The organism is Sphingomonas sp. 4RDLI-65 (genome assembly GCF_049472435.1).
In the GTDB taxonomy this organism is placed as follows: Bacteria; Pseudomonadota; Alphaproteobacteria; order Sphingomonadales; family Sphingomonadaceae; genus Sphingomonas.
In genome coordinates this window covers 567858-679444 of record NZ_JBCEBT010000002.1, presented here as the reverse complement: position 1 = coordinate 679444, position 111587 = coordinate 567858, and the positions used below count along the sequence as shown (strand labels likewise).

General features: G+C 63.1%; 111 protein-coding genes and 2 tRNA genes (2 of these 113 cut by a window edge). 55 read left to right on the top strand and 58 right to left on the bottom strand.

Features of this window, described 5'->3' with window-relative positions; all coding sequences use genetic code 11:
- Nucleotides 1-1178: the 3' portion of a spinster family MFS transporter gene (locus VH567_RS08240; protein WP_423324914.1), read on the top strand. Its footprint begins 385 nt before the window's first position; 1178 of the gene's 1563 nt are visible here — the last part of the coding sequence; its start codon lies beyond the left edge, outside the window; the stop codon is at nt 1176-1178.
- A gap of 291 nt (nt 1179-1469) precedes the next feature.
- Here the strand turns inward: VH567_RS08240 and VH567_RS08235 are convergent, their stop codons facing one another.
- The gene (locus VH567_RS08235) at nt 1470-2006 is read right to left on the bottom strand and encodes a superoxide dismutase family protein (protein WP_423324912.1); all 537 of its coding nucleotides are present in this window, start codon (nt 2004-2006) and stop codon (nt 1470-1472) included.
- A gap of 44 nt (nt 2007-2050) precedes the next feature.
- The gene (gene thpR / locus VH567_RS08230) at nt 2051-2608 is read right to left on the bottom strand and encodes an RNA 2',3'-cyclic phosphodiesterase (protein WP_423324910.1); all 558 of its coding nucleotides are present in this window, start codon (nt 2606-2608) and stop codon (nt 2051-2053) included.
- 122 nt (nt 2609-2730) lie between these two features.
- Between thpR and VH567_RS08225 the strand changes: the two genes are divergently transcribed.
- The 4 genes from VH567_RS08225 (at nt 2731) to VH567_RS08210 (ending at nt 5520) form a co-directional block, all read left to right on the top strand.
- Complete coding sequence (locus tag VH567_RS08225) at nt 2731-3480, top strand: Bax inhibitor-1/YccA family protein (RefSeq protein WP_423324908.1); 750 nt, start codon at nt 2731-2733, stop codon at nt 3478-3480.
- Nucleotides 3481-3568: 88 nt separating this feature from the next.
- Nucleotides 3569-4348, top strand: coding sequence for a transglutaminase-like domain-containing protein (locus tag VH567_RS08220; RefSeq protein WP_192974415.1), 780 nt, complete (start codon nt 3569-3571; stop codon nt 4346-4348).
- An 81-nt stretch (nt 4349-4429) separates the two neighbouring features.
- Nucleotides 4430-4729, top strand: a complete 300-nt coding sequence (locus tag VH567_RS08215) for a hypothetical protein (protein ID WP_423324906.1) — start codon at nt 4430-4432, stop codon at nt 4727-4729.
- 236 nt (nt 4730-4965) lie between these two features.
- Nucleotides 4966-5520 (top strand): hypothetical protein, encoded by a 555-nt coding sequence (locus VH567_RS08210; protein WP_423324904.1) that lies wholly within the window; start codon nt 4966-4968, stop codon nt 5518-5520.
- Between the two features lie 178 nt (nt 5521-5698).
- Here VH567_RS08210 and VH567_RS08205 read toward each other — a convergent pair whose 3' ends face one another.
- From VH567_RS08205 to VH567_RS08175, 7 genes are all read right to left on the bottom strand, one after another.
- Nucleotides 5699-6430 (bottom strand): extensin family protein, encoded by a 732-nt coding sequence (locus VH567_RS08205; RefSeq protein ID WP_423324902.1) that lies wholly within the window; start codon nt 6428-6430, stop codon nt 5699-5701.
- On the bottom strand, nt 6430-7203 hold the full coding sequence (locus VH567_RS08200) for an NUDIX hydrolase (protein WP_423324900.1): 774 nt from the start codon (nt 7201-7203) through the stop codon (nt 6430-6432). The genes VH567_RS08205 and VH567_RS08200 overlap by 1 nt, the downstream gene beginning before the upstream one ends.
- 169 nt (nt 7204-7372) lie before the next feature.
- Nucleotides 7373-8347: an FAD:protein FMN transferase gene (locus tag VH567_RS08195; RefSeq protein WP_423324898.1), complete on the bottom strand. Its 975-nt coding sequence runs from the start codon at nt 8345-8347 to the stop codon at nt 7373-7375.
- A gap of 10 nt (nt 8348-8357) precedes the next feature.
- Nucleotides 8358-9212: a DUF4198 domain-containing protein gene (locus VH567_RS08190; RefSeq protein WP_423324896.1), complete on the bottom strand. Its 855-nt coding sequence runs from the start codon at nt 9210-9212 to the stop codon at nt 8358-8360.
- A 10-nt stretch (nt 9213-9222) separates the two neighbouring features.
- Nucleotides 9223-9705 (bottom strand): DUF2271 domain-containing protein, encoded by a 483-nt coding sequence (locus VH567_RS08185; protein ID WP_423324894.1) that lies wholly within the window; start codon nt 9703-9705, stop codon nt 9223-9225.
- 11 nt (nt 9706-9716) lie between these two features.
- On the bottom strand, nt 9717-10373 hold the full coding sequence (locus VH567_RS08180) for a PepSY-associated TM helix domain-containing protein (RefSeq protein WP_423324893.1): 657 nt from the start codon (nt 10371-10373) through the stop codon (nt 9717-9719).
- Between the two features lie 102 nt (nt 10374-10475).
- On the bottom strand, nt 10476-10919 hold the full coding sequence (locus VH567_RS08175) for a hypothetical protein (RefSeq protein ID WP_423324891.1): 444 nt from the start codon (nt 10917-10919) through the stop codon (nt 10476-10478).
- Between the two features lie 811 nt (nt 10920-11730).
- Between VH567_RS08175 and VH567_RS08170 the strand changes: the two genes are divergently transcribed.
- Genes VH567_RS08170 through VH567_RS08155 form a run of 4 tightly spaced genes read left to right on the top strand, consistent with a single transcriptional unit; the run spans nt 11731 to nt 17720 of the window.
- Nucleotides 11731-12051, top strand: a complete 321-nt coding sequence (locus tag VH567_RS08170) for a hypothetical protein (protein ID WP_423324889.1) — start codon at nt 11731-11733, stop codon at nt 12049-12051.
- A gap of 59 nt (nt 12052-12110) precedes the next feature.
- Nucleotides 12111-13388 carry a TolC family protein gene (locus VH567_RS08165; protein WP_423324887.1) on the top strand — a complete coding sequence of 426 codons (1278 nt, stop codon included), beginning with the start codon at nt 12111-12113 and terminating at the stop codon, nt 13386-13388.
- Nucleotides 13385-14530 (top strand): efflux RND transporter periplasmic adaptor subunit, encoded by a 1146-nt coding sequence (locus VH567_RS08160; protein WP_423324885.1) that lies wholly within the window; start codon nt 13385-13387, stop codon nt 14528-14530. The genes VH567_RS08165 and VH567_RS08160 overlap by 4 nt, the downstream gene beginning before the upstream one ends.
- Before the next feature lie 4 nt (nt 14531-14534).
- Nucleotides 14535-17720, top strand: a complete 3186-nt coding sequence (locus VH567_RS08155) for an efflux RND transporter permease subunit (RefSeq protein WP_423324883.1) — start codon at nt 14535-14537, stop codon at nt 17718-17720.
- A gap of 76 nt (nt 17721-17796) precedes the next feature.
- Here the strand turns inward: VH567_RS08155 and VH567_RS08150 are convergent, their stop codons facing one another.
- From VH567_RS08150 to VH567_RS08120, 7 genes are all read right to left on the bottom strand, one after another.
- Nucleotides 17797-19047 (bottom strand): arsenic transporter, encoded by a 1251-nt coding sequence (locus tag VH567_RS08150; RefSeq protein ID WP_423324881.1) that lies wholly within the window; start codon nt 19045-19047, stop codon nt 17797-17799.
- A gap of 112 nt (nt 19048-19159) precedes the next feature.
- Nucleotides 19160-20410 carry an MFS transporter gene (locus VH567_RS08145; protein ID WP_423324879.1) on the bottom strand — a complete coding sequence of 417 codons (1251 nt, stop codon included), beginning with the start codon at nt 20408-20410 and terminating at the stop codon, nt 19160-19162.
- A gap of 319 nt (nt 20411-20729) precedes the next feature.
- Nucleotides 20730-20804 (bottom strand) — tRNA-Glu (locus VH567_RS08140).
- 84 nt (nt 20805-20888) lie between these two features.
- A complete protein-coding gene (locus tag VH567_RS08135) occupies nt 20889-22262 on the bottom strand; it encodes a class II 3-deoxy-7-phosphoheptulonate synthase (RefSeq protein WP_423324877.1) in 1374 nt (457 codons plus the stop codon).
- 98 nt (nt 22263-22360) lie between these two features.
- Complete coding sequence (locus tag VH567_RS08130) at nt 22361-23299, bottom strand: D-2-hydroxyacid dehydrogenase (protein WP_423324875.1); 939 nt, start codon at nt 23297-23299, stop codon at nt 22361-22363.
- Between the two features lie 229 nt (nt 23300-23528).
- Nucleotides 23529-24959, bottom strand: coding sequence for a cysteine--tRNA ligase (gene cysS, locus VH567_RS08125; protein ID WP_423324873.1), 1431 nt, complete (start codon nt 24957-24959; stop codon nt 23529-23531).
- A 66-nt stretch (nt 24960-25025) separates the two neighbouring features.
- A complete protein-coding gene (locus VH567_RS08120; RefSeq protein ID WP_423324871.1) occupies nt 25026-25946 on the bottom strand; it encodes an intradiol ring-cleavage dioxygenase in 921 nt (306 codons plus the stop codon).
- 290 nt (nt 25947-26236) lie between these two features.
- On the opposite strand from VH567_RS08120, the gene rpsU reads away from it, so the two are divergent.
- Together rpsU and VH567_RS08110 are read left to right on the top strand one after the other, a co-directional pair.
- The gene (rpsU, locus tag VH567_RS08115; protein ID WP_055878578.1) at nt 26237-26443 is read left to right on the top strand and encodes a 30S ribosomal protein S21; all 207 of its coding nucleotides are present in this window, start codon (nt 26237-26239) and stop codon (nt 26441-26443) included.
- Nucleotides 26444-26588: 145 nt separating this feature from the next.
- The gene (locus VH567_RS08110; protein WP_423324869.1) at nt 26589-27161 is read left to right on the top strand and encodes an FKBP-type peptidyl-prolyl cis-trans isomerase; all 573 of its coding nucleotides are present in this window, start codon (nt 26589-26591) and stop codon (nt 27159-27161) included.
- Nucleotides 27162-27574: 413 nt separating this feature from the next.
- On the opposite strand, the gene VH567_RS08105 is transcribed toward VH567_RS08110, so the two are convergent.
- Nucleotides 27575-27814 (bottom strand): hypothetical protein, encoded by a 240-nt coding sequence (locus tag VH567_RS08105; RefSeq protein ID WP_423324867.1) that lies wholly within the window; start codon nt 27812-27814, stop codon nt 27575-27577.
- A gap of 200 nt (nt 27815-28014) precedes the next feature.
- Nucleotides 28015-28815: a metallophosphoesterase family protein gene (locus tag VH567_RS08100; RefSeq protein ID WP_423324865.1), complete on the bottom strand. Its 801-nt coding sequence runs from the start codon at nt 28813-28815 to the stop codon at nt 28015-28017.
- 147 nt (nt 28816-28962) lie between these two features.
- Here VH567_RS08100 and VH567_RS08095 point away from each other — a divergent pair, with 147 nt between their 5' ends.
- Nucleotides 28963-30009 (top strand): peptidase M48 family protein, encoded by a 1047-nt coding sequence (locus tag VH567_RS08095; protein WP_423324863.1) that lies wholly within the window; start codon nt 28963-28965, stop codon nt 30007-30009.
- Nucleotides 30010-30032: 23 nt separating this feature from the next.
- Here the strand turns inward: VH567_RS08095 and wecC are convergent, their stop codons facing one another.
- Both wecC and wecB read right to left on the bottom strand, forming a co-directional pair.
- On the bottom strand, nt 30033-31304 hold the full coding sequence (wecC, locus tag VH567_RS08090) for a UDP-N-acetyl-D-mannosamine dehydrogenase (RefSeq protein WP_423324861.1): 1272 nt from the start codon (nt 31302-31304) through the stop codon (nt 30033-30035).
- Nucleotides 31294-32427 carry a non-hydrolyzing UDP-N-acetylglucosamine 2-epimerase gene (gene wecB, locus VH567_RS08085; RefSeq protein ID WP_423324860.1) on the bottom strand — a complete coding sequence of 378 codons (1134 nt, stop codon included), beginning with the start codon at nt 32425-32427 and terminating at the stop codon, nt 31294-31296. Before wecB ends, wecC begins: the two co-directional genes overlap by 11 nt.
- Nucleotides 32428-32572: 145 nt before the next feature.
- Between wecB and galU the strand changes: the two genes are divergently transcribed.
- Nucleotides 32573-33445, top strand: coding sequence for a UTP--glucose-1-phosphate uridylyltransferase GalU (gene galU / locus VH567_RS08080; RefSeq protein ID WP_423324858.1), 873 nt, complete (start codon nt 32573-32575; stop codon nt 33443-33445).
- Nucleotides 33446-33592: 147 nt separating this feature from the next.
- On the opposite strand, the gene VH567_RS08075 is transcribed toward galU, so the two are convergent.
- From VH567_RS08075 to VH567_RS08045, 7 genes are all read right to left on the bottom strand, one after another.
- Complete coding sequence (locus tag VH567_RS08075; protein ID WP_423324856.1) at nt 33593-34354, bottom strand: HesA/MoeB/ThiF family protein; 762 nt, start codon at nt 34352-34354, stop codon at nt 33593-33595.
- On the bottom strand, nt 34351-34785 hold the full coding sequence (locus VH567_RS08070; protein ID WP_423324854.1) for a hypothetical protein: 435 nt from the start codon (nt 34783-34785) through the stop codon (nt 34351-34353). The genes VH567_RS08075 and VH567_RS08070 overlap by 4 nt, the downstream gene beginning before the upstream one ends.
- A complete protein-coding gene (gene dut, locus VH567_RS08065; RefSeq protein ID WP_423324852.1) occupies nt 34782-35219 on the bottom strand; it encodes a dUTP diphosphatase in 438 nt (145 codons plus the stop codon). The genes VH567_RS08070 and dut overlap by 4 nt, the downstream gene beginning before the upstream one ends.
- Nucleotides 35216-36400, bottom strand: coding sequence for a bifunctional phosphopantothenoylcysteine decarboxylase/phosphopantothenate--cysteine ligase CoaBC (gene coaBC, locus VH567_RS08060; protein ID WP_423324850.1), 1185 nt, complete (start codon nt 36398-36400; stop codon nt 35216-35218). Before coaBC ends, dut begins: the two co-directional genes overlap by 4 nt.
- Before the next feature lie 9 nt (nt 36401-36409).
- Nucleotides 36410-37555, bottom strand: a complete 1146-nt coding sequence (locus VH567_RS08055; RefSeq protein WP_423324848.1) for a hypothetical protein — start codon at nt 37553-37555, stop codon at nt 36410-36412.
- 4 nt (nt 37556-37559) lie between these two features.
- Nucleotides 37560-39092, bottom strand: coding sequence for a 2-polyprenylphenol 6-hydroxylase (gene ubiB, locus VH567_RS08050; protein ID WP_423324846.1), 1533 nt, complete (start codon nt 39090-39092; stop codon nt 37560-37562).
- A gap of 235 nt (nt 39093-39327) precedes the next feature.
- A complete protein-coding gene (locus tag VH567_RS08045) occupies nt 39328-40092 on the bottom strand; it encodes a class I SAM-dependent methyltransferase (RefSeq protein WP_423324844.1) in 765 nt (254 codons plus the stop codon).
- Between the two features lie 56 nt (nt 40093-40148).
- Here VH567_RS08045 and mutM point away from each other — a divergent pair, with 56 nt between their 5' ends.
- The 3 genes from mutM to dnaA all read left to right on the top strand — a co-directional run bounded on the left by mutM (nt 40149) and on the right by dnaA (nt 43242).
- Nucleotides 40149-40964 carry a bifunctional DNA-formamidopyrimidine glycosylase/DNA-(apurinic or apyrimidinic site) lyase gene (gene mutM / locus VH567_RS08040; RefSeq protein ID WP_423324842.1) on the top strand — a complete coding sequence of 272 codons (816 nt, stop codon included), beginning with the start codon at nt 40149-40151 and terminating at the stop codon, nt 40962-40964.
- A 94-nt stretch (nt 40965-41058) separates the two neighbouring features.
- The gene (gene rpsT / locus VH567_RS08035; RefSeq protein WP_031394736.1) at nt 41059-41322 is read left to right on the top strand and encodes a 30S ribosomal protein S20; all 264 of its coding nucleotides are present in this window, start codon (nt 41059-41061) and stop codon (nt 41320-41322) included.
- Between the two features lie 426 nt (nt 41323-41748).
- Entirely contained in the window at nt 41749-43242 is a 1494-nt protein-coding gene (gene dnaA, locus VH567_RS08030; protein ID WP_423324840.1) for a chromosomal replication initiator protein DnaA, read from the top strand.
- Between the two features lie 246 nt (nt 43243-43488).
- Here the strand turns inward: dnaA and trpS are convergent, their stop codons facing one another.
- Genes trpS through secB form a run of 3 tightly spaced genes read right to left on the bottom strand, consistent with a single transcriptional unit; the run spans nt 43489 to nt 46608 of the window.
- Nucleotides 43489-44496, bottom strand: a complete 1008-nt coding sequence (trpS, locus tag VH567_RS08025) for a tryptophan--tRNA ligase (RefSeq protein WP_423324838.1) — start codon at nt 44494-44496, stop codon at nt 43489-43491.
- An 8-nt stretch (nt 44497-44504) separates the two neighbouring features.
- Complete coding sequence (gene murJ / locus VH567_RS08020) at nt 44505-46070, bottom strand: murein biosynthesis integral membrane protein MurJ (RefSeq protein WP_423324836.1); 1566 nt, start codon at nt 46068-46070, stop codon at nt 44505-44507.
- 25 nt (nt 46071-46095) lie between these two features.
- Complete coding sequence (secB, locus tag VH567_RS08015) at nt 46096-46608, bottom strand: protein-export chaperone SecB (RefSeq protein WP_423324834.1); 513 nt, start codon at nt 46606-46608, stop codon at nt 46096-46098.
- Nucleotides 46609-46772: 164 nt separating this feature from the next.
- On the opposite strand from secB, the gene VH567_RS08010 reads away from it, so the two are divergent.
- The 3 genes from VH567_RS08010 to VH567_RS08000 are packed head-to-tail and all read left to right on the top strand — an operon-like array spanning nt 46773 to nt 49376.
- Nucleotides 46773-47414, top strand: a complete 642-nt coding sequence (locus VH567_RS08010) for a Tim44/TimA family putative adaptor protein (RefSeq protein ID WP_423324832.1) — start codon at nt 46773-46775, stop codon at nt 47412-47414.
- Entirely contained in the window at nt 47414-48754 is a 1341-nt protein-coding gene (locus VH567_RS08005; protein WP_423324830.1) for a murein transglycosylase A, read from the top strand. The genes VH567_RS08010 and VH567_RS08005 overlap by 1 nt, the downstream gene beginning before the upstream one ends.
- Nucleotides 48729-49376, top strand: coding sequence for a Smr/MutS family protein (locus VH567_RS08000; protein WP_423324828.1), 648 nt, complete (start codon nt 48729-48731; stop codon nt 49374-49376). The genes VH567_RS08005 and VH567_RS08000 overlap by 26 nt, the downstream gene beginning before the upstream one ends.
- 146 nt (nt 49377-49522) lie before the next feature.
- On the opposite strand, the gene dapE is transcribed toward VH567_RS08000, so the two are convergent.
- From dapE to VH567_RS07955, 9 genes are all read right to left on the bottom strand, one after another.
- The gene (gene dapE / locus VH567_RS07995) at nt 49523-50659 is read right to left on the bottom strand and encodes a succinyl-diaminopimelate desuccinylase (protein ID WP_423324826.1); all 1137 of its coding nucleotides are present in this window, start codon (nt 50657-50659) and stop codon (nt 49523-49525) included.
- Nucleotides 50656-51327, bottom strand: a complete 672-nt coding sequence (locus VH567_RS07990) for a glutathione S-transferase family protein (RefSeq protein ID WP_423324824.1) — start codon at nt 51325-51327, stop codon at nt 50656-50658. The genes dapE and VH567_RS07990 overlap by 4 nt, the downstream gene beginning before the upstream one ends.
- A 70-nt stretch (nt 51328-51397) precedes the next feature.
- Nucleotides 51398-52846: a S41 family peptidase gene (locus VH567_RS07985; RefSeq protein ID WP_423324822.1), complete on the bottom strand. Its 1449-nt coding sequence runs from the start codon at nt 52844-52846 to the stop codon at nt 51398-51400.
- 104 nt (nt 52847-52950) lie between these two features.
- Entirely contained in the window at nt 52951-53568 is a 618-nt protein-coding gene (gene yihA / locus VH567_RS07980; protein WP_423325028.1) for a ribosome biogenesis GTP-binding protein YihA/YsxC, read from the bottom strand.
- A 59-nt stretch (nt 53569-53627) separates the two neighbouring features.
- On the bottom strand, nt 53628-55334 hold the full coding sequence (gene yidC / locus VH567_RS07975; protein ID WP_423324820.1) for a membrane protein insertase YidC: 1707 nt from the start codon (nt 55332-55334) through the stop codon (nt 53628-53630).
- Nucleotides 55331-55576, bottom strand: coding sequence for a membrane protein insertion efficiency factor YidD (yidD, locus tag VH567_RS07970; protein ID WP_056486507.1), 246 nt, complete (start codon nt 55574-55576; stop codon nt 55331-55333). The genes yidC and yidD overlap by 4 nt, the downstream gene beginning before the upstream one ends.
- Nucleotides 55577-55745: 169 nt before the next feature.
- Nucleotides 55746-56084 (bottom strand): ribonuclease P protein component, encoded by a 339-nt coding sequence (gene rnpA / locus VH567_RS07965; protein WP_423324818.1) that lies wholly within the window; start codon nt 56082-56084, stop codon nt 55746-55748.
- A gap of 56 nt (nt 56085-56140) precedes the next feature.
- Complete coding sequence (rpmH, locus tag VH567_RS07960) at nt 56141-56275, bottom strand: 50S ribosomal protein L34 (protein WP_031393806.1); 135 nt, start codon at nt 56273-56275, stop codon at nt 56141-56143.
- 87 nt (nt 56276-56362) lie between these two features.
- Complete coding sequence (locus VH567_RS07955) at nt 56363-56674, bottom strand: hypothetical protein (RefSeq protein ID WP_423324815.1); 312 nt, start codon at nt 56672-56674, stop codon at nt 56363-56365.
- A gap of 108 nt (nt 56675-56782) precedes the next feature.
- Here VH567_RS07955 and VH567_RS07950 point away from each other — a divergent pair, with 108 nt between their 5' ends.
- Both VH567_RS07950 and VH567_RS07945 read left to right on the top strand, forming a co-directional pair.
- Complete coding sequence (locus VH567_RS07950; RefSeq protein ID WP_423325034.1) at nt 56783-56920, top strand: hypothetical protein; 138 nt, start codon at nt 56783-56785, stop codon at nt 56918-56920.
- 49 nt (nt 56921-56969) lie between these two features.
- Entirely contained in the window at nt 56970-58649 is a 1680-nt protein-coding gene (locus tag VH567_RS07945) for a recombinase family protein (protein ID WP_423324813.1), read from the top strand.
- A gap of 316 nt (nt 58650-58965) precedes the next feature.
- On the opposite strand, the gene VH567_RS07940 is transcribed toward VH567_RS07945, so the two are convergent.
- Entirely contained in the window at nt 58966-59451 is a 486-nt protein-coding gene (locus VH567_RS07940; RefSeq protein ID WP_423324811.1) for a hypothetical protein, read from the bottom strand.
- A 420-nt stretch (nt 59452-59871) separates the two neighbouring features.
- Nucleotides 59872-61809, bottom strand: coding sequence for a DNA-methyltransferase (locus tag VH567_RS07935; RefSeq protein WP_423324809.1), 1938 nt, complete (start codon nt 61807-61809; stop codon nt 59872-59874).
- Nucleotides 61810-61932: 123 nt separating this feature from the next.
- Here VH567_RS07935 and VH567_RS07930 point away from each other — a divergent pair, with 123 nt between their 5' ends.
- Both VH567_RS07930 and VH567_RS07925 read left to right on the top strand, forming a co-directional pair.
- A complete protein-coding gene (locus VH567_RS07930; RefSeq protein WP_423324807.1) occupies nt 61933-62547 on the top strand; it encodes a hypothetical protein in 615 nt (204 codons plus the stop codon).
- 247 nt (nt 62548-62794) lie between these two features.
- A complete protein-coding gene (locus VH567_RS07925; RefSeq protein ID WP_423324805.1) occupies nt 62795-64240 on the top strand; it encodes a KAP family P-loop NTPase fold protein in 1446 nt (481 codons plus the stop codon).
- Nucleotides 64241-64293: 53 nt separating this feature from the next.
- Here VH567_RS07925 and VH567_RS07920 read toward each other — a convergent pair whose 3' ends face one another.
- The 3 genes from VH567_RS07920 to VH567_RS07910 form a co-directional block, all read right to left on the bottom strand.
- Complete coding sequence (locus VH567_RS07920; protein ID WP_423324802.1) at nt 64294-64656, bottom strand: hypothetical protein; 363 nt, start codon at nt 64654-64656, stop codon at nt 64294-64296.
- Nucleotides 64640-65464, bottom strand: a complete 825-nt coding sequence (locus tag VH567_RS07915; protein ID WP_423324801.1) for a hypothetical protein — start codon at nt 65462-65464, stop codon at nt 64640-64642. The genes VH567_RS07920 and VH567_RS07915 overlap by 17 nt, the downstream gene beginning before the upstream one ends.
- 537 nt (nt 65465-66001) lie before the next feature.
- Nucleotides 66002-67774, bottom strand: a complete 1773-nt coding sequence (locus VH567_RS07910; RefSeq protein WP_423324799.1) for an ATP-dependent nuclease — start codon at nt 67772-67774, stop codon at nt 66002-66004.
- A 119-nt stretch (nt 67775-67893) separates the two neighbouring features.
- Between VH567_RS07910 and VH567_RS07905 the strand changes: the two genes are divergently transcribed.
- Nucleotides 67894-68139 carry a hypothetical protein gene (locus VH567_RS07905; protein WP_423324797.1) on the top strand — a complete coding sequence of 82 codons (246 nt, stop codon included), beginning with the start codon at nt 67894-67896 and terminating at the stop codon, nt 68137-68139.
- A gap of 3 nt (nt 68140-68142) precedes the next feature.
- On the opposite strand, the gene VH567_RS07900 is transcribed toward VH567_RS07905, so the two are convergent.
- Together VH567_RS07900 and VH567_RS07895 are read right to left on the bottom strand one after the other, a co-directional pair.
- Complete coding sequence (locus tag VH567_RS07900) at nt 68143-68607, bottom strand: hypothetical protein (RefSeq protein ID WP_423324795.1); 465 nt, start codon at nt 68605-68607, stop codon at nt 68143-68145.
- Nucleotides 68608-68673: 66 nt separating this feature from the next.
- Nucleotides 68674-69951, bottom strand: a complete 1278-nt coding sequence (locus VH567_RS07895; protein WP_423324793.1) for a hypothetical protein — start codon at nt 69949-69951, stop codon at nt 68674-68676.
- Nucleotides 69952-70157: 206 nt separating this feature from the next.
- Here VH567_RS07895 and VH567_RS07890 point away from each other — a divergent pair, with 206 nt between their 5' ends.
- Nucleotides 70158-70838: a recombinase family protein gene (locus VH567_RS07890; RefSeq protein ID WP_423324791.1), complete on the top strand. Its 681-nt coding sequence runs from the start codon at nt 70158-70160 to the stop codon at nt 70836-70838.
- Nucleotides 70839-71104: 266 nt separating this feature from the next.
- Here the strand turns inward: VH567_RS07890 and VH567_RS07885 are convergent, their stop codons facing one another.
- Both VH567_RS07885 and VH567_RS07880 read right to left on the bottom strand, forming a co-directional pair.
- Complete coding sequence (locus VH567_RS07885; RefSeq protein WP_423324789.1) at nt 71105-71749, bottom strand: hypothetical protein; 645 nt, start codon at nt 71747-71749, stop codon at nt 71105-71107.
- Complete coding sequence (locus VH567_RS07880) at nt 71746-72630, bottom strand: hypothetical protein (protein ID WP_423324787.1); 885 nt, start codon at nt 72628-72630, stop codon at nt 71746-71748. The genes VH567_RS07885 and VH567_RS07880 overlap by 4 nt, the downstream gene beginning before the upstream one ends.
- Before the next feature lie 223 nt (nt 72631-72853).
- Between VH567_RS07880 and VH567_RS07875 the strand changes: the two genes are divergently transcribed.
- The 11 genes from VH567_RS07875 to VH567_RS07825 all read left to right on the top strand — a co-directional run bounded on the left by VH567_RS07875 (nt 72854) and on the right by VH567_RS07825 (nt 84560).
- The gene (locus tag VH567_RS07875; RefSeq protein WP_423324785.1) at nt 72854-73564 is read left to right on the top strand and encodes a hypothetical protein; all 711 of its coding nucleotides are present in this window, start codon (nt 72854-72856) and stop codon (nt 73562-73564) included.
- 71 nt (nt 73565-73635) lie between these two features.
- Entirely contained in the window at nt 73636-75552 is a 1917-nt protein-coding gene (locus VH567_RS07870; protein WP_423324783.1) for a hypothetical protein, read from the top strand.
- 21 nt (nt 75553-75573) lie between these two features.
- Complete coding sequence (locus VH567_RS07865) at nt 75574-75978, top strand: hypothetical protein (RefSeq protein ID WP_423324781.1); 405 nt, start codon at nt 75574-75576, stop codon at nt 75976-75978.
- Nucleotides 75979-75980: 2 nt separating this feature from the next.
- Nucleotides 75981-77519, top strand: coding sequence for a hypothetical protein (locus tag VH567_RS07860; RefSeq protein WP_423324779.1), 1539 nt, complete (start codon nt 75981-75983; stop codon nt 77517-77519).
- A gap of 14 nt (nt 77520-77533) precedes the next feature.
- A complete protein-coding gene (locus VH567_RS07855) occupies nt 77534-79390 on the top strand; it encodes a hypothetical protein (protein WP_423324777.1) in 1857 nt (618 codons plus the stop codon).
- 168 nt (nt 79391-79558) lie between these two features.
- Nucleotides 79559-80332, top strand: coding sequence for a hypothetical protein (locus VH567_RS07850; RefSeq protein WP_423324775.1), 774 nt, complete (start codon nt 79559-79561; stop codon nt 80330-80332).
- Nucleotides 80333-80362: 30 nt separating this feature from the next.
- The gene (locus VH567_RS07845) at nt 80363-81475 is read left to right on the top strand and encodes a DUF4043 family protein (protein ID WP_423324773.1); all 1113 of its coding nucleotides are present in this window, start codon (nt 80363-80365) and stop codon (nt 81473-81475) included.
- A gap of 104 nt (nt 81476-81579) precedes the next feature.
- Nucleotides 81580-82089, top strand: coding sequence for a hypothetical protein (locus VH567_RS07840; RefSeq protein WP_423324771.1), 510 nt, complete (start codon nt 81580-81582; stop codon nt 82087-82089).
- A gap of 80 nt (nt 82090-82169) precedes the next feature.
- Complete coding sequence (locus VH567_RS07835) at nt 82170-83471, top strand: hypothetical protein (protein ID WP_423324769.1); 1302 nt, start codon at nt 82170-82172, stop codon at nt 83469-83471.
- Between the two features lies 1 nt (nt 83472).
- Entirely contained in the window at nt 83473-84096 is a 624-nt protein-coding gene (locus VH567_RS07830; protein WP_423324768.1) for a hypothetical protein, read from the top strand.
- Nucleotides 84093-84560 carry a hypothetical protein gene (locus tag VH567_RS07825; protein ID WP_423324766.1) on the top strand — a complete coding sequence of 156 codons (468 nt, stop codon included), beginning with the start codon at nt 84093-84095 and terminating at the stop codon, nt 84558-84560. Before VH567_RS07830 ends, VH567_RS07825 begins: the two co-directional genes overlap by 4 nt.
- Here the strand turns inward: VH567_RS07825 and VH567_RS07820 are convergent.
- Nucleotides 84557-84790 (bottom strand): excalibur calcium-binding domain-containing protein, encoded by a 234-nt coding sequence (locus tag VH567_RS07820; RefSeq protein ID WP_423324764.1) that lies wholly within the window; start codon nt 84788-84790, stop codon nt 84557-84559. The two genes, VH567_RS07825 and VH567_RS07820, sit on opposite strands and share 4 nt — an antisense overlap.
- Before the next feature lie 103 nt (nt 84791-84893).
- Here VH567_RS07820 and VH567_RS07815 point away from each other — a divergent pair, with 103 nt between their 5' ends.
- Genes VH567_RS07815 through VH567_RS07805 form a run of 3 tightly spaced genes read left to right on the top strand, consistent with a single transcriptional unit; the run spans nt 84894 to nt 89850 of the window.
- The gene (locus VH567_RS07815) at nt 84894-85592 is read left to right on the top strand and encodes a hypothetical protein (protein ID WP_423324762.1); all 699 of its coding nucleotides are present in this window, start codon (nt 84894-84896) and stop codon (nt 85590-85592) included.
- Complete coding sequence (locus tag VH567_RS07810; RefSeq protein ID WP_423324760.1) at nt 85592-87346, top strand: hypothetical protein; 1755 nt, start codon at nt 85592-85594, stop codon at nt 87344-87346. The genes VH567_RS07815 and VH567_RS07810 overlap by 1 nt, the downstream gene beginning before the upstream one ends.
- Entirely contained in the window at nt 87346-89850 is a 2505-nt protein-coding gene (locus VH567_RS07805; protein WP_423324758.1) for a hypothetical protein, read from the top strand. The genes VH567_RS07810 and VH567_RS07805 overlap by 1 nt, the downstream gene beginning before the upstream one ends.
- 14 nt (nt 89851-89864) lie before the next feature.
- Here the strand turns inward: VH567_RS07805 and VH567_RS07800 are convergent, their stop codons facing one another.
- Nucleotides 89865-90272 carry a DUF6232 family protein gene (locus tag VH567_RS07800; RefSeq protein ID WP_423324756.1) on the bottom strand — a complete coding sequence of 136 codons (408 nt, stop codon included), beginning with the start codon at nt 90270-90272 and terminating at the stop codon, nt 89865-89867.
- A gap of 51 nt (nt 90273-90323) precedes the next feature.
- Here VH567_RS07800 and VH567_RS07795 point away from each other — a divergent pair, with 51 nt between their 5' ends.
- The 8 genes from VH567_RS07795 (at nt 90324) to VH567_RS07760 (ending at nt 95599) form a co-directional block, all read left to right on the top strand.
- Nucleotides 90324-90584, top strand: coding sequence for a hypothetical protein (locus VH567_RS07795; protein WP_423324754.1), 261 nt, complete (start codon nt 90324-90326; stop codon nt 90582-90584).
- Nucleotides 90584-91039: a hypothetical protein gene (locus tag VH567_RS07790; RefSeq protein ID WP_423324752.1), complete on the top strand. Its 456-nt coding sequence runs from the start codon at nt 90584-90586 to the stop codon at nt 91037-91039. The genes VH567_RS07795 and VH567_RS07790 overlap by 1 nt, the downstream gene beginning before the upstream one ends.
- 204 nt (nt 91040-91243) lie before the next feature.
- Nucleotides 91244-91540, top strand: coding sequence for a DUF6804 family protein (locus VH567_RS07785; protein WP_423324750.1), 297 nt, complete (start codon nt 91244-91246; stop codon nt 91538-91540).
- A 13-nt stretch (nt 91541-91553) separates the two neighbouring features.
- The gene (locus VH567_RS07780) at nt 91554-91850 is read left to right on the top strand and encodes a hypothetical protein (protein ID WP_423324748.1); all 297 of its coding nucleotides are present in this window, start codon (nt 91554-91556) and stop codon (nt 91848-91850) included.
- Nucleotides 91847-92224 carry a DUF805 domain-containing protein gene (locus VH567_RS07775; protein ID WP_423324746.1) on the top strand — a complete coding sequence of 126 codons (378 nt, stop codon included), beginning with the start codon at nt 91847-91849 and terminating at the stop codon, nt 92222-92224. The genes VH567_RS07780 and VH567_RS07775 overlap by 4 nt, the downstream gene beginning before the upstream one ends.
- Before the next feature lie 84 nt (nt 92225-92308).
- Nucleotides 92309-93721: a YifB family Mg chelatase-like AAA ATPase gene (locus tag VH567_RS07770; protein WP_423324744.1), complete on the top strand. Its 1413-nt coding sequence runs from the start codon at nt 92309-92311 to the stop codon at nt 93719-93721.
- 45 nt (nt 93722-93766) lie between these two features.
- Nucleotides 93767-93851 (top strand) — tRNA-Leu (locus tag VH567_RS07765).
- 581 nt (nt 93852-94432) lie between these two features.
- Nucleotides 94433-95599, top strand: coding sequence for an alpha-hydroxy-acid oxidizing protein (locus tag VH567_RS07760; RefSeq protein ID WP_423324742.1), 1167 nt, complete (start codon nt 94433-94435; stop codon nt 95597-95599).
- Nucleotides 95600-95602: 3 nt separating this feature from the next.
- Here the strand turns inward: VH567_RS07760 and VH567_RS07755 are convergent, their stop codons facing one another.
- Complete coding sequence (locus VH567_RS07755; protein ID WP_423324740.1) at nt 95603-96190, bottom strand: DUF1989 domain-containing protein; 588 nt, start codon at nt 96188-96190, stop codon at nt 95603-95605.
- Nucleotides 96183-96869, bottom strand: a complete 687-nt coding sequence (gene gntA, locus VH567_RS07750; protein WP_423324738.1) for a guanitoxin biosynthesis heme-dependent pre-guanitoxin N-hydroxylase GntA — start codon at nt 96867-96869, stop codon at nt 96183-96185. Before gntA ends, VH567_RS07755 begins: the two co-directional genes overlap by 8 nt.
- A 131-nt stretch (nt 96870-97000) precedes the next feature.
- On the opposite strand from gntA, the gene VH567_RS07745 reads away from it, so the two are divergent.
- The 4 genes from VH567_RS07745 to VH567_RS07730 all read left to right on the top strand — a co-directional run bounded on the left by VH567_RS07745 (nt 97001) and on the right by VH567_RS07730 (nt 101477).
- Nucleotides 97001-97717 carry a Crp/Fnr family transcriptional regulator gene (locus VH567_RS07745; protein WP_423324736.1) on the top strand — a complete coding sequence of 239 codons (717 nt, stop codon included), beginning with the start codon at nt 97001-97003 and terminating at the stop codon, nt 97715-97717.
- Between the two features lie 54 nt (nt 97718-97771).
- Entirely contained in the window at nt 97772-97954 is a 183-nt protein-coding gene (locus VH567_RS07740; protein WP_423324734.1) for a hypothetical protein, read from the top strand.
- A gap of 95 nt (nt 97955-98049) precedes the next feature.
- On the top strand, nt 98050-100182 hold the full coding sequence (locus tag VH567_RS07735) for a M3 family metallopeptidase (protein WP_423324732.1): 2133 nt from the start codon (nt 98050-98052) through the stop codon (nt 100180-100182).
- The gene (locus tag VH567_RS07730; protein WP_423324730.1) at nt 100182-101477 is read left to right on the top strand and encodes an MFS transporter; all 1296 of its coding nucleotides are present in this window, start codon (nt 100182-100184) and stop codon (nt 101475-101477) included. Before VH567_RS07735 ends, VH567_RS07730 begins: the two co-directional genes overlap by 1 nt.
- Before the next feature lie 220 nt (nt 101478-101697).
- On the opposite strand, the gene VH567_RS07725 is transcribed toward VH567_RS07730, so the two are convergent.
- From VH567_RS07725 to VH567_RS07705, 5 genes are all read right to left on the bottom strand, one after another.
- Nucleotides 101698-103050: a sensor histidine kinase gene (locus VH567_RS07725; RefSeq protein WP_423324728.1), complete on the bottom strand. Its 1353-nt coding sequence runs from the start codon at nt 103048-103050 to the stop codon at nt 101698-101700.
- A 10-nt stretch (nt 103051-103060) separates the two neighbouring features.
- Complete coding sequence (locus VH567_RS07720; RefSeq protein ID WP_056411068.1) at nt 103061-103780, bottom strand: response regulator; 720 nt, start codon at nt 103778-103780, stop codon at nt 103061-103063.
- Nucleotides 103781-103864: 84 nt separating this feature from the next.
- A complete protein-coding gene (locus VH567_RS07715) occupies nt 103865-104389 on the bottom strand; it encodes an EF-hand domain-containing protein (RefSeq protein ID WP_423324726.1) in 525 nt (174 codons plus the stop codon).
- A gap of 125 nt (nt 104390-104514) precedes the next feature.
- A complete protein-coding gene (locus tag VH567_RS07710) occupies nt 104515-105291 on the bottom strand; it encodes an acyl-CoA thioesterase (RefSeq protein ID WP_423324724.1) in 777 nt (258 codons plus the stop codon).
- On the bottom strand, nt 105288-106865 hold the full coding sequence (locus VH567_RS07705) for a class I adenylate-forming enzyme family protein (protein ID WP_423324722.1): 1578 nt from the start codon (nt 106863-106865) through the stop codon (nt 105288-105290). Before VH567_RS07705 ends, VH567_RS07710 begins: the two co-directional genes overlap by 4 nt.
- Nucleotides 106866-106937: 72 nt before the next feature.
- Between VH567_RS07705 and VH567_RS07700 the strand changes: the two genes are divergently transcribed.
- The 3 genes from VH567_RS07700 (at nt 106938) to VH567_RS07690 (ending at nt 109232) form a co-directional block, all read left to right on the top strand.
- Nucleotides 106938-107552 carry a glutathione S-transferase family protein gene (locus VH567_RS07700; protein ID WP_423324720.1) on the top strand — a complete coding sequence of 205 codons (615 nt, stop codon included), beginning with the start codon at nt 106938-106940 and terminating at the stop codon, nt 107550-107552.
- Nucleotides 107549-108346, top strand: coding sequence for an SDR family NAD(P)-dependent oxidoreductase (locus VH567_RS07695; protein ID WP_423324718.1), 798 nt, complete (start codon nt 107549-107551; stop codon nt 108344-108346). The genes VH567_RS07700 and VH567_RS07695 overlap by 4 nt, the downstream gene beginning before the upstream one ends.
- A gap of 94 nt (nt 108347-108440) precedes the next feature.
- Nucleotides 108441-109232: a hypothetical protein gene (locus tag VH567_RS07690; RefSeq protein WP_423324716.1), complete on the top strand. Its 792-nt coding sequence runs from the start codon at nt 108441-108443 to the stop codon at nt 109230-109232.
- 59 nt (nt 109233-109291) lie between these two features.
- On the opposite strand, the gene VH567_RS07685 is transcribed toward VH567_RS07690, so the two are convergent.
- Nucleotides 109292-109987: a glutathione binding-like protein gene (locus VH567_RS07685; RefSeq protein WP_423324714.1), complete on the bottom strand. Its 696-nt coding sequence runs from the start codon at nt 109985-109987 to the stop codon at nt 109292-109294.
- A gap of 433 nt (nt 109988-110420) precedes the next feature.
- On the opposite strand from VH567_RS07685, the gene VH567_RS07680 reads away from it, so the two are divergent.
- On the top strand, nt 110421-111587 hold the 5' end (the start) of the coding sequence (locus VH567_RS07680; RefSeq protein WP_423324712.1) for a TonB-dependent receptor. Its footprint extends 1689 nt past the window's final position; the window shows 1167 of its 2856 coding nt (coding positions 1-1167); its start codon is at nt 110421-110423; its stop codon lies off the right edge, out of view.

The following is a 111587-nucleotide window of genomic DNA, read 5'->3' as shown; positions in this document are numbered from 1 at the left end:
CGTACTCGATCATCTCGGATTATTTTCCGAAGCGGCTGCGCGCGACCGCTCTCTCGATCTACTCCGCGGGCCTGTACGTCGGCGGCGGCTGTTCGTTGTTCATCGGCGGGTTGATCGTGCAGGGCTGGAACAAGGCCTATCCGGGGGGCGGGCCGCTCGGGCTGGTCGGGTGGCAGGCGGCGTTCATGGCGGTCGGCGTGCCGGGCTTGCTGCTCGCGGTGTGGATCGCGACGCTGAAGGAGCCGATCCGCGGGCTGGTGGAAGGCTTGCCCGAACCGGAGAAGCATCCGGCGCCGTTCCGCGCGTTTGGCGCAGAGCTGGTGACGATCGTGCCGCCGCTGACGCTGATCGGCGCAGCGATGGGCGGTGCGAAGGCGCTGGCATATAATCTGCTCGCGCTCGCAGTCGTGGTTGCGGCGGTGTCGGGGCTGATCGCGATCGGCGAGCCGTGGCCGCAATGGGTGGCGATCGGAATCGGCGTCTATGCGGTGTTCTCGTGGGCATCGGCGCTGAAACGTCGCGATCCGCCGACCTTCGCGCTGATCGTCGGCACGCCGGCGTTCCTGTGCACGGTGGTGGCGTACGGGCTGAACGCGTTCCTGAGCTATGCCGCGAGCTTCTGGGCGGCGCCCTATGCTCTGCGCGAATTGGGCGCGACGCCGGCATCGGCGGGGTTCATGATCGGCAGCCTTGGCGCGACGGCCGGGTTCCTGGGGCTGACGATCGGCGGCGTGGTGTCGGATCGGCTGCGGCAGGGCAATCCGGCGGGCCGGTTGTGGGTGGTGATCTTCGGCGCGGTGGTGCCGGTGCCGTTCCTGATCCTCGCCTTCACCGCGTCGTCGCCGACGGTGTTCTATACGGGGATATTCCTGGCGCAGTTGACCGCATCGTGTGCGCTCGGCGCGGCGGCAGCGACCACGCAGGACATGGTGTTGCCGCGGATGCGCGGGACCGCGACGGCGACGTTCTTCATCGGGACGACGCTGATCGGGCTGGCGCTCGGGCCGTATATGGCGGGGCGGGTGTCGACGCTGACAGGGAGCCTGTCGACGGGCATGCTGTCGTTGCTGGTGGTGACGCCGATCACGATGGCGTGTGCGATTGCGGCGTATCGGCTGGCGCCTAGGGCTGAGGCGACGCGAGAGGCTCGGGCGCGGGCTGCGGGGGAGACGGTGTGACCTTTGCGATCCTCCCTTGGCGGGGGAGGATCGCGCGGTTTGTGGTTCCTCGTGACACGAACCCACTTCCGTTCGTCCTGAGTAGCCGTCGAGCAGCTGCGTCGGCAGCGTATCGAGATGGCGTATCGAAGGACAGGTCGGCGCGCGGGACCTGTGCTTCGATGCGCGCCCTCGATACGCTTCTTCGAGGCTACTCGGTCTCTACTCAGCACGAACGGCAGGTGGGGTTATGCCGACGGAGGTTGCGATCACCCCAACCGAAGCTGGGGATCACTCCGATCAAGGCTGGTATCACCCCGCCTGGAACACGCCGCAGGCGATGCGGCCGCCGCTGTTGCCGGCCGGATCGGTCATCATGTCGTCCGGACCCGCATGCACCACGAAGGCCGAGCCGTCCGCATCCATCAGGCCCGCCATCGTCGCGCCGGGGATCGTGATGCCGATCGTGCCGCGACCATCGGTGCCGATGATCAGGTTGGGCAGGTCGCCCTCATGCGGGCCCTGCGGGTTCATGCTGCCGTGCTTCATGCCGGTCGGGTTCCAGTGACCGCCCGCGGTGGTGAAGTCGGGTGCGTCGCAGCGGCCGACCATGTGGATGTGTGCGCCGTGCGTGCCGGCGGGCATCGCCTTCGCGTCGAGCGTGAAGCGGATACCGCCCGCGACTTCGGTGGCGGTGGCGCGGCCGACATCGGTGCCGGTCGCGGTCTGGAGCATCGCGGTGGCGCGCTGGCCCCCCGCAACCGGCGTGCCGGTGTCCATGCCGCCCTTTTCGCAGGCGCTCAGGCCCATCGTCGCCGCGCCGAGCAGTGCCAGTGTCGCAATCCGCATGTCGTCTCTCCCTGTTGATATCTTGGCGAACCCTTCGCCGTCGCTCAGGTTCCGCCCCCGGTGTCGAGCGCCCAGCGTGCGACCGGTTCATAGGTCGCGCCGTCGCGGCCGAGACGGCTCTGGTACAGCACGAGATGGGGCAGCGGGAAGGGCGCGCTCGACAGCGCGGCATGATCCGCCAGCCAGCCGTCGACGGCAAATCCGACGCCGGCCGACCGAGCCAGTCGCGCCACGGTGATATGCGGCAGATACGCGCGGCGTTCTGGCTCGAGCCCAGCCCGGATGCATGCCTGGTCGACTTTCCGATGGAGCGCCGTAAGCGCGGCATGCGGTGACACCCCGGCCCACAAAGTATCGGTCCGTCCGCGCGTCTCGAACCGCCCGACCCCGGCAAGCGAGACGCTCGGCACTGGTGCGACCATCTGGCCCAGCGCGACCGCGACATCCTCGGCGACCGGCCGCTCGAACTCGCCGATGAAGCGCAGCGTCACGTGCAGCTGTTCGTCGTCCTGCCAGCGCGCCGACGGCACGCCCTCCATTATGTCGAGCAAGCTCCGACGGATAGCGGGCGGGGGGCGGAGGGCGACGAACAGGCGGATCATATATTGACCGATGTTAGCCGCGAACCACGGCGCAGATGCAACCACTCTGCTTGAAAAGCGTCCTGTAAAAGACGATATTCACCGTAATCGGCACCATGCCGGACAAAGGAGCTGATTTCACCATGGCTAATTGGTCTGACCCCCGGCCCCGCGCCGCGCCGTTCGGAACGACGGCCACGGGCCAGCGTACCGAGGCCTATGACGCTGGCCTCCGCTCGTACATGCTGTCCGTCTACAATTATATGGGCTCGGCAGTCCTGCTCACCGGCATCGTCGCGATGCTGTTCGCGATGGGTGGCGCAGAATCGCCCGCCGCGCAGGTGTTCATGAACGGCGGCCCGCTGAAATACGTCATCATGTTCTCGCCGCTCGCGATCGTGTTCGGCATGAGCTACGGCCAAAACAAGATGTCGACCGGCACGATGCAGCTGCTCTTCTGGGGCTTCGCCGTCCTGATGGGCCTGTCGATGTCGACCATCTTCCTGGTCTATAGCGGTACGTCGATCGCCGGCGCGTTCTTCGCCACCGCAGCCGGTTTCGCTGGTCTCAGCCTGTACGGCTACACCACGAAGCGCGACCTGTCGGCGTTCGGGACGTTCCTGATCATCGGCGTCGTCGGCCTGCTGGTCGCGAGCCTGATCAACGTGTTCCTGCAGTCGGGCGTGATGCAGCTGGTCATCAGCGGCGTTGGCGTGCTGCTGTTCGCAGGCCTCACCGCCTACGACACGCAGCGTACCAAGGCACTGTATGCGCAGGTCGCGGGCACCGACATGATCGGCAAGGTCGTGATCATGGCGGCGCTGAGCCTGTACCTCGACTTTATCAACATGTTCATGTTCGTGCTGCGTCTGTTTGGTAGCAGCCGTAACTAACTCCCGCTAAGGGTGTGACGAACGCAGGGCTCGGCGGGACACCGCCGGGCCCTTTTTAATTGGCCTTGGGACAGGAATGGGACGCGCAATGCGGCTCTCGATCGACGTGCGTCTGGATTACGGGATCACGGGGGATGCCGACGTGCTCCTCCAGATCGAAGCGGCGGCGATGGCCGACCAGACGATCGAGTCCGAGTCCCTCACCCTGTGGTCCGACAGTCCGATCAGGGCGGTGCGCGGCGAGGACGGGATCGGCCAGCGTTGCTGGTCGCGCGGGCATGGCCGCTTTACCGCCGAGTATAAGGCGATCGTCGCGGTCAAGCGCGAGCGGGTCCAGCTCGAGCTGTATCCGGCGACACCGCCGCGGATGCTCGATGGCGAACTGACGCCGTACCTGATGCCGAGCCGCTATTGCCCATCCGACCGCTTCGAGGGGTTCGTCGCGCGCGAGTTCGGGGGGCTGGAAGGTGGTCCGCTCGCGGCGGCGCTGACCGAGTGGGTGTACCAGTCGCTCGACTATCGCTGCGGATCGAGCAGTGGCGAGACGACTGCGCTCGATACGTTTGCATCCCGTTCGGGGGTGTGTCGCGATTATTCGCATCTGCTGGTGTCGCTCGCGCGCGCAGGAGGCATCCCGGCGCGGTGTGTGTCGGCCTACGCGCCCGGCGTGGATCCGCCCGATTTCCATGCGGTCGCGGAGCTGTGGTTGGCGGGGGACTGGCGGCTGATCGATGCGACCAAGATGGCGACCTGCAGCGATATCGCGCGGGTCTGTGTCGGCCGCGATGCGACGGATATCGCGTTCATGACGGTGTTCGGCCAGGCGTATCTCTGGGAGCAGACGGTGAAGGTCACACCGCTGGATTGAGGGCTTCTGCAAAGCTCGTCGCGGGGAAACAAAGCGCGCTTGGACCGTTGGTCATCGCCAAGATTAAAAAGGGACGTCGCAATGACCGACATAGACAAGAGCGCGCTGGACAGCCTTTCGGTGGCGCCCGACGACAAGGACGCCGAGGGCAAGAGCTCGGGCCGCGATCCGCGCCAGGAAGCGGGTCAGGACAAGTCGATCGCCAAGCGCCTCCAGAAGAACCCCGACAGCGCCGACGCACGCCTCGACAACGGGCTCGACGAGTCGATGGACGGGAGCGACCCGATTTCGGCAACGCAGCCGGGCTCCGGCAGCGGGCCGGCGGCGTCGTCGGGCTATGACGAGGCTGCCGAGCGGGCGTTGCGCGAAAAGCAGGCGTAACCCTCGCATCTGCTCAACGAATGGGCGCCGGTCGGCAGCGACCGGCGCTTTTTTGTTGCCCGGAATCCTCGCAAGACGATTGAATCGCTTGATTTCGTTCGGTTCGTCGCAGCGTTGTTGCGGTGCAACAGCTTTCATGGTCGCTTGGCGTTACGGAAAGATGACGCGCGATAGGGTCGTTGTTAACCATCCGGGCGCATAGTCTGCCGGTTCCTTGACGAGAGCGGGGTGACGACATGGCTTCCAGAATGAAACCGGCACAGGGCTCGATGACGCTGGCCGAGATGAAGGAGTTTGCGGGCTTTCCGAGTTCGACGCAGCGCTATATCCGGCGCTCGCTCGACGTCGGCCTGGACCGCGAGGATGCGATGCAGCGCTGGTCGCGCGACGTGGTCGAGGCCGCGAGCATCCGGGCGCAGTCGCGGCTGTACAACAACCTTCCCGATCTGCGCGCGATGGTGCCCGACGACAGCGGCCTCGACGCGATCGAGCCTTTCCTCGCGCCGCTGATGACGCTCGTCGCGTTCGATCTGGGGCAGGGGCGGCTGACCAGTTTCTCGGCGCTGCGCTTCCTGTACGAGCGGCTGATCGGTGCGGAGGTTCGGCCGTGGCTGCCGTCCGCCTTCTGCGCCGCCGCCGCGCTGCCGCATCTCCATCCGGAACTGCGCCGGAAGCTGCTCCAGTCGATCAGCGAAGCCGCGGCCACCGCATCGGGCTGGTCGAACCGTCAGCCGGCGTTCTTCCCCTATTGGGTTGAGAAGGTCGATTCGGGGACGACGCTGGCGAACTGAGGTTTATCCTCTGGTCGTGTGCTGAGCCCTTCCACGATGTTGCGACCGAGTCTCACAAACCACCCCGGCGAAGGCCGGGGCCCAATTGGTGAGATTGAAGTAACGATGGGCAGCCCTTCGTTTGGTCAGGTCTCCTAATTGGACCCCGGCCTTCGCCGGGGTGGTAGCGAGGGGGGTATCACCGGCATGCGCGCCAGCCCGTCGCGCCGCGGTTGGCCTGGTCGAGATGCAGGTGATCGGCGTGCGCGGCGTTGTAGTCCGGCGATAGCGTCGTCGCGAACAGCGTGCAGGCACCGTCGCGGACCTCGCGCAGGAACGCGGCCTTGGCACCGTCGCCTTTCCAGTCGCGGGCAACCGTGATTCGGGTGCCGTCGGTGAGGCGAAAGCCGGCGATATCGATCGCGTCGGCCGTCGAATGCTCGCTCCAGTTGCCGGCATCGCGACCGTAGATCCGGCGGCAACTATAGCTGCCGAAATGATCGACACTGGCAACGCGCGCGCCGAAATGACGTTGAGCGGCGGGCTGGACGACGTCCCATTCCCACATCGACAGTGCTGCGGCGACCGGGCAGGCGACGCCTAGGCCCGAGGGCGTGAACGCGATCCGGCGCGCGCCGGTATCGGCAAGCCGGACGCCATCCGCATAGCCGCATTGCCCCTCGCCCTTGCGTGGCGGCAGGACGGTGTAGCGCACGCCGGCACGATCGAGCAGCGCGCGGCATTGCGGAAAATCCTCGGTCAGCGCGGTGAGTTTGCGCCCCGTGAACATGCCGATCGGCTGGCCGAGATCGAGCGGCGCCCAAGGCAGATCCTGTGGCCGTCCGCGCAGCGATGCCCACAGCATCATGCCGAGCACGCCGACGATCGCGATTCCGACGATCCACCCGATCGTCCGCCGTACCGCGCGCATCAGCCGCGCACCGCATCGCTCATCGGTTCGGCGGTGACGGGATAGCCGAGGTCGTCGGGGATGCAGAGATACTCGACGCCGTCGCGGCGTTCGCTCCACGGGGTCACGGTGCGGATCGGAAACGCCCGCGCATGTGCGACCGCCGACGCATGATCGGCGAACTGCGCGAGCCGTTCGAGATTGCGGCGCGTCGGGAAGATGATCGTCGCCCGCCCGGCATCGGCCTCCGCCAGCACATCCGCCGCGGTCGCCCAGAGCAGGCGGACGTTCTCGGTCGCATCGACCCGCGCCTCCGGCACATCGGCAGGCATGTCGGCGGGCAGGCGCGCGAGATAGAAACGCGTGTCGAAGATCCGGGCATGCGCGTGCGCCGGCCGCCAGCGTGCGAAATATTCCAGCGCATCGAGCGCAAGCGACGTGCCTGCTTCGGCCAGCGCTTCGCCGAACGCGGCGCCAGTGTGAAGGGCCGCGCGCAATCGCTCGAACGCGTCGGGGGACGGTATGGGCGACAACCCGACCGGCAGGCCCGCCTCCTCGATCGTCTCGCGGATCGCGGCGATGCGCGCCGCGGTCTCGTGGTCGGGGCTGCCGAGAAGTGCGGCGAGCGCATGATCGCCTGGGTCGACTCGTCCGCCCGGAAACACCAGCGCCCCGCCGGCGAACGCCATCGCCTTGGCACGCTCGACCATCAGCAGTTCCGGGGGGCCGGCTGGCGTGTCGCGGAAGATGACGAGCGTCGCTGCGGGGATGGCGGGGGGGAGCACGTCGGTCATTGGCTTTGGTAACGCGCGAGGGCGGGATCGGGTAGCGTCGTGAGGTGGCGTTACTCAGAGGTGGGGAGGTGCAATCCGGCGCAGTTAAGCTTGTTCTCCCGCGAAGGCGGGAGTCCAGTCTGGGTCCCCGCCTTCGCGGGGAAACAGGGAGACGCTCGGTTGTAAGCCGTCAGCCCGCGAGCATCGCGGCGAGTGCGGGAGTCAGGTATTCGCGGGCGGTGCCGTCGATCATCGTGACCAGGCGTGCGGCGATGCCGTGGACGCGCGCGAGGTCGATGCCTTCGACTGGCCCCAGCACCGTCAGCGCGGTCGCCCAGGCGTCCGCCTCCAGCGCGGTTTGGTCGATCACGCTGGCTGATACGACGCCGGTGTCGATCGGTCGGCCCGTGCGTGGGTCGAGCGTGTGTGCGCCGCGCCGATAGTCGCCCGAGGTCGCCACCGCCATCCCGTGCAGCGCGATTCGCAGAGAGGGGAACGTCAGTCCCGGCGGGCTTTCCAAGTCGACCCACCAGGGGTCGCCGTCCGGCTTGATCCCGCGACCGACGAGTTCGCCACCGATCTCGACCAGCGCGTTGCCGATACCCGCATCGCGCGCGAGGTCGGCGATGGCGTCGACGGCGTGACCCTTGGCGATGCCCGACAGGTCGAGCGCGACGCCGCCAGGTTGGCGGAGATGCGCGCCGGCAGGGGAGAACGACAGCCGGGACCAACCGGACGCCGCGCGTGCGATTTCGATTTCGGGTGCGCTGGGAGGCGCGGCGACCGCAATCGGGCCGAACCCCCAGATGTCGACCAGCCGGCCGATCGCCGGATCGAATGCGCCGCGGGTCGTCTCGGCGATCGTCAGCCCGCGCGCGATCACGTGCGCGAAATCGGGCGGAAGGGTCGTCCACGTGCCTGGCGCCGAGCGGTTGAAGCGCGACAGCAGCGAATCCGGCGCCCAGTGGCTCATCTCCGCGACCAGCCCCGCCAGTCGCGCGACGATCGCCTGGCGGAGCGACGATAGATCGGTGCCGGCGGGCGCGGCAAGACGCACGCTCCAACGCGTCCCCATCGTCTCGCCGCCGAGGTCCAACATCACCGCTGCCGGATCGCGCGCCGCGAACGCCGCGGCGTCGATCGTCGGGGGCAGTGCTATCCGCAAGGCGCGGGTCTCACGGCGTCAGCACTTCGAGCGTCGTGACGTAGCTCATCCGCCGCTCGGTCGCGCGTGGGGAAGTCGCCTTCGCATCGGTCAGCGTCGCATTGAGCCAATACATGCCGGCGGTCGGCCAATCGACGCTCAGCACGCCGTCCGCGCCGGTCGTCAGTTCGCGCGCGCCCTCGTCGTTGCGATAGCGCTTGCCGCCGGGGATCACCGTGACCTTCAGGCCGGGCGCGGGCTTGCCGTCGACCAGGAAGCGGAACTTCGCGGTCTCGCCCGCGACCAGTTCGTCGGGGTGCGTGATCGGTGCGAATTCGAGGCCCTTGCCGGTCGGCTTGAGGACGGTCGTGGTCGGCGCGCCCGCGGTCACGAAGATCTCGTTGCGGCCCGAAACCTCGGTGACCTTCACGTCGGTCGCGTTGGCGGGGATGTCGGCGACGGTCAGCGGGGCGGGCGCGTCGGCGCGCGGTGGTCCGCGGCGGCCGCCGATGCGCTTCTCGACGCCGTCGACCTTGAAGCTGCCCATCACCGCGGACATCTCCGTGCCGATCTTCCACGTGCCGGGCTTGTCGAGATGCACGTCGAACACCGAGCGATAGCGCCCGGTCGCGCCGTTCTCGAGCATGCCCGCGCTGCCGTCGGGCTGCCAGACCTTCATGCCGTCGAGGCGGAGCGGCTGGTGATCGAAGAAGAACAGGTCGTTCGAGACCGCGGCGTCGACCGTCACCCAGCCATCGGTCCCGGAGAACACGGTGGCGGACGGCAGCATCCACATCCGGTGCGCGGACAGCGCGGCAGGGATCGAGAGCAGCGCAGCGGCGGCCATCAGGCGCGCCGTAAAAGGCTTCATGGCGAAAGGCTTCATGATGTGATCCTTAGCGGGCGGAGATGGCGACGGCGCCGAGCTCGGTCTTGCCCGTGGTGCGGGCTCCGGCGGTAAGCGGTACGGAGACGAGCTCGCGACCACCGGTTTCCCGCGCAGCCTCGACGTTCAGGACATACTGGCCGGGCTTGACGTCGGCGGGGAGGGGGATGGTGTATTGGCCGGGCGCCCGGGTCGCGCCGCTGACGCCGTCCGCGGGCATCGCCAAGCTGCGACCGCCCTTGCGCCACCACGCGCGCAGGTCGGCGAGCCACTTCGTGCCGGGATCGTTGCCGCGCTTCTTGAGATCATACCAGACCGCCAGCGTGCGCGGCGCGCCACCGCCGACCGGCTCCAGCCAGACCGCGACATAAGGCTTGTGATATTCGGCGACGTTCAGCCGGGGAAGGGTGATGCTGACCGTGCCCGCCGGAGGGGCGGCGATTGCAGGCGCGGCGATCGCACCGCCTAGCAGTAACAGCGTGGTCTTGTGCATGATGAGGCCCCTCAGTGAACGAACAGGATGGCGAGCATGACGGGCAGCGCGAGCCCGGCGGCGACGATCGGCCAGGTCGACGGGCGGCGTCGCGCATGGAACTGGAGCAACAGCAGGCCGGTCAGGGTGAACAGGATGCACGCGCCTGCGAAGACGTCGATGAACCAGAACCACGCCGCGCCCGAATTCCGACCCTTGTGCAGGTCGTTGAGATACGAGATCCAGCCGCGATCGGTGGTTTCCGCGGTGATTTTGCCGGTCGCGCGCTCGATGCTGACCCAGGCGTCGCCGCCGGGCCGCGGCATTGCGACATAGGCGTCGGTGTCGGACCATTCGACCGAGCGGCCGGCGGGATCGAGCCCGACGATCGCGGCGACGTTCGCGGCGACGGCTGTGGGCAGCGGGGTGTCCGGGGTTCGCGGTCCGGCAAGCTGGGGCAGCAACGGCTTGGCCAGATTGCCGGATTTCTCGACGACCACCGGGGTCGCGCCGATCGTGGCGGCGTGGTTCAGCGTGATGCCGGTGATCGCGAACAGCAGCATCGCGGTCAGCGATATCGCGGCGCTGATCCAGTGCCAGCTGTGCAATTGCTTGAGCCACCAGCTGCGCCAGTTGCGCTTGCGGGGCGGGGGCGCAACCCGCGGTGTCGGAGAGATCTGGGTCGTCACGGATCATCGCCTACCGGCAGACGAAACGCAGATCAAGGCTAATGCGACTAATTCGCAACGATGGGATTATTCACGAGTTGCGGAGCGCCTCGCCCGGCACATTCAGCTCGCGTAGCATTTGTCGATATAGATGCCGCGCGCCGGACCGCTGGCATGCGAGGCGTCGCCCGGAAACTGGCGCATCGAGTGTTTCAGCCCGACGAGTTCCTCGCGGGACAGCCAACCCTGGATCCGTCCCTGCTGCACCGCCCAGCAATCCGCCGCAGCCTCGCCCGGGCCGAAGATCTGGTGCGCGCATTCATGCGTATACCAGAAGAGTTGCTGCGCACGGGGCAGGTTGAGCACGCGGGGATGAAGGATGATCCGGCCCTTATAGGCGGCGGCGATATCGTCGATCGGCTGGATCATCGTATCGACCGGCCCACAGGTGGCGCGGTAGCCGGCCAGCAGCAGCGCACCTGGCAGGATCAGCCGCTGGGCCGGGGCAGGCTGTGGCACGAGCGCCAGCAGAGACGCCGCAGCGCCTGCGAAAAACGATTTGAACATGGGGATCCTGGCCCCGCGAAGCGCGAGGACGTGACAGAGCAGAAGAGGGAAGTTTTCGAACGGCGGTCGGGTGATCGACCGCGTCTATCGCTGGGCGAGCCTGACTAGCTTAGGTGTCCGGCAGGCTGCTGCGTGACGCTCGCCACCAGGCGGCGGCGCTTGGTCTGGATCGCAAAGATATCGACGATTTGGGCTGGAGCAGCGTGCGGTACCCGTCGGGCATCGGTGACTATCTGCCGGGCGTGCGCAAGGGATCGCGATCCCGCGCCCGCGAACGGTCTAGGTTGCATGGTGTAACTCCGCCGATGTTCGTGAAATCGCAGCATCCATCACCCCCGCCGGCAGCGGGGTGTGGGATGTTCCCGAACTCTTCGGTCTGGTGCGACTTGCGCGCATCCATTGGGGCGGGGTGGTTGCGATCTGATCGCTCAACCGGCCTAACCTATGTTGGTCGTGCCAGGTAAACGTCGATCATCTAATAAGGATGCATCGATCCGAAAAGAAAATCGTCGTTTTACGAATGCTATTCTGACTTTGCTGGCTAGTGGTGCTCAACTGTAAGAGTTTGTGACCAAATGTTACAAAATATAGTCGTGGTTTATCAAGGAAATATGACGTTAACCATGAGCGATAAACTGGACAAATATTTGCCAGGAAGAGGATTATATCCTGCGATTTGCTGTGGATGGCACTGGACCACCCACGCCTGAATGTGGCAATCGGCGCATTGACGGGTCGAGTGGTGCACGTCGCGCGGGGCCATCCCTATCCCGAGGATTACACGACGCGGATATGATGCTATCTGCGCCGCATGCGCGCGCTGATCCTGTTCCTGTCCTGCATCATGCTGGTGACCGCTTGGACCGGCATGGCGCAGGCCGTCGAGTTCGGACCATGCCCGGAATTGTCGCAGGCCGCGCATGCGCCGGTCTATTGCGACGGCGATCAGTCGGCTGCGGATGACAAGGACTGCCCGCGTCATCTTAGTTGCCACGCGCATCACGTCGCGACGCCGGTCGCCGCTGACACGCCCCGCGTCGCGATCGTCACGGGCGATGTCTTCGGAGCCGCGCGCCGCGTGGTGCTTGCAGGCCGCGATCTCGAACAGGCGCTACGCCCACCCAAAGCCTGACGCGTCACGCGGGAGGGGCGCACGCATGTGCCCCGACATGACTGTGTCAGGAGCATTCCATGTATCATATTGTCGCGACCGTTCTGGTCGCAGGCGCCTGCGCATCGTCGCTGCAGGCGCAAGGTGATCTGCCGTCGGACCCCGGTTCGTCCGTAGCCGCGCCGGTGTTGACGCTCGCCGACGCGCTGATCGCGGCGGGGGCGACGTCGCCCGCGATCGAGGCGTCGCAATCGGGTTTGCGAGCCGCCGCCGCGCAACGTGCCATCGCAGGGTTGCGACCCAATCCATCGTTCGACGCAATGAGCGAGAATGTCGCAGGGTCGGGGGCATATCGCGGCCTGCGCGCGGCCGAGACGACGGTCGGCGTGTCGCTGCCGATCGAGCTTGGCGGCAAACGTGGTGCGCGTGTTGCGGTGGCCGATGCGATGTCAGGCCGTGCCGACCTGCAAACGGCGATCGCGCAGGCCGACCTCCGGCTTCGTGTCACGCAGGCCTATATCGACGCGGTCGCGAACCAGCGCCGCGCCGCGACCGCCCGCGACCAGCGTGGCATCGCGGCGGAGGTGTTGCTGGGCGCACGCGTTCGGGTCCGCGCGGGGCGTGCCTCGCCGCTCGAGGAACAGCGCGCCGACGTCGCACGCCTGGCGGCGGAGGGCGCGGTCGAACGTGCGGAGCGCTCTGCACAGGTCGCGGTCGATACCCTCGCCAGGCTGACGGGCCGACCCGCTGCCAGCCTGGACGTCGGCTGGTTCGACCGCGTCGCGAGGATCGGACCAGAGCGCCCGGTCGAAACCGGTTCCACACTGGCGACCATGGCCGCGCGCACGGACGTATCGATAGCGACCGCGCAGGTGCAACTCGCGCGCAGCCAGCGGATTCCCGACCTGACGCTAGGTGCAGCGGCACGGCGGCTGTCCGTGAGCAACGACGTGGCGGGCGTGTTCAGCCTGTCGGTGCCGTTGCCGTTCTTCAACGGCGGGCGCGCCGCGGTCGATATGGCGACCGCCCAGCGCGACCAGGCCGACGCCAATCGGCGTGTCGCGTTGCTGGAGGCGGACCAGGCGATCGCATCGGCACGGGTTGATGCCGCCAACGCTGCGACGACCGCGCGCACCGCGACCGGGCCGATGCTCGCCGCCGCGCAGGAGGCCACCCGGATCGCGCGGATCGGCTACCGCGAGGGCAAGTTCGGGCAACTCGACCTGCTCGAGGCCGAACGCGCGCTTGCCGAAACCCGCACGACCGCGATCGATGCGCTCGCCAGCTATCACGATGCGGAGGCGCGGCTTGATCGCCTCGTCGCGCCCGCACCCCAAGTCACGAAGGATGCACGATGACCAGGACGATCACGGCCATGCTCGGATCGGTGCTGATCCCACTGATGCTCGGCGGTTGCGGCAGCGGACCGGAAGAGAAGCCCCAGCGGGATAGTATGGCGATGGGCAGCGTTGCGAAGGTGGACAAGGACGCCGTCACGCTGTCCGCCCGGCAGATCGCCGACGCGGGAATCGAGGTTGCGATCCCCGATGTCGGCGGGGTCGTCGGCGCGCTCGAAGTGCCGGCGCTGATCCAGGCAGATCCGCAGGGCCTGCAGGTGGTATCCGCCACCATCGGCGGGCGCCTGGTGAGCCTGACGCGCAATCTCGGGCAGGCGGTTCGTCGCGGCGATACGCTGGCAGTGATCGAAAGCCGCGAGGCCGCCTCGCTCAACGCCGAGGTCGAGGCGGCGCGCGCGCGCCTGTCGTTGGCACAGTCCAGTCTGCGTCGCGAGCAGCGGCTGTTCGCCGAACGCGTCTCGCCCGAGCAGGATCTGATCGCGGCGCGCACCGCGGCGATCGAGGCGGGGATCGCGCTTCGTCTCGCGCAGCAGCAGCTTGGTGCGACGGGGGGTGGAGGCGGTGCGCTCAACCGGATCGCGATGCGCTCGCCGATTGCGGGGCAGGTCGTCGCCCGCCCCGCGGTGCTCGGCCAGACCGTCGATGCGAACGCCGAACTCTACCGCGTCGCCAACCTGTCGCGGGTCGCGATCGCGGCGTCGGTGTCTCCCGCCGACGCCAGTCGCGTCCGGCCCGGCATCGCGGTTGAGGTCACTGCAGCGGGCCGTCGCCAGCAGGGCCGTGTCACCTTCGTGTCGCCCATGCTCGACGACGGCACGCGGCTCGTCCAGGTCATCGCCGCGCTGGACAATGCGGCGGGCCAATGGCGCGTCGGCGAGCCGGTGACGGCGGCGTTCCAGCTGCCGGCCAGCGGCGACCGCAGCATCGCGGTGCCGTCGACCGCGGTCCAGTCGGTCGAGAACCGCACGGTCGTGTTCGCACGGACCCCGACCGGTTTCCGCGCCATTCCGGTGACGACGGGACGGCGCAACGGCGACCGGGTGATCGTCACCTCGGGGCTGACCGGTCGCGAGCGGATCGCCACCACCAATTCCTTCACGCTCAAGGCCGAACTCGGCAAGAGCGGCGACATGGAGATGTGATCGCATGATCGCCCGTCTTGTGAATTTCTCCGTCGAACGGCGCTGGCTCGTCCTGCTGCTCACCGTCGCCGCCGCCTTGACCGGACTGTTCGCGTTGCAGCGCCTGCCGATCGACGCGGTGCCCGACATCACCAACAACCAGGTGCAGGTGAACGTGCTTGCGCCCTCGCTGTCGCCCGACCAGATCGAGCGGCAGGTGTCGTTCACGATCGAGACGTCGCTTGCCGGCATACCGGGGCTGGAGGTCACGCGATCGCTCAACCGCAACGGCTTTGCGCAGATCACCGCGGTGTTCTCGGACTCGACCGATATCTATTTCGCGCGCGCGCAGGTCGCCGAACGCATGCGGATGGCGGAATCGCGCCTGCCGCAGGGCGTCGTGCCCGAGATGGGGCCGATCGCCACCGGACTCGGCGACATCTTCATGTGGACGGTCGAATATCGCGAGCTCGACCAGGTGAAGCACCGTGATGGCGAGCCCGGCCTGCAACGCGACGGCAGCTACATCACGCCGGAGGGCGAGCACCTCGTCAGCGCCGCGGACAAGGCGACCTATCTCCACACCGTCCAGGAATGGATCGTCGCACCGCAGCTGCGCGGCACCGAAGGCGTCGCCGGCGTCGACTCGCTCGGCGGCTATGACCGCGAATATCTCGTCATCCCCGATATGCAGCGTCTGGCCGCAATGCGCCTGACCATCAACGATCTCGCGACCGCCCTGGAGCGCAGCAACACGAGCGTCGGCGCGGGCACGGTCGATCTCAACGGCGCCGGGCTGTTCGTGCGCTCCGACGCGCGCGTGCGGACCGCCGACGAACTCGCGCGCACCGTCGTGACCTCGCACGAGGGCGTACCTGTGCTGTTGAACCAGGTCGCGCAGGTTCGGAGCGGGCAAGGTATCCGCACAGGTTCGGCTTCGGAAAACGGCCACGAAGTCGTGGTCGGTACGGCGGTCATGCGGATCCGCGAGAACAGCCGGACGGTCGCGACCGCGGTGGCCGAGAAGTTGCAGACGATCGGCCGATCGCTGCCGGTCGACGTCGTCGCCAAGCCCGTGCTCGACCGCACGAAACTGGTCGACTCCACGATCTCGACCGTCGCGCGCAACCTAGCGGAGGGCGCGGTGCTGGTGATCGTCGTGCTGTTCGCGCTGCTCGGCAATTTCCGTGCGGCATTGATCGCGGCGCTGGTGATCCCGGTCACGATGCTGCTGACCGCGACCGGCATGCTCAAGGTCGGGGTGTCGGCCAATCTGATGAGTCTCGGCGCGCTCGATTTCGGGCTGATCGTCGATGGCGCGGTCATCATCGTCGAGAACGCGCTGCGACGCCTCGGCGAGCGGCAACACGAAACGGGCGGGACGTTGCCGCTCGAGGATCGTCTGGCCGTCGTCGCGGCATCCGCGCGTGAGATGATCCGCCCATCGCTCTACGGCCAGGCGATTATCGTCCTCGTCTACACGCCTTTGCTCACCTTCTCGGGCGTCGAGGGCAAGATGTTCGAGCCGATGGCACTCACCGTCATCATCGCGCTGCTGTTCGCGTTCGTCATGTCGATCACCTTCGTCCCCGCCGCGATCGCCGCTTTCCTCGGCGGTCGGGTCGATGAAAAGGAGAGCAAGATCGTCGCCGCGCTAAAACGCCGGTACGAACCGCGGCTCGATGCCGCGATGCGTCGGCCGAGCATCACCATTGGTGGTGCGGTCGCTGGCGTCGTGCTTGCCGCGCTGGCGTTCACGACGCTGGGGCAGGAGTTCCTGCCGCAGCTCGACGAGGGCGACATCCTCGTCCAGGCATCGCGCCCGCCGGGAACGTCGGTGATGCAGAGCCAGCAGATGCAGTTCGCGGTCGAGAAGGCCATCTCGCGCGAACCCGAGGTGAAATACGCCTTCTCGCGCACCGGCACCTCGGAGATCGCCTCCGATCCGATGCCACCAAACGCCACCGACACGTTCGTGATGCTGAAGCCTCGCGCCGAGTGGCCCGACCCCAACCTCGCAAAGAGCGACCTGGTCGACCGGATCGAACGCAGGGTCGCGACGATCCCCGGCAACGCATACGAGATCACCCAGCCGATCCAGATGCGCTTCAACGAACTGATCGCGGGGGTGCGCGGCGACATCGCGGTGAAGGTGTTCGGCGACGACTTCGCCAGCATGAACGCCACCGCCGTCCGCATCGCCGAAGTCCTGCGGAAGGTCCGCGGCGCCGCGGACGTGCGCGTAGAACAGACCGAAGGCCTGCCGTTGCTCGACATCCGCCCGAACCGCGACGCGATGGCACGGGTCGGCGTCACCGCCGGCGACGTCCAGGATCTGGTCTCGGCGACGATCGGCGGGAAACAGGCCGGCATGATCTTCGAAGGCGACCGGCGGTTTCCGGTCGTGATCCGGCTGGCGGACAGTTCGCGCGCCGATCTGCAGGCACTCGGCCAGTTGCCGGTGCCGACGCCGAGCGGCGCATTCGTGCCGCTCGCCAGCGTTGCCGACATAGCGATCGGCGATGGCCCCAACCAGATCAGCCGCGAGAACGGCAAGCGCCGCGTCGTCGTCCAGGCGAACGTCCGCGGGCGCGACGTTGCGGGCGTGGTCGCCGATGCGCAGGCGGCGATCGACACGCAGGTCACGCTGTCGCCCGGCACCTATCTGCAATGGGGCGGCCAGTTCGAGAACCTCGCCGCCGCTCGCGCGCGGCTGGCGATCGTCGTGCCGGTCTGCTTCGCGGTCATCATGCTGCTGCTGTACGGTGCGCTCGGCTCCGTCCGCGATGCCGCGCTCGTCTTTACCGGCGTGCCGCTCGCGCTTGTCGGCGGAATCCTTGCGCTGGTGGCGCGCGGGATGCCCTTCTCGGTTTCGGCGGCGGTCGGGTTCATCGCGCTGTCGGGCGTCGCGGTGCTCAACGGCCTCGTCATGGTCAGCTCGATCCAGGATCTGCTGCGACAGGGCATGGATCGCACGCAAGCCGCGCGGGAGGGGGCGTTACTCAGGCTGCGGCCGGTGATGATGACCGCGCTGGTCGCGTCGCTCGGTTTCGTGCCGATGGCGCTGGGGCATGGTGCCGGCGCGGAGGTGCAGAAGCCGCTTGCGACCGTCGTAATCGGCGGGCTGATCTCCGCCACGCTGCTGACGCTGTTCGTCCTGCCGACGCTCTATGCGCGGTGGGGTGGCACGACTGCGGAGACGAGGTCGTAAATCGCCGCTCGCCTGTCCTCAGGCGTGGTGAGCCCCGCCGACGACCAGCAGGGCGGGCAACGGCGCACAAATCCCATTATCCGAGCGCGATCCGCGCACCGAGTGCGGCGATCAGCGCAAGCGGCATCGCCACCGCGCCGACCTTCAGGAATCGCCAGAAGCCGATATCCTCACCCTCGCGACGGATCGCCTGCAGCCACAGGATCGTCGCGAGGCTGCCGGTGATCGACAGGTTGGGGCCGAGGTCGACACCGATCAGCAGGCCGTCGACCACCAGCTGCGGCGGCTGCGCCTGCGCGACGGCGGTGCTGGCGATCAGCCCGGCGGGCAGGTTGTTCATCAGGTTCGATGCGAATGCCAGGATCGCGCCCGACGCGGCGGACGCCTGCGCCGGATCGGCGGAGGCGGTGCGGATCGCCTGCGCGACCCATGCGATCACCCCGGTGAGGTCGAGCGCCTCGACCAGGACGAACAGTCCGGCCACCAGGGGCAGCACGCTCCACGAAATGCCCCGCAACAGCGGTACCGGCGACGATCGGGCGATCGCGCAGACCGCCAGCGTCGTGACGATCCCGGCGATCGCGGTCGGCAGGCCGAGTTCGATGTCGAGCGCGGAAACGACCAGCAACACGATCGCGGTCGCGACGATCCCGACCAGGGCGGCCTTGCCGCCCGCAGTCAGCGGCGTGCGCTCGACCTCGCTGATGCAGCTGCCCGCCAGCCGCTCTCGTTCGAGCCATCGCAGCACGAGGAAAGTGACGACGATCGATGCCAGGGAGGGCAGCGCGAACGAGGCAAACCACTGGCCGAGCGGCGGCATCTTGCCACCGTACAGCACGAGGTTGGCGGGGTTGGAGATCGGCAGGACGAAGCTCGCGGCATTGGCGATCAGCGCGCAGGCAAACAGCAGGGGCAGCGGGTCGGCCCTGGCTTTCTTCGCGGCGGCATAGACCGCGGGAGTCAGCACCACGGCCGTCGCATCGTTCGATAGAAAACTGGTGGTGACGATGCCGGTGACATAGACGAGCACGAACAGCCGCGCGGTCGACCCCTTGGCGTGGATCACCGCGGTGGCCGCGACCCAGTCGAACAGCCCTTCCGCGCGTGCCACCTCGCTGAGCAGCATCATGCCGATCAGGAACAGATAGACGTCCAGTCCCTTGGCCACCGCGCCGGTTGCCGCGGCAAAGGGCATCAGCCCGAACAGCAGCAGCACCGCCGCGCCCGCGACCGCCCAGATCGCCTCGGGCCAGCGAAACGGGCGCGCGATCACGGCCGCGGTGGAGGCGGCGCAGATTCCCCAGGTCGCCCCGGTGGCCAGGATCATCGATGCATTCCGTTCCGGCTCGGGCCTGGCGTCCCGACGACGCCGTGCTCGGGCCATGAGCCGTTACGGGCCAGATCGCCCATGTATATCCGGTTTTTGGCGGGCATGATGATCACTTATGGGTCTCTGGCATCGCGGTGAGGTACAGCACGAATCCGGCCGCCGCGATGCCTGCAAGCGTCAGGAAACTGGCGCTGTAGCCTGCCCAGACGATGATCGATCCGGCCAGCGTCGCCGACAGCGCGGCGCCCAATCCGAACACGCTCGATACGACGCCCTGGCTGACGTTGAACCGTCCCGATCCTTTGGTCAGGTCGGCAACGATCACCGGAAACAGCGCGCCGAAGATGCCCGCACCGATCCCGTCGAGCGCCTGCACGCCAACCAACCACCAGGGATCGGTGGATATCGTGTAGAGTGCGCCGCGTGCGGCCAGGAAGCCGAACGCGACCAGAAAGATCGGCTTGGTTCCCCAGCGTTCGGTGTTGCGCCCGACCACGACCGCGACCGGTATCATCACCAGCTGCGCCGCGACGATGCACGCCGCCGTCAGCGATGTCGCCTTGTCGGTGCCGACGGTACGACCGAGCAGCTGACTGACCGAGGTCAGCATGGCCGCGTTGGCCAGGTGGAAGGTAAAGGCCGCCGCTGCGAAGATCATCAGCGGACGGTTCTCGATCAGCGTCTTCCAGCCGCTTGGCTCCTCGCAATCGTCTTCGGGTTCGCAGTCGAGCCCGCGAGCGACGGCGTTGTCGATGTCGTCGTTCTTGAGCCTTGCCGCGACGATGACGCTGGCGACGGTCAGCAGCGCCATCAGCCAGAAGACGACCACCGGCCCGAACGACCACGCCAGTACGCCGGCGAGTGCCGCCGACACGGCATTGCCGGCGTGGTTGAAAGCCTCGTTACGGCCGATGCGCTTGGCAAACAGCTTCGGCCCGACCAGCCCCAATGTGATTGCCGAGATCGCCGGCGCAAATATCGCGCCGGCCGCGGCCGCGATCGACTGGGTGATCGTCACCATGGTGAAGCCCGAGACGATCGGTAACGACAGGCTGCTCAGCGTCACCAGCAACGCTGCACCGATGACGATGCGAGGCTTGTTCTTCGCGCGATCGATCAGGCCGCCGGCCGGCGTCTGCGACACCAGGCCGACGATTCCGGCGATCGTAAGCACCAGCCCGACCGTCGCTTCGTTCCAGCCGTGCGCGGGGCCGCGCACGACCAGCAGGTAGATGGCCAGATAGGGTCCGAGCCCATCGCGGACATCGGCCAGGAAGAAGTTGAGCGCGTCGAGCGTGCCGGTAGGCGTGTCGTCGCGCGACGCTCCTCTTGTCGCGGACTTCGCCGTTGCGATTGCCATCGGGTGTCTCCAGGATTCGGACAATAATAGAGGAAGCACTCGGTAGAGCGCCTCGACGGCAGCAGCCTGAACGAAGTCGTTAAGCCCCGGTTTACAATAGCTTGAGGCCGATCGTCAGGACAACACCAAGCGCGCGACGGGTCAACCGGGATCCAGCGCCCGAATCATAATCTGCCGGTTGCCGCCGCGGGAGGGAGCGTGCTTAACCGTGCACGCCCTCGATTGCCTCGGGTGAAGGCTCCGGCATCGGCGCGAGACGCAAATCCCGATCTATTGCCGAAGTTGGGCAAGATCAGGTTCGCTGAATATCTGGAAAAGCTGGTGACCCCTACGAGAATCGAACTCGTGCTTACGCCGTGAGAGGGCGTCGTCCTAACCGCTAGACGAAGGGGCCGTTTAGCAGATGCGGGCGTCTACGGAATGGGTCGGCGGCCGTCAAGACGGTTACCGCACATTCCTGAGACGCCCGCGCATTTTATCAGGCGGCGACCTTCTTGCGCTCGGCCATTTCCTCGTTGAGCATCTCGGCCAGCAGGAAGGCGAGCTCGAGGCTCTGGCTGGCGTTGAGGCGCGGGTCGCAGTGCGTGTGGTAGCGATCCGCCAGCGACTGCTCGGTCACGTCGACCGCACCGCCGGTGCACTCCGTCACGTTCTGGCCGGTCATCTCGGCATGGATGCCGCCGGCATGCGTGCCCTCCGCACGGTGGACCGCGAAGAAGCCGCGGACCTCGGCGAGGATACGGTCGAACGGGCGTGTCTTGTAGCCGTTGGCGGCCTTGACGACGTTGCCGTGCATCGGGTCGCAGCTCCACACCACCGGATGGCCCTCGCGCGTGACGGCGCGGACGAGGCGGGGCAGGTTCGCCTCGATCTTGTCATAGCCATAGCGCGTGATCAGCGTCATCCGGCCGGGCACGCGGCCGGGGTTGAGCGTGTCGAGCATCCGCAGCAAAGCGTCGGGCTCCAGGCTAGGCCCACACTTGATGCCGATCGGGTTGCCGATGCCGCGCAGATATTCGACATGCGAAGAGCCCTCGAACCGGGTGCGATCGCCGATCCACAGGAAATGCGCGCTGGTGTCGTACCAGTCGCCGGTCAGCGAATCCTGCCGGGTCAGCGCCTGCTCGTACTGGAGGAGCAACGCCTCGTGGCTGGTGTAGAAATGCGTCTGCGCGAGCTGCGGCACGGTCTCGGGATCGATGCCGCAGGCGGCCATGAACTCGAGCGCCTCGCCGATCCGGTCCGCGGTCTCGGCATATTTCTTCGACCACGGGCTGCGACCCATGAAGTCGTGCGTCCAGCGGTGGACCTGGTGGAGGTTCGCGTAGCCCCCTTGCGCGAACGCGCGCAGCAGGTTGAGTGTCGCGGCCGACTGCGAGTAGGCGCGGATCATCCGCTGCGGATCGGGCGCGCGTGCTTCGGGCGTGAAGGCGATGTCATTGACGTTGTCGCCGCGGTACGACGGCAGCTCGACGCCGCCGATCGTCTCGGTATCGGTCGAGCGCGGCTTGGCGAACTGGCCGGCCATCCGGCCGAGCTTCACGACCGGTAGCTTCGAAGCGAACGTCAGGACGACCGCCATCTGGAGAATGACGCGGAACGTGTCGCGGATGTTGTTCGCGCTATGCTCGGCGAAGCTCTCGGCGCAGTCGCCGCCCTGAAGCAGGAACGCCTTGCCCGCGGCCACTTCAGCGAGCGACGCGGTCAGGTTGCGCGCTTCGCCAGCGAAAACGAGCGGCGGAAATGTTGCGAGCTGGTCGGTCGCGGCGGTCAGGGCTGCCGCATCGGGATAGGTGGGGAGCTGTCGTGCTTCGTGACGCGTCCAGCTGTCGGGGGCCCAGTTCGCGGCCATATCATGTCGTCCGGATGGTGAATTGTGCGGCTGGCCATGCGCGAAAACGCCTTTTCGCGCAACGAAGTAAAGCTTTGATGCGGGTGTGCCGGCTGGATTCAGTACCCTGCATCGAGGTCCGCCACGTTCTTCATCGGCTTGCCGGCAAGGAACGCGGCGAGGTTCTCGAGGAACAGGGCGGCGCCGCGCGCGAACATCGTGGTCTGGCTGCGGCCCGACAGGTGCATTGTGACGATGGCGTTGGGCGTCGACCAGAGCGGATGCTCGGGCGGCAGGGGTTCGGGGTTGGTCGGGTCCAGGACAGCCCCGGCAATGCCGCCGTCGGTAAGCGCGGCGATCAATGCGTCGTCGTCGATCATGTCGCCCCGCGCGATGTTGATCAGCCAGGCGGACGGCTTCATCGCCGCGAGTTCGTCGCGGCCGATCATCGCATGCGTGGCACCGGTCGACGGCGCGGCGAGGATCACCCAGTCGAACTCGCCGAGCCGGTCGCGCCAGGCGTGGGGCGTGATCGTACCGTCGCGGCCGGTGCGCGTGACGCCGGTGACGTCGACGCCGAACGCCGCCAAGCGGTCGCCGATCATCTTGCCGATCGTGCCGTAGCCGATGATCAGCGCCTTGGTGGATGCGAGTTCGATCTTGCCGGGCGCGTCCTTCAGCCACTCGTGGCGATCCTGCGCGCGCAACACCGTGTCGAAGCGTTTGGCGGCGACCAGTATCGCCATGACGGCGTATTCGGCGACGGCGATGGCGTTGATGCCGGCGCCGTTGGTCAGCGTGACGTTCCTGTCGCGCAGCGTCTCCAGCGGAAAGGCGTCGAGCCCGGCGTAGATCGTCGAAACCCATTTGAGATTCGACCCGGCGTGGCGGATCGCACCGGCGACAAGCTCGGTCGGCTGCATGTCGACCCAGGCGATGTCCGCGTCTGCGATCATCGCGTTGGCTTCGTCGGGCTTGGCGAACCACGCGACGTCGAGGTCCGCGGGGAGGTGCGGCTCGAGGACGGGGCGGGCTGCGGCTGGGAGGACGGCTTTCATTTATGGCAGCATCGGCCTGACGCGGGGCATGTCAAGTTTTGGGGGGGCGTGCGACTTCACGATCCTCCCCCGCAAGGGGGAGGTGGCGCCAGTGGCGACGGAGGGGGCGGACACGGAGCGGAGGTTATCGCGTCCTCCCCCTCCGTCAGGCTTCGCCTGCCACCTCCCCCTTGCGGGGGAGGATCGAAACGCGGCCTTTTATCGCCGAAGCTGGTCGATCGGGCTTAGCTCAGAGCGCGATCTTCCAGTCCCAGCCTAGCGAGTCGCCGTCCATCACCTCAACACCGGCGGCCGCCAGTTCGTCGCGGATTGCGTCCGACGTGCCGAAGTCTTTCGCGGCGCGGGCGTCGCGGCGGTCGGCGAGGCGGGCGGCGATAGTGGCTTCGTCGATCGTCGCGGTTACCGGGCGGATGCGCAGGTCCTCGCGGCGAATCGTTCCGAGATCGAGGCCGAGCACTGCGTCGAAATCGACCAGCGCCGCCAGCCGGTCCGCGGGGGCGACGCGCTTGTCCGCGAGCAGTTCGTCGAGGATCGGCAGCGCGCGCGGGGTGGCGAGGTCGTCCGACACTGCTTCGTCGAGCCGATCGCGATAGGCGAGCGCGCTACCCGACGGGCCGCCCGGTCCGCGCGCAGCCAGAGTCTCGACGGTCATCGCCAGCCGCTTCAACCGCGTCTGCGCCGCGGCGAGGTTCTCCCAAGAGAACTCCAGTTCGCTGCGATAATGCGCCTGGAGGCACATCAGGCGGTAGGCGAGCGGGTGGAAGCCGCGGTCGACGAGCGTCTGCAACGTGGTGAACGCGCCGCCCGATTTCGACATCTTCCCCGAGCGCTCGACCAGGAAGTTGTTGTGCATCCACAGCGTCGCGCCGGTATCGCCGCAGTCGCAATGCGCCTGGTTCTGCGCGATCTCGTTGGGATGGTGGATCTCGCGGTGATCGATCCCGCCGGTGTGGATGTCGAACGTGTCGCCGAGATACTGCTTGCTCATCACCGAGCATTCGAGATGCCAACCCGGCGCGCCGCGACCCCAGGGCGAATCCCATTCCATCTGGCGATTCTCGCCGTGCGCCGAGGTGCGCCAGATCGCGAAGTCCTGCGGATGGCGCTTGCCCTCGACCGGATCGATCCGGCTTTCGCCCGCATCGTCCTGCGATCGGGCGAGGCGACCATAATCGGGCACCGTCGAGGTATCGAAATACAGCCCGTCCGGCAGCTGGTAGCAGTGCTTGTCCGCGATCGCCTTGCCGAACGCGATCATGCCGTCGATGTGATCGGTGGCGAGCGGGAATTTGCTCGGCGGGCGGATGTTGAGGTCGTCGAGGTTGCGCTTGAACGCGTCGGTATAATGGCGTGCGATCGCCCAGATGTCCTGGCCGCTGGCTTTTGCCGCCGCCTCCATCTTGTCGTCGCCGACATCCGCATCGGAGGTCAGGTGGCCGACATCGGTGATGTTGATGATGTGCGTGAGCGGATAGCCCTTCCACGTCAGCACGCGGCTGAGCGTGTCGGTGAAGACGTACGCGCGCAGATTGCCGATGTGCGCGTAGTTGTAGACCGTCGGGCCGCAGGAATAGATGCCGACATTGGTCGGATCGATCGGCGTGAACGTCTCGAGCTGGCGCGTGAGGCTGTTGTACAGGGTGGTGGGGGAGCGGGTCATGCGCGCCTCTTAGCGACGCGGGCGGGCGGCGGCAAAGCCCCCGCGCGCGGCGCTCCCCCGCGGCCGTCAGCGCGCGACGCCGATCAGGACGTTGGCGGTGTAGCCGTCGGCAACCGAGCCGGAGAAGGTCGGGGTCTGCTGCGCGATCTGCGCGGCGGTGTTGTCGCTGAACACACCGTCGCTCGACGTCGAGATATTGGCGAACCGGGTCGCGCTCGACGGGTACAGGGTGGTGTCGGCATACACCGCGTTGCACAGCGCGGCAGGCATCGCGAGCTGCGACGTCAGCACTGCATAGCGGCCGCCGGTCGCCGCGGTCAGCGTCGAGAACACCTCGAAATGCATGTGCGGATAGCGGCCGTCGTAACAGCCCGGCACGATCGTCGTGAAGGTGACCTGGCCCGCCGCGTTGGTGACCTGGACGCCGCGCAGATAGCTTTCGGTCGGCGCGGTATAGAGCGAATAATTGCCGTTGCGATCGCACTGCCACAGATAGACCGCGTAGTTGGCGAGCGGCGCGCAGGTCGCATTCACATCGACGACGGTCAGCGTGATCGTCAATTGCGTGCCCGTCGCGACCGTCGTCGTGCTGATGAAACTCGCCCGGATGTCGCTGCGGACGATGCCCGACACGGTCAGCGCATTGGAGGTCGATCCGCTCGCCGTGTTGGTGCCGTCGGCGGGGTAGGGGCCTGCGGTCTCGGTCGGGTCGACGATGCACCCGGTGCTGGTCGTCGTGGTGGTCGGCGTCGGCGTTGCCGTCGTGGTGGACGTGGGTGTCGCGGTCGTCGTCGTGACGGTCGTGACGGCGTCCGAATCGGCGCTGCTGCCGCCACAGCCGGCGACCAGCGCGACCGTGCCGGCCCCGGCAAACCATTTCAGCGCACGACGACGGGCGAACAGCGTCTCTATGACGGCGATGTCTTCGGCCAGGCTGTGGCCGTGGTGCGGGGTTTCGTGGCCCCGTTGGATGTCGTCGTGATGCATGTCTGGTGTCCCCCGGTTGAAGTGGGGCACCGTGGATGCGGTGTGTGGCGGGGGTGTTTCGCGCTGTTGCCGAATGTTTCCGGGTGAGCCATGTTCGACGTGCGACCGTCAAAAAGCGGGCTGACGCGGGTGGTGCTCGACGTCGTCGGCTAAGAACGTGGTGAACGCTCGCGTGCCGCGCGACCGGTTTGGCTTGAAACGTCGGCGGACCCCTGATAGGGGCCCCAGTTCATGCGGCGCGGACCTATTCGCGACGGCAAAAATCTATTCGACCGGAGCTAAACGGGTTTATGCAGATTATCGTACGCGACAACAACGTCGACCAGGCCCTTCGCGCGCTCAAGAAGAAGCTGCAGCGCGAAGGCGTGTATCGCGAGATGAAGCTGCGCCGGCACTATGAGAAGCCGTCGGAGAAGCGCGCACGCGAGCGTGCAGCAGCGATTCGTCGCTCGCGCAAGCTCGACCGCAAGCGCGCCGAGCGCGACGGCGCACGGTAAGATCTGATCGACCCAGGCCTGGTGATCGGGTCGGGTCGGTATTTACGGGGGCGGCCGAGATCGGCGCCCCCGCTTGCTTTCCAACGGCACGCGCGGCGCTCCGGCGTGACCAGACGATCCCAGATGATCTGAGGGCCTTGATCCGATGTCGACCGTCACCGCAGTGCCGCTGCAGCCCACCAAGCGCAGCTATCTCGTCTATCTCTGGGTCGGTATCGCGCTTGCGCTGATCGCCGCGGTCGCGCTTGCGCGCCAGGGCGACGATCCGCTGGCGCGCAATGCCCGCGCCAAGGGCGTCGTCGTGACCGCATCGGGGCTGCAGTACAAGGTGATCGCGCCCGGCAAGCCCGGTGCGGCCAAGCCGACCGATGCGGACGTCGCGCTAGTGAACTATGAGGGCAAGCTGCTCAACGGCACCACCTTCGACAAGTCGCAGCAGCCGACGCCGATGCCGGTGACCGGCGTCGTTCCGGGCTTCTCCGAGGCGCTGAAGCTGATGCCGAAGGGCGCGAAGTATCGCTTCTGGATGAAGCCGGCGCTGGGCTACGGCGACAAGGCGGCCGGGCCGATCCCGGCGAACTCGACGCTGGTGTTCGATGTCGAGCTGCTCGACTTCCTGCCGCAGAGCGTGGTGCAGCAGATGCAGGCGCAGGCCCAAATGGGTCGTGGCGCGCCGGGCGGTATGCCGGGCGGCGCTCCGGGCCAGCCTCAACCTTAAGGTTGCACCCTGAGATCTGGCCGGCGGATTGCCGGCCTCACGATACCGGGCAACGTCACATGAATTCGCAAGCGCGCCTTCGGTGATCCGGGGGCGCGTTTTTGGTTTGGGCAGGCGTGGCTGGCCCCGTCATTTGAAGTGCCGTGGATTTCTGGCAACGCCTGTGCTCGTGTCCGCGAACCAAGCGTATTTCCACGCGAAGGCAGGAATCCAGGCTGGGGCTCCCGCCTTCGCGGAATAACAGGGAGGTGGTGCGCCATACCATGCCTCGACGTTGTGGTGGCGTCGCGTAGCTGTTGAGGCTGTTAAGAGGAAGGCATCGGATGGGCGGGCATATCGCCCCAGCCCCATCTGCGGCGGACAAAAAAATAGCGGCCCGAAGGCCGCTATTCTCTCGAACAAAGTCGTTAGACTTAGTTGCTGTCCGAATCGTCGTCGTTGTCTGCAACGATAACGATGCCGGCAACCACTGCTGCTGCAGCGAGGATAGCGACGATAACGCCGCCGCCTGCCAGCTTGTCCTTCTTTGCCGAAACCGAACCGGCGCGAACCGACTTCGAAACCGACAGGTTGGCTGCCGGATTGGCTGCCATGGCCGGAGCAACTGCCATCGTGGCTGCTGCTGCGGTCAGGAGATACTTCCCAAGACGCATGATGAACTCCCTTTGTGCTCGTCATCTGCGCATTGGCACGAAACCATACGCATGACAACTGCAGTGACTATCACAGTGTAAAAGCTTTCCACACTGTTGCGGCAGTGCAACATGCAGCTACCGCAAGTCCACTATACCGATCCGCACCGTGCGGAGAAGTCGCAGTTTGCAGACCGGGCGATAATAGCGGCAGGCCGAAGCTAGCGCGGTGGTGCCGCTGCTGCAGTGGCGAGCGATTCGCCACGCGTCTGGAGCTGCCAGCTGACGTCGCCTTCCAAGCCGAGCGCGGTGAGCCGGCCCGATGCGTACGCGCCGGTATCGATGCCGATTCGGTGGCCGCGGCGTTCGATCTCGTCGGTCATCGTGTGGCCGTGCACGACGGTCTTTTCCAGCTTCGACCGGTGTTCAAGGAACGGATCGCGAATCCACCGCAGATCCGAGGTCCGCTGGCGGTCGAGTGGCGTATCGGGGCGCACGCCGGCATGCACGAACACATAGTCGCCGATCACGATCATGTCCTCGAACCCGGCGACGAACGCCTTGTGCTCGGCGGGGACCAGAGTCTCGAGGCGGTGGACGAGCTCCTCATAGTCGAGTCGTTCGTATTCCGCCGCCTCCATGCCGTAGCTGAGCACGGTCTCGCGCCCGCCAATCCGGCAGAACAGGCGCAACGCTTTGGGTTCGCCATCCAGCGCACCGAGGAAGATCTCCTCGTGGTTGCCAAGCAGGAACCGCACGTCGGGACGAGTATCCCGCAGCCCGCGCAGTCGTTCGACGACCGTCGCGGAGGCGGGGCCGCGATCGACGATATCGCCGAGGAAGATCAGCGTCGTCTGCGCCGGCCCCCGCGCGGCATCGTCCGCATCGATCAGCGCGACCAGTTCGTCGAGCAGGTCGACGCACCCGTGGATGTCGCCGACCGCATAGACGCGTTGGCCCTCGGGGATCTGTGGCTGATTCGATTTGGGGGTGCTGCGGGACTTGAAAAGCTTTGCGATCATGGTGTCATCGATATGGGAGTGAGGCTCACGCCTGGGGAGGGGGCGGGCACAGACGCTGGCCGCCGCATACGGGGTTACGCGACGGGTCGCAACGCATCCGCGCCGAGTCGGGCTGACGCGGTTGCTCCCGACCGCTAAGCGTGCGCGATGTCGATCCCCTCACGCCTCTCCAAACGCTTCGCACTTCGCCTGGCGCCGTTCCTGATCCTGACGATGGCAGGGCCGGTCCTGACCGTGGCTCCCGCGAAGGCCGCCGCGGCCGACGCAGCGCCGCCCCCGGCTTTCTTCGAGACGTTGCGGGCTGCCGATCTGCGGCTGGCGACGATCGCGTATCGGCTGACGACCAGCAATGCCGCGCTGTGTGACCGGCTCCAGCCGCAGATCGGCATGCCGATCCACGCGTTGACGCAATATGCCGCGGATTCGCGGGCGGATGCGGCGGCGGCGTTCGGGTTCGCGGCCACGATCGGCGTGGAAGCGGTCGTCGCCGGCGCGCCTGCCGACCGGGCAGGGGTTCGTGCGAACGATTCGATCGCTGCGATCAACGGCGTGGCGCAGCCCGGCCTTCCGGTGTCCGGTGCCCCCGAAGTCGCCTCGGCGCGCGATACGGCCGAGGCGGTGATCGCCGATGCGCCGCCCGCGCGACCGCTGCGCCTGACGGTCCTGCGCGGGGGGCGGACGCTGCCGATCGTCGTCACGCCGGTTACCGGTTGCCGCTCACGGTTCGAAATCTTGCTGGGCAGTGGGCTAGATGCGAGCGCGGACGGATCGGTCGTGCAGATCGGCGAGCGGTTTTTCGAGGGCTATACCGATGCGGAGATCGCAGTGGTCGTGTCGCACGAACTCGCGCACAACATCCTGCGCCACCGTGCGCGGCTCGACGCCGCCAAGATCAACCGCGGTCTGCTTGCGGAACTTGGGCGCAACGGCCGGTTGATCCGCGAGACCGAGGACCAGGCGGATCTGCTCGGCATCTATCTGCTCGCCAACGCGGGCTATGATCCGATGTCGGCACCCAAATTCTGGCGTACCAAGGGTGGCGCGGTCGATGGCGGGCTGTTCCGCAGCCGGACGCACGCCTCGTCCAAGGCGCGGGCCGACACGCTGGAGGCGGCCGCGCGGGAGATCGCCGCGACTTCGGCCCGGCCGATCATCCCGCCAGTCCTCGCTACCCGGGATACGCCGCTGCGCTGAAGTGCGAGGATCGCAAGGGCTGGTTACACTACGGGCCGGGGTTGGTCGGGCCAGATACCGCGCGTGTCGAGCACCGTCTTGTCGGCGCGTTCCTCCAGCGGGATCGATTTGAACACGTCGTGATCGACCAGCACGACCATGATCGGACAGGTCTCGATCGCGGTGTCGACGTCGATCAGCCTCGCGCCGGTGTCGGCAAACGCCGCGGGCAACGTCTTCGCATAGGGCTCGACGATCCGCACCCGGTCGCCGAACGCGCGCGCCACCGCTGCTGCCACCTTCAACGCCGGGCTCTCGCGGAAATCGTCGATATTGGCCTTGAACGCGAGGCCGAGGCAGGCGACCGCCGCGCCGGGCGTCGCTTCGACCAAAGCTGCGACCTGCGCGATGACATGATCGGTCTTGCCGTCGTTCACTTCGCGCGCGGTGCGGATCAGCGGTGTCTGTTCGGGGGCGGCGTGGACCAGGAACCAGGGGTCGACCGCGATGCAGTGTCCGCCGACGCCGGGGCCGGGCTGGAGGATGTTGACGCGCGGATGGCGGTTGGCGAGGCGGATCACCTCCCACACATCGACGCCCATCGTGTCGGCGATCAGCGACAATTCGTTGGCGAACGCGATGTTGACGTCGCGAAACGCGTTCTCGGTCAGCTTGGTCATCTCCGCCGCGCGGGCGGTCGTGGTCACGCAGGCGCCGCGGACGAAGCGCCGGTAGAAGGTCAGCGCCTTGCGCGCGCACCGCGGGGTGATGCCGCCGATGACGCGGTCATTGTCGATCAGCTCGACCAGGATACGGCCGGGCAGGACGCGTTCCGGACAATAGGCGATCGCGATGTCGGCCTGTTCGCCCGCGCGGCCGGGAACGCGTATATCGGGGCGCAGCTTGGCGAGCACATCTCGCACCTGTTCGGTGGTGCCGACCGGCGAGGTCGATTCAAGGATGATCGTGTCACCCGCCTTGAGCACGCTCGCGATCGTCGTCGCAGCTTGCAGGACATAGCCGATGTCCGGCGCATGGTTCTCATCGAACGGCGTCGGGACGGCGATCACGAAGACGTCGGCGGGTTCGATCGTCGTCGACGCGCGCAGCGTGCCGCGTGACACCACGCCAGAGACGAGACCGTCGAGATCGACCTCCTCGATATGCACGCGCCCCGAATTGACCGTCTCGACGACCGAGTCGGTGACGTCGACGCCGAGGACGCGCGCGCCCGTCCGCGCGATCACCGCCGCGGTCGGCAGGCCGATATAGCCGAGGCCCATGACGACGACAGACAGTTCGGTATCAGACAGCATGCTGGGCGAATCCTTGGGCGATGATCTGGGCGATTCTGGTGGCGGCGTGGCCATCGCCGAACGGGTTGTGCGCGCGCGCCATCGCCGCATAGGCGTCGTCGTCGTCGAGCAGCGTGAAGATTTCCGCGACGATCCGGTCTTCGTCGGTGCCGATCAGTTTCGCGGTGCCGGCCGCGACGCCTTCGGGGCGTTCGGTCGTCTCGCGCATCACCAGCACGGGCTTGCCGAGCGCGGGCGCCTCCTCTTGCACGCCGCCCGAATCGGTCAGCACGATGTGCGCCAGCCCCAGCGCGCGGACGAAATGCGGGTAATCGAGCGGTTCGATCCTCGCGACGTTGGCGCGTGTGCCGAGGATCTGATCCATCACCGACACGACGTTGGGGTTGGGATGGACCGGGAACAGCACCGCGACGTCCTCTCGTTCGGCAATGCGCCCGATCGCGCGCGCGATCGCGGCCATGCCGTCGCCGAAATTCTCGCGGCGGTGCGTGGTAACCAGGACGATGCGCTTGCCCGCGAACCGCGCGGCGATCTCGTCCAGCCCAGCGGCCAGCGACGGATCGGCGGTGACCCGATCGGCGGTCCAGTGCAATGCGTCGATCACGGTGTTGCCGGTGACGTGGATCGTGTCCGCGGCGATCGTCTCGCGGCGCAGTGCCTCCGCCGCGGTTTCGGTCGGGGCGAAGTGCAGCGCGGCGATCGGCGCGACGATCCGGCGGTTCACCTCCTCGGGCCAGGGCTGGTATATGTCGCCCGAGCGCAATCCCGCCTCGACATGCGCGACCGGCACCTTCCGGTAATAGGCGGCGAGCGCGCCGGTCATCGCGGTCGCGGTGTCGCCCTGCACGACGACGAGATCGGGCCGTTCCGCATCCATCACCTCGCCGAGCCCGACCAATAGCCTTGCGGTCAGCCGGTCGAGCGTCTGGCCGGGCTCCATCAAGTCGAGATCGATATCGGGCGCGAGATCGGCGATCGCGAGCACCTGGTCGAGCAACCCGCGGTGCTGCGCGGTAACGCAGGTGCGCACCGTCAGGCCGGGCGTCGCGGCAAGCGCACGGATCACGGGGAAGAGTTTGATCGCTTCGGGACGGGTGCCGAATATGACGAGGACCTTGGACATGGAACTCCCTCTAGCCCAACGTCTTTAATGACGCGCTAACCGGATGCCCCGTTTTGCGGCTCGGCCCACCTGATTCGTATAGGGCCGATTTGCACCGACACCAGGCAGCCGGTAGACGCGCGAACGAGATTACAGGGGACTAAGAATGACGATAAAGCCGCTGCGCAAGGCCGTGTTTCCGGTCGCAGGACTTGGCACGCGCTTCCTTCCCGCCACCAAGGCGATGCCGAAGGAAATGCTGACCGTCGTCGACAAGCCGCTGATCCAATATGCCGTCGAGGAAGCGCTCGAGGCGGGGATCGAGCAGATCATCTTCGTGACCGGGCGCAACAAGGGTTCGCTCGAGGATCATTTCGATATCTCGTATGAGCTCGAGGATACGATGAAGGCGCGCGGCAAGTCGCTCGACGCGATTAGCCATATCCGCATGAAGCCGGGCTCGCCCGTGTATATCCGCCAGCAGGAGCCGCTGGGGCTCGGCCATGCGGTGTGGTGCGCGCGCGAGATCGTCAGCGACGAGCCGTTCGCGGTCCTGCTGCCCGACGAGCTGATGGTCGGCGAACCCGGCTTCATGAAGCAGATGGTCGAGGCGTATAACAAGGTCGGCGGCAACGTGATCGGTGCGCTCGAAGTGCCGGATGCCGAGACCGACAAATACGGCATCATCTCGCCGGGCGCGATCGACGGGCGGCTGACCGAGGTCGTCGCGCTGGTCGAGAAGCCGAAGCAGGGCAGCGCACCGTCGAACCTGATGATCCCCGGCCGCTACATCCTCCAGCCCGAGGTGATGCGGATCCTAGAAACGCAGGAAAAGGGGGCCGGCGGCGAAATCCAGCTGACCGACGCGATGGCGCAGCTGATCGGCAATCAGCCGTTCCACGGCTTCACGTTCGACGGCCAGCGCTACGATTGCGGCGACAAGGCCGGGTATATCCAGGCGAACCTCGCGCTTGCTTTGGCTCGTGACGATATCGGACCGGTGGTGCGCGAATTCGCCAAGGGGTTGCTGGCGGGCTGAGCGGTATTTCTGCGACCAACCCCTTGAATCAAGGGGTTGGCCGCATCCGAACGACGGTCCTCTCTTATTTGTTCTCCCGCGAAGGCGGGAACCCAGTCTGGATCCCCGCCTTCGCGGGGAAACAGGCTTCCCTCTCAATGCCCGATCCTAGCCCCTCGCAGCACCGCACGCGCGGCAACCGGGGTCCTTGGGCAGGCGGATCGTGCGAAAGCGCAGGGCGAGCAGGTCGACCAGCAGCAGCTTGCCGGCTTGATCGTCGCCGAACGGGGCGATTGCGCGCAACACCTCCAGCGCGGCCAGGCTGCCGAGCACGCCGGTGACGGGACCCAGTACGCCGTCCTCCGCGCAGCTCGTTTCCGCGCGTTCTGGGTCTTCCCCGACGAAGCACCGGTAACACGGCTTGTCGGCCTCCCAGCCGCGATAGGTGGCAAGCTGTCCCTCGAACTGGCCTACCGCTGCCGAGACCAGCGGAATCCGCGCGGCATGCGCGGCATCCGCCACCGCGAACCGGGTCGCGAAATTGTCGCAGCCGTCGAGGACGACGGTGGCGCCGCCCAGCAGATCCGCTACGTTGGTGGTGTCGATCCGGGCGCGACGCGTCTCGACCGTCACATGCGGGTTGATCCGCCGTACCGCCGCCGCTGCCGCCTCGGCCTTCGCCGTGCCGGTATCCGCGGTGGTGAAGATCGTCTGGCGCTGGAGGTTGGAGGGTTCGACCGTATCGTCGTCGATCAGGATCAGCCGACCGATGCCCGCGGCGCCGAGATACTGGATCGCGGGCGAGCCGATCCCGCCGGCGCCGACGACGACCACGGTCGCCGCTTTCAGCCGCGCCTGGCCGCTGCCGCCGAATTCCTTGAGTACGATGTGCCGGGCATAGCGTGCGAGTTCGTCGTCGGAGAGCGTCATGCGCCCCACGCGAACGTCAGGCTGGTGCGGTACCAGGTATTGGCGTTCGTATCGATCACGTCGATCGAATCGCGCACGCCGAGGATCACGCCGGCCGCATATTGCTCGACGGTTGGGCAGTCGATCGCGCGCGGGGTCACCCGGCGGACGCGGCCATCCGCGCTCAACAGCACCGCGAGATCGAGCGTCAGCGTCCAGCCCTGCGGCGTCCTGGTCGCCTTCGCACAGCGCCCGGCCATGACTTCGCCGTGCACATAGGCCGAGGTGTTGGCGAGCGTGCTGGCCCTTTTGCGGATGCGCAGGATCGGCAGGTCGCTCCAGTCCTGCGGCGGCAGGGCGATGCCGGACGCTGCCGGCGCGGGCATCGTCGGCGTCGCGGGCGGCGGAACCGGCTGTCCGGCGGTCTGGAGCAGGAGAAGCGCGGCGATCATCGGCCGGTCGATCCGAAGCCGCCCCCGCCGCGGGCCGTGTCGTCGAGGATCGTCACCTCGTCGAGCGTCGCGCGCAGGACCGCGGCAGGCACGAGCTGCGCGATGCGGTCGCCGCGCGCGATCTCGAACGGGTCCTGGCCGAGATTGGCGAGGATCACCTTCACCTCGCCGCGATAGTCGCTGTCGATCGTGCCGGGGGTGTTGAGGCAGGTGATGCCGTATTTGAGCGCAAGGCCCGAACGGGGACGGACCTGGACCTCATGGCCATCGGGTATGGCGATCGCAAAGCCGGTCGCGACGGCGGCGCGGGCGCCCGGCGCCAGGGTCAGCGCTTCGGCGGCGACGACATCCAGTCCGGCGGCGCCGTCGGAGGCGTAGGCGGGCAGGGGCAGGCCTTCACCGTGCGGCAGGCGCTTGAGTTCGATACGGATCATGCGATGCGTTCTAGCGCATCGGCGATGCGCTCCGCCAGTCGGGTGGCGACCTCCGCCTTGGGAAGCCGGTCCCAGCTCTCGACGCCGGCGTCGGTGACGAGGTGAACGGTGTTGTCCGCGCCGCCCATGACATCGCCGGAGACGTCGTTGGCGACGATCCAGTCGACCTGCTTGCGCAGGCGCTTGGCGCTAGCGTGCTCGATGACGCGCTCGGTCTCCGCGGCGAAACCGACCAGCAGGCGGGGTCGCTGCGGACTGCGCGCGAGTGTCGCGAGAATGTCGGGGTTCTCGGACAATACGAGCGCGGGCGCCGCATCGCTTTTCTTGATCTTCTGCGCGGCGGGGGAGACGTGCCAGTCTGCGACCGCGGCGACCATGATCGCGGCGTCGGCCGGCAGTGCGTTCGCGACGGCATCCGCCATCTGCCGTGCGGTCTCGACGTCGATCCGGTCGACGCCCGGCGGCGTGTCGAGCGCGACGGGGCCGGCGACCAGCGTCACGCGCGCGCCGAGCTTCGCCAGCGCGGCGGCGATCGCGAAGCCCTGTTTGCCCGACGATCGGTTGGCGATGTAGCGGACCGGGTCGATCGGTTCATGAGTCGGGCCGGCGGTGACGAGAATGTGGCGTCCCGCGAGCCGTTTCGGCGCAGGGGCTAGCATCGCCTCGATCGCGGCCAGGATGGCGTAGGGCTCGGGCAGGCGGCCTGGGCCATATTCGCCGCACGCCATCGGCCCCTCGTCGGGCTGCATGACGGTAACGCCGTCGGCGCGGAGCTGGGCCACGTTGCGGACGGTTGCGGCGTGGCCCCACATACGCAAGTTCATCGCGGGCGCGGCGAGCACCGGCTTGTCGGTGGCGAGCAGCAGCGTCGTCGCGAGATCGTTGGCGAGGCCCCCTGCCATGCGCGCGAGCAGATCCGCGGTGGCGGGCGCGACGACGATCAGGTCGGCCTCGCGGCTAAGCTGGATATGGCCCATCTCAGCCTCGTCCTTGAGGTCCCACAGCGTGGTATAGACCTTGTCCTCGCTGAGCGCGGCGAGCGTCATCGGCGTCACGAAATGATGCGCCGCCTCGGTCATCACGCAGCGTACGGCGTGGCCACGTTTCTTGAGCAGGCGGATGAGCTCGGCGGCCTTGTACGCGGCGATACCGCCGCCGACGATCAGGAGGATGCGCTTCATGTGCGCTCTCTAGCGGATTACGCGCGTCACCGTAATGCGCCGCGTATCGCGCGCGGCGGCGATCAGGTCGCGCAGGCCATCGACCGCAAACACGATCCCGACCAGCAGCAGCGGCGTGGTGATCAGCGCCCAGTAGAAATTGTCGCTGCGTGCGAGCAGCGAGATCAGCGCGGCATAAGCAGCGAACACCGCAAGGGCGCGCGTCGCGGTCGGGTCTCGCCAGGCGATCCAGCCGAACAGCGACGTGCCCAGCAACAGCGATGCGAGCCACTGCGGCACCAGGTCGAGACCGGACGAGATCGTCGCGAGCTTCACATAGAAGCCGAAGCCCTCGAGTCCGCTCCAGCCTTGCGAGACGCGATCGAGCGGCCCGGTCACCAGCGCGACCGCATATGCATGGAACGCGAGCACGACCGCGAAGATCGCGATCGCGGCGAGCCAGCCGAGCGTCTCGCGCCGCTCGCCTTCGGTCCAGGCGAAGCCCGCCATGATCGCGACGTACAGCAGCGCGGTCTCGCGGATCAGCATCGCCGACAGCCCGAACGCGACGGCGGGCAGCCAGTGGCCGGGGCGGCGCACCGCGAGCGACAGCGCGATCAGCGGCCCCGCCCATACTTCGTGGAATACCGCGAAACCGGGGTCGAGGTTCACGTAGAGACCGGCGACCACCAGCAGGCCAGCGATGCCGAGCGGGACGAGCCCGGTCGTCTCGGGCCTGAGACGGTGCACCCAGGCGAGGATCGTGCCGACGCACAGCAGCAGAAGTAGCAGGTTCGCCAGCACCGGCGACAGCGCGGCCTGAACCACCGCCAGCGTCGGCAGGCGGATCGCGAAGAACGGCTTCAGCGGGTAATGGCCCATCCGCTGCGTCTCGGCGGCGACGCTGTAATAGGGCGACCCGCTACGGACGCCGTCGACGATCGTCTGGTACAGCAGCAGGTCGGTCTGGCCCGGCGGCGCGGCATCGGCTGCGGCGACATTGGGGGCGGAGCCGGATCCGGCGCTGGGTCGCGGGCCGGGCGAGCCGAGCGCGGTCAGGCAGGCGGCCAGCAGCAGCACGAACATCGCGATGCCGATCCTCGCCTGGCTGCGCGGCATGCCCGCGAACCGGGTCGGCCCAATCAGCCATATAGGCGCGCCGCGACGCGTCCTCATGCCGTCATCCGAAGATCATCGTCGCCGCGATGCCCGCCGCCGCGGCGATCACAGCAACCAGGCCGTAGCGCCAGCCGCCGCCGATCCGGATGACTTCGATCTCGCGCAGCGGCATCGTCGGGGGGGCACCGCCGGGCGCGGGGTAGTGCGCCTCGATCCGGCGGACCAACTCCGGCAGCCTGGTAAGCGTCTGGAAATCCGCGATCAGGCGGTCGGCGATCATCGCCTCGGGGCCGAGCTCGCCGCGGATCCAGTCGCGGACGAACGGTTCGGCGGCTTCCCACAGGTTGATGTCGGGGTTGAGGCTGGTCGCGACGCCCTCGACCATCACCATCGTCTTCTGCAGCAGCAACAGGTGCGGCTGCGTCACCATGTCGAAATCGCGCGTGATCGAGAACAGGCTGTCGAGCATCATGCCGATCGACATGTCCTTGACCGGCAGCCCACGCATCGGCTCGCCGACCGCGCGGAGGGCAGTGGCGAATTCGGCGACATCGTGGTGTGCGGGGACGTAGCCCGCCTCGAAATGGATCTCGGCAACGCGCTTATAATTGCCGGTGATCAGGCCGTAGAGAATCTCGGCAAGCCAGACACGCGCGCGACGGTCGATCCGGCCCATGATGCCGAAGTCGATCGCGGCGATGCGGTTGCCGGGGAGTGCGAACAGGTTCCCCTGGTGCATGTCGGCGTGGAAGAACCCGTCGGCGATCGCCTGGCGCAGGAACGCGCGGACGAGCGTGTTGGCGAGCCCGGGGAGATCGTAGCCGGCCGCGACGAGCGCGGGACGGTCGGACAGCTTGATGCCGTCGATCCACTCGATCGTCATGACCTTGTTGGTCGAGCGCGCCCAGTCGATCGCGGGGATGACGAAATCGGGCTCGGCGGTCATGCCCTCCGCGAGTTCGGAGGCGGAGGCTGCTTCGCGGCGGAAGTTGAGTTCGCGTAAGGTCCAGCGCTTGAAGGTCTCGATCGTGAGGCGGGGGCGGAGGCGCATCGCTTCTGGGCTGAGCGCCTCGAGTTGCGCTGCGGCCCAGCTGTAGGTGTCAATCGCGCGCGCGAAATCGTCCTCGACGCCGGGGCGGAGGACTTTGACGGCGACCTGGCGGCCGTCGGTGGTGACGGCGCGGTGGACCTGGGCGATCGATGCTGCGCCGACCGGGATCGGTTCGATGCGCGAGAACAAGGTCTCCAGTGGCTTGCCGAAGCTCGCCAGCATCGCCGCTTCGATCGTCTCGTATGGGACGGGGGAGAGCTGGTCCTGCAGTCGCAACAGATCGTGCGCGGCGTCTTCACCGACGAGATCGGGGCGGGTGGCTAGCGTCTGCCCAAGCTTGATCGCCGCGGGGCCGATCGCCTGGAACGCATCGGCATAGCGCGGCACTGCCGGCACCCGCGCACCGAACCGCGCGATCCGTGCGAGGCGGCGGACGGGGGCGGGCGTGTTGGGGTCCCGCTCGATGCCGCGCAGCGCGCCGTGGCGAGCGAGGATGCGGCCCCATTTAAGGAGTCGCCAGACGTGGGTGGTGGAGGCGGTCACTTGCGGTTGGTGCCGTAAGAGAAGGTTGGTTCACGCGAAGGCGCCAAGGCGCGAAGAGAGGGTAGAAATGGTTCGCGCAGAGGCGCGGAGACGTGGAGGTGTTGCGTTTCGCCGCGGCTGCGGCTTTTCATCACTAGTGGTTGATGAAGTGAAAGCTGCCGCGCGCGCGCCATCTCTGCGTCCTCTGCGCCTCTGCGCGAAAACCCCTTCGCGCCTTCGCGCCTTGGCGTGATCACTAGATCTTCCACCCGCTGTGGATCGCGACCAGCCCGCCCAGCAACGGTTCGACCTTCGTCTGCACGAACCCCGCGTCCGCGATCATTCCCTTGAACTTGGGCATGTCCGGGAAGCGGCGGATCGATTCGATCAGGTAGCGATAGCTGTCGGCGTCCTGTGCGAGTAGCTGGCCAAGCTTCGGGACCATCTTGTGCGAATAGGCGTCGTACACCTCGGCGAACCCCGGCCACACGGTGGTCGAGAATTCGAGGCAGTAGAACCGCCCGCCACGCCGCAACACACGGTGCGCTTCGCGAAGAGCCTTCGGGATATCGGTCACGTTACGGATGCCGAACGCGATCGTGTACGCGTCGAAGAACTTGTCGGGGAAGGTCAGCGTTTCCGCGTTAGCCTCGGTCCAGACCAGGCCGTCGATCCCGCGCTTCTGGGCGCGTTCCATGCCGACTTCGAGCATCTGCGGGTTGATGTCGGCGACCGTGATCGAGGCGCCCGATGGCTCCATGCGGAACGCGATGTCGCCCGTGCCGCCCGCCATGTCGAGGATCTGCTCGCCCTCGCGCGGTTTCACGCGGCGGACGAAGCGGTCCTTCCACAGGCGGTGCATGCCGCCCGACATCGCATCGTTCATCAGGTCGTATTTCCCTGCGACGTTCGAGAAGACGCCGCCGACGCGGGCGGTCTTCTCGGTGGCGGGGATGTCTTCGTAGCCGAAGGATACGGTATCGGGCGTCGAAGCAGGCGTGGGCGCGATCAAGTCGTTCATAGCCAGCGCTCTAGCCGCGCCTTGTGACGCGAGCAAACGCAACCTAGCTGCAAACCGTGCCAGAATTACCAGAAGTCGAAACCACCGTGCGCGGGCTCGAACCCGTGCTGAAGGGCCAGCGCCTGACCTCGGTCGAGCCGCGTCGTGCCGACCTGCGGAAAGCGATCCCAGTCGACCTCCGCCAGCGGATGACCGGGGCGACCGTCACGGCGCTCGGGCGGCGTGCGAAATACGGGCTGATCGATACCGACCGCGGCGATACGCTCATATTCCATCTCGGCATGTCGGGACGCTGGCGAGTCGATCCGAGCGAACTGCTGCCGCACGATCACCTGCTGATCGGGACCGAAGCGGGGCGGACGGTCGCGCTCAACGATCCGCGCCGATTCGGCTTTCTCGATCTGTGGGCGACCGACGACATCGCCAATTACCCGCCGTTCCTCAGCATGGGCCCCGAGCCGCTCGGGCCCGACCTGACCGCTGCGTATCTGCTCGAGGTGCTCGAAGGGCGGGGGGCGTCGATCAAGGCGATGCTGCTCGACCAGCGAATCGTCGCGGGGCTCGGCAACATCTATGTGTGCGAGGCGCTGCACATGGCGAAGATCGCGCCGTCACGTGCGGCTGGGCGGATCTCGTTGTTTCGACTCGAGCGACTCGTCGAGGCGATTCGGACGGTGCTGACCGCGGCGATCCTCGCGGGCGGATCGTCGCTCCGGGACTATGTTCGCCCCGACGGCGAGCTCGGCTATTTTTCCAAGCAATGGCGTGTCTATGGGCGTGAAGGCGAAGCGTGCGAGTGTGGCGCTACCGTCAAGCGCCGCACCGAAGGCGGGCGCTCGACCTTCTGGTGTCCGAAGTGCCAACGCGGTTGACGATCTAGGACAAAGTGGGTAGGGCCGCGGCTTCGAGAGGGCGTAGGAGCAATCCGGCGCCCCTTTTTATTCATTCGAACATCCAGAGGGCTTCATGGCGAACACGCCGCAGGCGAAAAAGCGTATCCGTCGCAACGACCGTCGCGCGGAAGTGAACGGCAACCGCGTCGGCCGTATCCGTACCTTCATCAAGAAGGTCGAGGCCGCACTGGCATCGGGCGACAAGGGCGCAGCGACCACCGCACTCGCGGCCGCACAGCCTGAGCTGCAGCGTGGCGTCGCCAAGGGCGTGCTCCACAAGAACACCGCGAGCCGCAAGTTCGCGCGTCTGACCAAGGCCGTGACCGGACTCGCCTAAGCGATCCGTCATTGTCGAGTAGATCACCCGCCGGGCATTCCCGGCGGGTTTTTTGCGTCTGCGAACAGAACGTGGGTTACGTCCGCATAACCCGAGGATTCCCCACGATTCGAGTGGTGCGCAATTACGTCATGGCAAGTCCGAATTCACAAAAAATGCGTAAACACAGCAACTTATAAAAATATCGACGCATTTCCGCGGCTTGCTCAAGTCAAGCCGCTTTATTTCGAAAATGTGACGCGTCGGGGTCTTGCCCGGATCGCCGATCGCTTCATAACGGGGCTCACAGCGACGGTGGTTTCCACCGCTGCATCAAACATACAGGGCGAAGATGCCGGATGACCCTTGGGGTCGTCGGGGGGACCATTTTCTGTCGGGACTATATCACCAGCGCGATGCGTCGCGCGGGGTCGGAGAAGCGTGCGCGTGACGAAGTGGCAAGGATCTGTGACGCACGCGACCGAGGCCGAAAAGGCCTGGGCGCGCGTGCGCACGTCCCTGCGCGAGTCGGCCGGCACGCGACTGTTCGAGCAATGGCTGAAACCGATCGAGCTGATCCCCGGCGAGGACCGCGACACGATCCGCCTCGCGCTGCCCTCGGCGTTCATGACCAACTGGGTCCGCAATCATTACGCCGACCGGCTGGTGCTCGAGTTCCGGCAGATCCTGCCCAACGTCCGCACCGTCCAGATCGAGACCCGGGCGCCGGGTCGCGCGCCTGTCGTGCTCGCGATCGAGACCGTGCCCGTTCCGGCGGACGTCGTCGCGGCGTTGGCGGTCGAGCCCACTCCGCAACCCGTCCAGACGTCGATGAAGTTCGGTGTCGATCCGTCGTTGAAGCCAGCGCCTGCGGTGGTCGCGGCGCCGGCTCCCGTACCAGCCGGCGTACCGGCCGAACGCCCGCCGCTCGACCCGCGTTACACCTTCGAGCGATTCGTCGTGGATCCGTCGAACAAGGTCGCGTTCAACGCGGCCAAGGTGCTCGCCGAACCCGGCCCGGTGCGGTTCAGCCCGTTGTTCCTCCACAGCGGCACGGGGCAGGGCAAGACACACCTCATGCACGCGATCGGCCACGCGTTCCTCGAGCATAATCCGCACGCGATCGTGCTGTGCATGTCCGCCGAGCGCTTCATGTATGATTTCGTCGCGTCGATGCGCGCGCGCGATACGCATGCGTTCAAGCAGCGGCTGCGCGGCGCCGACCTGCTGCTGATCGACGATCTCCAGTTCATTGCCGGCAAGGATGCGACGCAGGAAGAATTCTTCCACACGGTCAACGAGATCATGGCGGCAGGCAAGCGGCTGGTGATCTCCGCCGATCGTTGCCCGCAGGCGCTCGAAGGCGTCGAGGCGCGGATCGTCAGCCGGATGTCGGTCGGGCTGGTCGCAGACATCAAGGCGCCCGACCTGACGCTGCGCCGGACGATCCTCGATCGGAAACTGGTCGACCTGCCCGACATGCGCGTGCCGACCGACGTACTCGATCTGCTCGCGAGCCGCATCCATGCGAACATCCGCGAGCTCGAAGGCGCGCTCAACCGCGTCGTGGCGTATGCGCAGCTGACCGGCGACACGATCGACCTGGACTTCGCGGTCGCGACGTTGGGTGAGGTCCTCCGCGGCGCGCAGAAGCGCGTGACGATCGACGAGATCCAGAAGCTCGTGTCGGCGCATTTCGAACTGAAGCCGCTCGACCTGATTTCGGCGCGACGCGCGCGAGCGGTGGCTCGTCCGCGGCAGATCGCGATGTATCTGGCTAAGCGCTTGACGACCCGGTCGTTGCCGGAGATCGGCCGAAAATTCGGCGGGCGCGATCATTCGACGGTAATCCATGCGGTGCGCAAGATCGAGGAACTGCGGGACTCGGACCGCGATATCGACGCTGCGGTCCGCGTGCTGATGCGCGAGTTGGAGGGCTAGCCCTCCTTGTTCTCCCGCGAAGGCGGGAGCCCAGTCTGGACCCCCGCCTTCGCGGGGGAACACGCTTTTTAGCTGAAGCACACCCCCTAGTCCGTCATCCCAGCGAAAGCTGGGATCTTCGCGTTTGGCAGGGGTAGCGTGCAACGAGGGAGACCCCAGCTTTCGCTGGGGTGACGGTTATCGTGCAGGGGTGACGGTCGGGTACTCAGGCGCCAAGTGAACCGTCACGATAACGGACAAGCAGTCTCAGACCTGCAACCCCATCGCATCCTGTGTCCGCTTCAACGCCGGCGCCGCCAGCGCGCGCGCCTTCTCCGCCCCCGCCTGCAACACCGCCGTCACCGCACTGCGGTCATCCAGCAACCGCACCATCTCGTCACGGATCGGCCCCAACTTCGCCACCGCCAGATCCGCGAGCGCCGGCTTGAACGCGCCGAACCCCTTGCCGCCGAACTCGCCCAGCACGGTCGCCACATCGCTATCCGCCAGCGCCGCGTAGATCGTCAGCAGGTTGCGCGCCTCCGCGCGATCGCCCAGCTCCTCGACCGTCGCCGGCAGCACGTCGGGATCGGTCTTCGCCTTGCGGAACTTGTCGGCGATGGTGTCGTCGCTGTCGATCAGCTTGACCACCGACTGCTCGGACGGGTTCGACTTCGACATCTTCGCCGAAGCATCGCGCAAGCTCATGATCCGCGGCGCCGCCTTGCTGATCAGCGGGGCGGGAAGCGTGAACAGGTCCACCCCATAATCGCCGTTGAACTTGGTCGCGATATCGCGCGCGAGTTCGAGATGCTGCTTCTGGTCCTCGCCGACCGGCACGTGCGTGGCGTTGTAGAGCAGCACGTCGGCGGCCATCAGTACCGGGTAATCATACAGCCCGACGCTCGCGCCCTCGCGGTTCTTGCCCGCCTTGTCCTTGAACTGCGTCATCCGGTTCAGCCAGCCGACGCGCGCGACCGTGTTGAGCAGCCACGCCATCTCGCTGTGCGCGGGTACGCGCGCCTGGTTGAACAGGATCGACTTCGCCGGATCGATCCCAGCGGCGATCATCGTCGCCGCGACCTCGATCGTGTGCGACGACAATTCCGCCGGCGCGATCCATTCGGTCGGCGCGTGGAGATCGGCGATGAAGAACATCGACTCGCCGCCCTGCGCCGCGACGTCGTCCTGCAGCGCGACCCACTGCTTCACCGCCCCAAGGTAATTGCCGAGATGGAGATTGCCGGTGGGCTTGATGCCGGAAACAACGCGCATTGAGAGACCTATCGTGAACGACGCAGAAGCGTGGAGATGTCGCCCAGCCGGAACGCGCCGGTGAGCAATGTCGCGATCGCATAGACCACGCCGCCGGTGGTAACCAGCACCAGCATCGCCCCCCAGCGCTGGATGCTGGTGCCGGTCACGAACGGCTGGAACAGGTCGTTGAGGAAAAACATCACGACGCCCATGATCAGCGCGGCGACCAGCAGCCGCCACGTCCGCCGACGCAACCGCGCGTCCGGGGTGAAGTGCCCGCGACGAACCAGCGTGCGGTACAGCATCGCGACGTTGACCGTGCTCGCGATCGCGGTGGCGAGCGGTGGGCCCATATGGCCGAGCGGCTTGATGAAGGCGAGGTTGAGGACGAGGTTCACGACCATCGACATCGTCGCATACCGCACCGGCGTGCGCGTGTCCGAGCGTGCGTAATAGCCGGGCGTGAGTACCTTCACGAGGATGTACGACGGAAGGCCGATTGAGAACGCCGCGAGCGCCTGCGCAGTCAGCACGCTGTCGTCGAGCGCGAACTTGCCGTGCTGGAACAGCGCGCCGACGATCGGCACGCCGCACACGATCAGCGCCACCGTCGCGGGCAGCGTGAGGAACAGCGCGAGCTCCATGCCGCGGTTCTGCGTCGCCATCGCCTCCGCATCCTCGCCGCGACCGAGCTGGCGCGAGATGGTGGGAAGCAGGACGGTGCCGAGACCGATGCCGATCAGCCCAAGCGGGAGCTGGTTCAGTCGGTCGGCGAAATAGATGTACGAGACCGATCCCGCCGGGAGCAGCGCGGCGGCAAGCGCGGTCGATACGACGAGGTTGATCTGCACCGCACCGGCACCGGCGGCGGCAGGCCAGATCAGCGACATGAGTTTCTTCACGTCGGGGTTGAGCTGTGGGCGCTTCAACCGGAGCTTCACGCCCGACGCGCGACACGCCCAGATCAGCCACAAAAGCTGCAACGCCCCCGACACCGTCACCGCGATCGCCTGGTTGCGCGCGGTCAGCAGCGGCTGGTGCTCGTGGAACAGCAGCAGTGCCGCGATCAGCGTCGCGTTCAGCAGGATCGGTGCCGCGGCATTGATCCAGAACTTGTGCAGCGAATTGAGGATGCCGCCGAGCAGCGAGACAAGGCTGATCAGCAGCAGATAGGGCAGGGTGATCCGCGACAGGTGGACGACATAGTCGAACCGCGCCGCACTGGCGCCGTTGAACCCGAAGGTCAGCAGCCACGTCATCGGCCACGCCGCGATCTCGAAGATCACCGTCATCAGGATCAGCGTCGGCAAAAGCACCGACAGTGCATCCTCGGCGAACGCGATTCCGTCCGGCAGCCCGCGGCCATCCTTGTCGCCGACCTTCCGATTGAACATCGGGATGAACGCGGCGGAGAACGCGCCCTCCGCGAAGAGGGCGCGGAACATGTTGGGGAGGCGGAACGCGATCAGGAAAGCGTCCGACGCGAACCCGGCGCCGACGAACCGCGCGAACAGCGAGTCGCGCACCAGCCCCAGGACGCGGCTGGCGAGCGTCAGCCCGCCGACCGATCCCAGCGCCTTGGTCAGGTTCATCTACGCGTGCTCCGCCCCCGGTCGATCAGGCCTGGCCGAAATCGCCGACGTTGGGCTGGATGCCCTGCTGTTCGGACTGCTGGATATAGAGCTGCGAGAAGTCGATCGGCTCGAGCAGCAGCGGCGGGAAGCCACCGTCACGCACCGCATCCGACAGCACGCGACGCGCGAACGGGAACAGCAGGCGTGGCGCTTCGCCCAGCAGGAACGGCTGGACATGCTCGGCCGGGATGTTGCGCAGCCCGAACAGCCCCGCGTACGAAAGGTCGACGATGAACGCGACCTGCCCGTCGGTCTCGGCGCGGACGTCGATCTTCAGCACGACCTCGTGCACCTCGTCGCCGACCTGTGCCGCGCCGATGTTGAACTGCACGTCGATCGCCGGCGGGGTCTGGTTCTGGTAGACTGCGGGCGCGTTCGGGTTCTCGAACGACAGGTCCTTGACGTACTGCGAGATCAGCCCGGCCGCCGGGACCGTGTCCTCGCCATTCGCGATAGCCTGGTCCGGCATGGTGATGCCATTGTCCTGATCGTCCATTCGTCATGTCCTTGAAATGCGCAAAGATGGGACCGAAGCGGAATGCTCGTGCGTTCCATTGGGTCGAGGCGGTGCGATTAGCAGTGCCGACGGGGCGTTTCAACGGGCGCGGGTTTGAATAAGCGCAGCTTTGGCCTATGTTAGCCCGAAGATCGGAGGCACGGTTGTTTTACGTAGTACTTCTCGCGATGGTTGCAGGCTTCTTGGCCATGCGACTGTATAGCGTGCTCGGCAAGCGCACCGGGCATGAGCCGTTGCCGCGCACGGCCGAGGAGCGTCCGGTACCGATCTCGGTGCCGCGGACGATCGACGCCGTCGCCGAACCGCGCGAGACCGCCAACCGCAACATCGAGCCGCAGGCCGAGGCCGGACTCCGTGCGATCATCGCCGGCGAGCCCGGTTTCGATGTCGGTCGCTTCCTCGAAGGCTCGCAGGCCGCGTACCGGATGGTGCTCGAAGCGTTCTGGAAGGGCGACGAGGACGCGCTGGCCGATCTCGCAGTCGCTGACGTGCGTGCCGCGTTCGGTGAAGCGATCGTCGCGCGTAACGAAGCTGGCGAAGTGCTCGACAACCGCCTCGTCACGATCGAGCGCGCAGTCATCGCCGATGCGAGCGTCTCGGGTCGCGATGCGCGTATCACGGTGCGTTTCGATGCGGATATCGCGGCCGTCACGCGCGATGCGGAGGGCAATGTCCTTGCCGGCTCTTTGACCGACGCGGTCGAGACGCACGACGTGTGGACCTTCGCGCGGACGCTGAAGAGCAGCGATCCGAACTGGATGCTCGCCGACACCGACGAAGCCTGATGCGCGACTTCAGGGGGGCAGGGATAAGCGCCGTACTGGCGCTGTCGTTGAGCGCGTGCGTCGGTGGCGTCGAGCCACCGCGCGCCGGTCCGGCACCGGTCGATCACGAGACCCGGCCGACGGAGCCGGTCCGCGTTCATCCGACGCGCGACACCGGCGCATCGCCCAACATCCGCGGAATCCAGTCGCCCGCGCGGATCGTGGGCGCCGTGCCTTTGCTGCCGATACCAACCAGCCCTGTGATCGAGCCCTTGAACGCAGCGGCGGCCGGCGTGTTGCCCGGACCACCGCTTGGCAGCCTGCCGATCGACGATGCGCAGGCGCAGTCGGCGCTTGCCGCGTTCGTGACGAGTTGCCCATCGCTGGTGCGGCGGATGGATACGTCCGGCCTGACGCGGGGCACCGACTGGCAACTCGCGTGCACGGCGGCCGCCACCACCGATCGCCGCAGTGCGCGTGCGTTCTTTGCGCAATGGTTCGAGACGGCGCAGATCGGCGACGGCAAGGCGTTCGCGACCGGCTATTACGAGCCGGAGATCGCCGGCTCGCTGGATCGTCGTGACGGCTATGCGCCGATCTATGGTCGGCCGACCGATCTGATCGATGTCGATCTCGGCGCATTCTCGACCGCGCTCAAGGGCAAGAAGGTCCGGGGTCGTGTCGATCGCACCAACCTCGTACCCTATTACGATCGGACCGCGATCGAGCAGGGTGCGCTGTCGGGCAAGGCGCCGATCCTCGCCTGGGCGCGCGATCCGATCGAATTGTTCTTCCTCCAGATCCAGGGCTCGGGACGGCTGCGGCTTCCCGATGGCGAGATTCTGCGGATCGGCTACGCGACGCAGAACGGCCGCGATTACACCGGCATCGGCGCGCTGATGAAGGCGCGCGGGCTGCTGCAGCCCGGCCAGACCTCGATGCAGGGTATCGTCGCGTGGCTCCACGCGCACCCGGCCGAGGGGCAGGCGATCATGCGCGAGAACAAGAGCTTCGTGTTCTTCCGCGAACTCGACGGCGCCCCCCTGGGGGCACTCGGGCTACCGGTCACCGGCCAGGTGAGTGCAGCGGCGGACGTGAAGTTCGTCCCGCTCGGTGCGCCCGTGTTCCTGTCGCTCGACCGCCAGGATGCCAGCGGCTTATGGGTCGCACAGGACACCGGCGGCGCGATCAAGGGCAGCAATCGCTTCGACACCTTCTGGGGTGCCGGGCCCGCGGCAGAAGCGACCGCGGGCGGCATGGCCGGGCGCGGGAGCGCGTATCTGCTGCTGCCGATCGGCACCGTCGCGCGGCTCAATCAAGCAAATGGGGCGCGATATGGCGGGCCGACCCCTCAACCCTGACCCCCTCACCCCGGAGGAGGCGCAGCTCTGGGCGCGCGTGATGGCGAGCGTCCGGCCGATGCGCACAGTCGCGGTCCGCATCCCAGAGCGCGCGCCGCCGCTGCCACCGCCACCCAAGCCGGTGATCGGTCCCAACGGCAAGATCGTTCCGCCGCCGCCTGCGCCGATGGGACGGGTCAAGCCGCTCGTCCGCACCGTCGTCACGCCGTTTGCAAGCCGCCCTGGTGCAAAACCGGTGGCACCGTCGCGGCCGGTGGCCAAGCCGATCACCGCCAACACGCTCGACGGCGGCTGGGACAAGAGGCTGACGCGCGGCGTGGTCAGTCCCGACAGCTCGATCGATCTGCACGGCCACACGCTGGCGTCCGCGCATACGATGCTCGATGTTGGCCTCGGACGGGCGATCGCACGCGGCGACCGCGTGCTGCTGCTAGTGACGGGCAAGCCGCCGCGGCCGGAGAGCGAACGCCCGCACGCGCGCGGCGCGATCCGGTCTGCGGTGACCGACTGGCTGGCGGGTTCGCGCCATGCGGATTCGATCGCCGCCGTCCGCGGTGCCCATCCGCGCCACGGCGGGATGGGAGCGCTCTACATCGTCCTCCGCCGGGGACGGGAGGGGTAGAGCGCGCTCCTGCCGCAATACTCATCTTCCCGTCATCCCAGCGAAAGCTGGGATATTTCACCGTTTCCCGCGTTGCCCGCCAAACGAGGAGACCCCAGCTTCCGCTGGGGTGACGATAGTTTGGTATTGATGACGAGCCGCGTGCCTTAGCGCAGCGCCCGGTCGATCACCCCCGCATAGATATCCGTCAGCGTCCGTAGATCCTCGACAGCGACCGCCTCGTCGACCTTATGCATCGTCGCGTTGATCAGGCCGAACTCGACTACCGGGCACAGCTTCGACAGGAACCGCGCATCCGATGTGCCGCCGGTGGTCGACAGTTCGGGCACGATCCCGGTTGCCGCATGGATGGCGTCCGACAGCAGCGTCGAGAAGGCACCCGGCTCCGTCAGGAACGCTTCGCCCGAAACCCTCCCCGTCACGATCGCCCCGGTGTCGTGACGTCCGGCGATCGCCCGGATGCGCTCGATCAACGCCGCGCCCCGATGCTGATCGTTGAAGCGGATGCTGAGCCGCGCCGACGCCTTGGCCGGAATGACGTTGTGCGCCTGATTGCCAACCGCAATGTCCGTCACCTCGATGTTCGACGGCTGGAACCAGTCGGTCCCCTCGTCGAGCACGACGGTCTCGATTTCCGCCAAGATCGCGATCAACCGCGGGATCGGATTGTCGGCCAGATTCGGGTAGGCGACGTGGCCCTGGCGCCCCGGCACGTCGATCCAGATATTCACCGAGCCACGCCGCCCGATCTTCACCATGTCGCCGAGCCGAGCGGTCGAGGTCGGCTCACCGACCAGGCAAAGATCGGGCACGATCCCCCGCGCGGCCATTCGCTCCATCAACGCGACGGTGCCGTAGGTCGCAGGCCCTTCCTCGTCGCCGGTGATGATCAGCGACAGCGTCCCCCCGCCTTGATGGGCATCGCTCCGACTGGCGGCAGCGACGAACGCGGCCACCGCGCCCTTCATGTCGACCGCACCGCGCCCATACAACAACCCGTCGCGCACCTCGCCCGACCAAGGCGAACCGGTCCAGCCGTCACCCGGAGGCACGACGTCGACATGCCCCGCGAACGCCAGATGCCGCGGCCCCGTTCCGCGTGTGGCGAGCAAATTCTCGACCGGTCCGTCCGGCGCTTCACCAACCACGAACCGATCGACCGCAAAGCCGAGCGGCATCAGCGCCGCCTCTAGCACGTCGAATACCGTACCACGCGCCGGCGTGACGCTATCCGCGCGGAGCAACGCCTGGGTGAGCGCGACCGGGTCGATCGGCGCGTTCATGCAGGCGTGGCGACCGGCTGCTCATATTGCTCGAGCACCCATTCCTCTTCCTGCGCGCTCGCGATCCAGTCCTGCATGAAGGGATGCTCGAACATCGCCTGCATGTAACCGGCGGCAAAGCGCGCGATCGGCAGCTGATAAGTGACGATCCGCGTGACGACCGGCGCGAACATGATGTCCGCCGCGCCGAACTGGCCGAACAGGAAATCGCCATCGCCGCCGAAGCGTGCGCGTGCCTGCGCCCACAATTCCATGATCCGCTGCAGTTCGACCAGGACGTCGTCGTCGGCCTGCTTTGCGGGAAATATCTGCCGCACGTTCATGCTGTGCTTGCGGCGCAGCGCCTGGAAGCTCGAATGCATCTCGGCGGCCATCGATCGCGCCATCGCCCGCGCGGCATTGTCCTCGGGCCAGAAGCGCTCGCGACCGACCTTGTCGGCGAGATAGTCGACGATCGCCAGGCTGTCCCACACCACCGCGTCGCCGTCCCACAGGATCGGCACCTTGCCCGACGACGGCGCGAACTCGTCGCCCGAGCGGCGCTTTTCCCAATCGGCGTCGTACATCGGCACGACGACCTCCTCGAACGGCAGCCCGGACTGCTTGCACGCGAGCCAGCCGCGCAGCGACCAGGAGGAATAGGCCTTGTTGCCGATGATCAGTTTCATGCGCGCGGTGCTAGGCGAGGGGGCGGAAAGAGGCAATCGTTCCGCGTATTCCCCGTCTCCACGGGATCGATCAGAACAGCCCCGGCACCTCGCGTTGGGGCGTATCGGGGTGATCGGGCACCAGCAACGCATGCCCCGTCTCGGGCGCCTCCAGCGTTGCCTGGGTCCGCATCGACTGCAGACCGGCACCCGCATCCGCGCTTGCACTCGCGCTTGCTGTGATCGGCGTACAGCTGCGTCCGGCGAGGAAGTCGAGTGCCTGACGGGTCGACGCCTCGAGCGGATCGCCCAACTGATAGGAGATATCGTCGTTCGCCCGGCACGTCGCCTCCACGGTGGTCGCGAGGCCGTCATAGTAATTGCCGTTGCGCGCGGCATTCTGCGTGGCCAGCGCCACCACGCGAAGGCGGTCGTCGCAGGCCGCCCGGTCGAGCGGGATTTGGCCGACCGGCTTGCCGAACGTGTTGGTGCCGATCAGCGCGGAATTGGTGCGCAGATATGGCGTGAAGGCGTTGATGACGATCTCGCTCGCCGACGCGGTACCGCCAGTGCCGATAAAGGCGATCTTGGTCGGAGCGATCGATTCGGCCTGTGGCTTGAACAGGCGCGTCGTGTTGTTCGAGGCCTTCTCGGTCCGGAACGTAACGTAGTCGAACACCTCCGACGTCGACCGACCGCCGCCGAGCAGGTCGCCTAGATACTCCGCTGTCGTGATCAGGCCACCACCGTTGTAACGCAGGTCGACGATCACGTTGGTCACGCCGTTCGCGCGGAAATTGGCGAATGCGGCCTTTAGTGCGGGCTCGGCGGTGGTGATGAAGGTCCGCAGGTTGAGATAGCCGACGCGGCGGCCGCCATCGTCGATGATCTTCGCGCCGTACCGCGTCGACACCGGCAGTAGCGCGAAATCGGTCTTGGTGACCGTCACGTCGCGCGTGCCCGCCGCATCGGCGACGCGCAGGACGCGTGCGGTGCCCGCGGTATCGGGGCCGAGCGCGGTCGTCAGTCCGGCGGTCCCCTCCGCGGCGATGATCGCACTGACCGTCCGCAGGTTGGCAGACGTCGTGCCGATCGCGAGGATTTCCGTGCCGCGATCGATCCCCGCGGCGAGCGCCGGGGCGCCTTCGAACGATTCGGCGGAGAACAGCCGCTGGCCGGTCTGGTCGAGCGCGAGGCGAATGCCGAACCCCGCGCTGGCGCCCGAATCATAATAGGCGTTTTCTTCCTTGATCGACGTCAGGTAGGTGAAAAACCGGTCTTTGCGCTGCGCCCGCGCCGTCGCGGTCAGCGCGTCGATATAGCTGTCGACCGTCGTATAGGCCGCCGGGCTGAGCGAGGCGGGCAGCGTGTCCGGGAACAGATACCATTCGCGGAGCTGCGCCGCCGCCCAATCCTGGCGCTCGCGCAGGGAACATCCCGTGGATGCCGTCGGAGTCGGCGCGGGCGTATTGCCGCCGGTCGAGATCGTGCCCTCGTCGCTGCCGCCGCAGCCCGACAGCATCACTGCCATCGCCAACATTCCCCCGAACGCCCTACGCATACCGTGCTCCCCTTTTACGGGAAGCTACGAAGTTTGACGGACTGTGTCAGCCGGAAACCGCAGGTCGAACCGCAACCGTTCTTTTAGCTGACGGCTTCCACCACGGCGGCCCGCAGCTCGGGAATGCCCATGCCGTATTCGCTCGACGTGACCAAGATATCGGGATGCGCAGCGGGCCGCTTGCGGGCTTCGGCCGCGGTGCGCTCGGTCACTTCGACCAGTTCGGACGCCTTGATCTTGTCCGCCTTGGTCAGGACCATGCGGTAGCTGACCGCGGCCTTGTCGAGCATCTCGAGGATCTCGCGGTCGACGTCCTTGATGCCGTGGCGCGAATCGATCAGCACGAGCGCCCGCTTCAACACGTCACGGCCGCGCAGGAAGTCGTTGATCAGGAAGCGCCATTTCTTGACGACGTCCTTGGGCGCCTTGGCGAACCCGTAGCCAGGCATGTCGACGAGGCGGAACGCGAGCGGGGCGCCGACCTCGAAGAAGTTCAGCTCCTGCGTACGGCCCGGGGTGTTCGACGTGCGTGCCATCGAATTGCGCCCGGTGAGCGCGTTCAACAACGACGACTTGCCGACGTTCGAGCGACCGGCGAACGCCACCTCCGGCACCGATGCGTCGGGCAGGAACTCGAGCGTCGGCGCGGACTTCAGAAAGCCGACATGTCCCGCGAACAGCTTCCGCGCATGTTCCAGCATCTCGGGCGTGAACGGCGCGTCGGTCTGCTCGAGGTCAGGACCTAAGTTAGGGACGTCGTTCACTTGGTCACCGGCACTTTCAGGCCCGGATGGCGGGCGTACAGCAGCTTCTGCTGGATGATGGTCAGGCAGTTCGACGTGATCCAGTATACCTGGAGGCCGACCGCGAACGGCGCCATCACGAACATCAGTACCCATGGCAGCAGCTTGAAGACCTGCTTCTGCGTGTCGTCCATCGGCGTCGGGTTCAGCTTGAACTGGAAGTACATGCTGATGCCCAGGATGATCGGCACGATACCGATCGCGATCATGTGCGGCGGCGTGAACGGCAGCAGGCCGAACAGGTTGAGCGGAGTCAACGGATCGGGCGCGGACAGATCCTTGATCCACGCGACGAACGGCTGGTGACGCATTTCGATCGTCAGCATCAGCACCTTGTACAGCGCATACATGATCGGGATCTGGAGCAACGTCGGCGCGCAACCGGCGAGCGGGTTGACGCCCTCCGCCTTGTACAGCGCCATGACTTCCTGCTGCATCCGGACCTTGTCGTCCTTATGCTTTTCCTGGATCGCCTTCATCTTGGGCTGCACGGCGCGCATCGCGGCCATCGACTTGAACTGACGCTGCGCGATCGGGAACAGCAGGCCGCGGATCGTTACCGTCAGCAGGATGATCGCGACGCCGAAGTTGCCGACCATGCGGAACAGCCAGTCGAGATAGTAGAAGATCGGCTTCTCGACGATCCGGAACCAGCCCCAGTCGATCGCGTAATCGAGTTTCGCGACGCCCTGCTGGTCGGTGTAGCGATCGAGCAGGCGGACTTCCTTGGCGCCGGCGAAGAAGCGCGAGGTCTGCGTGATCGCCTGGCCCGGTGCGACCTGCTTGGGCTGGAGCGCGTAATCGGCCTGGTACGCCTTGTTGGCGCCCGCGCGGAACTGGCCGTCGAACGCCTGGCCCTGATCGGGGATGATCGCGGTCAGCCAGTATTTGTCGGTGAAGCCGAGCCAGCCGCCGGTCGTCGTGAACTTCTGCGCGGCCTCGTCGATGTCCTTGTAGTTCGGACGGTAATGCGCGCCGCCATTATCGACCGACATCGGTCCGACATGGATCGTCATCGACGACGGATCCTTCGAGATGCCGACGCGGTTGACGAGGCCATAGGTCGCGACGGGAACGGGCGCGGTGCCGGCGTTCAGGACGGTCTGGCGGACCGTGAACATGTAATCCTGGTCGACCGCGATCTGGATGCGGAACCGCTGGCCGGTGGCGTTGGTCGCGTCGAGCGTGACCGGCGTGGTCGGCGTCAGCGTGGTCGCACCCGAGGGCGTCCAGACGGCATCGGCAGCAGGCGGGGTCAGGCCCTGCGCGCGCCAGCCGAAGCTTGCGAAATAGGCGTCGGGCGCGCCGGCGGGCGAAAGCAGGCGGATCGGCGGCGAGTTCTTCGCGACGGTCTCGTCATAGCCCTTGAGCACGAGATCGTCGATCCGCGCGCCCTTCAGGTTGATCGAGCCGGACACGCGCGGCGTCTCGATGCGGATGCGCGGGGTGCTGGCGATCACGGCGTTGCGATCGCCGATCGCGGCGGCACCGTCCGCGGCCGGATCGGCGGCGGGGTTGGCGATGGCCTTGGTCTTGCCGCCTTCGATCTTCGTGACCGGCGGATTCGCGGTCGGGAAGAACTTGCCCTGGATCAGCGGCCATCCGAACAGGATCAGCGCCGCGATCACCGCGAACAGCACGAAATTCTGCTTGTCGTCTTTCACAGGGCGGCGTCTTTCAATTTCTTGTCGATATCTGGGACCGGATCGGGGCCGTACCCGCCCCACGGATGGCAACGCGCGATACGCTTCGCCGCCAACCAGCCCCCCTTGAGCGCGCCATAGCGCCCAACGGCCTCTATTGCATAGGCTGAACAGGAAGGATCGTAGCGGCAACTCGACGGCAGGACGAGCGAGGGGCCGAGTTGCCAGCCGCGGGCGATGAGGATGAGGAGGCGGGCTAGCATGATGCAGGCGGCGTCTCAGAGTGTTTCCCCGCGAAGGCGGGGACCCAGACTGGGCTCCCGCTTTCGCGGGAGAACAAGGGCCAAGAGAGCGGCTTCGAGTGAGACATTTCCACCCCGGCGAAGGCCAGGGCCCAGTTGGGGGACGTCGCTAACGAATGGCGGTATTGAATCACGGACGCCTTCCCACCTGGGCCCCGGCCTTCGCCGGGGTGGTGGCTTGCGCCGATGTGGTATCGGTGGCCTGCGGCGTAACCTTGCGGAAAGCCTTGCCAAGCTCGCTCCGCAGCAACGCGAAATCCCGCTCGACCCCGCCATTCCGCCCGATCAAAACATGATCGGCCCCGGCAACGCCGCGCTCTGCCAACAGCTCACGCGCCAACGCCCGCAACCGCCGTTTCATGCGGTTCCGGACGACGGCGTTGCCGATCTTCTTGGTGACGGTGAAGCCGATTCGCATCGTCGCGTCACCGTCATCGCGGGGGCGCATGAGCAGGACGAATCCCGGCATCGGTGCGCGCTTCCCCGCATTCGCCGCGAGAAAATCGCGGCGCTTGTCGAGAATTGTTAGGCCGACAGCTTCTTGCGACCGCGGGCGCGGCGTGCGTGGATCACTGCCCGGCCGCCGACCGTCGCCATCCGTGCGCGGAAGCCGTGACGGCGTGCGCGTACCAGGTTGCTCGGCTGAAAGGTCCGCTTCATTGGTCATTCCCTAGGTCATCAAATAGAAAACGGCCGCCACGGGGACGGCCTTGATGGCTGGGCGCTTACGGAAAGGGCGGCGGTAAGTCAATTCGCACCGGCCTTGGCAGCAGCGCTTTTCGACGCTTTCGCCCGTTCGTGGCGCCGCATAGCGCTCTGCCGCCGCATCATCCGATCGACGAAATGCCCGGTCCGTGGCCAGCGCCGCTTCAACCGCGCCCATTTCAACCGCGCCCACCGTGAATTGCGCAACACCAGCACCATCCCGCCGGCGAACAGGAAGATGCCCGCAGGCCCTGGCAACGGCGCGAGCAACGGCGCGCTCACGATCAGCAACACCCCGAGCAGCAACTGGCCAAAGCGGAGGAAGGGGGAGCGGACTGCTTTCACGGAAGGCATGTGGGTCCGGTGTGTTAGGATGGCAAGACGGCAGAATGCCGCTAGCCATTGCAGACACGGCAAATCGGGTATGAATAAGGCGTGACGTCGTGTCGCGGGGGAGCGGGCATGGCGGCGATCGTGGCGACGGTGGCGTATCTCGGGCTCGAAGCACGCGCCGTGGAGGTGCAAGTCCAACTGATTCCAGGACTTCCCGCGTTCAACATAGTTGACGCACATACGCTGGGTTCGAATCTAATGATTTGACAAAGTTTTAACTTTGAGCCTGCCAAGCGTGCGCATATATGGACGCCCCATGAAGGCAATCACCTACTATCGCTTTAGCACGCACGAGCAGTCCGAGGGGACATCGATCAAGCGCCAGTCAGAAGACTGTATGGTGTTTGCAGCTTCACGCGGATGGACCATCGAAGATACCATTATAGACGAAGGCAAATCTGCCTTCAGCGGCGCTAACCGTGATGAAGGGGCGGCGCTAAATCTGTTAGAGCATGAAGTTCGCAGCGGTCTGCATTATGGAAAAGTGCTTTTGGTCGAACGCCTAGACCGTATCAGCCGCCAAGGATTTGATGAGACCCTAGACTTCGTGCGCCTGCTAACTGGTCACGGTGTAAGCGTTGCTACAGTTGACGGCGAGTTTTACGAGGCGAGTAAGCGTCTCGATATGTTTCAGGTCATGAAAATGCTTTCCAAGGCGGAAGGCGCGCACGAGGAATCTGCGAAAAAAAGCCAGCGATTGAAGCGGCGCTATGAAATCCGTCGTGCTGAGGCGAAAGCTTCGGGGATCGCCCTTACGAGAAACCTACCGGCGTGGCTTACCGTTGGTACGGACGGTAAGCCGACCATTCGCGACGGACGGGACGCAGTGATACGGCGCATCTATGATCTAGCCGAAACGCACGGCAAAGGTTCGGTGAGGATCATGCGGGCGTTGAACGCAGAGCTACAGCCGTGGTCGGGTTTGAACGGTGCGACCACCGCGCAATGGAACCGTTCGTTCGTTACCCGCATCCTTCAGGATCGACAGGTAACAGGCGAGTTTCAGCCATGCGTCAAGGAAAACGGCGAGCGGGTTCCGGCTGGCGAACCATGGCCAGATTACTTCCCGCGCATAATCTCGCAGGAACAGTTCGACCGGGTGAACAGTGCAGCGCAGGCGCGACAATCGCCAGCCGGTAAAAAATCGACGGTGGTAGGTAACCTTTTTAGCGGCATGCTTCGTTGCTTCCACTGCGATACACCGATGCTCTTCGAACGTAAAAAGCCTGCCGGTTCCCTGTATCAGCGCGGGCGGTATACGCTGAAGCATGACGAAGCACGCCTTCGTTGCCGAAACGCCTATTCGGGCGGAAGCTGCACCAACGCAACCACACTGTCTTACTATGGCTTCGAACGCGCGATGTTGGACGCCTGCCTTCACCTCGCGCTGGATGATCGCACATTCACGCGAGCAGACGAACTCGGGGAGATCATGAGCAAGGTAGCAGAGAAGCGCCGTTCTCTCGATATCAGCACCGACCACGCCAAGGCATTGTGGGCCGCATACGCTCAAACTAAGAGCAAGATGGCCATGCAGTCGGCAATGGAAGCAGAGCGCGAAGCCGAAGTCTTGGAAGGTGAGCTTCAAGCCCTCGAAGCAAGTGCACGGGCCGCTTCCGGTCAGGCGGACGCAGAAGCGCACCTATCGCGCGTGGCTGAGTTTCGCCGCTACCTAAGCGATGATGATTTGGATGTTCGTGAACAGCACCGCACGAAGGTTGCGCAAGGCTTCCGCACTATCGTGCAATCGGTAAGGTTCGATGACTCGAAGACCGCTTATGTAAACCTAATCGATGGGTTACGCGCGATCACAATTCGCCAAGGCAAGGTGATATCGAACCTGAACTTTGACCATCTGAAGCGCGACCCGACGAAGGATAAGCCACCACGCGAAGCAGCGTTGATCCGTGCTTATCTGAAGCGAAATCGCGGCTAGGTTCAAGACTTCTGGCCTTGACAAAGATTGAACTTCGAACCGCTCGCGCGCTGATTCATACAGGGGCATCAACCGGAAGGGATGCAGATGCTTCTAGAACCCGACATCGATGTTAGCGCAGTCCGTTAATGGTGCGTAACGAACGGCATCAACACCGCGACGATTGACGGCATCGTCTACAGGGGGCGTATCCGCCACTATGAAGTCACGATGTCACCGGATGACATGTTTCTGTTCCGGTTCCGATGGGACGAAAAAACCCGCACCGTCTGTGGCAACGATGCGGGTCCGGTAGGCTCGAATAGCGTGGTGCCGTTTAGGCGGTCTTAGCAGCCTTACGGGCCTCGACCGTCTTAGCGAACTTTGCGCGGCGCTCCTCGGACCATCCGGCACCGCCAGTGCTGCCTTCACGGGCCTTGCGGGGCACCCGAACCTTTACCGTCGTGCCGTTAGTGTTGTCGCTGGTTAGTTCCTTGTCGAACTCCCCGGCGTTCACGGCTGCAATCATGTGATCTACGAACGTCACGAAATGCTCTGATGGAATGAAGAGCGTGGTCTGGCCATTCACGACCAAAGGCATTTTGTCGGGCCGGGTAGGGCTGAAAGCTACAACGCCGTTAGCGAGCTTCCACCACTTCGCACCACCGCCACGCGTGGTTTCGGTCGAACCAAACTGTGTCTTCGAGGCTTCGAGCCGACCAACGAGCCACTTGCGATCTTTAGCGGGATCGTATGCCTTGCGCTCGAAGGTATCCTTCAGCTTCGGATCAATGAGGGCGTTAAGTTTGTCTAGAAACGACATAGGATATCCTTCCGATAGAATGAGGGGGCAGTCTTCTTAACTAACGAACTTGTCAAGCATATTGAATCTTAAACCGAACAGTGCAGCGTCTTGATCACTGAGTGCGAGCGTGACGAAGAAGACCGGTCCGAGGATTTTTCGGGCCGATCCGTAGACATCCGTGAAGACGACATCGGCGGCCGGGTGAAGGTTCTCCGCGATCCAAATCTTTATCTCGCGGGCCTTCGGCTCACTGACCGGGCATAGTGTAGCGTATCGCATCACTTGGTCGCATCGTAGAGAACGGTTGCAGCTTTGCAATAGAGGGTGATCGTTAACAGTGAGTAGAAGATGAAATCGGCCATGTCGTAGTCTCCTGAATGTCTTCTATTTACAGACAGGAGGCCGCGAGGGGACGATAAGGCCGATTTTGAGCAGTTCTTAGGCAGCAATGTCTTTCAACTCGTTGAGCAGACGAAGTTTGGACTTGTTGAGGTATTCTCGGGATTGCTCGATGCCGGTGTAAGACCTTCCTTCGCGGATCGCTGCAATTCCGGTAGTTCCACTTCCCGAGAATGGGTCAAGGATGCGGCACCCCTTCGATGCCGTGATACAACGCAAGGGGATTTCAACAGGGAATGGGGCAGGGTGATCGTTGTTCATCTCGGCACGCACTCGCCACACTTCCCCCAAACCGGTCTTGGCGCACTTCCAACCGGGTTTGGCAAATACGTAGATGGATTCACTATTCCGCTGGAAATAGGTTGGGCTGCTGTTCGGATCGCTCCCCCGATCCCAGCAAACGACTTGCCGCAACAGAACTTCGTCGGGTTGGAAGTCATGTGCGGTCATCATCACTCCGTCGATGATCTGGTTCTTGTAGTTGAAGAAGATTGCTCCGTCGTCAGCGAGCAAGCGCCAGCTTTCGCTCAGGAAATCCCGCATCCACGCCTTCCAAGCGTCGAACGTCATATCGTCAGTGCAACCGTCATACGCCCCGCCAGACCAGACCTTGTTGCCCTTGCCCTTCCGTCGTTTCGACTTGTTGTAGGGTGGACTGGTCACGATCCCGTCGAAGCTGCCCGATGGCATCGAGCGCATGACTTCCAAGCAGTCCCCATGATGGAGCGTGATGCCGGGTGCGATGACCTCGACGGACTTCGCCACGGCGGGAACCGTATCGTCATTTGCGGCGACGGGCTGGTCGTCATTCGCCGCAACGATTTCGGGAACCGTGGCGACATTGTTCGCCGCCAGTTCAGAGATAGTCTTAGCGATCCTCGCCTTTGCGAACTCGAACCAGTGATCGTCCTTCTCGATGGCGATCCACTGACGACCCGCGCCAATCGCCGCGACTGCGGTCGATCCACTGCCCGCGCAGTTATCCAGAACGATTTCACCCTCGTTCGAGTAGAGGCGAATGAGATCGTCGAGCAGGGCGACGGGTTTGGCGAACGGATGCGCCTTCTCACCCTTAGGAGCTTTGTCCTTCGGACAGTGGAAGACCATCCGAGGGCAGTTTTCGAGACCCGGATATTCGCGCCCATCCGCGTAGTCCGTGGCCTGTCCGAGATACACAATCGTGTCAGTGTGTTTCGAGCGATTTTTCGCGACAACCTCGGTAGCGCGCCACGGGTTGTAGGTGGCGCGGTTCTTCGTGAAACCCGATCCCTTTTTATGCTCGGTCGCGGCATGCGCGGTATTGCCGGGGGAGAAGACCATGATGTCTTCATAATCCTTCATCGGCTTGTTCCGCACATGGTTCATTCCGGTGGGATTCTCCTTCATCCAGATGTTGGAATATTTGAACCACTTCCGACCCGCGATCATCATGTCGAGGCTGAATGGCTGCGAACCAAACATGACGATGTTGCCGCCGGGAGCGAGAATGCGAAAATACTGTTCCCAGAGCGAGAGGGTCTTGAGCGGGACATCGATCTTGCGACCGTTCGAAGAGCAACGCGTCGTCCCGTAGGGCGGATCGACGAGGATCAGGTTCACCGACTGGTCGGGGATACGCTTCATCAAGGTCATGCAGTCGCCGTGGTGGACGGTGTTGATTGCGAGGGGCTTGAAGTCGGGAACGATGGCAGGCGTCGTCAGCACGGGGGCGGGAACGATCTCCTGCCCGGTCGGCACGATGCGCCACGACTTGCCGCGCTTCTCGATGACCTCGGGGAACATCTCGACGAACTCGTTCATCCGTTTGCAGATGATATTGGTCGTCGTCGGGTAACCCGCAGCATTCATGTGGGTCTGAATAGTCTTAAAGGTGCGGAATGCCTCGGACAGAGCCGCGACGAAGTGTTCGTCCTCGATGTTATCGAGGATGTTATCGTTGGCGGGCGGCGGGTTGTTGTTGGGGCGCTGGGTCTTCATGGTGTGTCCGATCTCGTTGTTGAACGGACACCTCTAATAATCGGATTTTCAGCCGGGTCGAAAGCTACCGCTCCATTTTTCAAATCCGGTGGACGGTTTTGAATCCACCGGTAAAAGCGCCGTATGCAGTCAAAGGAATATCGGGTCGGCCTCGCGCGGGGACGCGTCACGCAGACCATTCGAGCAAGGGATCGCGACACAGACATCTGGTCAGCGTTGATCTCGATTGCGCACTGGCAGCGTCCGAAGACGTTGCGCGAGTATGTCGTCCACCTCGCTGAAATGGGCGTTGAAACCGCGCGTGGCGGACCGTGGACAACTGGTCTGGTGAATGCCGCGATGCGCAAGCATGGTGTGAACCCGAAACGTCTACTGGAGCGTGTCACGACGCCACCAGTCCATGAACCCCCGAAGGAGCCAACACAGGAGCAGTATCAGCGCTGGCGAGAGGCGAGCGAAGAACTCGCTGAGGATGGGGTCTGGATTCTTCTCACCCAAACGGAAGCCAAACGGAACGAACGCATTCGACATCGCGAGCTTGGGGAAGGCCAGTTCGTTCGTGAGGCTGGCGCGAAGGTCGTGGGATCGTTTATGGATTGGGACGACGAGACATTCGGCACATCCGAAAAGGAAGTGCGCGCCATCGACACCGAGGTGTTCCGGCATCGTCTTACACCCGATGCTCTGGAACGCGCTAATGACAGGCTGCGGGCTACCTACCTAACCGTCGCTCGATGACCGCTAGCCTTCCGCATGCCTCGTCGGAGCGCTTCCACGCCCGATAGGACATCTCACGGTCAGTGAGGTTGGCGAACTGGTCGCGCTCGCTCTGCTGGTCGATATACAGGGCGAGGACATTCGCGCCATTGATACCGTCCGCCAGTAGACGCAAGACGATCTCGATGGCGGTGGTGTGGGGTATGGTCATCGGGTATTTAGACCACGGACCTTGTGTCCCGTCTGACTAGGCCGCTACCTTCCCACGATGATAGATGATCCGTGGGCTGGAGACCGCCTCAACCGCCAATCAACCGGCGAACACCTCATCAAGGTTTTGCTTGAGCGCTACGAGGCGCGGAAGGCCGTTGGGGCCGGTTCCTACATCCTCAACATCGACGCATCGTGGGGAGAGGGGAAGACGTTCTTCCTCGAATGCCTGCGCGCCGATCTGCGTAAGCGTGGGCATGCCGTCGCTTATGTGAACGCTTGGCAGGACGACCACGGGGACGATCCACTCGTAACCGTGATGTCAGCGATTGAGGAGGAACTTGCGCCGTTCTTCAAAGACGAGAAGGAGGCGAAGGCCAAAATGGAGAAGGGCAAGAAAGCCCTCTCCATCGTTGCGCAGGAAACTACCAAACAGGTCGGACTTCATTTTCTGAAACTTGCGACTGGGATCGCGGCGGATAAGACCCTTGAAAAGCTCCGCGAGGCGGGCGCGTTGGGCGATGATGTCAAGGTGGACGATAAGGCGTTAGATGGAGGGTCCGAGAAGGTTTGGGAGAAGGCGCTTGAAAATCTGATACCAAAGCGAGTTGCGGAACATCAACGAGCCAACAAATCTTCCGATGAATTCCGCGAGAGGACCAGCGAAGCCATATCGGCGCTATTTGCCAAGAATATGAAAGAGCCAATGTTCGTCTTCGTGGACGAACTTGATCGGTGTCGTCCGCTGTATGCGATCCGTCTGCTTGAAGACCTGAAACACCTGTTCGCGATCAAGGGGATCGTGTTTGTGGTAGCGACGGACAGCGCCCAACTCTCACATTCGGTCAAGGCGATCTACGGCGCGGAGTTCGAGGCAAGAAAGTACCTGCGACGGTTCTTTGACCGGGTGTTTGTTTTTCCCGATGCTGAGCGAGCGCAGTTTATGGCGCACCTTTTTGCGTCACACGGCATCGATTGGTTGAGAAGGTTTTATCAGACAGGGGGACTCGACCCGCTCGTAGTTTTTACGAGTTGGGCCGACGCATACGGTCTATCGAATCGCGATGTCGAGCAATGCATGGAGATTGTCAGCACTTTTGTTACTTCATGGAACCACGATGTTAAAATCGAACCAATATATCTTCTTACCTTGACTTGGCTTTTCTATGTCAAGAACATTGTAGGGCTTGATAAATCATCGGATTCGGTCCCGTTCAAGGACGAAATAGAGCGTTGGAACCTCAATCTAGAATATTACGATAAGGCTACCGGCGAGACAGTCGCCAACTTTGAAGCGTACGCGCTTCTCATAACTGCGAGAAGGGCGGCGGCGAAAAAAATGATAGATATACATACCCAAATGGGTAGTCCACATCAGCAATATCTATATGTTGAACTGAAATCGAGATATCCGACCGGAATGTCTTCGAACGACACATCCATCTCGTATCTATCGGAGTATCCGAGCCGTATACGCAACGCTGGACGCGTCGTTGAAGATTAGAGGCTTGGTTCAATCAACTCCATTTCATACTGCGCTCAATGATGGTGGGGGCGTCATGGAAATACTCGCGATGTTCCCAAGGTGATCGGGTCGGGATCGCCATAGAGCTTCTGCCGCTTAACGCGCAGAAGTTCAGCCGCGCGGCGGTGATGTGCCTCCACCTTCCGCTGCCATTCCGCTTCGTCGTAGAAGTTGGGAAGCTTATGTGTGTCCAGATCACCGTGACAGATGAACTGGAACAGGCGGTGGGCAAGATCGGGATCGCCAATCATGCCTACGCGGTCGAGCTTCCCACGCATCTTTTCGTAAGTTGCAGCAGCTTTGGGATCGTTTTCTAGCGCCTTCATGTGATGGTAGCCGGATAGACGACACGCGCTCTCCAGTAGAGCGAGTTCGCCGTCAGTAAGGGCAGTCATCTACGTTCACCTCCGGTTCGTTGGGGGTGGGGGCGCGCAGCAGGCCAGTCCGCCAGCCCGTGTGATCGATAGCCAACCGGCTGATCCGAACAGCGTTGGTCGCGAGAGGTGCGCCCCCTGCGTATGTCTTGTCGAAGCTATGGAAGCGGATCGTCTCCCCGCCGCCCAACGCGACCATGATCTCCATGTCGTCGGGCAGGACATCGGCGGTTCTGACATCGAGCGCAGCCAAGGAGTTGAGAACGTAAGTGGTCCCTTGAACGGCGGTCGAATATGCAGGACCACACAGGGTGTCCTCGGGGGCGGTCACGATGGTCTCGGCATAGTTGGCCCACTCTGGGGAGACCGGCTCGCCATTCACCACGACAAAGCCACCCTTCGATTTCGTGGGGTTCTTATATTTCTTCATCCGGTCAATGCGCTCGCTGCGATCCATCAAGTCGAACGTGACCTTTGTCGTGCGGGACTTGCTGTTCAGCATGACATCCGCAGTCGTGGTCCAGACCTCAAGCTGCGCTTTGAACCGCTGCATGCGCGCTCCCGACTCCTTCTTCTTACGCGAAGGTTTCTTTCCCCCGGTCGATTGCCAGTTGTCGTAGAGGGTCAACTGCGCAGCCGTGATGCGGTCGAGGGGTGGGAGGGTCGCTGCCAATTCCCGCTTTCTCTCGTCCTCACGGTAGAGAAGCGCGTTCAGGAAGGTGGGGGCAGTGATTTTGGTGATTGAAACTAGACGGTCGAGGGAGCCGGGGTCGGTTTGAGCAACATCCTCGAAATAGCGCAATAGTTCACTGAGTTTTTCAATCTGCATATATCCTCTTATCAATACTGTAGGGTCGCCAAACCCTTTCCAGTTGTATTTAGCTGGAAGTGCAGACTAACTCGGCGTGGGTAGATCGTGCCATAATAAAATGACCTCCGAAGCGAGTCTTTGGCGATTTACAGTCTGACAAGAGTCGCCGGATAACTCACGGCGAGATGAAGCAGAAGGCTTCGGAGGTCAGTAGTATTTATACTCGGTCATGGATTCGGCGTCCATTTCAAAATCTATCGTGGACGCGCCAAGCCGGGTATAGATTCGAGCGGGGCCGAAGGTGCCGATCCTATATACTACTTAGATAAATCCCTAGCTCGATAGAGCTTATATATAAGATTGGCACCTAAAGGCGCACCGATCTCGGAAATATACCCGCTCTATCGAGCAGGAAGGGAAGTAAGAGGCAATCTGCCACGTCGAGTTGAAGATTTTTAGTTCCGTCGAGCAAGTGTGATACGGCAAGGTGCCGATCCGGGCCGGAATGGCACCCCAGCCTGATGTCCAGTTCTCAGTGCAAAAGAGGAGATTTAGTTAATCGTTCGCCTGTCGTATCATCCCGACGAGTTCCTCGATCCGTTGTCGCAGGTCAAGAACGTCAAGGCTCTTGCTTCCGTCGTTTGATACCAATCGACTAACTTTAACCTTATCGACCTCGGTTTCTGTAAGGCCCGTAGAAGGGGCAAGCTTTCGACGCTTCTTCGGGCTGGCTCGTTCGAAGTGGAGTGCGTGGTCGTAAGGCCCACCACCAAGCGCCTTACTGTATGCCTCACCATATACGGACGATACCGCGAGGTGAAGTCGTTCGTGTTCAACGTAGTTTTCTACCTCTCGTCCCTTGGTCACCCATGCGATGCCGCCATGAGCGCGGAATTCGTCTCGAAGGCGTTCCTTTGTCGCATTGATCTTCGCCTGCGCACTTTTCTTATCGCTGTCCATTACAATAGCGATGTTCCGATTAAGATCGCGAAGCTGTATAAAGTCTGACACTTCCGAGTCATCTGCTGCTAGATGACTTAGTAGCCTTCCCCCATAAAACATGATTGAATAGTGGACACCTTCAACGAGTTCGTCTGCTGCAAGTTTGATCCAATGGTTCAGATAAATCCGGTCAGAAGGACCCTCAACCCAAACTATCGCGTTGGATTGGATAATATCGGAAGCTCGATGCCCGAGATCGAGGCATATTGCATATTTTTCCTTTTTCAGGACCGCTTCGGCTAAGCGCGTGGTGCCATCCTTCTGATAAACATGAAACGTTGCCGCTCCCGCCGTATCGATGAAAGCTGCAGAATGCGTTGCAATGAAATATTGGTTCTCTGTTTTACTTGATAGATATCTAATCAGTTTGCGCTGAAGGAGGGGGTGAAGGTGTATTTCCGGTTCCTCGATGCAAATCATCTCGCCTTCAGCCATCGTGCAAAATGCGGCAATCATGATTACCTCGTGAATCCCGGTCCCAAGCGATGATAGCGGAAGGACTCGACCATCCATATGAACGAGCACATGATCGCGGCTGTAGGGAATTTCTATTTCTGCATCTTTTCGACCCGTGACGTTTTGAAGTAATCCATTAATCTTATCAAACTTTAGTCGCTCGCTTCGCCGATCATGCTCTGGATTCTGAATGGTTGCTAGTTGGTCAATCAGACCGACGCCGCTGTAGTCGGTGAACTCAGCACCTTTCGGTCCAATTTGTCGTATGGCAGGAATAATGCGAACCGGAGGAAGCCGCATTTCAAGCGCATTGTTGATGGTGTTGAGCGTCTCCGGTATCCAATCATTCAAACCCCCGCCTTGTCGGTTCGTTAGGTCACCCCACAATCTTTGCCATGCATATTGATCCATTAGCTTTTGAAGCTGACCAATCGGCGGTTTCGCTATTTGCAGGTCCTTCCCATAAGGGATTTGTCCGTATTTCCATACCAAGCCATCCTCTTTGACGAGTAAGCCGATTATAAGTTTTAAGTTTTGAACATGATGGGGATTAGCCATCACCTTATCGTATCGAGCTTCTAAGGCCGATAGAACCTCGTCCTTAGTGAAACCAAATCCCATTTCGATAGCTCGGCCCGTCTCACCGTGCTGCTCCAACGGCGATATGTCATAGTAGGCTGTCTCGCCGTATCCGCCTTGATTCTTGAATTTTGGCGGCAGGTATTTACTGATAAAGTTTAGTATCGTTGACTTGCCCGCGTTGTTTGCACCGATGAAGAAGTTAAACTTCTTGAAGGAAGGCATCCGTTCAAAATCGTTGCCTATGCCCCGGTAGTTTTTTAGTGCGAGAGCCGTAAGATACACGGGCATAGAATTCTGACCCTTTCCACGTCACGCGGGGTATTGGACGCGATCATGATGATACAGCCTGTAAAGTAAGTAGCGATTTCGTTAAATACCCAATGGGAAAGCCCGCATCGACCATCATCATGTTCCAGACCGATCCTCAGTATCGGCGGCTCGATGTGTTGGAAGCCCCGGCGATGTACGCGGTCTGTCTCGATGGCCGTCACATTGGCCTCAGGGAGATCAACGAACTGGCTGGTCTCACCCGCTACCGCCAGACCGTCTATCCGAACCTCTCCTATGCAATCCAGCGACGAGATCGTCTCAACCAACGGTTTCGGACGGATCGGTTTGGGGTCTACATCCTGCAGGTGGGCGCGCTGGCCTAGCGTTTATGGTCTTACGCACTTCGTAGCGTCGGCTGTGATCGTTTCCATATTCTTGTTCCATTCAAGCCGCTCTTGTAGATTGAGTTTGTCCAATCCACCGCCATCCTCGATCTCCCTGTTGGTGTCTTGAAGCGTTTGTGCTGCATGGCATGCCTCTAAAGTGGAATGTCGAAGTGCCTCCGTCGCCAGTGGGCGCAACTTGGCTGAACGAGCGACCCGCGTGGCATACAGCGCTTGGTAAATCTGTCTCACACTAGCCCCCGACTTCAAGATGATCTCGGGATATCGTCGTATAAGAACGGCGATCTCCGACTCGCGCGCTCGTGCGGACTTTGCGAGATCGTCTTGGTTTTCTTGGATTTGACCTAGTTCCTCATCCATGTCTTTGATCTCGGCGATGCCATTCGTGAGAGTGGTTTGTTGCTCTGCTGTTAGCTGCATACCTAGTAGCAGGACGGACGCGATCACAATCTGCTTCCTTCAAGTATCTGTTGGGTCTTAAGATATGTCATCAGGACATCTGCTTGAGTCATATCAAGCATCAGGGTCAGGAAGGGCACGGATCGTGAGTTCACGACTTATAATAGCCGCACATAGGGACATTGCGCGGTTGACGGTCCCTTGGTCGCCAGATTGAAGGATATGCCGTCCTTCGTGGACGACATTAGACCTAAGATCATAAACTTTACGAAACGCGGTCATGATTTCATTCCGGTGTTTCGACGAACGGCCCAGAAGGTAGGCGCAGCGGCTTCCTAAAAGATTTGTTAGGCCGATGCCTTCCGCAGCCTTCCTGTCACCGAGCATGACTTCAATCGCAATCGTCGCTTGGAGAAGCGCGTCGAGAGGGCGCCGATTTAGCTTCGCTCGATAGAACCAGATGCAGGCAGCATATAATCGTCGGCAGTCCACGTCGTCATTGAAGACCGTTCCGATCTTTTTTAGCGTCGTTTGATAGGCGGACCAAATGTCGTCTTTTTTCTTATTTGCAAAATCCGCAGTCGAGCAAAAGCTGGATCGCTCAAGCAACTCGTCTTCCAGCGGCTCAGTGCTAAGAATCTCTCGGGTCATTTCATCATGAATCATGATGTAAGGTAGCTTGTCCTTTTCCTCGTCCCAGCCATGCCCCATGAACGAGACAGCAGTGGCGGCTCCATAAAATGCTCGGAGATTGTCCTCCAACATTCGGCTTATCGAGCTTGATTGGCCTGCTGAAGAGTAGCCATTGACCGGCATCGAGAAGTAGAGCCGATTAGGGTCGAGGGCGCGTGGCGTTGCATCGCCAGTTATCCAATCATGGAAAAGCCCTCGGTCTACTCGTTCAACATCGGAACGTACTGGAAGTGGTTGCGGTAGTGCGTTTCCCTTTGCAATGTTGATGCCTGAAGGCAGTAAGATAGACTCTTGGACTTCTTCGATTAAAGGAACGGAGAATATTGATGGTAGTGCAACCGTAAGGCGATACCGGATCGGAATGGACTTAAGTGTCGCGACCAACTTCCGCGCGTAAGGGAGTGAGTTGCTGATAAATTTAAGTTGGGTAATCGGCCTCCCCTGAATCAAATCTTGATGCCGATCCTGCCGAGAACGGTCGTTTCGTATCTCGCCTTGGATGAATTTGGAGAGACCGCGCTCGCCTACAAAGCGTTCAATCTTAGTTCGCGCGTCTTCTGGCAAGTCTGCCATGAGGCGATCAGCCCACTCTAAATCCCCAGAACCAAAGAACGTGTTTTTCAGGGGAGTGCTGTCCAGTCCTTCGGCAATCTTGATGACTAAATCAGTTTCCGCCGCTGCCGTGAGTTTTATCGTCATTATTGCCGCCCGGTTTATTATTTTCTCTACCAAGGTCGCTTACGGCATCGTAATCGGCAAGGTGTAAAGCCATCTGTCACAGACTTTTTCACTGCCTGAAACCTGCCAATCACTCGCCTACGAGAACGGTGGTTTCGGCTTCCACTGAACCTCAATCCGATCCATAACCTCAGCAGCAACGGACGGTGTTGCAAAGAGGATATGGCATGCAGACGGGCAAGTTCATTGCATACTATCGGGTCTCAACGGATCGTCAGGGGCGGTCCGGTCTGGGGTTGGAGGCTCAACAGGCCGCTGTTCGATCATACCTCAACGGTGGGAAGTGGTCGCTGATCCGCGAGTTCGTTGAGGTCGAAAGCGGGAAGCGCGATGATCGCCCGAAGCTGGTCGAGGCGTTGCGTCTATGTGAACTCACGGGATCGACCTTGATTGTCGCCAAGCTCGACCGACTGTCCCGAGACGCTGAGTTCCTATTCCGGCTCGATAAGTCGCCCGTAAACATCCGGTTCGCTGACATGCCGATGGCCGACAAGGTGATGATTGGGATCATGGCCGTGGTCGCGCAGTGGGAGCGCGAGCAGATCAGCAAGCGGACCAAGGAAGCTCTAGGGGCCGCAAAGGCGCGCGGGACGAAGCTAGGGGGAGATCGGGGCAATCTCGCTGCGGTAGCGGCTCTGGGGGCTTCCAAGAGCCTTGAGGTAAGGAAGGCGATGGCGGATGGTCGTGGTCGGAAGGTCATGCATTACATCGATGAAGCTCGCGCATCTGGAGCCTCGACCTTCGCGGCGATGGCCGCACATCTGAACCACGCGGGCATTCAGACACCACGCGGCAAGACGTGGCATCCCGCATCGGTGCAGAAGCTATTGGTGAGGATGGAAGGGTAGGGCAAATGGGTCGGGCAGCCCGCCTCACAGCCCCGCTCAGCACGATCCCAATGGTTTCCGCTCAGCCGTGGCCTGCGGGTCTGAGAGGTGTTGAGAGGGGCTGGGATCGGGGTCGGTTTCTGGACCCCACCCCCCGTGGGGACACCTGAGGGGCGGGTGTCGATAATATCCCTTTCACCCACCCCGATTCTCTTTCCCTACCAAAACACTCAAACTATTTTGAAAGCCGAAAAAGGCCCCGCGTCCAGCAGCATCGCGTTAATCGCTCAGGACTTCCCCAAAGCCCAATCAACTACATCCGTTCGCGTTACACTATGCCAATATGACATATGCGGCACATTGGCGAACTGCATTTCTTGCCCGAATATCTTGATACGCCCTCGATGCGCCTTCCATGAACCGTATCGGGCCTTCTCGGACTTGTAGTCGAGTGTGTCGGCCACTTTCTTGATCCAGTTGATGCTGCCGAACGTGAGAAGCAGCTTTGGCTGAATCGTTTGGAGAAGCATCGTATGAACTGGCGCGCACAGCGAGATAGCCGTCTTGAAATCTTTGTGCGCGTTGACATCGCGGGATCGGGTGAAAACGAGATTGCTGGCAGGAACATCTCGAACTGGAATCCCTAACCGTTCACATACCGCAGCTACTCGAAGCTGTAGGGGAGCCATGCCGCATTCATATGCTTTTCTTCGATTTTCCCATGCTTCGTCGAGGAAAGCATTCTTACCCTGTCGGGCGCTTACAAGATTGTCACGGAGAGACGACTCACTTTCACCACCCGGATTCAGCCCCATGAGATAAACGGGGCCGGGTTTCACGGTCTCCCCGCTTGAATACAGGACTGCTCCGGGGGCGTCGATGATGCCAGCGTTACAAAGATATTGCTCGATACGGTCAATCGAGTCGGTCATGATGGCATCGCTTCATTCGCTACCAAATCGTCACTCATGGACTGAACTTCGTTGATGATCTCGGTATGACGGCTATACAGAACCCTATCTAAGTCCCAAGCATCGATCCCTATTTCAGTGGCTACCCTTCCCATCATTGCTTCACGGACTTCGTATGGGGGCAAGCCCCCGATCACCGTTTGAATGACAGCATTTAAGCGATGGTCGAAGGCAAAGTGCGTTTGAACTAGAGGGTGATAGACATCCATCGGCATGTTCCGGGCATATTTATCGCCAATTCCGGGGTATGTTTTCAATGCCGCAATGAGTGCTTCAGCGCTTTGCAAGGACGCAAACCGTTCTCTAACCACCTTTGGTCCGCCGTCGTTTTTAATGCTCTGATAAATCTTCTCAAGATTGTTGGCAGTGCGCGTCAAAAATCTCGGGTTCGGAACTGTGAGGAAGAGAGCTTGGCGCTCGTCATCCGATAAGGCGTTGACTGCCGCCCATTCAAAAAGAGATATCCTTGGTTCTACATTATTCGACCAGTTCTTCGAGCCGCCGTAGGTTGCGCACGACATAACGAAGCCGATCCATGGCCAGTCTTCTTGTTCGCCAAATGCTATAGCCTCCACCTTCAAGGACTTAAGATTGTCAGACATCTTGGCGGCATGCCGAGCTATAATATTTTTGACTTTTTTTGGAAAATCAATCGTCTTACCATCCCATGGAGCATCTAGCTCTTTAGATCTGCGGATTGGCTGTCTTGCAGCAAGGCGGCTTCTCAGTTCGTTTTGAGCCTCGGCAAGCGGCCAAGGACCTCCTAGTGTCATTTGCGCTGCTTCATAGTTTGCAATGAGCGTCTTAAGCTGCCTATTCGTTAAATCTTTAATATCAAGCATACCTCACCCCTGTTTGTAGGCTGACTTACCACGGACATGAATGCCAATCTATGTTTATTACATGATACGGTCACGCGGCATAAATATGGAAAAGTCAAAGGACCGATCCATCATGCCCCTTCCAACTCTTCACACAGCCGCCAACCCCGTCATCGAAGTCGATGTGAACGGTCTCCCTATAGACTCCCCTGCGACGACCAGCGGTCGATCCATACAGGGAAACGTGGCATCGGGAGCAATCGATGCCGGAAACCCGGTGAAAGTCGGCGGTGAGTATCTCTCCACCGCCCCGGTGTTTACCAATGGAATGCGCGGGGACTTGCAGATTGCGGCGAACGGCTCGCTCTATATCGATACATCGCGCAACGTGAATCAGAAGTCTCCTACCGTTGACGCGCAGGCGGCGGCAACCGGTCTCAACACCTATTCTCAGAACATGTGCTTCAACGGGACGACATGGGACCGCGTGCGTGGCGACGCCAACGGCTCGTATATGCAGACAGTCGGAACAGCGACCGGCATTGCGGATGGTGCGAGCAACTTTATCACGATCCCGCGTACGCCTGCTGGTGCTGGCATCAACACACTCAACTTCCCGCTGTATTTCAACGGAACCGGATGGGATCGGCAGCGGGGAGATATCACGGGAACGTGGACACACGCACCCGCAAGCGCCGCATCGAATGCTCTCTCCGGAACCATCACGACCAGTGGCGCAACCGCCGCCGTCGCCTTCATCAATACGGCTCGTCAGGAGATCATCAACCCATCGGCTTCTACGCTCTGGGCATCGTGGGGAGCACCCGCTGTAAACGGCGCTGGTAGCTTCCCCATCGCACCGGGTGGCTCGTTCAGCGCAGACCGCACAGCGGGAACACTGACGGTCCTCTCAACGGTCGCGGCGCAGCCATACACCGTTCATCGCTACGTGTGATGCGGGTTGGCGAGATCGACTTGAACCATGTTGCGAAGTTCGGGAGAGCCCCGGTTTGAATAAATACTTCCATGACCATCCGCACCAACATCCCGCGTTACGGGAACGTGTTTTTCGTAGGCGATAACTTCGACGAACTTCGCAACGTCCCCACTCTAAAGATTCTTAATGGCTACTCCGCTACTCTTCATGGGCGCACCGCAGTTGGCGACGGTCGAGGCGGGACTTTCGCATGGAACGCCAGCAGCGTAGCGCAAGATGACGACGACAAGACGATAGCGCCATTGGATGGTGCATCTGGACGCTGGATACGGATCGACGCAGGCCAGATTGGTCCAAAAGGTGAAGCTGGTGAAGGTCTCGGAAGTGTCATGGCCCCGGGTGGGTCGGCTCTCGTTGGCTATAAAATCCGCTCGGTCGCCGCCAAGCTAAACGAAGCTCCATTGTCGCCGGAAGACTTTGGGGCACTGGGTGACGGTATCCACGACGACGCCCCAGCGATTCAAGCCGCGCTCAATGCCATTACGGCGACAGCAAAAGCAGGAACTCTGATTTTTTCACCCGGTCGGCGCTACCGCTGCGATTCTCAGATCGTTTTGGATCGCGCATTCCACAACATCTCGGGTGCGGCTGTGCTCGATTTCAGTCACTGGAACGGCGTCTATATCAAAGTCGATGGAAGCTACACGGAGTTCGGCAACGGTTACGGGATGAATGGCTCGATTGATGGTCAAATCGTCATCAACGGCAGTGGTAAAGATAAAACTAACGTCGGCGTGTTGTTTGAAACGGCCCTCGCGGCATCTTCGACACACATTCGCACTGTTGGAATGACGATCACAAACTGCGCGGTCGCTTGGCAGTTTGGATCGCGCGGGTACAATCAGGAATTCATTAACTGCAAAGCTATGGCTTGCGGTGTGATCTTCGACTGGTTGACCGACAAAGAAGATAACGACGAACGGGTCTCAATCTTTGGTGGCACATTCTACAACTCGGATTTGTTCATCCGACACAAGCGCCCCGCAGGCGGCATTTATGTTTACTCATCGTCAATCGATTATGTAGCCAAGCTGATGGAGGTCGTAGCCGGGAAGGTTCAGTGGTTCGGCGTTCATACAGAAAGTAATCGATTTAATGACTGCCCTATTGAAGTAAGCGGTGACGGTGGGCTATTCGTGATGGTCGGCGGCTGGTTCTTGATGCAATCCAATACCGGCAGCTTGAAGAATTTTGTAAAGGTTGGAGCGGGAAGTTCGGTTAAGTTCGATAATGTAATCACCAACAACACGAACGCGATCCTGACAACCGACGCTTTGACTCCGACGACGTGGGCGACCGGCGCAGGGCGTTTCGAGATGCGCGCCACGGAACCGGGCTTTGCATTTGGCGGCTTCCCGGCCCGTCTTCACGATAGCTACAGCGCGCTTGCTGACGGTAGTTTTGACGCCGCAGTGCTCGGACAGGACACGATTTGGCGCGACGCCGATACCAACGCGATTCAGGATAGGTACGGGGCTGTTCTGCCTTCGGGCGCGGGCGCACCTAACAATCTTGTCCTCACTCGCACCACGACGAACTCCTATAATGGGAGTGGGGCACTACGCGCCGACAAACAGTATGGCGCAACTAGCGCGGCCAGTTTCGTTCTAATGGCTGTTCCGGTTCGTTATGGGGACAAGATCGTTGCCGGGTTCCGTATGCGATCCAGTGCAGATCGTCCCGGCACCGGTAACGCGGTAATTCAAGCTGGCTTCGCCAAGCTTGACGGATACGACCAATACAATGTCCCCAAGATCGCCCGTTTCGATCCACCCGGTGAGTTGCAGCAGGCTCCTACGCAGACATATCAGCTTATCCTCGCGGTGAACGGGACTACTCAGATTGTCGCGCCTTCATGGTCAACCCACTTCATCGTCCGTGTAAATCTTGTCTTGGTCAACCAAGGGGCTTTGCTGTTCGACGGCCTGTGGTGTGACCGAATGTAGCGGCGCAGACTAAATATCTGCATGAGTGATAATACAACGAACTTCGTCACACTACGCGACGAGAACACAAAGCAGTTCATCAAGGGCGGGGTGGGAAACCCCGAAGGCAAGATCGGCCCCGCCCGCGAAAAAGCTCTGGTCGAAAAACTGACCGTCGAGCAGATGTATCGCGCGCACGCCGTCGAGGTGTTCGAGGAACTTCTAAAACTTATTAAAGCTCCGAACTCCAAGGTCGCACCGACCGCTAAGATCGCTGCGATCAAGGAGTTCAACGCTCGCGCGCTTGGCAATCCCTCCACGACCACGATCATCAAATCGTCGCAGAACGAGAATGATCGGATCGACCTCAGCCATCTTGATACATCGGTTCTTCGTTCCATTGCAGAGCAGGCCAACCGCGATCCACGCGGCACCCGTACCAACTAACCGTGACGCAGATTTCGCGCAAAGAGGCGCTTGCGTATGAGCGCGAACTTTGCGAGCGAAGCTTCTCGGACTTTATTCGGTTCGCGTGGTCGCAGATCGATACCGCGCCGTTTCGACCTAACTGGCATATTCAAGTCCTAGCCGACCATCTTCAAGCGATGGTCGAGGGTGCTAGCGAACCACGACTTCTAATCAATATCTGTCCCGGTTCCGCCAAGTCGATGATTGTCAATGTGATGTTCCCGGCGTGGGTTTGGACGCGGGACAACACCAAGCGCATCATCTCCGCTAGCCATAAAGAAAAGTTGGCGATCCGCGACAGCGTAAAGTGTCGTCGCCTGATTCAGTCCGACTGGTATCAGCGGCTTTGGCCTACTCAACTCCAGTCTGACCAGAACGCGAAAGCGGCATTCGAGAACCTGAATGGCGGTGCGCGGGAAGCGATGCCCTTCACCAGCATGACCGGCTCGCGTGGCAACATCGTTATCATCGACGATCCTCTCAGCGTCGATGATGCGAAGTCGCCTGCATATCGGGAGTCCGTCAAGGAAACCTTCCTAGAGGCTGTCCCCTCCCGACTTAACAACCCCGACACCGACTTGATTATCGTCGTTATGCAGCGGCTCCACGAGGAAGATATCAGCGGTATCATTCTCGAAAAACCCGACTTGGGCTATGACCATCTTTGTATTCCGCTCTTTGCGGATGGCGAAGTTCGCAAACCCACAAGTTTGGGCTGGGTCGATCATCGCGAAGAGGGAGAGAACATGTTTCCCGACCGGTACACCGAAAAAGTTGTTCGGTCGTATAAATCGAGCCTTGGTCCGTTCGCATTCGCCGGTCAGTATCAGCAACGACCCGTCCCAGCCAATGATGGGTTCTTCCGTGCTGAGTGGTTCCCGCTGTATAAACCCGAGCAGCTTCCGAAGACGCTTCACCACTACATCACATCCGACCACGCCCCGAGTGGCAATGGTGACTACAATGTCTTCCGCGTGTGGGGAGTCGATGCCACCAAGCAGTTGTGGCTGGTCGATAGTTTCCGCGCCAAGTGCATCATGGACGAAGCGATGGGGATCGTGCGCGATCCTAAGACCGGACTGACAACGATTGCTGAAACGGGGGCGCTTGCGCTCATTCGCCAATACAAGCCGATGTGCTGGTTCCCCGAGAACGACAACACTTGGATCGCGATCAAGGGGTTCGTCCAATCTGCCATGATTGAGACGCAGACGTTCTGCCGCATTCAGGAGCTTCCGACCAAGGGGAGCGGCGACAAAATGGGTAAGGCGGTCGCTTATCAGGCGATGGCGTCGATGGGGCGGGTTCATCTCCCGGTCGGTTCGATTGGAGACGATGCGCTCAAGGAATACGCGACCTTTCCCAACGGTCGTCATGACGATCAGGTAGACGCAGATGGGGCGATTGCCCGCGCGCTGGCGGATGCCATGCCTGCGATTGCGCCCCCCAGCACGAAGCGCGACGAGATCGACCTCTACGATGGGTTCAACCCGTCCAGCGCCTCGGACATGTGCTGGTAAGACTAAATATCATCATGACGAATGATGAAGGCTACAAGCCCCCGAAGACTGCCGACGAACTGAAACTTTGGGTGGATCAGTATCTAAACGCGACCCGCGAAGATGCGAAAAAGGTCAACCGGGATCGCGACTACTTCGACGGACACCAGATTAGCGCAAGCGTCCGAGCAGAACTCGACAAGCGCGGCCAGCCTCCAATCTACACAAACAAAATCTCGTCCGCGATGTCGGGTCTGTTCGGCATCATCGACGCCGGAGATACCGATCCCGAGTGCTACCCCCGCACGGTAGCGGCTCAGGACTCCGCAGACATCGCAACCAAAACTCTTCGCTTCGTCACCGAAAAAGCGAAGTATAAGTCCAAGCGGCGCATGATGTCCGAAACCTTCCTGATACAGGGTATCGGGGCAGGGATTACGCAGTGGTCGAACGGCGCTGTCACGATTGATCGCATCCGCTGGGAAGATTTGGTCTATGATCCACTGTCGCGTGAACATGACTTCTCAGACTCGAAGTTCATTGGGATCGCCAAGCTACTTGATGCGTCGGATGTCGCTGCGTCATATCCCGAGGCATACGCAAAGCTCGACAGGCCAACCGGCGACCTCGGGAATTTCTTCGACGATGACAGCAAGTCGAAGTGGTGGTCTACTCCCAAGCGGGACCGTTTGCGTGTCATCGATCTCTATTACCTGATTGGTGAGGGCTGGCACCGAACCGTGTTCTGTGACGCTGGGGCGCTCTGGGAAGGTCCGAGCGACTACCACGACGATATAGGTGGCTCGATGTGTCCCATCTCGGCAATGAGCTACGAGGTGGACCGCAAGGGGATGCGCTATGGCGCTATCCGCCACATGATCCCCCTACAGGACGAGATCAATGCGCGTCGGTCTCGCCTCCTACATCTGACAAACCATCGTCAGGTCCAGCAGACCGATATGTACGCGCCCGCTGAGAACAAGGCGGTTGCGAGTCGTGAAGCCTCAAAGGCCGATGGCGCGATCCCGTTCGGGTGGGCACCGATCAGCGCGCCGGACTTGGCGCAAGGCCAGATGCTAATCCTACAGGAGTCCACCAAGGAACTCGACCGCATGGCACCCACACCGGCCATTCTGGGACGCCTGTCTGGCGACCAGTCGGGCCGCAGTCGTCAAATCCTCCAGCAGGCCGGATATACCGAACTCGCTAGGGCTTTCGGTCGATACGAAGACCTCGAAAAGATGATTTTCACGAAGTCGTGGTGCATCGCGCGCGAATATCTCGACCAGCCGACCATGATCCGTATCGCGGACGATCCTCGCGCTATCAAGTTCCTACAGGTCAACGAACCCGTCATGGGGCCGGTCCAGCAACCCGTCACGGATGCCTCGGGGAAACCCGTGATCGATCCCCAGACGGGTCAGCCCGCCGTCCAAACCGTGATGGGCGTTGTAGGTCAGAAGAATCGTTTGGCAGAACTCGACATGGATATCATCGTCTCAACGACGCCTTCCACCTCGACGCTTGAACAAGAAGTATTTGAGAAGATCATGGACACCGCGTCAAGCTTGTCGATCTCCCCGCTTGATCCGCAGTTCGATGCGCTAATCGAGTTCATGCCTCTAGCGAACAAGCGACAAACGCAGGAGCGTCTAAAGCGCATTCGTCAGGAAGCCTCGCAGGCTAATGGTGAGCAGCAAGCCGCACAGGCCGCACAAGATGAACATGCGCAACAGCTACAGTCGCAAGCCCTACAGGCGAAGACTGCGAAGGATGCCGCGCACGCCAGCAAGACGAATGAGGAGGCCGCACAGATCGCGATGGAGAACCGCCACATCGTAGATCAGTCGAGCATCAACCAGCCCTATGGGGCACCGTATCCGCTCCAGTGAGCAGAAGTTGTCCCCTGCGGTATAAATAAGATTGCAAGACTGGCCGGTCTTGTGGGTGCCGCCCACCCTAAGGGGCGCTTTCGGTCTGGTAGAGCCGCAAATCTACCAAAGATGTCGCCGGTCTTCAATCGGGCGTTTCGCGAATGAACCACGCGTTGATGGTTTGGTATGAAGATGGACAAGTTAGACGATTTCTTTTCGCATGAACCCTTGGACGAAACCCCACAGGTAGAGATTGAGGAACCCGTTCTAGAGATTAGTGAGGCGGAAGCCGAGCCGATCAATGAAGTTATCGAGGAACCGGAGGCGCAAGTCGAGGAGACCACGACAAAGGGAACTACGGTTCCACTTGGCGCGATACAGGCCGAACGGGCTAAGACACGACAAGCTATCGATGATGCTAACGCACTTCGTCAGCAGATCGCAGCATTGCAGGCTGCGCAGCAGACGAAGAATACTCCAGACCCTTACGACGACCCGCAGGCTTACAACCAATACCAGCAGGGCGAAATCGCTCGACAGGTAGCGGAACAGGTCGCGATGTCCAACTTTACACATTCCCGAAATCGAGCGTTCGAAAAATACGGCGCTGAGTTCATGGAAGATGTTGCGAAGTGGGGCGGTGAGTATGCAGCCGCGAACCCCGAGTTCGAAGCCCGCATGTTGGCGCAAGCCGATCCAGCCGAATGGGTCATTCAGCAGAAGAAACGCAGCGAAGAACTCTCGTCATTCGATGCTGACCGCGCGGCATTCATCCGCGCTGAAGCTCTAAAGATGGGATTCGTGGAAGTCGCAGCACCAGCCACGATGGACGCAACCTCAATCAGAGAAGTGAAGAAGACCGCAGGGCCAGCCTCAATCGTAAACGCGAAGTCTCGCGATGCGGCAGAGGTTGAAAATCCCAAAGACGCGTTCGACGACATCTTCTCCAAGAAAAAATAATCGTAGTCGTAAAAACTACCAAGGAGAATAATGGCGAACTTTAAGCTAGTAAGTGCAAACGAAAAGCATGTTTGGTCTACCAAGTATACCCGAGAGTATGTCCGCACTTCGGGCCTCATGCCCTACATGGACACGTCCGCAACCGCAATCATCCGCATGGACAAAGATTTGTCCGGTAAGCAGGGCGCGGTAATTCACTTCCCGTACTTCGCTAAGCTCAGCGGTGCAGGCGTCACGGGCGGAACCCAGTTGATGGGGAACGAAGAGAACCTGAAGAATTACTCGACCGGTGTCCGCGCTACTTTGCGTCGCAACGGCGTAAAGATTCAGGAAAGTGAGACCTACAAGACCGAACTCGACATCGCAAATGTCGCCCGTGCGAGTCTCATTGATGACTCGGCTGAGAAGCTTCGCAACGACGTAATCGTTGCAGGTCAGTCGGTAGTCGTTTCCAGTGGCCTCGATGCCGATGGAAACCCTCTTGAAGACACGTATCAGCCGTTCGCAACCGCATCGGCAGCGCAAAAGAACGCGTGGCTGGTAGCTAATACCGACCGCGTGTTGTTCGGCACCAAGCGCGCGAATTCCATCAGCGGTGTTTTCTCTACCTCTGCCGCTCTCGTTGATTCGACGCAGAAGATGTCTGCCGCTCTAATCAACATGGCAAAGTCGATGGCTAAGAAGACTGGTCCGTTCAAGATCAGTCCGTATCGCAGCGATGCAACGGCGGGTCGCGAATGGTTTGTTCTGTTTGTCGATTCCGAAGGTTTTCGCGATGCGTCGGTTGATCCGATCATCTACGCCGCGAACAAGGATGCGCGTCCCCGTGATGTCGAGACGAACCCGATCTTCCAGAGCGGTGACTTGATCTACAACGGCGTCATCATTCGCGAAATCCCAGAGTTGACCACGGCGGGCGCTATCGGCGCAAGCGGCGCAACTCTTGGTCATGCACTCCTTTGCGGTCAGTCCGCAATCGCAGTCGGTATCGCAATGATGGCCGAACCCCGCGTTCAGGCTTGGGATTACGGCATGGAGAACAACGTCGCAGTCGTCGAAATCCGTGGTCAGGCGAAGATGTCGGCGGCTGGTGTCCAGACCGGTATCGTATCGATCTTCCACGCAAGCGCACTTGACGCTTAAAAGCGTCCACGAGTGAACAGATGAGGCGGCTCCAGAGATGGGGTCGCCTTTCTTGTTTTGATCTAAATACTAGTATGAACTGTCTCAATCTTATCTGCCGCTCGATGAAGCGGATCGGCGTACTCGGCGGCGACGAACTACCCCGCGAGAATGAAGCCGCAGACGCTCTTGAAAGCCTCAAAGGCATCTACCGCAGATTAATCAACGAAGGCGCGTTTGGCGCTATCCGCGATGTCTACATCGATGGCGATTACGATGCCGCGCCGGGACAGCGCTTGATTGGCGATTGCGGCATGGTCTCATTGCCGGATCGCGCAACCGATCTCGCGTTGATTTGCATCGTCGATCCGCAGACCAATCAGACTGACGAATATCTTTTCGATGCGCGTACACAGAAGTGGCGCACCATCGACGATCTCGACATGACCTCGGATGCGCCTTTGTCGGCTCGCGATCCGCTTGGTCTAGCCTGTTATCTCGCAGTCGAACTGGCGGACGAATATGGTCAGCAGCCATCCGAGATGACCGTTCGCAACGCAGCACGGTTCCAAATGGCGATCACGCACAACTGGAGTGCTCAGGAAGCCGACTGCCCATCGACGGTCTACTTCTAATGCCTACGGTCCCCTTGGGCGTCAGAGCATACTCGCGCGCCGCGTCTTCCCAGCCGGAAGTCCGTCTGGTCAACTTCTACATGGAAGAGGACAAAAGCGGTGCATCACCCGACGAGTTCCAGCGCCTCCAGCGTCCCGGTCTGCAGCGTAGCGCAACTTTAGATGGTCCGATCCGTGGCCTCTACCAGTCCGATAATTCAATCTCGAACATCGCACTAGTTGTGGCGGGATCGAAGTGGATTCAACTCGGCGGCGCAACTTCAACGCCGATTGGAGACCTTCCAGATGATGGTTTGAGCGTCCGCATCGAGGCGACTTTCGAACGCGTCGGTGTCGTCAGTGCGGGAGAGTTTCATATCTGGAACGGCTCGACGGTCACGAAGGTGATGGTCCGCGATAAGCTCGACCCAATCGACGCTGGTCTAACTCTCACTGAGCTTCCCTTTGTCGTCGATGTCGATGTCCTCAACGGCTACTTCATATTGGCGACCCGAGACGGAACTTTCTATTGGCTTGTGCCGGGAGAGAATTCCATTCAGGCGTTGAACTACGCGACGGCGGAAGCTCTACCGGACGGATGCGTGGCGTGCCGTCGTCAACGCGATGACTTGTTTTTCTTCGGGTCGAACTCGGTCGAAGTTTGGCAGGCAAGCGGCGATGCAGATGCGCCATTCACCCGCGCTACTGGTCGATTGATGGATCGCGGCTGTCTTTCGCGCGATAGTGTGTCGTTGTTCGATAACACGCTCGTTTGGGTGGGCGATGATAAAATTGTCTACCGGATGGCGGAAGTCCCGAAGCGTATCAGCGATTTCGGTATCGAAGACCGGTTGAACAAAGCCAATGATGAACCGTCCTCGTGGGCGTTCACCTCCTACGGCCATAGCTTCTACGTGCTGCGCATCCCCGGTCAGGGGACATTCGCCTATGACGCCTCCAGCGAGCTATGGTCCGAGTTCGCCACCAGAGACGCGGCGGTCTGGCGTCCTAGCCTCGGGATCGACACACAGACAGGCGCGCTCGCGGGGGATGCGTCGGGCGCAGTGTTCCGGCTCGACCCCAACTCGTCCCTCGACGATGGACAACCGTTCCTACGGCTCGTCAGCGGGACAATCGCACTTCCTGCCACGCCGGTTGCGAACTCGTCGCTGGCAATCTCTATCGGGTCAGATGTCCTTGCTGAGTTCTCATTGCGCTGGAACGATCCCCGGCGCGGTTGGTCATCGCCCATAGGGCTGTTGGCAAGAGGTGAGGGGGATATCCTCAACGCTTGGCGTCTTGGGGTAGCTCGCGGACCATCGAGGACGTTCGAGCTTTCGACGATCTCCCCAGCCGTGGTCCGCATCTCGGGTGCCGTCGCCAACGAAGCGTGGCGGGTTTGATATGCCACTGAAGCTCAGCACATTCTCTGCAAATCAGAAGATCACTACGCCCGAGGGGAACGCGACTGGTCCCTTCCTTCGATGGATCAATGACGCGGTGAAATCGATCCAGTCGAGCGTGAATGACATCGGGCAGCTTGTCGCGGACATCGCCTTCTCATTGCAGCAAGCCGGTATCGCGATCACCACTGCCAATGAGGCGAAGGCGGCCGCGCTATCGAACGCACGCGGTCAGGCGCTGGTGAACAGCTATGTTAGCCCCAGCGATGCGATCACGACGGGCGTCGATCCCTCCGATCTCACAAAGGCGTTTATCGCCATCTCGGAACATAGCCGCATATACGGCGACCAGACCGTGGTGGGCGTGATGGGCGCGACGATCTCGGGGCTATTGCTCTCAACGCAATATTACATCGTCTACTCGGACCCCGCGCGGGCCGGTGGCGTCGTCTCCTATACCGCTACTCCCAATGCCAATCTGGCGGGGCAGTCTGGCGACCAACATCTCGTCGGTGGAATCGTGACGCCATCGGCGGACGGGACAGGTGGTGGCGATGGCGGAACCACTACGCCTCCCGGTGTACCGTCATGGAAGTTTCAAGATCGTCGGGTTGACGAACAATGAGAATCGTCGAACCCGACATCCCGAACATCATTGCGAACCATCCGAGCGTTGTCCGATCACTCGAATGGAGACCCGAGGACCATCCAGAGACGGACGGCTTCCTCCTACTCGATGCGCAAGTCGCGGATACTGAGAACTGGGTCTTCCTGATATCCCCGAATGGCGAACTATGCCTGTTCTTCGAATGGAGCGCGCCGGGGGTCTATCAGATGCACTCGCTCAGTCTGCCGACCTTCCGAGGAAAGGCGATGATCGAGGCTGCGAAGGCATTAGTTCGAGAAATGTTCGTTGAGCATGGGGCGGATATGCTCTGGGGGCAGACACCGCTCCAAAACCGTGCGGCTCGGATGTTCAATCGATTGATTGGCGCGAAGTCTTGCGGGTTCAAGGTCCATCATGTCGTGGGAGACTGCGAGTTGTTCCGCAATTCCAAAGCGCGATGGCTTGGAGAGTTCGGTTCTTAGCGCGGGTAGGGTTCGCAAGCGATGCCGTCGTTATCCCCGTCCATCTCGGGCCTATAGCCCGGCTCGCCACGGTATAGAGGCGCTTTGCCAGCCTCGCGAACGGAGTTGCAGCCGGGGTAGTAGACACCCGACACAACCGCGCTTTGCCCTTTGGGGCCGGTCAGCAGCCACACACCGCCAAAAGTGAGGGCGGATAGCACGCCAGTTAAGATCACGAATCGACGGTCCATTTCTCCGGAGTAGCCGCGATTGGTTTCATCTTCGTTCCCGACGAGGCCCGATAATGCCGGGGTTCTAACTAAATACCTTCATGAATATTCACGGTGAAATGTAATGCCAGCCGCAGCAATAGGCGCGGTAGGCTCCGTAGCTGGTGGTGTCGCTTCGGGTAAGGGCGCGAAGAAGGCCGCTAAAATCCAAGCTCAGTCGCAAGCGCAGCAGACTGCCGCTTTGCAGGCGATGTATCAGGACAACAAAGCCTTGATGATGCCGACCTACAACAATGGGTCGGCGGCGCAGTCGCGCATTCAATCCCTACTCGGTCTCAGCGGTGGCGATGGTGCAGATGTCCAAACCACGCTCGAACAGATGCCGGGATATCAGTTCCAAAAACGCGAAGGTTTGAGCGCGGTTAACGCGAACGCTTACGCGAGCGGTCTGGGAAACTCGGGGGCGGCCTTGAAGTCGTTGCAGGACCGTGGCGACGGACTCGCATCGCAGTATTTCGGAAGCGCAGTTTCGCAGCTTGGAAGTGTCGCGGATCGCGGTGTCTCGGCCATGAATGGCCTTGTCAGTCAGGGCAACTACACAACCGGCGCAGTCAATCAAGTTGCGCAGACTGGTGCGGATGCTCAGTCTGCGAATGCGGTCTTTCAGGGTCAGAACCTTGCGGGGATTATCAAAGGCGTCGCGGGTGCGGCGGGTCAGGTTTACGGTTCGAGTTATGCGCCGAAGACGCCGACTTCGACACCCGGATATTCTTCCGTCTTCGATAGTCGCGGACTCAATCGCAATTACTTCGGTGCGATGTAATGGCTGATTGGATTTCGCTACTCGCCAACAATCCCGATCCATCTTCGATTGGTCAGGCATTCAATCAAGGTCAAGCGCAGGCTATCGATCTACGACGGTCTCAGCAGGCGGAACAGCAGCGTCAAGCCGCGCTCGAACAGCAACAGGTCTACCGGGGCCGTGTCGGTCAACTCCTAGCGGGTAGGGACTACACGGGAGCGGCGGCGCTCGCTTATGCGTCTGGAGATGACAAAGCGGGAACGGGTTTCGCCGGTCTGAGCAAAGATGGATATGAACGCGCCGATAAGAACAACTCGCATTACTCGAATATCGTTAGTGCAATCTCAGAGCTTCCATATGCTCAGCGTGCGGGAGCCATTCAGGCATCGAAGTCATTCCTCGTAAGTTCGGGAATGAACCCCGCAGACATCGGTAAGTTCGATCCTACCGACGACAACATCCGGGCGCTCGGACATCTCGACTACGGTTATGGCGATCAGGTCAAGGATGCGATTAGTCAGCAGAACGCCGACACCGGAACCACAAATGCGGCGACTGGCGTGCGCGCTCAGGACTTCAGTCAGTCCAAGGGCGTCGTGGTCGATCATGATTTGCTCGATCCCATCACGGGCGAACTTCGCGGTCGTGCTCTCAATCAGACCGTTGTCTCCCCCGGTTCGACCGTGTTCAATGGCGACACCGTAGGGGGCGGTTATGATACCGTTTTGGGGAATGGCCGGTTCGGTAAGCCGCCCGCCGCGCTGTCATCTATGACGGTAGGGCAGGTCGTGGACTTTGGTCAGCAGACCCTTATCCCAGCGACGCGCAATAACGCTCAGTTGGGTCTCGCTGGGACTGGTATGGGTTCGAGCGCGGTGGGGCGCTATCAGATCACCTCTGGGACGTTGCGTAGGTTTGCGCCGCAAGTCCTCGGGGCGGATTGGCAGAACAAGCCATTCGACGCAGCGGCGCAGGACAAGCTTGGTGAGGCAATCTTCAACGCGTCTCGCGGTGGCGATCTAACGAAGGTTTGGACATCGCTATCTCCGCAGCAAGCCGCACAAGTTGCGCGTATGCCTTGGTCTCAGGCACGCGACATTATCGCGGCTGGTGAGTCTGGCGGTTCGAGCGCACGCAAGCCGACATCGACGCCGGGTGGTGCCGTCTATACCGCACCGAACAAACCCGCAGCGGGATCGACGCCCAAGGCATTGACTGAAAAGGACATGGGGATCGCGCGTACCAAGCTCGCGCAAGCTCAGCGTCTCAAGTCTCAGGTGGTCCAGCTACAGCAGCTTGACCCTGAGGGCGGCAAGCTCAGCGGCGCGACCGCAGACGGCAAGCATGCAGGCATCTATGGCGGATTAGTCGGCGGGCGCGTCGGCGGTTCGTTGGCCGGTGGCGATACGGATCGCTTCGACACCATCGTCTCGAACATCCGAAACACCGCAACCGCCATCACTCGCGTGCCGGGGATCGGCAGTCAGTCTGATTACGAAGCTCGACTGGCAGCGGCGACGATGCCGGATCGCACGCGCTCAGCATCGGGACGCGCGCAAGCCTATACGGAAATCTACAAGATCGCGTCCGACATGGAAGCGGAGATGTCTCAGCAGGCGCAGGGCGGATTTGGCGGACAGCAATCTAGGTCAGCGCAGCCCTCGTCGGGTGTTCCAGCGGGAGCCGCGCAGATGTTGCGGTCCAATCCTAATCTGGCGGCACAGTTCGACCGCAAATATGGGGCGGGCGCATCGCGCTCGATCTTGGGTCGATAATGGCCGGTCTGTTCAAACCCTTGTTCGAGCAGTTCTCGATGTCGCCGGTCCAGCCCCTACAGCCCGTCATCATCGAGCCGGTCTCGCTTGGCGACACCCCGAGCGTCTTCGACCAGTTCGGACAAGCTCCGCAACAAGCCGCACAGGCTCCTCAGCCGGTGATGCAGCCGCAGGAAGCTCCGCAGCCCCTACAGGCTCCCCAGCCGGTCCAGCAGGCAGCACAGGAGACAAACCCGTTCGATCAGTTCGATGAGCCCGTAGCGCCTCCTCAGGGCGTCCAGCAGGTCGCGCAGCCCATCACGGGTCCGAATGCTGTCGAGACCACCGAAGCGCAGCGCATCGCCTCTGAGACCTTCAACCGTGACATCTCCGAACTGGTGAACAGCGGGGCATCTCGTCAGCAGATTGAGGCGCGTGTCGCTCAAGAGCGAGCAATGGGAAATCAGGCGTCATTGAACGGTCTCGAAGAATCTCTGGCGTATCGGGACAAGTATCATTCCGCCATTCCAGTTGGCATTGCGAATGACGCAGGACTGGCGAAACCCGAGGATTACCATGCACCGGATCGCGGCGCGGTTGATGCCGCTGGTGTCGGTGCATTTGACTCGATCACGATGGGCGCGGGTGACGAACTCGGCGGTGCGATTGGCGCTACAACCAACGCCGTGGCGGGAGCATTCGGCGGCGGAACGGGTGAGGGTTGGACCGATGCCTACGGTCGCATCCGAGACGAGAACCGACAAGCGCTAAACGATGCGCAGCATTATCACCCCGGCGCGTATCTCGGCGGTCAGGTCGTCGGAGGTATCGCCACGCTTCCCTTGGGTGGCGGTGAAGCCGCGCTAGCGCAGGGCGGCTGGCGTGCTGCTGTTCGATTGGCGGGTGAGGGCGCTGTCCTCGGTGGAGCCTACGGCTTCAACTCGGGGACCGGCGATCTTACAGACCGTCTTGAGGAAGGCGCGAAGGGTGTAGCATTGGGAGCAATCGGCGGCGCGGTTCTGGGAACTCCCCTCAATGCCGTCGCGCGTCGGATCGCTGTCAATCGAGCAACCCCCAGCGTGGGTCGTGAAATCCTCGACGCGGGCGAACGTCTATCGACTGGCAACGGGGTCGGAAATGAAATCCGTCCGTTGGTAGGCAACACCTCGGACGGCGGGATCGGCGCGCAAGCAACAGCCATGCTCCAGCCGACCATTACCGGTGGGCGCATCGGTGGTCTCAATGGAGCGGTCAACCGGTTCGAGGATCAGGCCGCACATACCGCCACGCGTATCGCAGATGATGCAGCGGGCGGCGCATCTACCGATCTCTCTACCGCAGCGGCACGCGCGAACGATCCCACACATCCGGGCAGTTTGGCGGCATATGCGGGCAACACGGAACAGGCGGCGGGGACCGTTTATCGAGCGGCAGAGCAGGCGGCGAACGGTGCACAAGTTCCGACCCCTTCGACGATCTCGCGCATCGATGAAATCCTAGCTGACTGGGATGCTGTTCCGGGCGGCGTGCCGGGAACGGATACACTTCGCCAACTTCGGAACGATCTCGCGGCTGGTCCCAACGGTGGATCGACATCCGCAGCTTGGTCAATCGACGGTCTTCGTCGGCTCAGAACAAGTTTCGGTGATCGCATCGAATCCGGACAGCGACAGTTGCAGGAAGCCGCAAAGCGTCTCTGGCCTGCACTCAGCGATGATATCTTTCGCGGTCTGCGCGTCTCTGGAAACCCCGACGCAGCACGTCTCTATCGTCAGGCGGATCGTCAGTGGGCGCAACGCGTCGAGGGAATCGCGGTTATTAATCGAGTGATTGGTAAGAATGCAGACTTGTCCGCAGATGCGGTTGCGAAGAATCTTTCGTCGATGGCGAAGGGAGATTATGACCATCTCGGACGGGCGCTCAATCTTATCGATCCCGCGCACGCTGGAGCTATCCGAGGCGGGCTTATCAACTCGCTTGGTGAGCAGATCGCATCGCGTGCAACTCGACCGGGGGAATTCTCGTTGGAGTCTTTCGGAACCCGTTGGGGCAAGATGTCCGAGGAAGCGCGCAACGCCATGTTCGCGCCCTCGACGGTTCGAGACCTCAACGATCTCGCGACACTTGCCGGTTCTCAGCGACGGGTGGGACAGCTTGGAAATCCGTCGAGAAGCGGGATTACCAATCAGAACTGGAACGAGACGCGTGCGATTGGTGTGGAAGGTGCAGCACTGGCGGGTGGTGTATGGAACCCCGCAGTTTGGCTGACGCTAGTTGGGTCTGGTGTGGCGGGTCGATTGCTGGCGACGCCGGGGGTTGCTCGCGCTCTCGTTCGTGGCAGCGAGAGTCGTTCAATCGAGGTTATGTCACGTCGTCTTGGTGAAGTCGCTAGACGCTATCCCGCCGCCGAACAGGACATCGCGCAATTCCGTGAAGCCGTGTCGGAGAAGGTGCCAGACCATGCCGTCACGATCTCCGAGAAGCCCGCAACGGGTGAGCCAAACCCATTCGACCAGTTCGACTGATCAAACGGGAAGGTTTACGCGTCGAGTTTCCCTACCATCGCAGATTCAATAGAGTCTCGAAGGTTCATGACTTCGTATTCGTCGTTGGATGTATAAGCCTGCGTCGAAGACGAACTTGTCATCAAAAATAGCTGATACTCGCGTATTTTTGTGCGCGTCCATGACCAGTAGGCGAGAGCGGCAAATATGACCGCTCCAACAATCGATGTTCCTGCGCTTCCGCCACCAGCATTCAGTCCGTTGCCAATCGCGCCGAGGAATAGCACCAAGGCGATGATGCCGCAGATGACCGCGCCGCCGATCCCGTGCGGCTGACGGACCCTGACCTCGACCGTGTTGATTTTGTTGATCGCGTAGCTCTTTGAGCCAAATCGAGCAAAATCCTTGTCCACCGTAATGTTGATGGTTTGAGCTACTGCCATGTTTCCCCCCGGAATATCGTAAGCGTTACGCGTCGATACCGCGCCTCGTCGATGGATGCCGCGCAGCCGTCAAGCCACATCCGGCTAAATACCATCATGTTTGAACCTATTAACATCCGCATAAAGGCCGCTCTGGAGTGGCTTGGTGACGAGAGTCATCGGCGTGCATTCGCGGGGATCGCCGCAGCCGCTATAGCCTACGGGCTTGGCCACGAAATCGATTCCGCGTTGGTCGATACAGCCTTGATCGTGATCGTCCCCGCCGCGCTGTCGGCGTGGTCGTCTCGCACTCCCGATCTCGGGGGTGAGTGATGGACATTGGAGTTCTGGAGCTATGCGGGATCGTCGTCACGGTTTCGACGGCGGTCGGCGTTCCCGTCGCGATTGTAAAATGGTGCGGAGCGTATGTGACCGGGCGAGTTGGCGAAGAGGCGGCGGATCGTGCCGCAGCCATCATTCATCTCGACCAATCTATCGCTGCTGGAACGCTGGCCTCTGCGACCAAAATCAACGATCTCGATACGCGTATCTCACAGACGATTGGCCACAAGGTCAACAATCACGCCAGCCGCCTCGACGCTCTGGAGCGCGCCAGACAGTCCGACATCGAACGTATCGTGAAAGTCGAGTCCAGCATCGCTGCCATCGATAAATCGCTGGAGCGAGTCGAGCACGGTCAGGAGAAACTGGCCGTTACCATCAATGACCGTTTCGACACGCTTTCTGCTGCTATCCGACTAGGGAGGGGGGCCACACAGCTTCCCTAATAAGCCTATCGGTTGAGGCGGCTAGCGAGACGAGCGGACGCCTTTTGCATTGTGCCCTAGAGGCACGCGGACAGCAGATTCTCAGCACGAAGCCGCTTCGTCGGTAGGTCGCGTGCAGAGGAGCACTGCACACCCCAAGCGCGAGTTTTAGCGGGACAGCCTGCTCTATCGCCGCTAGCCTCGCTCAAATCACTGGGGGTGGGTGTGCGCTTTATTGTCTGGATTGGGCCGATTGTTTGCCTTGCCGTTGCCCTCGGGGACATGCCCTACGGCTATTACCAGCTTCTACGAATCGTCATATTTTGCGCAGCGGTCTATCTCGCCATCATTGAAAAGCGGGACGCGGACAACGCGTGGCTTTGGGCGTTTGTCGCATGCGCCCTTGTTTACAATCCTTTGGTAAAACTCGCGCTAGGCCGGGAGGTCTGGGCTATCGTCAACATCGGCACGATAGCATTATTTCTGATTCACATGATTAAGCGCAGGGTTGTCGTTCAATAATCGCGGGGGCGAAATGAAAGTATTTTTCCAGATTGCTTACTTTGTTATCGGGGTCGTGCAGTTCTTTGCCGTCTGGGATGGTGTAAGCCACGTCATTGGCGCAGAGTCATTTATCGGTCGTTTCTTCGCCTTTGCTGGTGCTGCCTTTGTGACATACATCCCGCTGGTTGGTTCAGCTATCGGCGTATACGGAGCGGTCAACGTTTGGGACTGGTCTTTCGGTAAGTCTATGACACTGTTTTTCTGGTATGTTCCCGTCTACCTATTGTTTCTGTTGTATTCGCTGGTCTTGTCGCGGCGCGAGGGATGAGCGTTCCAGCCCTAGAACACTGGTTCTCTTTGTCGATCCGACGGAACCGTAAAAGCTTTATTATTGCTTCTCTCGCGCTTGCCGTAACCTTTGTCGTCTGCATCTTCGGGTGGTTCTTTTTTGCCGAGACGAGCGGCGGCAAGGCGTTCGGCTTCGCGATCTTTGGCATACCGGCGGCTATTTGCAGCTATCTGCTAGTAGCGCAGCGCCTTCGCGATTTTAATGTGAGCGGATGGTTTTCGCTCCTGTGGATCGTCGTCAACGCGTTTGACACAGAGATTCGACTGGCATTCACAGCGGCATTTTTCTTGGCGTTATGTGGCATTCCGGGAACCGTGGGGCCGAACCGCTACGGCAACGACTCCATTCGCTAGACTAGTGGCAATCGTTCACCCCTAGCTAGGCGGAACCGCGGATTTCAGGCGTTTTTACACTTGATATGTGCGTCATCTAGGAACGTGGTCGGCCTGGCGGACAAGGCGGTCGGCGAAAGTCGCGAACGCGTGCGCGGCGCGATCGCGGGGATGGGACTGTCGCTGCCGCCGAAGCGTATCGCGGTGAACCTGTCGCCCGCCGATCTCCCGAAAGAAGGATCGCATTTCGATCTACCTATCGCGCTGGCGTTGCTCGCGGCGATGGGCGTGGTCGACGCCGAGGCGCTGGCTGATTACGTGATCGTCGGCGAACTCGGCCTCGACGCGCGGATCACGGCGTCGCCCGGCGTGCTGCTTGCGGCGCTCCACGCGTCGGAAGTCGGGAAGGGGCTCGTGTGCCCCGCAGCCCAAGGTTCGGAAGCAGCTTGGGCTGGCGAGATCGAGGTCGTCGCCGCACCCGACCTCCTGTCGCTGCTCAACCATTTCAAGGGCCACGGCCTCCTTAGTCCTCCAAGGCCCGGCATCGCCGAGCAGGCCGATCACGGTCCGGACTTGCGGCAGGTCAAAGGGCAGGAGACCGCGAAGCGTGCGCTGGAGATCGCCGCTGCGGGATCACATAATTTACTGATGGTAGGCCCACCCGGCTCCGGAAAGTCGCTGATGGCCTCCTGCCTGCCCGGCATCCTGCCGCCCCTGGATCCAGCCGAAGCGCTCGAAGTGTCGATGGTCCAGTCGGTCGCCGGCACGCTCTCGGGCGGCCGCCTGACCCGCACGCGACCCTTCCGCGCGCCGCACCATTCCGCGTCGATGGCAGCGCTCACCGGCGGTGGCCTCAAGGTGAAGCCGGGCGAAGTCAGCCTGGCGCATTTGGGCGTGCTGTTCCTCGACGAACTCCCGGAGTTCCAGCGCGCCGTCCTCGATTCGCTCCGCCAACCGCTCGAAACGGGCACGGTCAGCGTAGCTCGAGCCAACGCACACGTTACGTTCCCGGCTCGCGTCCAGTTGATCGCGGCCATGAACCCGTGCCGCTGCGGCCATCTCGGCGACGCGAGCCTGGCCTGCGCGCGAGCCCCGAAATGTGCGGCGGATTATCAGGCGAAGGTTTCCGGTCCGCTCCTCGACCGAATCGACCTCCATATCGACGTTCAGGCGGTCAGCGCCGCCGACCTCATCCTCCCGCCCCCGACCGAAGGCTCCGCCGAAGTCGCCGCCCGCGTCGCCGTTGCCCGCGCGATCCAGTCCGACCGCTACCGCGACCACCCGGCGCGCACCAACGCCGAAGCCGACGGCCCGCTGCTCGATACCGTTGCTACCCCCGACGAAGCCGGGCGCAAACTGCTCGCCCAGGCCGCCGAAGCGATGCGTCTCACTGCGCGCGGCTACACCCGCATCCTCCGCGTAGGCCGCACCATCGCCGACCTCGCCGGCAGCGACGCCGTCGGCCGCATCCACATCGCCGAAGCCCTCAGCTATCGCCGCCAGCCACCCCGCAACTGAAGACGCTTGCGGTAGCCGAAAGCTTCGTCTAGCCAACCCGCCGCTGCCCCTGTGGCGAAATTGGTAGACGCGACCGACTCAAAATCGGTTGCCGCAAGGCATGCTGGTTCGATTCCGGCCAGGGGCACCACTTCCAACCGCGACGTATCCCGACCTGCCCCGCAAGGGACGGGTTTCGGTGCATTGACGGCGTCGAGCGCAGTCGTTCCGCACGTCTTGGACGCAATTTTCGGCGGGTTTCGCGGGTCAGGACATCCGAAGTTGGGCTAAGGCCAAGGATAGGGGGCGGCGCGATTTGCGTCGTTTCGGATTGCTGAGCTTTGCTTCGAGATGAGCAAGGGCAGCCATGCCGTGACAGGCCTTTGCATAGCTGAGCTGGGTCCAACCTTCCTCGATTTGCCGTCGAGTCGATATGGCGCATAGGGCTCGATATCTTAACCGGCTGAACATCGGATAATATTCCAACTGAGTAGCTCCCGAGTTGATCATGCTCGTGCATCAATGAAATCAGTTCAATCCGGAATGGATGTTAATTCTATACTATATTGTCCCGTTTCGGGCCTGATCGATCAGGGGCAGGACGTCTCGCTACGACGCGCCAATCGATAAGACACCGCCTTCTCAATATATTGAGGAGGCGAGCTCGCATGTGATTGCAGTCTCTCCGCCACTCCGCCACGATCACCGCAAACAAAAATGCGAGAGGTCCCGATGGCGCACTACGGCGATTATCAGAACGCGATCTATGGCGCTGGCCTGCGCGGCGTGGTGCCGACGCTGCCGGTCGATTTCGCGACGCTCGAACGGCGCGCCAGCGCGGCGCTGCCGCCGGCGGTGCTGTCGTACCTCCGGGGAGGCTGCGGGGACGAGTTCACGCAAGACGAGAATGCGCGTGCGTTTCGGCATTGGGGGCTCACGCCGCGGATGATGGTCGATTGCAGCCGGCGCGACCTGTCGATCGACCTGTTCGGGATGACGCTGCCGACGCCGCTGTTCATGGCTCCGGTCGGGATCAACGGGATCTGCACGCAGGACCAGCATGGCGATCTCGCCGCGGCGCGTGCGTCGGCGATGACCGGCGTGCCGCTGATGGCATCGACGCTGTCGAACGACCCGCTCGAGGCGGTGGCGGAGACGCTGGGCGACACCCCCGGCTTCTTCCAGCTCTATACCCCCAAGGACGTCGGCGTCGCGGAAAGCCTGGTGCACCGCGCCGAGGCGGCCGGATATAAGGCGATCGTCGTGACGCTCGACACCTGGGTGACGGGATGGCGCCCGCGCGATCTGAACGCAGCGAATTTCCCGCAGCTACGCGGCCACGTGCTGATGAACTATTTCTCGGACCCGGCTTTCCGCAAGCTGCTCGCCAAACCGCCCGAGGAGGATTCGGCGGCGGCGATCGGGGCCTGGGCGGCGACGTTTGGGCGCGTGCTGACTTGGGCGGACATGCCGTGGCTGCGCTCGCTGACCAAATTGCCGATCGTGCTCAAGGGCATCTGCCATCCCGACGATGCGCGCCGCGCGATCGACGAGGGCGCGGACGGAATCTATTGCTCCAATCATGGCGGCCGGCAGGCGAATGGCGGGATCGCCGCGATCGACATGCTGCCGGGTGTCGTCGCCGCCTCCGGATCGACGCCTGTCTTGTTCGATTCCGGAATCCGGTCGGGGACCGACGTCGTCAAGGCGCTGGCGCTCGGCGCGACCGCCGTCGGGGTCGGTCGCCCCTACACCTACGGACTGGCGCTAGACGGTGCGGCCGGCGCAGCGCACGTTCTCAAATGCCTATTGGCCGAGGCCGATCTGCTGATGGCCGTCAACGGCTATCCGAGCATTGCCGACGTCCGCGCTGCCGGCGCGCTCCGCCAGTCGCGCTGACGCTCAGTCGATCCGGTACTGGATCGGCTTGAAGCTGCCGCCGTTGGATTGCAGCGCCGAGCAGGCAGTCATGCCGATCACCAGGTCCATCGCCGCACGGAACACGATCGTGTCGCCGGCCTTGCTCAGTGGTGGCTCGACGGTGAATGCGCCGGTCTCGCCGTTGATCGGCACGTTCATGAAGCAGTTGAACGCCACCGGGATCTGGTCCGGCTCTACGCCCCACGGCGCCAACGCCTCCGCAAGGTTGCCGAAACAGCCGCGATGCGGATCGGTGTCGCCATAGATGATCGCGAACGTCTCCTTCGAGCACGGCGTCAGCAGGAAGTCGTGCCGACCGACATCGTCCGAGACGATCTCCAGCATCACGTTGCTGCGGTTCGAATATAGCAGGTCGCCGGTCGTCAGGTACAACCGGCTCGCATAATCGAGCGTCCGCCCCGACGAGATCGCCTCGCGCACATCGGCGCGATTATACGCCAGCAGATCCGAGACCTGGCAGCCCTCGGGGTCGATCACCGTCAGGGTCTGCCCCTTGTCGAGCGTGAAGCCGGCGCCCGAGCGCGGCGGGATCGTCTTGATGTCAGCCACGCGCGTCACCTCGCTTGAAAGGGCATTTCCAGGATTCGTCGACCACGCGGCCGCTATATTGCCGCGCTTCGCTGCTTTCGCCGTGCCGTGCCAGCATCGGGTTCATCGAACCGGCAAGGTCGAGATCGCGCGCGAGGATCGACGAGCGCAGCTTGTCGTAGCGCTGCTGATTGCGCAGCACTTCGAACTGGTCGTGCAGGTTGAACACCATTGCCGGCGATTCGAATTTCCGCGCCGGGCGGCTCGCGTTCGGATGCAGGCCAACGACGAAAAACGCCTCGCCGGCAAAGCTCAACGAAAAATGCGGATCGTCGGGATCGCTGCTGACCGACGGGTCGGGCTGATAGCCGAGCCACGAATCCTTGTCGCTGAGCGACTGCGCGCGCGCCCACAGATGCGCCTCGAACTGCTCCTCGGACAACAGGGCAGGAGCCTCGAACAGGATGATGAGTGTCCGGAAAATGGCGCGATCTTCGCGGTATTTGCGCACCGTTTCGCCCAGCGCCGGAGAAATTCTCATGTCATCCCAAGCAGATCGCACGTCGCGTGCGACCAGGATGTCCATCTGTCCTTTGGCGAGCGCAGACTTTGCGCCGACGCAGGGAAACCGCGGCGCCTGCACCGTTTCGATGAACTTGCGCGCGAGGGGATGATCGTTTTGGAAAATTGGCTGATACATGGTCGGGGAGGAACCCGCGAACGGGGGCAATGTTTCGCTTCCGGCACGAGCTTTGATATGTATCAGTACGAATCTCGATCTGTTCTTTTATGCCGCAGGTCGGTACCGCAGTGCGCGGAAAAGGGGCTTGGATGATCTCGGAAAAGTTTCTCATGGGGCGCGGCCGGCATGAGTTGAGCGACGAAGAAAAGCAGGTGCTGGAGGACAGCATAGGGTCGGTGCGGCTGGTGCCAGCGCGTAAGCAGATCGTCCGCGCGGGCGACCTGATCGATACGAGCACGCTCCTGGTCGAGGGGTTCGTCTGCCGATACATGGACGACCGCGAGGGCCATCGGCAGCTGGTCGCGGTGCACGTGCCGGGCGATTTCGTCGATCTCCACGCCTTTCCGATGAAACGGCTCGATCACGACATCGCCACGTTGGGGCCGGTGAAGATCGCCTGCTTCGATCACCGAACGTTGCAGGGGATCACCGAACGCTATCCGCATTTGACGCAGAAGCTCTGGTTCAGCACGCTGCTCGACGCGGCGATGCACCGCGAGTGGATCTTCCGGCTTGGGCGCCTGGGTGCGGAAGGGCGGATCGCGCATCTGTTCTGCGAACTGAACGTGAAGCTCGAAATGGTCGGGATGGCGGTGGACGGACGGTTCAAGCTGCCGATGACGCAGCCCGATCTGGCCGAGGCGAGCGGGCTGACCGGCGTGCACGTCAATCGCGTGCTACGGGCGTTGCGCGAGAAAAATCTGCTTACGTTCAAGGCCGGTGAGGTGAATATCCTGGATCGTAAGGCGCTCGCAGCCGTTGCGGAGTTCGAACCCCAATATCTGTACGGGTCCAGAGGCGACTGACTGCGACCGGCAGCATGCGATCGTCGATGGTGCCGGAATGCACGGAGAGCGATCATGTTGAAGCCGGAAGCCATCCCGGGCGTTGCCTCGGCCGAGAGGGGCGTAGTGACGCTCGATGGGCCCGAAGGCGTCGCGATCGCGATGACACCCGAGGCCGCGGCGGAAACGGGCCGGCGGCTGATCGCTGCGGCGGCGCTGGCGGCGACTCAGACGGCCGACGAACCGCCGCTCGATTGAACGACGACGGGCGTGCGATACCCTAAATGCCCTGCGCGCCTTCCTCTGTGTGACTTTATCTCTATGCTACCCGGAACATCGACCGGGAGATCCATGTGCAGTTTCTATACCTCGCCGCCAGTGCCGTCGCGCTGATGGCGTCTACCTCCGTCGTCGCGCAGGTCGCGCCTGCAACGGCGCCCGCCGCCAATCCGTTGCTCGCCGACTGGACCGGCCCGATGGGCGGGGTGCCGCCGTGGGACAAGGTTCGCCCCGAGCTGTTCCCGCAGGCGTTCGAGACCACGCTGGCCGAGCGCACCGCGGAATACCGCAAGATCGCCGACAACACCGCCAAGCCGAATTTCGCCAACACGATCGTGCCGATGCAGCTTGCCGGCAAGCGCTACGGCCAGGTGATGACGCTGTTCGGCGTGATGACCGGCAACATGAACACGCCCGCCTACCAGAAGCTCGACCGCGAATGGTCGCCGAAATTTTCCGCCGCGTCGGATGCGATCACCTTCGACAAGCCGCTGTTTGCACGCATCCAGGCGATCTACGACACGCGCAATTCGAGCGGGCTGAACGCACAGCAGATCCGCCTCGTGACGCGGATCTACGACAGCTACGTGCGGCAGGGCGCCAAGCTGAACGACGCGCAGAAGGCGCAGCTCTCTCAGTATAACCAGCAGCTCGCGACCGCGTTCTCGACGTTCGGCGAGAAGCTGCTCGCCGACGAGAGCACCGCCATCGCGGTCGGCGATGAAGCGCAACTCGCCGGGCTGCCCGACAGCGTGAAGGCGGTGGCCAAGGCGGCAGCGGCTGAGCGGAAGTTGCCGGGCTTCGCGATCGTCAACACGCGCTCGGCGGTCGATCCGGTGCTGACCTACGCGACCGACCGCGCGCTGCGCGAGAAGGTGTGGCGTGCGTTCGTCAACCGCGGCGACAATGGCGATGCGAGCGACACGAACGCGACGATCGCGCAGATCGTCAAGCTGCGCGCCGACCGTGCGCACCTGCTCGGGTTCAAGACGCATGCCGACTGGCGCATGCAGGACACGATGGCGAAGACGCCCGCCGCGGCGATGGACCTGATGATGCGCGTCTGGCCCGCCGCGAAGGGACGCGTCGCCGAGGAAGTCGCGGACATGCAGAAGGTCGCCGGCACCTCGCTGACGATCGAGCCGTGGGATTATCGCTTCTACCAGGAGAAGGTGCGGAAAGCCCGGTATGACCTCGATCAGGCGCAGCTGAAGCCGTATTTCGAGCTCGGCAACATCATCCAGGGCTCGCTCTACGCCGCCAACCGGTTGTACGGGCTGAACTTCAAGGAGATCACCGGGACGGTGCCGGTGTTCGAGCCTAACATGCGCGTGTGGAGCGTGACGGACAAGACCGGCAAGGACGTCGGCCTGTTCTATCGCGACGATTTCGCGCGGACCGGCAAGCGGTCGGGCGCGTGGGCGAACACGTATCGTGGTCAGCGCGGCCTCGTCCCGGCGCAGCTCGTGCTGTCGTCGAACAACAACAACTTCGCCAAGGGTGCGCCCGGCGAGCCGATCCTCATCAGCCTCGACGATGCGCAGACGCTGTTCCATGAGTTCGGCCATGCGATCCACGCAATGCTCCAGAACGTCTATTATCCGGGGCTCGCCGGCACGCCGCGCGACTTCGTGGAATATCCGAGCCAGGTGAACGAGCATTGGCTGCTGACCCGCGACGTGCTCGACAAATACGCGCGGCATTACCAGACCAAGGCCGCGATGCCGCAGGACCTGCTCGACAAGATCGAGAAATCGCGGACCTTCAACCAGGGCTTTGCGACCACGGAGTATCTGTCGTCGGCGATCGTCGACATGAAGATCCATACCGTCCCCGACGGCGTGATCGATCCGGACAAGTTCGAGGCCGCGACGCTCGCCGAGATCGGCATGCCGAAGCAGCTGGTAATGCGTCACCGCGTTCCGCAGTTCCAGCATCTGTTCGCGTCGGACAGCTATTCGGCGGGCTATTACAGTTACCTGTGGTCCGAGACGATGGACGCCGACACCTTCGCGGCGTTCGAGGAAGCCGGCAGCCCGTGGGACAAGGCCACGGCGGACAAGTTCGCCAAGGTCCTGCTGTCGACGGGTAATGAAACCGACCGCGCGGAGGCGTATCGCGCGTTCCGCGGCCGCGATCCTGACGTGAACGCGTTGCTCAAGAAGCGCGGTTTTGCCCCAACCCAAGCTGTGCAGGGAGCTAAATAATGGCGAGCACGACACTTCCGCCGGAGAAGAACCACCGCCTGAAATCGATCCTCGGCGGGTCGGCGGGCAACCTCGTCGAGTGGTTCGACTGGTATGTCTATTCGGCATTCGGACTGTATTTCGCGCCGGTGTTCTTCCCCAAGGGCAATGCGACGGCGCAGTTGATGAGCGTCGCCGCGGTGTTCGCGGTCGGCTTCCTGATGCGACCGATCGGTGCGTGGGTGATGGGCATCTATGCCGATCGCCACGGCCGTAAATCGGGTCTGACGCTGTCGGTGACGCTGATGTGCGCGGGCTCGTTCCTGATCGCGATCACGCCGGGCTTCGCGACGATCGGCTGGATCGCGCCGGCGCTGCTGATCCTTGCACGCCTGATGCAGGGCCTCAGCGTCGGTGGCGAATACGGCGCGAGTGCTGTGTATCTGTCGGAAATGGCGGGCAAGTCGCGGCGCGGCTTCTTCTCCAGCTTCCAGTACGTCACGCTGATCGCCGGCCAACTGCTCGCGCTCGGCGTGCTGCTGCTGCTGCAGTCGACGCTGGACACGGCCCAGCTCGACGCCTGGGGCTGGCGCATTCCGTTCGCGATCGGCGGCGTGCTCGCGCTGGTCGTGTTCCGCATCCGTCGCGGCCTGCTCGAGACCGAGAGCTATCAGAACGCCAAGGCCGACGGCACGCCGAAATCGAGCGGGTGGCTGTTGTTCAGCAAATACCCGCGCGAGGCGTTCACCGTGCTGCTGCTCACCGCGGGCGGTACGCTCGCCTTCTATGCGTACACCACGTACATGCAGAAGTTCCTGGTCAATACGAGCGGGTTCAGCCGTGAGTCCGCGACGCTGATCATGACCGCGGCGCTGGCATTGTATGCTGCGTTCCAGCCGTTGGCGGGTGCGTTGTCGGACCGCATCGGGCGGAAGCCGCTGATGGTCGGGTTCGGGATCGCCGGCGTGCTGTGCACGGTGCCGATCTTCACCGTGCTCGAAACCGCGACCAACCCCTATCTGGCGTTCGGCCTGGTGGTGGCGTCGCTGTTCATCGTCACCGGCTACACCGCGATCAACGCGGTGGTGAAGGCGGAACTGTTCCCGGCGCACGTCCGCGCGCTGGGCGTGGCGTTGCCGTATGCGCTGGCGAACACGATGTTCGGCGGGACGGCTGAGTACGTCGCGCTGTGGCTCAAGAACGAGGGCATGGAGCGCGGCTTCTACTGGTACGTCACCGCGATGATCGGCGTGTCGCTGATCGTGTACCTCCGCATGAAGGACACGAGGACGCATAGCCAGATCATCGAGGACTGAGACTGACCCGACCCCCTCTCCCCTTGCGGGAAGAGGGCTAAGCTTACTGCTCCCTCTCCCCTCCGGGGAGAGGGCTGGGGTGAGGGGCTGTTCCAGGCGATGCCCTGCTTGGCGGGGGGGGGGGGGGGGGGGGGCGATCCCCCCCCTGTTCCAGGCGATGCCCTGCTTGGCTGCCCCTCACCCCGACCCTCTCCCCAGAGGGGAGAGGGAGTAGAAGCAATTAGCGGGGCAGCTCGATAATCGCGTCGAGGCCGCCGCCCACGCGGTTCACCAACCGGATCTCTCCCCCAGCCTCGCGCACGATCGCTTGCGCCAGCGCCAGCCCCAAACCAATCCCCCCGGTCTCCCGGTTCCGCGAACTCTCCAGCCGCGTGAACGCGTCGAACACGTCGCCCATCCGGTCCTCCGGGATCCCCGGCCCCTGGTCGGCCACGACGATCGCCACCGTCTTAGCCCCAGCCTCGACCCGCACCTCCGCCGACACGCCATACTTCACCGCGTTCTCGATCAGGTTGCGTACCGCGCGCCGCATCAACGACGGCCGCAAGCGCATCCGCAACCGGTCCGCCTCGACGAAGCTTACCTCGCAGCCGAGATCGCGGAAATCCTCGACCACCGCGTCGACCAGCGCGGCGAGGTCGACGTCGGTCGGCGGTTCGCTCGGCCGCCCGAGCCGCGCCAGCGACAGGATATCGTCGAGCGTCCGGTTCATCTCGGCCACCGTGTCGATCATCTTCGCACGATCGGTATCATCCTCGACCGACTCGATCCGCACCCGCAATGCGGCGAGCGGGGTACGCAGGTCGTGCCCGATCGCGCCCAGCATCCGGTCCTTCTCGTCGAGCATCCCCGTCACCCGCAGCCTGAGCGCATTGAATGCGGTGATCAGCGCGGCGACGTCGTCGGGGCCGCGCACAGGGAGCGGTGGACTCGGTTCGCCCGGCCGAAACCGTTCCGCCGCCGCGCGCAGATCGCGCAACGGCCGCGACATTCGGCGGACGATCCACAGCACCGGCAACAGGACGACGATGTAGAGGATCGCCGTCTGGCTCAGCAACGCGATCAGCAACCGCCAGCCGGGCTGCGGCCAGGGCGCGGTGATCGTCAGCCAGCCGCGACCCGGCTGTTCGAGCGCGATCAGCAGCGCGGCGCCATCGCGGTCGCCGCGGCGGATCCCGGCACGTCGCCGGTCGTCGCGATCCGCGTCGCCTTCCGGTGTCGCGGGTTGGAGCCCGGTATCGATCTGCCCGACCGTCACGCCCTGATCCGCGAGCTGACGACGCAATTCCGCCGCCACCTCGGGATGGCGCTCATACCCGATCGGCGGGATCGGATTGGCGGCAAGCCGGCGAACGCGGCCGCGATTGGCGGTGAGTGATCGCCCGGCATGCGCCTCCCGCTCGAGTGCGTCGGCGATCCGCGTCGCGACCGGCCGGGTCGCCTGGGCCAGTCGAAACTCGGTCCGATCGCGCAGGATCAGCCCGAAATTGATCGCCTGCGCGACGAACAGCGCCAGCGCGATCAGCAGCGCCATCTGCCCGGCGAGGCTGCGCGGCCATGGCCGGACGCGCATCATGCCGCCATCACAAGCGGGTCACTTCGGCGGCGAGCGTGTAGCCGCCGCCCCACACCGTCTTGATCAACTCGGGCGTCTTGGCGTCCGCCTCGATCTTGCGCCGCAACCGGCTGACCTGGTTGTCGATCGCGCGGTCGAACGCGGCGGCCTCGCGTCCTTGCGTCAGGTCGAGCAATTGGTCGCGCGTGAGCACCTGGCGTGGTCGCGTCACGAGCGCCAACAGCAGATTATACTCGCCGGTCGACAGCGGCACCGACACGCCCTCGCGGTCGACGAGCGCACGCTCGCCCGATTTCAGCACCCAGCCGGCAAAGGCATAGGCATTTGCTTCCGGCGCATGCTGGCGCGCACCGCCCGCGGTCGCACGCCGCAGGATCACCTTCACGCGCGTCGCCAGTTCGCGCGGCGAGAACGGCTTCACGACATAATCGTCCGCGCCCATTTCGAGCCCGATGATCCGGTCGGTCTCCTCGGTCCGCGCGGTCAGCAGGATCACCGGCACGTCGCTGGTCGCGGCGATATGGCGGCACAGCGATAGCCCGTCCTCGCCCGGCATCATGATGTCGAGGATGACGAGGTCGATCGCATAGGCGGTCAGCCGCGTCCGCGCGCTCTCCGCATCGCCCGCCTGCGTGACGCGAAACCCCTGTTTGGTGAGGTACGCGGCCAGCGGCTCGCGGATCGAGCGCTCGTCGTCGACGAGCAGCAGATGCGGCATATCTCCCATCGGGGCAGTGTCTAGCATGGCGGCTGTCCAGGGGAAGCACCGGGACGCGGTGCCTCCCCCCTTTCCGGATTATCGAGCAGGTTATTACCGAGCAGGGGCGGGCGCTGGTGCGGGCGGGGTGACGCCCTCGCGGCGTTCGCGTCGGTCGACGCGGCGCATCTCGACGGCATTGGCGCGCTCGGTCGCGTCGATCGTGCCGTCACGGTTGGCGTCCATACGGTCGAACCGCTTGAGCGCACGCGCCTGAAACTCCTCGCGCGTCACGCTACCGTCGCGGTTCGGATCCATCTGCCGCCCCATGCCGTCATGCTTGCCGCCACCCGGCGGGGGAACCGGCACGTCGCGGCCGCTCGCCACCATCCGGTCGTGCATGGCGGTGCGATAGGCGCGCATCTCGCCGGCGCTGATCCGTCCGTCGCGGTCGGTATCCATCTGCGCGAACCGGGCGTCGGCCTGCGCGATCGCTTCGGCGCGCGTCGTGACGCCGTCGCGGTTCGCATCCTGCCGCATCGGCGGACGCGGGGTTGCGGGGGCAGGGGCGGTCTGCGCGCTGGCAGCGGACGTGATCGCGCTGGCGGCGAGCATCAGGGTGAGGACGGTCTTTCGCATGTCGAACTCCGGCTGAGTGGGACGAATTCCCATCGAATGACGCCGGTCTAACCTCTAGTTGTCGCAGGCTTTTGCCGCAGTGCCGTCAATGTGTCGCAAGATATGTCGAGCGCGTTCATCAAAGTTCAGGCGAAGATCGCTACGCTCTGCATCTGCTCGGCGACCGGCGTGCCGTCGGCATTCCAGATCGCCATCTGCTGGCTCGAACTGCCCTCCCGCGTATAATCGGTGGTCGCGCGGAGCAGCCACCAGCCGTCACGCGTCACCGGCTGCGGCCCCAGGATATTGAGCAGCCACGTCATCGAACTGAGCGGAGCAGGGCCACCAAGCAGCTTCAGCGCGGCGGGCGGCAGGCAATCGGCGAGCGCGACCAGTTCGACCATCGGATCGAGCCCGTCACGCTCGGCCAGCCGTGCCCAGCGCAGCCACTCGGCGGGCCCGACGCTATCGTCGCGGCGATCGAGCAGGTCGAAATTGCGCGAGAACGCCACCGCGCTATGGCCACGGAAGGTCTGCGTGTCCGGTCCCGGCATCGGGAAGTCGGGCGCGCAACCCGTCTGGTGATCGACCCGCGATTCCACCGCGCCCATGAAAACGAACGTTGCACGAAGTCCGAGCCCCGCCGCGCTCTCGACATCCGTCTGAACGAACGCCGCATTGCGACCGCGCCGCAACCGGCTCGCCCGGATCACGATCTCGCCCGACAGCGGCCCGATGAACGACACCTGCGCAGACCGCAGCGGCGGCAGGTCGACGTCGGACTGCTGCGCGGCGTGGAGCGCCAGCGCGGCGGAGAAACCGCCATAGGCGGTGCGGCCCTGCAGCCAGTTTTCGGGCACCGTCCCGCGCCAGCCATCTTCGGTCCGCACCAGCGCGTCGATCGCCTGTCTGAGACTGGTCATGCCGCGGGCGCCGCCAATCGGTCGCGCAGTTCGCGCTTGAGCACCTTGCCGATCGCGCTGCGGGGCAGTTCGGCGGCGACATGGAGCGCCGACAGTCGTTGCGTCTTGCCGACCTGCCCGTTCGCCCACGCCAATATCGCCGTTGCATCGTCCGTCGCGCCATCGCGCGGCACATAGAATCCCACGGGCGTCTCGCCCCAAGCTTCCGAGGGCACGCCGATCACCGCGCAGTCCGCGACCGCCGGATGCTGCGCCAGGACTGCCTCCAGGTCCGACGGATAGATGTTGAACCCGCCCGAGATGATCAGGTCCTTCTTCCGGTCCATCAGCGTGAGAAAGCCGTCCTCATCGAACCGTCCGACATCGCCGTGGCGGATGTAGCGGTTGCCGTCCGCGTCATGCCATTCTGCATCGCGCGTCGCCTCGGTACGGCCGTGATAGCCGTTCATCATCGCCGGGCTGCGACCGACGACCTCGCCCATCTCGCCCGGCGCGACTTCGATGCCGTCGTCGTCGATCAGGCGGATCTCGTGGCCTGGCATTGGCTGGCCGACGGTGTGAAGCTTGGTCGGGTTAGCGGTGGCGTTCAGCGCACAACTCGCGCCGCCCTCGGTCATGCCGTAGAACTCGACGAGCACGCCCGGCCAGCGCGCGACGACGTCGGCTTTCAGCGCGGCCGAGAACGGCGCGCTGGTGCTGGTCTTGAAGCGGAACGCCGACAGGTCGAAATCGTCGAAATCGGGTAGCGCCATGATCCGCTGATATTGGACGGGGACCAGCATCGTGTGCGTGGCGCGGTAGCGTTCGGCGAGTTCGAGGTACGCGCGGGCCTCGAACTTCTTCATCAGTACGACGGTACCGCCCCAGCCGAGTGTCGGCAGGAAGCTGACTAGGGTGGTGTTCGAATAGAGCGGCGTGGCGATCATCGTCACCGCCGTGTCGAACCCGGCGGCGGTGTTGCGCGAGACGTGAGCCCAGCGCATCGCGTGGCTCTGGACGATGCCCTTCGGCGTGCCGGTCGTGCCCGAGGAGTAGATGATGTTGAACGGGTCTTCGGGCGCGATTGTAACGGGGATGGGCTTGGCACCATCAGGAGCCAGCCAATCGCCAAAAGCTTGTTCCCCCGCGAAGGCGGGGGTCCAGTCTGGGCTCCCGCCTTCGCGGGAGAACAAGATGGGGCGGCCTGAAAGCGTTTGCTCCTCCAGCGCCCGAGCATTCTCCGCATCGAGGAACACGATCGGTGCGCCACTATCCGCAATCATAGCCGCGATCGCCGCCGGCGTAGCGGACGGCGCGATCGGCGTTGCGACACACCCCGCGCGTACCGCACCAAGGAAAGCGGCCGCGTAGTCCGTCGTCGGCGCCGCGACGATCGCCACCGCGGTCCCCGGCGCTACCCCATCACGCTGCAACGCCGCCGCGACCCGGTCCATCGTCGAATCAAGCGTTCGATAGTCGATACTGCCCTGCGCGTCGGCGACCGCGCTGCGATCCCCCCGTTCGAGCGCATGCGCGCGGATCAGATCGGGCAATGTGGCAAAGCCCGTGGCGAGCATGTCTGCAGCAGTCGTCATCCGCGCATCGCTAGGCGAACCCGCCCGGCAATGCCATACGGTATATTCGAAAACCGAAGTCGAGGAGACGCCATGCTGTTTTACGATAGCGCGCTGCCAGCGCCCAACCCGCGCCGCGTCCGCATCTTCCTCGCTGAAAAGCACGTCCGCGTGCCGATGGCGCAGATCTCGATCCCCAAGGCCGAGCACAAGGCGGAGGCGTTCCTGTCGGTCAACGCACTCGGCCAGACGCCGGCGCTCGCGTTCGACGATGGCCGCGTGCTGACCGAGAGCGTCGCGATCTGCCGCTATTTCGAAATGCTCCACCCCGAACCGCCGATGTTCGGCCACGGCGCGCACAACATCGCCGAGATCGACATGTGGACCCGGCGGATCGAGCTGCGGCTGATGACGCCGCTGTCGATGGTCTGGCTGCACACGCACCCCTGGACCGCGCGGATCGTCCAGCCGCAATATATCGAATTCGGCGAGAGCCAGCGCCCGCGCGTGCTCGCGGCGATGACGGAGTTCGATCACGCGCTCGCCGGTCGCGAGTGGCTCGATGGCGAGCGCTACACGATCGCCGACATCGTGCTGCTGACGACGATCGACTTCGCGAAGTTCGTTGGCATCGCGGTACCCGAAGACCTGGCGCACCTGAAGTCCTGGCACGCCCGTGCGACGGCTCGCCCGAGTGCGCAGGCATGAGCGACGCTTTGCGAGGCGCGGTCGCGATCGTGACGGGCGGCGGCACCGGGATCGGCGCGGCGGTCGTGCGGCGGCTGGCGGCGCGCGGCGTGTCGTGCGTCATCAACTACGCGACCAGCCGCGACGATGCGGAGGCGTTGGCGGTCGAAGTCGGGCAGGGCGCGATCGCGGTGCAGGCGGACATCGTCGACGACGCCGCCTGCCGTGCGCTGGCCAAGGCCGCGACCGACGCGTTCGGGCGGATCGACTTCCTCGTCAACAATGCCGGCCGGACGAAATTCGCTGCGCACGAGGATCTTGATGCGCTCGACGCCGAGGATTTCATCGACATCTACCGCTTGAACACGGTCGCGCCGTTCCAGATGATCCGCGCCTGCGCCCCGGCATTGCGCGCAAGCCCGATGGGCGCGGTCGTCAACGTTGCGAGCGTCGCGGGCGTTTTCGGCATGGGATCGTCGGTCGCCTATGCCGCATCGAAGGGTGCGCTGGTGACGATGACGAAGAGCCTCGCGCGGGTCCTGGCGCCGGAGATTCGCGTCAATGCGGTCGCGCCCGGTTATGTCGCGACCGGCTGGTACGAGAAGCGGCTCGGCGACGAAGGGTTCGCCAAACTCAATGCCAAGGTCGCGGCTTCGGTGCCGATGGGCTTTGCGACCGGGCCCGACGACGTCGCTGGCCCGATCGAGATGCTGCTCGATCCGCTAAGTCGCGCGATGACCGGCGAAGTGCTGCTGCTCGACGGTGGCGGCCATCTGGACGTTGCACTGTCCAGGCGGCCGGGGCGCGAGAGTTAACCACCTCGTTTCACGCAATAATCAGCTCTTTCCCCGTACGCCAGAAACCACAGGCACCCGGCGATGGCCGGGCGTTCGCGGGGAAGAGGGTGCGATGCGCAGACTGATGATGGTGGCGATGGGGTGCTGCATGCTGGCCGCGGCAATCGCGGCGGAGGCGCCCGCCGGTGCAGACGCCGCCGCGCCCGCCGGTGCATCCGCCGGTGCATCCGCCGGTGCGAACGCCGGCGTGCTCGTGCCGGCCCACACCGAAGTCGTGCTCAGGCTGAACGAGGAAGTCGGATCCGATCGCGCGCGGCTGGGCCAGATGGTGCCGGTGTCGGTCGCGAGAGACGTCGTCGTCGACGGCGCGATCCTGATCCCGCGCGGCACGGCCGGCACCGGCGAAGTCGTCTATCGCAGCGGCAAGGGCGCGTTCGGCAAGTCCGGCAAGGTCGATGTCGAACTGCGGTCGATCGACGTCGGCGGCCGCAGCGTACCGGTCGTCGGCCGGTATCATGCGGCAGGTGGCGGTCGGACCGGCGAGACGATCGGCACGATCATCGTCGGTGGCGTCATCGCTGGCGCCTTCATCACCGGTCGGCATGCGGTGTTCGAAGAGGGGCATGAGTTCACCGCCTTTACCGGCGCGGCGACCCGCGTGGCGCGACCATCGGTGCGGATGGCGCGCTTCGTCCCGCCGGCCGCCAGCATGCCGAGCGGAGCAGGGTCGTTCGCTCCGGCAACGGTCTCGTATCGCCCCCGGCCAATATCGCCTTATGTCGCGCGCCCGGCACCCGCCGTCGTGCCCGCCTACACCGTATCGGGCAGCTTGGCGGAACGGCTCGCCGCCGCCCAACCCGTCCGCGGTGGTGATCCGCGTCTGGGCTGGACGATCAGCGACTGACGACCACCGACTGACGATCGCCGACTGACGACCACCGCCGGACGATCACCGATGGCCGATCAGCGGGTCGCGGCGGTCTGGCCGAATAGCTGCTTCTTGGCCTCGTCGGTCATCGGCGCGCTGCTGTCGGCGATCGCCTTGCCCTTTTCATACGCCGCGACGGTTGCCGGCCGCGCGGCGATGGCCTCGAACCAGCGCTTCACGTTCGGAAAATCCTCCAGCCGCTGGCCCTGCGCCTCATAGGGTACGATCCACGGATACGCGGCCATGTCGGCGATCGAATAGTCGCCGGCGATGAAGTCGCGACCCTCGAGTCGACGATCCAGCACGCCGTACAGGCGGTTGGTTTCCTTCACATACCGATCGATCGCATACGGGATCTTCTCGGGCGCATAGCGATTGAAATGATGGTTCTGCCCCAGCATCGGGCCAAGCCCACCCATCTGCCACATGAGCCACTGGTTCACTATGGTGCGTCCGCGCAGGTCGCCGTCACCGAAGCGCCCGGTCTTCTCTGCCAGATACAGCAGGATCGCGCCCGATTCGAAGACCGTCACCGGCGCACCGCCATCGCTCGGGGCATGATCGACGATCGCCGGCATCCGGTTATTGGGCGCGATCGCCAGGAAATCGGAGGCAAATTGCTCGCCCTTGCCGATGTTTACCGGCTTGATCGTGTAGTCGAGCCCGGCTTCCTCGAGGAATAGCGTGATCTTGTGGCCGTTCGGCGTGGGCCAATAATGCAGGTCGATCATGTGCGGTCTCCAGTAATCTTGCGGCATCGAGATGGGATCTGGCGAGGTGGGCAGCAAGCTGACCGCGCGTAGCCCGCCGCGCATCGGTCAGGATTGGACGCATCGGCGAAGAAGGGGCTTTGCAACACGCAGGATATCGTGCAAAAGCACTGCCATACCGGACCTTCAGATGACGATCGAAGCGACCGTACGAGTTTGGAGAGGGGATCAGGCGGGAGGCTGGCAAATGGCCGGACCTCCCGCCATCCTTCCGATCTTCAGAACTCGCTCCCAATATTCGGAACTGGTTTCTAACCTGCGTCAAGTACGCGGTTTTTTGTGCATACCGGTAGCGATTTGCTACGCGTTACTTGCTTGACGCTATCCTCTGCGAGGTATCTATTCGAATGTACGGTACGGGCCAGAAGCGCTCCGGCCGAACAGGGAGAGAGATGTGGCCAAGCAGCGCTATTTCGCCGCGTGCGCGTTTTCCGTACTCGCAATCGCGACGGTGTCACCCGTCGCCGCACAGACTATTTCGCAAGCAGGGGCGCCGTCTGGGACGACGCAGTCCGGTCAGGGACAGGCGGTAGCGCCGCCCGCAAGCGACGACGACCAGACCGCCGATATCATCGTCACCGCGCAGGGGCGTGCGCAGGCGCTTGCCGACGTTCCAGTCGCGATTTCCGCGGTGTCGGGGGAGACGCTGCAGAACTCGGGCGCGAACGACATCCGCCAATTGAGCCAGCTTGCGCCGTCGCTGCTGGTTTCGTCGACCGGGTCGGAGGCAAACGGCTCGGCGCGCATCCGCGGGATCGGCACGGTCGGCGACAACCCCGGGCTCGAAAGCTCGGTCGCGGTGTTCATCGACGGCGTGTATCGCTCGCGCTCGGGCATCGGTCTCAACGAACTCGGCGAGATCGACCGGGTCGAGGTGTTGCGCGGGCCGCAGGGCACGCTGGGCGGCCGCAATTCGACCGCGGGCATGATCAGCATCTTCAGCAAGGCGCCGTCATTCACCGAATTCAGCGGCGGTGCGGAGGCAAGCTACGGCAATTACGACTATTATCGGCTGGCCGGAAACCTCAACGTGCCGCTGTCCTCGACGATCGCGGCGCGTGTCGACGGCGTCTACGTCAAGCGCGACGGCTTTTATTACGATCCGACCAACAAGACCGACGTCAACGATCGCAACCGCTATTTCGTGCGCGGCCAGTTACGCATCGAGCCGACCTCGGACATCGATATCCGGCTGATCGGCGACTATACCCACCGCAACGAGAAATGCTGCGCCGCGACCTATGTCGATCAGTCGGTCAATCCGTCGATCGGCAATCTGAACGAACCGGCGACACCGCTGACCACCGGGCTTCCGAACGGCAACAACATCGTCAACGTCCTGCGCGATCTCGGCCAGCCGCTCGCGCTGCTCAACCGCCCCGGCTATTCGCGGACGATCTCGACCAGCGCTGGGCGCAGTTTTGCCGGCGTGACGCGCGACTACGGGTTCTCTGGTCAGGTCGACTGGCAGCTCGGCGGTGCGAAGCTCACCTCGATCACCGCGTATCGCAATTACAAGGCGGATCAGGGATCGGACACCGATTACGGGGCGGCGGACGTG

What these genes read in the sequence shown, in the direction of transcription:
- VH567_RS08235 (WP_423324912.1), bottom strand. Translation starts at nt 2,006, where the DNA reads ATGCGGATTGCGACACTGGCACTGCTCGGCGCGGCGACGATGGGCCTG.
- thpR (WP_423324910.1), bottom strand. Translation starts at nt 2,608, where the DNA reads ATGATCCGCCTGTTCGTCGCCCTCCGCCCCCCGCCCGCTATCCGTCGG.
- VH567_RS08225 (WP_423324908.1), top strand. Translation starts at nt 2,731, where the DNA reads ATGGCTAATTGGTCTGACCCCCGGCCCCGCGCCGCGCCGTTCGGAACG.
- VH567_RS08220 (WP_192974415.1), top strand. Translation starts at nt 3,569, where the DNA reads ATGCGGCTCTCGATCGACGTGCGTCTGGATTACGGGATCACGGGGGAT.
- VH567_RS08215 (WP_423324906.1), top strand. Translation starts at nt 4,430, where the DNA reads ATGACCGACATAGACAAGAGCGCGCTGGACAGCCTTTCGGTGGCGCCC.
- VH567_RS08210 (WP_423324904.1), top strand. Translation starts at nt 4,966, where the DNA reads ATGGCTTCCAGAATGAAACCGGCACAGGGCTCGATGACGCTGGCCGAG.
- VH567_RS08205 (WP_423324902.1), bottom strand. Translation starts at nt 6,430, where the DNA reads ATGCGCGCGGTACGGCGGACGATCGGGTGGATCGTCGGAATCGCGATC.
- VH567_RS08200 (WP_423324900.1), bottom strand. Translation starts at nt 7,203, where the DNA reads ATGACCGACGTGCTCCCCCCCGCCATCCCCGCAGCGACGCTCGTCATC.
- VH567_RS08190 (WP_423324896.1), bottom strand. Translation starts at nt 9,212, where the DNA reads ATGAAGCCTTTCGCCATGAAGCCTTTTACGGCGCGCCTGATGGCCGCC.
- VH567_RS08185 (WP_423324894.1), bottom strand. Translation starts at nt 9,705, where the DNA reads ATGCACAAGACCACGCTGTTACTGCTAGGCGGTGCGATCGCCGCGCCT.
- VH567_RS08175 (WP_423324891.1), bottom strand. Translation starts at nt 10,919, where the DNA reads ATGTTCAAATCGTTTTTCGCAGGCGCTGCGGCGTCTCTGCTGGCGCTC.
- VH567_RS08170 (WP_423324889.1), top strand. Translation starts at nt 11,731, where the DNA reads ATGCGCGCGCTGATCCTGTTCCTGTCCTGCATCATGCTGGTGACCGCT.
- VH567_RS08165 (WP_423324887.1), top strand. Translation starts at nt 12,111, where the DNA reads ATGTATCATATTGTCGCGACCGTTCTGGTCGCAGGCGCCTGCGCATCG.
- VH567_RS08160 (WP_423324885.1), top strand. Translation starts at nt 13,385, where the DNA reads ATGACCAGGACGATCACGGCCATGCTCGGATCGGTGCTGATCCCACTG.
- VH567_RS08155 (WP_423324883.1), top strand. Translation starts at nt 14,535, where the DNA reads ATGATCGCCCGTCTTGTGAATTTCTCCGTCGAACGGCGCTGGCTCGTC.
- VH567_RS08150 (WP_423324881.1), bottom strand. Translation starts at nt 19,047, where the DNA reads ATGATCCTGGCCACCGGGGCGACCTGGGGAATCTGCGCCGCCTCCACC.
- VH567_RS08145 (WP_423324879.1), bottom strand. Translation starts at nt 20,410, where the DNA reads ATGGCAATCGCAACGGCGAAGTCCGCGACAAGAGGAGCGTCGCGCGAC.
- VH567_RS08135 (WP_423324877.1), bottom strand. Translation starts at nt 22,262, where the DNA reads ATGGCCGCGAACTGGGCCCCCGACAGCTGGACGCGTCACGAAGCACGA.
- VH567_RS08130 (WP_423324875.1), bottom strand. Translation starts at nt 23,299, where the DNA reads ATGAAAGCCGTCCTCCCAGCCGCAGCCCGCCCCGTCCTCGAGCCGCAC.
- cysS (WP_423324873.1), bottom strand. Translation starts at nt 24,959, where the DNA reads ATGACCCGCTCCCCCACCACCCTGTACAACAGCCTCACGCGCCAGCTC.
- VH567_RS08120 (WP_423324871.1), bottom strand. Translation starts at nt 25,946, where the DNA reads ATGCATCACGACGACATCCAACGGGGCCACGAAACCCCGCACCACGGC.
- rpsU (WP_055878578.1), top strand. Translation starts at nt 26,237, where the DNA reads ATGCAGATTATCGTACGCGACAACAACGTCGACCAGGCCCTTCGCGCG.
- VH567_RS08110 (WP_423324869.1), top strand. Translation starts at nt 26,589, where the DNA reads ATGTCGACCGTCACCGCAGTGCCGCTGCAGCCCACCAAGCGCAGCTAT.
- VH567_RS08105 (WP_423324867.1), bottom strand. Translation starts at nt 27,814, where the DNA reads ATGCGTCTTGGGAAGTATCTCCTGACCGCAGCAGCAGCCACGATGGCA.
- VH567_RS08100 (WP_423324865.1), bottom strand. Translation starts at nt 28,815, where the DNA reads ATGATCGCAAAGCTTTTCAAGTCCCGCAGCACCCCCAAATCGAATCAG.
- VH567_RS08095 (WP_423324863.1), top strand. Translation starts at nt 28,963, where the DNA reads ATGTCGATCCCCTCACGCCTCTCCAAACGCTTCGCACTTCGCCTGGCG.
- wecC (WP_423324861.1), bottom strand. Translation starts at nt 31,304, where the DNA reads ATGCTGTCTGATACCGAACTGTCTGTCGTCGTCATGGGCCTCGGCTAT.
- wecB (WP_423324860.1), bottom strand. Translation starts at nt 32,427, where the DNA reads ATGTCCAAGGTCCTCGTCATATTCGGCACCCGTCCCGAAGCGATCAAA.
- galU (WP_423324858.1), top strand. Translation starts at nt 32,573, where the DNA reads ATGACGATAAAGCCGCTGCGCAAGGCCGTGTTTCCGGTCGCAGGACTT.
- VH567_RS08075 (WP_423324856.1), bottom strand. Translation starts at nt 34,354, where the DNA reads ATGACGCTCTCCGACGACGAACTCGCACGCTATGCCCGGCACATCGTA.
- VH567_RS08070 (WP_423324854.1), bottom strand. Translation starts at nt 34,785, where the DNA reads ATGATCGCCGCGCTTCTCCTGCTCCAGACCGCCGGACAGCCGGTTCCG.
- dut (WP_423324852.1), bottom strand. Translation starts at nt 35,219, where the DNA reads ATGATCCGTATCGAACTCAAGCGCCTGCCGCACGGTGAAGGCCTGCCC.
- coaBC (WP_423324850.1), bottom strand. Translation starts at nt 36,400, where the DNA reads ATGAAGCGCATCCTCCTGATCGTCGGCGGCGGTATCGCCGCGTACAAG.
- VH567_RS08055 (WP_423324848.1), bottom strand. Translation starts at nt 37,555, where the DNA reads ATGAGGACGCGTCGCGGCGCGCCTATATGGCTGATTGGGCCGACCCGG.
- VH567_RS08045 (WP_423324844.1), bottom strand. Translation starts at nt 40,092, where the DNA reads ATGAACGACTTGATCGCGCCCACGCCTGCTTCGACGCCCGATACCGTA.
- rpsT (WP_031394736.1), top strand. Translation starts at nt 41,059, where the DNA reads ATGGCGAACACGCCGCAGGCGAAAAAGCGTATCCGTCGCAACGACCGT.
- trpS (WP_423324838.1), bottom strand. Translation starts at nt 44,496, where the DNA reads ATGCGCGTTGTTTCCGGCATCAAGCCCACCGGCAATCTCCATCTCGGC.
- murJ (WP_423324836.1), bottom strand. Translation starts at nt 46,070, where the DNA reads ATGAACCTGACCAAGGCGCTGGGATCGGTCGGCGGGCTGACGCTCGCC.
- secB (WP_423324834.1), bottom strand. Translation starts at nt 46,608, where the DNA reads ATGGACGATCAGGACAATGGCATCACCATGCCGGACCAGGCTATCGCG.
- VH567_RS08005 (WP_423324830.1), top strand. Translation starts at nt 47,414, where the DNA reads ATGCGCGACTTCAGGGGGGCAGGGATAAGCGCCGTACTGGCGCTGTCG.
- VH567_RS08000 (WP_423324828.1), top strand. Translation starts at nt 48,729, where the DNA reads ATGGCGGGCCGACCCCTCAACCCTGACCCCCTCACCCCGGAGGAGGCG.
- dapE (WP_423324826.1), bottom strand. Translation starts at nt 50,659, where the DNA reads ATGAACGCGCCGATCGACCCGGTCGCGCTCACCCAGGCGTTGCTCCGC.
- VH567_RS07990 (WP_423324824.1), bottom strand. Translation starts at nt 51,327, where the DNA reads ATGAAACTGATCATCGGCAACAAGGCCTATTCCTCCTGGTCGCTGCGC.
- VH567_RS07985 (WP_423324822.1), bottom strand. Translation starts at nt 52,846, where the DNA reads ATGTTGGCGATGGCAGTGATGCTGTCGGGCTGCGGCGGCAGCGACGAG.
- yihA (WP_423325028.1), bottom strand. Translation starts at nt 53,568, where the DNA reads ATGCTGGAACATGCGCGGAAGCTGTTCGCGGGACATGTCGGCTTTCTG.
- yidD (WP_056486507.1), bottom strand. Translation starts at nt 55,576, where the DNA reads ATGCTAGCCCGCCTCCTCATCCTCATCGCCCGCGGCTGGCAACTCGGC.
- rnpA (WP_423324818.1), bottom strand. Translation starts at nt 56,084, where the DNA reads ATGCCGGGATTCGTCCTGCTCATGCGCCCCCGCGATGACGGTGACGCG.
- rpmH (WP_031393806.1), bottom strand. Translation starts at nt 56,275, where the DNA reads ATGAAGCGGACCTTTCAGCCGAGCAACCTGGTACGCGCACGCCGTCAC.
- VH567_RS07955 (WP_423324815.1), bottom strand. Translation starts at nt 56,674, where the DNA reads ATGCCTTCCGTGAAAGCAGTCCGCTCCCCCTTCCTCCGCTTTGGCCAG.
- VH567_RS07950 (WP_423325034.1), top strand. Translation starts at nt 56,783, where the DNA reads ATGGCGGCGATCGTGGCGACGGTGGCGTATCTCGGGCTCGAAGCACGC.
- VH567_RS07945 (WP_423324813.1), top strand. Translation starts at nt 56,970, where the DNA reads ATGAAGGCAATCACCTACTATCGCTTTAGCACGCACGAGCAGTCCGAG.
- VH567_RS07940 (WP_423324811.1), bottom strand. Translation starts at nt 59,451, where the DNA reads ATGTCGTTTCTAGACAAACTTAACGCCCTCATTGATCCGAAGCTGAAG.
- VH567_RS07935 (WP_423324809.1), bottom strand. Translation starts at nt 61,809, where the DNA reads ATGAAGACCCAGCGCCCCAACAACAACCCGCCGCCCGCCAACGATAAC.
- VH567_RS07930 (WP_423324807.1), top strand. Translation starts at nt 61,933, where the DNA reads ATGCAGTCAAAGGAATATCGGGTCGGCCTCGCGCGGGGACGCGTCACG.
- VH567_RS07925 (WP_423324805.1), top strand. Translation starts at nt 62,795, where the DNA reads ATGATAGATGATCCGTGGGCTGGAGACCGCCTCAACCGCCAATCAACC.
- VH567_RS07920 (WP_423324802.1), bottom strand. Translation starts at nt 64,656, where the DNA reads ATGACTGCCCTTACTGACGGCGAACTCGCTCTACTGGAGAGCGCGTGT.
- VH567_RS07915 (WP_423324801.1), bottom strand. Translation starts at nt 65,464, where the DNA reads ATGCAGATTGAAAAACTCAGTGAACTATTGCGCTATTTCGAGGATGTT.
- VH567_RS07910 (WP_423324799.1), bottom strand. Translation starts at nt 67,774, where the DNA reads ATGCCCGTGTATCTTACGGCTCTCGCACTAAAAAACTACCGGGGCATA.
- VH567_RS07905 (WP_423324797.1), top strand. Translation starts at nt 67,894, where the DNA reads ATGTTCCAGACCGATCCTCAGTATCGGCGGCTCGATGTGTTGGAAGCC.
- VH567_RS07895 (WP_423324793.1), bottom strand. Translation starts at nt 69,951, where the DNA reads ATGACGATAAAACTCACGGCAGCGGCGGAAACTGATTTAGTCATCAAG.
- VH567_RS07890 (WP_423324791.1), top strand. Translation starts at nt 70,158, where the DNA reads ATGCAGACGGGCAAGTTCATTGCATACTATCGGGTCTCAACGGATCGT.
- VH567_RS07885 (WP_423324789.1), bottom strand. Translation starts at nt 71,749, where the DNA reads ATGACCGACTCGATTGACCGTATCGAGCAATATCTTTGTAACGCTGGC.
- VH567_RS07880 (WP_423324787.1), bottom strand. Translation starts at nt 72,630, where the DNA reads ATGCTTGATATTAAAGATTTAACGAATAGGCAGCTTAAGACGCTCATT.
- VH567_RS07870 (WP_423324783.1), top strand. Translation starts at nt 73,636, where the DNA reads ATGACCATCCGCACCAACATCCCGCGTTACGGGAACGTGTTTTTCGTA.
- VH567_RS07865 (WP_423324781.1), top strand. Translation starts at nt 75,574, where the DNA reads ATGAGTGATAATACAACGAACTTCGTCACACTACGCGACGAGAACACA.
- VH567_RS07855 (WP_423324777.1), top strand. Translation starts at nt 77,534, where the DNA reads ATGACGAATGATGAAGGCTACAAGCCCCCGAAGACTGCCGACGAACTG.
- VH567_RS07850 (WP_423324775.1), top strand. Translation starts at nt 79,559, where the DNA reads ATGAAGATGGACAAGTTAGACGATTTCTTTTCGCATGAACCCTTGGAC.
- VH567_RS07845 (WP_423324773.1), top strand. Translation starts at nt 80,363, where the DNA reads ATGGCGAACTTTAAGCTAGTAAGTGCAAACGAAAAGCATGTTTGGTCT.
- VH567_RS07840 (WP_423324771.1), top strand. Translation starts at nt 81,580, where the DNA reads ATGAAGCGGATCGGCGTACTCGGCGGCGACGAACTACCCCGCGAGAAT.
- VH567_RS07835 (WP_423324769.1), top strand. Translation starts at nt 82,170, where the DNA reads ATGGAAGAGGACAAAAGCGGTGCATCACCCGACGAGTTCCAGCGCCTC.
- VH567_RS07830 (WP_423324768.1), top strand. Translation starts at nt 83,473, where the DNA reads ATGCCACTGAAGCTCAGCACATTCTCTGCAAATCAGAAGATCACTACG.
- VH567_RS07825 (WP_423324766.1), top strand. Translation starts at nt 84,093, where the DNA reads ATGAGAATCGTCGAACCCGACATCCCGAACATCATTGCGAACCATCCG.
- VH567_RS07820 (WP_423324764.1), bottom strand. Translation starts at nt 84,790, where the DNA reads ATGGACCGTCGATTCGTGATCTTAACTGGCGTGCTATCCGCCCTCACT.
- VH567_RS07815 (WP_423324762.1), top strand. Translation starts at nt 84,894, where the DNA reads ATGCCAGCCGCAGCAATAGGCGCGGTAGGCTCCGTAGCTGGTGGTGTC.
- VH567_RS07810 (WP_423324760.1), top strand. Translation starts at nt 85,592, where the DNA reads ATGGCTGATTGGATTTCGCTACTCGCCAACAATCCCGATCCATCTTCG.
- VH567_RS07805 (WP_423324758.1), top strand. Translation starts at nt 87,346, where the DNA reads ATGGCCGGTCTGTTCAAACCCTTGTTCGAGCAGTTCTCGATGTCGCCG.
- VH567_RS07800 (WP_423324756.1), bottom strand. Translation starts at nt 90,272, where the DNA reads ATGGCAGTAGCTCAAACCATCAACATTACGGTGGACAAGGATTTTGCT.
- VH567_RS07795 (WP_423324754.1), top strand. Translation starts at nt 90,324, where the DNA reads ATGGATGCCGCGCAGCCGTCAAGCCACATCCGGCTAAATACCATCATG.
- VH567_RS07790 (WP_423324752.1), top strand. Translation starts at nt 90,584, where the DNA reads ATGGACATTGGAGTTCTGGAGCTATGCGGGATCGTCGTCACGGTTTCG.
- VH567_RS07780 (WP_423324748.1), top strand. Translation starts at nt 91,554, where the DNA reads ATGAAAGTATTTTTCCAGATTGCTTACTTTGTTATCGGGGTCGTGCAG.
- VH567_RS07775 (WP_423324746.1), top strand. Translation starts at nt 91,847, where the DNA reads ATGAGCGTTCCAGCCCTAGAACACTGGTTCTCTTTGTCGATCCGACGG.
- VH567_RS07760 (WP_423324742.1), top strand. Translation starts at nt 94,433, where the DNA reads ATGGCGCACTACGGCGATTATCAGAACGCGATCTATGGCGCTGGCCTG.
- gntA (WP_423324738.1), bottom strand. Translation starts at nt 96,869, where the DNA reads ATGTATCAGCCAATTTTCCAAAACGATCATCCCCTCGCGCGCAAGTTC.
- VH567_RS07745 (WP_423324736.1), top strand. Translation starts at nt 97,001, where the DNA reads ATGATCTCGGAAAAGTTTCTCATGGGGCGCGGCCGGCATGAGTTGAGC.
- VH567_RS07740 (WP_423324734.1), top strand. Translation starts at nt 97,772, where the DNA reads ATGTTGAAGCCGGAAGCCATCCCGGGCGTTGCCTCGGCCGAGAGGGGC.
- VH567_RS07730 (WP_423324730.1), top strand. Translation starts at nt 100,182, where the DNA reads ATGGCGAGCACGACACTTCCGCCGGAGAAGAACCACCGCCTGAAATCG.
- VH567_RS07725 (WP_423324728.1), bottom strand. Translation starts at nt 103,050, where the DNA reads ATGCGCGTCCGGCCATGGCCGCGCAGCCTCGCCGGGCAGATGGCGCTG.
- VH567_RS07720 (WP_056411068.1), bottom strand. Translation starts at nt 103,780, where the DNA reads ATGGGAGATATGCCGCATCTGCTGCTCGTCGACGACGAGCGCTCGATC.
- VH567_RS07715 (WP_423324726.1), bottom strand. Translation starts at nt 104,389, where the DNA reads ATGCGAAAGACCGTCCTCACCCTGATGCTCGCCGCCAGCGCGATCACG.
- VH567_RS07710 (WP_423324724.1), bottom strand. Translation starts at nt 105,291, where the DNA reads ATGACCAGTCTCAGACAGGCGATCGACGCGCTGGTGCGGACCGAAGAT.
- VH567_RS07705 (WP_423324722.1), bottom strand. Translation starts at nt 106,865, where the DNA reads ATGACGACTGCTGCAGACATGCTCGCCACGGGCTTTGCCACATTGCCC.
- VH567_RS07700 (WP_423324720.1), top strand. Translation starts at nt 106,938, where the DNA reads ATGCTGTTTTACGATAGCGCGCTGCCAGCGCCCAACCCGCGCCGCGTC.
- VH567_RS07695 (WP_423324718.1), top strand. Translation starts at nt 107,549, where the DNA reads ATGAGCGACGCTTTGCGAGGCGCGGTCGCGATCGTGACGGGCGGCGGC.
- VH567_RS07690 (WP_423324716.1), top strand. Translation starts at nt 108,441, where the DNA reads ATGCGCAGACTGATGATGGTGGCGATGGGGTGCTGCATGCTGGCCGCG.
- VH567_RS07685 (WP_423324714.1), bottom strand. Translation starts at nt 109,987, where the DNA reads ATGATCGACCTGCATTATTGGCCCACGCCGAACGGCCACAAGATCACG.